The sequence below is a fragment of the Alcaligenes sp. GCM10023179 genome (assembly GCF_042653705.1).
Classification (GTDB): Bacteria; Pseudomonadota; Gammaproteobacteria; order Burkholderiales; family Burkholderiaceae_B; genus Alcaligenes; species Alcaligenes phenolicus.
Genome location: NZ_JBHSIQ010000003.1, coordinates 172,718 through 285,235 on the forward strand (window position 1 = coordinate 172,718; position 112,518 = coordinate 285,235).

Genomic DNA, 112,518 nt, shown 5'->3' on the forward strand with positions numbered 1-112,518 from the left:
CTAAACGCAGGCCAGCGGCATCAAAACGCTCGGATGCGCTAAGCGGGGCGGCTTTGGCCTTGCGTTTTTGATGCTGGGTACGACGCTTTACCGTCCACAGCACCAGACCTGTCCCAATGACGGCGCAGCCCAGCAAGCCTGAAATAAAGTACAGCCAGCGCAACCACCATTCGGCAAACACTCCTTCGTGCAAGGCCAGCAATACGCGGTGAGTGTCTCCGGTGACATTGCTATTGTCCTCCGGCTCCATGAGGCTGCCATCAGAGGCGTTAAAGCGCAGGGTCTCGGCACGGGTCCAGTACACGCCCGTGACGCCGGTGCGACGCAGTTCTACATAGGCTTGGCTATCTGCCGGATGGGTAATCTGCACCGAGGCAATGCTGTTCTTGCCCCAGGCTTGTTCTGCGCTGTGCATCATCTGGCCCAGGGGAGCCTGCGGCATGCTCACGGGCAGGAAGTCGCGTTTTTGCTGACGAATATCCTGGAAGTAAGCCTGCCGTCCTTCTTCTGTCGCGCCGTACATGACTTCTCGTCCGGTCGGCATGTAGATGGACATGAAAAAAATCAGGCCCGTATAGGTAATCATCAGGAAAAAGGGCAGGGACATCACGCTGACGATATTGTGCGCGTCCAGCCAGGAACGCTGCCCCTTGCCGGGCCTGAAGGTGAAAAAGTCGGTGAAGATTTTCTTGTGAGTCACCACGCCCGTAATCACGGCCAGCAGCATCAGCATGGTACAGATACCGACCAGCCAGATAGCGACCGGATAGGGGAGGTAGTGCAAGGCGTAATGCATGCGGTACAGGCCGGTGCCACCAGCAGTTGCGCGGGGTTCCACTTCCGGCTGAATCTGGCCGGTGACAGGGTCCAGTTCTTCACCCCCGCGACGGCCGCGTTGACCGGGCTGGGGCATTTCTTCCCAGGCGATGGATAGCCCTTGCGTGGCACGCGGGTTCAGGGCTTGATGCGGCAGGGTAATGGTCCAGGCTTTGGACTCTGCCGGGGCATGCGCTTGCAACTGCGCCAGGGCCTGATCCAGCATCTGGCTGGATTGCTCGGGCAGGACTTGCATGGGCAAGGGGCGCTCCGGCTCCATCCAGCGAGTGATTTCATCGTCCACATAGCCAGCCGTGCCAGTGACGAAGACGAAAAACAGGATCCAGCCCACCACCAGACCGACCCAGGTATGCAGCCATGCCATACATTGGCGAAATGACTCTTTCACGCTGACGCGCCTCCTACTACAACACCGTCTCCGGATGCTGGATTGATGATCATTAAACCGAGAAAAGCCGTGCTTGCTTGGCAACGGTGGGTGACGGATTGAGTCCGCCATTCTTGTACGCTGCGCTCATCACGCAAGCTTCGCTTTTCAGTAAGCAAGTTCTTGGTGACAGAGAGGGGAAGAGGGCATCAGGCTTGAAACAACGGCAGAATAATAGCAATCATTCTCATTTCGGTGTTGGGAATTTCCAGCTTTCAAGGCTTTATTCAGAAATTAATGCGGCGCCATAGCTGTTTTGGCGTTTTCCATAGGGAAAAACGCGGTTGAGAGGGAGGCGGGGCGATGAGCTGGTGAGACTCGGGCGGGAATAAGTCTTGTCGGTTCCGGGCTGAGGGCTGAACGCCGGGATGAGGCAGAAGGGAATATGCCTTGCAGGCATTCCACGCCACTAGCAAATCTTATGGTCTATGGAGTTGGACCAGAGAGCGTTAACTGCCGGTTGATGAGGTCAGAATCCCCATCAAAAAGGCCCCGGCTAGCAAAGTGCCGGGGCCAGCTGGATTTCTGCTTCGCCGGGAGTTTTAGAGCACCACAAACAGCAGCCAGACGACGACCGGGGCAATAACCGTGACGGCAGCACCGTACAGCAATAGCTGACGGAAGAAGGCATCACGCGACACTCCCTGGGCATTGGCCAGTACCAGTGCGCCATTGGTGGAAAAGGGGCTGACGTCCACAATGGTGGAGGATACGGCCATAGCCGCAATAAAGCCCACCGGCCCCACGCCGCCATCGCCTTGCAGAAAGGGCACCGCCAGCGGAATCAGCGAACCCAGCACGGCGGTGGAGGAGGCAAACGCCGACACGACCGCGCCCACAAAAAGCAGCAGCAAGGCCGCCATCAAGGGAGAGGTCAGCTGGGCAACACTATGGCCGACAAAATCAATCGTGCCCATGGATTCCATCACGCCCACATAGGTGCTGACACCCACAATCAGCATGATTTCAGGCCAGGACACTTGGCCCAGTGCGCGTTTTTGCAGATTGGGGGCCATCAAGGTCAGTACCAGACCGATGGTGATCGAGGTAAAGCCAATATCCTGTTTGAAAAACAAAGTCAGCACGGCCAGGATGAACAGGCCGACCAAGGTAAGAACGCGATACCAGTGGGGGGCCTCGTTGGCACCATTACCGGCTTCGACCAGGGCATCGGGGCTTTTCCGGGCGGTCTTGCGCTCTTCACCAAAGGCTTCGGCTTCAGCGTCGCCAAACACTTGCGGACCACCCGAGCCATGGGCCACGCGGGCAACGTTTACGTCTGCCGAACTTAAGTCCACTTTCTGGCGCATCAGCTTCAAACCACCCATCCACACGAACAGCAAAATGGACACGGCCAAGTTGATGCTCAGGCTGGCCATCATGGTGGCCATTTCATTCAAGGGCAAACCGGCGGCGCTGACCACACGGTTGGTGATGCCACCGTAAATACTGATGGGGGAGAAGCCGCCCCCTTGGGCGCCATGAATCACCAGCAAACCCATCAAGAGCGGGTTGATGCCATACTGGCGGGCAAAGCCCAGCGCAATCGGCGCAATGATGGCAACGGCGGCCGGGCTGACGGCACCTACAGCGGTCAATGCGGCCGTGATCAGAAACATGATCCAGGGAATGGCGGCGATTCGGCCACGCACGGCTCGCACGGCCATGCTGACCAGCCAGTTGATCGTGCCATTGTTCTGAGCCAGCGCGAACAAATAGGTAATACCGGCCAGTGTTAGAAACAGGTCAGCCGGAAAGCCGCCCATGATTTCCTTGGCGCCCATGCCCGCCACCAGCGTGCCCACCAGAAAAGCGCCTACAAAAGCAATCAGCCCCATATTGATGGGTAGGGCGGTCGCCAGTACGAACATGCCTCCTAAAACGGCAATGGATAGCCAATGCATATGTCTCGTCTCCTTGTAATTGAACCTTTTGCAGGTTTCTGGAAACGACCATATCAGTGGCGGTATAGGGCTATCAATAAAGCTTATGGGTGAATGATTACGCTAAACGTAATGATTAATCAGGGGCGCGATGGTTGAATGTTCAATCAGCATTTGTCTGATGCAGCAGAGAGAACAGGGGGACGGATTTGATGAGCGGTTCGCTGCAGAGTAGTGGCTTGACGCGTGTGGGCGCTACCTTTGGGTTGCTGAGCCAAGTCCGGCTTTACCCGCCCATGCGCGTGATTACTGCCGGTCCAGTTCAGCCAGTAGTTCGCTGCTGTGGATCGTGCTCCCGAAGTGATGTTTCCACAATTTGATACCCAGCTCGCCGGAGCGATCCAGGGACGAGCCAACCGTCAGATCCGTAATCAGGGTGGGGTGCAGCCCGGCATCAAACAAGGCAAACCCGGCAGCCAGCACGCAGGTATCGGTTTGAATGCCGCAGACCAGAATGCGATCAGCCTGACATTGCTGCAAATATTCCATTGCAGCGGGGCTGGGGGCGTAGCCGTGCTTGATGAAGATTTGTTTGGCATCGACCAGACAGCGATCGCTGCGCGGCGGACACCAGCCTAGCTGACTGGAAAAAGGGGTTTGAGACTCGTCGTGCAGTTCAATCAAGGCCGCGCAAGGCAGGCGGGTGCTCAGGGCGTTAATGCCGTCGATCAGCCAGGGGGGCGGTGAAAAGCAGCTTTGCACATCGACAACAAGCAGGATCTGTCGCATTGCAGTGGGCTCGGTAAGAGTGCTTCAGCGAATGTCAGGCGGAGCTCGCCAGGGCCATTCTGAAGCGCCGTCAATCAAGCCCTTATTGAAACACGGAGTCAGGCGCTTGGGCGGGTCAAGGTCAGACGTGCACCGACGATAATGCCCAGCACCGCCAGCAAGGAGGTGGCCGACAAGGTGGACAAGCCGCTTAAGCCCTGGCCTATGGTGCAGCCCAGGGCCAGCACGCCACCTACGCCCATCAAGGCACCGCCTGCCATGGAGCGCAGCATGTGGCGGGGCGACTCAAAACCTTCCAGCTTCCAGCGACGACGCAGCAGGGCGCTCAGCAAGGAACCGGCCACCACACCCACCACAATCATGATGGTAAAGCGCGGGCTCATGCCGGTGGAGATCATGGCGTATTGAATGCTTTCCCCAATCGGGGCGACAAAGCTCAGCGAGCTGACGGGTAAAGGCTCGAAGGGATCATCGCCCAGCCAGCCGGTAGTCAGCCAGCCTGCCACAATCAGCAGCCCTACAAATGCTCCGGCCAGCAGGTCATTCAGGCGTTGGCCGTCCTGGCGACGCAGTAAGGCAAAAGCGATCAGGGCGGCGACGAGGAGGGCAATCACCATAGAGCGGAGGGGACCCTCGGACAGGGTCGCTGCGGGCAAGGTGACACTGCTGGCTTGGGCGATGCTCATGCGCAGCGGCGCCAGCAGGCCCGTCAAGGTGACATAGGCGGCGATACCCAGACAAAGCACGACAACAAAGGAACGCAGACTTCCCTGTCCCAACAGAACCAGGGCTCGGGCGCCGCAGCCATTGGCCAGGGTCATGCCTGCCCCAAAGAGCACACCTCCAAGCGGCACCAGCAGCCAGGAGAAAGTGGGGTTCAGGTACAGGACCTTGTCCAGACTGATCAGCCCGTAGCCCGCCGCCAGTTGTGTCCCGGCCAGGGCCACGGCCAGCGCCAGGGCAAAGCCCTGAAGCTTGTAGCCGCTACGCCCGGACCAGCGCTCGGTCAAGCCACGATAAAAGCAAAAACCACTGAGCTGGCCACTAATGCCAAAGAGCAGGCCAATGGCCAAGCTGACCCACAGTACAAGTTCTGTATTCATCATGTGCGCTGGATGTTAGGACCGGGTTGGAACCACTTAGCCTTTGGTGCCCCAGATGTCGCGACTGATCGCGGCATACCAGGCCTCGCCATACTGGGCTTCCTGCTTGCGAAAGGCCGGGCTGGCTTCTTTAGGGCTGACCCCGCCGGACGCTTCAGCCAGCCTGTCATCGGCAAAGGCGTACAAGTGCCCCACAGAAATGCCATAGTCGGGAGCGATCAAACTGTAGCAGGTATTGCTCAGTGTGGCCTGTGGCGCAGGCTTGCCGCTCAAGGCATTAATGATGGCAGCCGCTGCCAGCTTGGCTTGCGTATTGGCAGAGAAACCGGACTTGGGCATGGGCGAGGCAATGGTGGCATCGCCCACCACGTAGATGTCCTTGACCTGCTCGGACTCGAAGGTATGCGGGTCAATTGGCACCCAGTCGCTGGCGTTGGTGACACCGGCCTGTTCTGCAATGGCTCCGGCTTTTTGTGGCGGGATCACGTTCAGCACATCGGCTTTGTGGATCTCGCCAAACTCGGTTTCCACGCTCAGCTTGGCGGCATCCACGCGAGTGACTTTGCCGTCTTTGGAGAAGGGCACCCATTCGATCATGTCGCCATAGACTTGTTTCCAGCCATCCTGGAACAGGCCCTGTTTGGAGAAGCTGTCTTTGGCATCCAGAATCAGGATCTTGGATTTGGGTTTGTTCTGCTTGAAGTAGTGAGCCACCATGCTGGCGCGCTCGTAAGGGCCGGGCGGGCAGCGGAAGGGGTTTTCGGGGGCTACCATAATGAAGGTGCCGCCGTCGGGCATGGCATCCAGCTGACTTTTCAGCAAACGGGTTTGATCGCCCGCTTTCCAGGCGTGCGGGGCCAGCAAGGAAGCGGCCTCGTCATAGCCTTCCAGCGTGTTCCAGCGAAAATCAATACCGGGTGAGAGCAGCAGCTTGTCGTAAGACAGCTTCTGGCCCTTGGCCAAGGTCAGGGTTTTGGCCTGGGAGTCGACCGCAGTGGCCAGGTCGTGAATGACATCGATACCGGCGGCGCGCAAATCATCAAAGCCGTGGCCCTGCTGTTCAAAACGGCGCAAGCCGGCCAGATACAGATTGGTGAACGGGCAGGTGTAAAAGGTGGTGGCCGGTTCAATCAAGGTGACTTTCAGGGATGGATCACCGCGCTTCAAGTAACGGGCAGCGGTTGCACCGCCAAAGCCGCCACCGACCACAACGACATGGGCCGAGCTGCTGCGCGCGTACACAGGCAGAGTGCTCAAGGCCAGACCAGCCACACTGGTTTTACCGACACGGCTCAGCCACTGGCGACGGGAGGAGTTCAAGGGGGTGCTCATTCTTAACGTCCTTCCGCAACGCTGCGAGGGGTGGAGGAGACTGCAGAGAAATAACGTGCCAGGGCTTCCAGATCCGCATCCTGGTAGCCTTTGACCAGGCGACTCATGATGGTGGTGCCAGCCGGAGGCGTATCGGAGGCAAAGGCGCGCAGTTGCTCCAGCAACACCGCTTCGGGGCGGCCAGCTAGCGAGGGAATGATGGTCGTGGAACGCCCATCCGGGCCGTGACAGTTCGCACAGGAGCTGGCCACCGTTTTGATGTCCAGCGTGGAACTGGCCCAGGCCGGTGCGGTAGCACTGCTGGCCACGAGCAAGGCGGGGGCAAAAAGGAGACGACCTACCAGAGAGAGGGACATGGGCATTCTTCTTGTCAATGTGCATCGTTGTAGGAAAGGACGCTCAGCGTAGCATTCCCCTTACGCCCACCTTGTATGACTATATAGAACACTGTTATGAACTCAGCGCCCGTTAAGGGCGCTGAATGGGGCAGGTCAGGGGGCCGGGCTGGAACTGGTCCGCAATCAGTCGCTGATGCTCAGCTCCGTCTGGCCGGTAATGACAGCGCCTTGATCGTCCGTCCAGCTCATTTCCAGCACTCCGGAACGTCGTGCGACAAAGGTAAATTCAATGTACGGGTTTTGGGAAATCGCGGTTTCCGGCTGCCAGTTGAACAAGGGCTCGCCGTTAAAGGTGGCCTTGAATTCGTGGATGATGTTGCGCGGCACAACCTGGCCTTCCTTGCTCAGGCGCAGACCGCTTTCCATACGGTGTTCGACCAGGGCGCGCACGCGCACAATGTCGCCCGCCTTGGGCTTGGCATTGCTGATCCAGATACGTGGTTTACTCATGAGTGCCCCTTGTTTACATGCCGCAGCCGCCAGCAGTCACCGTGATGTGATGCTGGGCGCTCAGGACGCGGCCATCGCTTAACCGTGCCAGGGCGCGGATGGTTTGGGTTTCAATCAGGCGCAGGCGAACTGCGACTTCTGTTGTTCCGGCCAGGGCGGTGAAGTTAAAGCGGCAGGCCAGCGGATGCGGGTTGCCCTGAGCCAGAATGATCAGCTCCTGGCAATACAGCTCGTCGTTTGCGGGCAAGTCCAGCACCACTTTGACGGGCACTGCGGCGGGGTTGTCGCCCAGAGCGGGCATATCCAGCTTCATGCCTTTTTCTTCTGGGCTGGCGCCTTTCAGGAACTCGTCCACAATGGCTTGGACCTGGGCCGCAGTGGCCGGTTTCAGCAATTGATCAAAGGCAACTTGCGCATGCAGATTGAGGGGCAGCCATGCGGCACCCAGTCCGGCGGCACTGCCCAGTACAAGCTGGCGGCGGCGGACAAAACGGGAGGGAAGTTTAGAGGAAGTCATTGAAACGGGTCTTGATCCACTGGAAGTCTTCTTGAACAAGGTCGGAGGTACGGACATCCATATCGATCTGGGTTTGCAGAACCTTGCCGCTTGCGTCCAGCTCGTATTCAAACTTGACCGAGATTTCTTCTTGCGGATCTCCGTTGACCATCATGTAGCAAAGATTATCCGGCAGCACGGGCACCACTTCCTTGCCCGCGATACGTTCGGCCAGGTTCTGGGAAACAATCTTGGCTACGGCGTGTGCCACGTGGGCGCTCTTGGGGTAGTGGCCGAACTGGTCGGAAATAAAGCCCATGGAGTCCCCCACCACGTAGACATTGTCGTCGTCGCGGGCAGTGAACAGGCGTGGGTCAATATTGGCCCAGCCCGTGGGTTTGCCATCGGGGCCTGTACCGATCAGGCCTGCGTTCCAGACCATATCGGCGGCCTGGTGCGGGGGCATCAGCACCGCGTCGTCAAAATCAAAATCGCCGGCGGTGGTCTTGATGTGCTTCTTGAAGGGATCGACCTCACGCACTCGGGCATTGGGGACGTGGGTGATGATGTCCGGGTACAGCTCCTGGAAGGCTGCGCGGTATCCCTCGCCAATCGGGGCAATGGTGGGCTTGGGGTCCAGAATGATGATCTTGCCCGGAATCTTGTTGGTCTTGATATGCCAGGCCATCAAACAGGCGCGCTCGTAGGGCGAGGGCGGGCAGCGATGCGGTGGCGGGGGCAGCGTCATCACAATGGTGCCGCCCTTGAAGGCTTTGAGCTTGTTCTTCAAGGCAAACATCTCGGCATTCGGGATGTAGGCGTTGGGAAAGTGCTGGCGGGTGTATTCCGCCGCGTAAGTGTCATTGCCAAACCAGGCATCGTAGGCATTGCGTATGCCGCCCGACAGGATCAGGTAGTCGTACTCCAGCGCGCCTTGGGTCGTGCGCACGGTTTTCTTGTCGCGCTCGATGGCGGTGACTTCGGCATGAACCAGGCTGTAGCCGTACTTGATGGAGGGCGCCAGCATGTCGTGGTTCAGGAAATCCGTGTTGACGATGTCAATCAGCCACTTGTTGCTCATGGGGCCGGACCAGAACGTGGGGTTGCGTTCGATCAGCACCACTTGTGCCTGGGGCACCAGCTTGGACAGGTACTTGGCGGCCGTCATTCCGCCCCAGCCGCCCCCACAAATGACAATGCGCGGGCCCTTGGTGTGGCGCGGCAGGATCTGGCTGGTGTTGGTAATGATGGCGGGGGCCGAGAGGCTGGCAGAGGGCAGAACCAGGGTTCCAAATGCGGCAGCCGGCGTGGCCAGCAGGAAGTTTCTACGATTCATTGTATGTTCCTCGTGATCATGACATGACACACGTCAATCAGGATAAGTAGACCGCTAAGTGCGAGCCAGTATAGCCAAGAGTGCTTTGATTGCGTGGGGATTTTTTATAGGCTGAAGTGAGTTGTTCAGGCCTCAAATACCGTTTGGCGCTGAAATGGCGGCGCTTTTCCCCAGGCGTTCTTGTGTTGGAGATGGCAGGGGCAACTGGCCCGGACATGGTGCGCAGTGGCATCCCGGATGCAAGGGCGGGGCTAGACAAACAGGATGGACAAGCTCAGGAAACAACAGAATTTCCGGATTTTTACAATTAAAAAGTAACGGAGCTATCTTTGTGGACGCAATCGGAGGATAGTTCAGGGAGAGAAAATTTTTTTCTCTGATCGTTATTACATTTAGGACTTATTTTGAAGACAGAAATTGGTATTGTGAAGTGGTTCAACAGCGAAAAAGGCTTCGGATTCATCGTGCCGGAGAACGGCGGCAAGGATCTCTTCGCACACCACAGTGAAATTCAGGGAACCGGGTTCAAAACTCTGGAAGAGAACCAACGCGTTTCCTTCATCGAAGGTGCAGGCCAAAAAGGCCCATGCGCAACTAAAATCCAAATTCTTTGATGATGGGCTTGCCTGAAACAGGCAAGCACCGCGTCAAACAGAAAAGGCCGGACCCTGATGGGCTCCGGCCTTTTTTTATTGCGTGGCTTGGTTTTAGTTGCCCTGGTCGGCAAGGGGCACGGTCAGACGCGCTTCCAGTCCGCCACTTTTGCGATTCAGCAGCTCCAGCGTTCCGCCATGCTGGGTGGCGATGGCGTTCACAATCGACAAGCCCAAGCCGTAGCCCGCCTGTTGTTGCGAGCCGCGCCAAAAACGGTTCATGGCCAGATCCCGTTCGCTGTCGCTTAATCCGGGACCGTGGTCCAGCACCCTGAGACGCAGATAGCCCGGCTCTCCTGCTTCAATCCGCAGGCTGATCGGTTGCTGGGCTTTGGTATAGCGCAAGGCATTGTCGATCAGGTTCTGTACGGCCACTGTCAGCAGGGATTTTTCAATCTGCACCGGGCCGGGTTTGCTGCGTATATCCAGCGTGATCTGGTCTATGGTGTCGCCGTAGATGGCTTTAAGGGCATGCAGGGCAGCGTATACCGCCTCGTCGGCCTGGCTACTTTCCATTCGGGCGCTTTGCCCGTCCAGCCGTGCCAACTCCAGCAGCCGCTGCAAAATGTTCTGTAGCTGTTGCACGCCCTGGTCTGCCTGGCTCAAGGCCGTATCCAGCGTGTTGCGTTCTCCAGGACGTTGGGCAGCCAGATGGGCAACTTGAATATGGGTTTTGATTCCGGTAAGGGGTGTACGCAGTTCGTGGGCGGCGCTGTCGGTAAAGCGGCGTTCGCGCATGATGGCGGCTTGTTGCCGCTCCAGCAGTTCTTCAAGGGTTCGCAGCAAGGGTTGCAGCTCAACCGGGACTTTGACTTTGGGCAGTGGGCTGTCGTCCCCGGGACGACGGCGCGACAGCATGTCCCGAATTCGCTCCAAAGGAGCCAGGCCGTGACCGATACCAACCCACAAAAGCAGCAGGCTACCAAACAAGGCCACGACAAAGGGCAGGCCAGCCGAGAGCATGATTTCCCGTACCAGTGCTTCGCGTATTTCTATGCTGTCGGCGGCAGCAATCTGAATATGGCCTTCGCGCAGCACAAAGGTGCGCCAGCGCTTGCCACCATGCACGTGCGTGCCAAAGCCCAAAGCCACTTGTGACATATCCGGGCTACCCGCAGTTCGGCTGACCGCCTGAATTTCTACTTCACTGCGCACCACACTGATTTCGCAAGCCACCCCATCTCGGGCAATGATGTCCAGGGGGCGCTCTGCGGATTGGGCCAACTCCTGCAAGTTTGGAAATTGGGCTACCAGTCCAGCCACCATGCGGGCCGATGCTGCCAGTCGGCTATCCAGCGCTTCACGCAAGGAGTGGCGTGCATCCATCAGCATCCAGGTGGCGACCGCACTCCAGAGCACGGTCAGGGAAATGCCGATAACCAGCAGCAATCTAAGGCGTAGGCTCATGGTGTGAAATACCTAACCGGCAGGCCCCAGTTTGTAGCCCAGGCCCCGCACGGTCTCGACAATATTGCTGCCCAGCTTGCGGCGCAAATGGTAGATGTGCACATTGATGGCATTGCTTTCCAGATCCTGATCGTAGCCGTAGACGCTGTCGCACAGTTGTTCGGCACTCAGGATGGTGTGCGGTTTGCTGAGCAGGGCACGCAACAAGGAGAGCTCGCGGCGCGCCAGACTGACTGGCTTGCCGTCCAGGGTGACATGGCCGGTGGAGGCACAGAAACTGAGCCGCCCATATTCAATGCAATCTGTTTCGTGGCCCGCCACACGTCGTGTCAATACATGCAGGCGTGCCAGCAGCTCGTCCAGGTCAAAAGGTTTGATGACATAGTCATCGCCCCCACCCAGCAGCCCTTCAACCCGGTGATGCAGGGCGTCGCGAGCCGTCAGAATCAGAATGGGCAGTTTACGGCCTTGTTCGCGCCAACGCCGCAGCAGCGTCAGCCCGTCCTGATCAGGCAAACCCAGATCCAGAATACAGACATCAAAGTGCGAAGACAGCAAGGCCGTGTCGGCCAGGCTGGCCGTGCCCACGTGGTCCACGGTCAGCCCATGCAGTCGCAAGCCCGCCACAATTCCGCTGGCGACGAGCGCATCATCTTCAACAAGTAAAACGTGCATTCTCCCCCCTGTGGTAAATGCGGCTTGTGCAGGCAAAGCCTGATGTTTATTACGTTTCGGCGTTCATGTTAGCAGCCTTGAGGGCAGGGGCGAGAGGGAAAGTTCTCTTAATTTGGCCTTAATCCTGATCCTCTACTGTGATGTGGATTGCATTGCATTTGTATCTCGGTACTTACTTTTTTAATAAAACCGGCTTGGGCAATGACGTTTCTTTAGGCTTAGCCGCATGACAGATATCGGGCATTTATTCACATGACTCCTATATTAGGAATATTACTGGCGACCAGTTTTGTCGCCTCTTTGGTGGCACTGGGCATTCTTGTCTGGGCCGTGGCAAACAAGCTGATCTTCGTTGGGAAGAACGAAGCTGAGACCATCTTCATGAAAGGTGAGCTTGGTCAGCCGGATGATAGTGCTTCCTTTGGGGGGGAGAACGAAGCACAGACACATCGCTTTGACGTTTTGCGTGCTGGTATTGACCGTAGTGGTCGGGGGCCGGTTCTGCTTCTGGTCACGGTCGGGATTACCTGGCTGCTGATCGGTTCGGTGTTTGGCGTGATGGCCTCGCTGAAATTGCATTGGCCCGATTGGCTGGCCGACGTGGCACAAGTGACCTTTGGTCGTGCGCGTACCCTGCACCTGAACATCGTGGCTTACGGCTGGTTGTCGGTGACCGGGATTGGCGTGGCCCTGTGGTTGTTGCCGCGTATTTTTCATACGCCTTTGCGACGTCCCAATATGGTGTACTTCGGCGCTGCCTTGTGGACCCTGGGGGTATTGGGCGGTACGATTGCCGTGGCCAATGGCTGGTCCGACGGGATCGAGTGGCTGGAATTCCCCTGGCAGATCGACATTCTGTTGGCAGTAGGGGGCTTTTTCCTGGCCTGGCCTGCCATTGAAACCGCCGCCAACCGCAAATCGCGCCACATCTATGTGTCGGGCTGGTATTTCCTGGCCGGCATGGTCTGGTTTCCGTTCCTGTTTCTGGTGTCCAACATCCCCGGTCTGCACATCGGTGCTCAGCAAGCAACCGTGAACTGGTGGTTTGCTCACAACGTGCTGGGTCTGTGGCTGACGCCTATGGGTGTGGGTGCGGCGTACTACATCATCCCCAAGATCATCGGCAAGCCCGTGTATTCCTACAACGTGTCCTTGCTGGGTTTCTGGAGTCTGGCGCTGTTCTACAGCCAGGTCGGTATTCACCACTTGATGGGCGGTCCGGTGCCAACCTGGGCCGTCACCTTGTCCGTGGTGCACAGCATCATGATGTTTGTGCCGGTGATTGCCGTGGCCATTAACCAGCACGTAACCGTTGCGCAGAACCTGTGGGCCTTCAAGCAATCCATGGCCCTGCGTTTCGTCTGGATTGGCGCGCTGATGTACACCTTGTCCTCCTTCCAGGGTTCGCTGGAAGCCATCCGCTCGGTGAACTCAGTGACGCACTTCACGCATTACACCGTCGGTCACGCTCACCTGGGCGCCTACGGCTTTGTGTCCATGGTGATGTTCGGCACGCTGTATTACATGATGCCGCACATTCTGGGACGTCGCTGGCCCTTCCCGGCTCTGATCAAAACCCATTTCTGGCTGGTGACGGCAGGCTTCACGATTTACGTGCTGGCTCTGAGCATTGCCGGTGTGGTGCAGGGCATGGGCTTGATGGACCCAGGTTCAAGTTTTGGCGAGATCACTCGCAAGATGGTTCCGTATCTGGAAGCCCGCTCCATTGGCGGCACCATGATGACACTGGGCCACTTTGTCTTTGCGGCTCACTTTGCCTTGCTCTTGCTGCGCAAAGGTTCCGCTGTTAATGCGACTCCTACACTTGCTCGGGCAGATGCGTCATGAATCGACTCTTACCTTTACTAATCGGGGCCATTGGCGTGTTGCTGCTGGCTACCTTGATGCTGGTGATTTTGCCAGCCTGGCAATTGCGTACCTCGGAACCGCCGGAGCAGTTGCAACCCTATACCGCCCAGCAACTGCTGGGGCGTGACGAGTACGTGGCCAACGGCTGTTTGTACTGTCACAGCCAGCAGCCACGCTCTACCGGTCAAACCCTGTTTGATACGGCACGTGGCTGGGGCCGTGCGTCTACACCGGGCGATTACTTTTACGATTCGCCCCACCTGCTGGGCACCATGCGTACCGGTCCGGACCTGTTTAACGTCGGTGCGCGCATGAAAAGCCGTGACTGGCATTTGACCCACCTGTATCAGCCCCGTGCGATTTTTGACTGGAGCCTGATGCCGTCCTATCCCTATATGTTCGAACTGAAGGACCAGGTTTCCGAAGGCGATGTAGTGGTGCGTTTGCCAGAGTCCCTGCAGCCTGCGGGCAAGCATGTGGTTGCTCGCAAGGAAGCGCTGGACTTGGTGGAGTACCTGCTGGCTCTGGATCGCACCTATGCGACCAGCGCGCAGGAACTGGATAAACGTGACCGTGGCTACGATCGTCGCCCCGCTGAAGCCTCGACGGATTCGGGCGCTAAATAGGACAAGTCATGACAATGGAAAAAGTTTCTAGTTCGCCCCAGGTCGAGAACATCGACCCCACCTTCGAGCCGTGGGAGCCGCCGCGTCCCATTCCGATCTTCCTGTTGGCTGTGTTGTTCGCCTTGGCCTTGGCCGGTGTGGGTCTTTACCTGCACGATCTGGCGCCACATGCCGCAGCGGACAAGCCGACCGCTGCTATTGTTGCTTCCAATGCAGGCGGCACCCCTGTGGTGCCAGCCATTCCCGCATTGAAGGATGCACCCGTACTGGTGCATTCGGGGCAGGGCAGTGTGTGGAGCTGTGCTTCCTGCCACGGCGAGGCCGGTGAAGGCGCAGGCATCACTCCTCGTTTGGCCGGTATACCCGAGGCGTATCTGCTCAAGCAACTGGAGGATTTTGCTCAAGGTACACGCCTGAACGAGTCCATGCAGTACGTAGCTCGCGGTTTGAAGCCTGAGGATATGAAAGAGCTGGCTGCTTACTACGCCAAGCTGCCTGCTCCTGCCATTAATGTGCCCAGTTCGGAAGCGAACCTGGCCCGTGGCGAAGCCCTGTTCCATAAAGGGGACTGGAAGCAGAACGTGCCTGCATGTATCAGTTGCCACGGCAGTCAGGGTGAAGGCGTAGGTACGTCTTTCCCGCCGTTGGCTGCGCAGCAGGCCGAGTACTTGTTCAGTCAGTTGTCGGCCTGGAAAGGTGGTCATCGTCACAACTCGCCGCAAAGCCTGATGGATGACATCGCATCGCGCTTGTCCTACGAGGACCTGTATGCGGTTTCCTATTACGCCGCCTCGCTGCCAGCCAATGGCAAGCAGGCGAAATAAGATCAGAACAGAGAGCTTTTTATGAAAGACACTCAAAAAAATGGTCGCAGCAAATCCACCATGTCGGGTGGGCGCAGACTGGCCTGGGGGGCCGGTATTGGTGTGCTGCTTTTTGCGATTGGCTATGGCATGAACGCCAAGGGTTGGTTGTCCTTTTCCCTGGGTTCGCCCGACAAGGGCACCATCCAGCTTGGCGAGGCCACCTATAGTCGTGAGGCCATGGAAGCCGATCGCAAGGCACAGAGCAAGGACAAGCATTCGGTCACGGCTGGTATGCCGGTAGGCGCAGATGGTTACTACGTGCCTCCGCCAGAGAGCAGCATTCCGGATACGCCGTATGGCGAGGCGGTTCGTCGCGGTCACAAGATCTTTATGGAAACCTCGACCACGGTGTCGGATCACGTGGGCAATACTTTGGCTTGTGTGAACTGCCACCTGGACGGTGGTCGTCGTGAACACTCTGCGCCTATGTGGGGAGCCTATGTCAGCTATCCCGCCTATCGTGCCAAGACCAAGGCGATCAGCACGCTGGAAGATCGCATCATTGGCTGTTTTACCTATTCCATGAATGCGCAGGCCTCGCCCTCGGGTGTTGCGCCGCCCGCTGGCAGCGACGTGTATCGTGACTTGATGACTTATATGTACTGGATGTCCGATGGGGCACCTACGGGTCAGAAGTTGCCGGGTGCTGGTTTCCCCAAAGTTAAAAAGACTGAACTGGGCTATGACGTAGCACGCGGTAAAGAGGTCTATACCAACAACTGTGTCTTGTGTCATGCGGTCGATGGCCAGGGGCAGAAGGATGCCGAAAGTGGCGTGGTGTTCCCGCCTTTGTGGGGCCCCAACTCGTATAACTGGGGTGCAGGGATGGCTCGTATTGATACGGCTGCTGGTTTCATCAAGGCCAATATGCCTTTGGGTAAACCGTTCTCCTTGTCCGATCAGGATGCTTGGGACGTAGCGGCTTACATCAACAGTCATGAGCGTCCCAAGGATGCTCGTCAGAAGGGGACGGTTGAGCAAGCGCGTGTGGAGTTCCATGATGGCGAGGAAAGTTACTACGGTAAGGAAGTGAACGGCGTGATCTTGGGTGGGGGCGTGGAGAAGTAAGCCTTTGGCCTGTTTGCTGTTTGTTTGAAGATGAGACCGCCTCAGTTTCTTTTGGGAACTGAGGCGGTTTTGTTTTGGGCTTCTTCTTCTTCTTCTTCTTCTTCTTCTTCTTCGTTTTCCTGAGTGTTGAGGAGTGGGGGGGGGGGTGGAGCAGGAGGGTTGGGAGATAAGGAGTGCGGAGAGCCTGCATGTTTAGATAGTGACTCGTGAAAACGCCGGTCTGGGCCGGGGGGCCGTCCTCCGGGCTTGGCTCCTTGCCGGTGCTGCGCACCGGTGCCCTGGTCAGGCTTGCTATTCGGGCGCATCCTGAACTCGCGAAAGTGCCTTGTCTCCCGGACAAGGCACAAGCATTTCGCTCAAACAACAGGACGCTTGAACCCCGAATAGCAAGCCCGCCTGCGGCAAGAAGCCTGAATCGCCCAGAGGACGGCCCCCCGGCCCAGACCGGCTCACAATGACTATCAATATGAGACTTCCGTTCTTTTGGGATCTGGCTATATGTGGTTTTTTCTGTTGCCGTAGGTGCGCAGGGGGCTTGAGGGGGAGGGGCGAGGTTTATTGGCTAATCGTCGTTTTCAACAGTTGGCGGTGAGGGTGAGGGATAGAGAAATTGGGACCAACTGCTAGTTATCGAGTGCCTGGTGCTTCATTGGAGCATGAGTCTTGTTGAGGATCTCCTGGAGCACCAAGCTGTAGTTTGTAATCTGTAGCATGTAGCTTGTCTTTGAAGCCAAAGCACCTGTCACCATGGTTGTTGTTCAGGTAATCGTAGATACATCGAGAGACGAGGCCAGTACCGACATTGACGAAGACAGGTTTGTACGTCATCAGACGTAGTGTCATTGATTCCGTGTTCAAGGCGAGTCGAACATCAGCGATTAGCCATTAGCCATCAGCACTCAGTAAACCAATAAGCAGCAATCAGTTGCCGCATAAGGATTGTCTTTGCAAGTAATCGCTGAGAGCTGTTTCGGTCCTGCTGGGGTGTTGGGGCGATTCAGAGTACTGGCCGCAGGCGAGGGCTCGATCGGGGGTACAAGCATCCTGCTGTTTGAGCCGGACGCTTGTACTTGGTCCGGGGGACCAAGTACCCGGCGAGTTCAGGATGCGCCCCGATCGAGTTCTCGACAAGGGTACCGGCGCGCAGCGCCGGCCAGTGCTCAGCCCCGACACCCCAGCAGGACCGAAGCAGCGCCTTCCCAGAGACTAATTAGGCAAAAACAATCTCTAATTGCGAGCGAAGAGCCGAAAGACCCTACAAAGCCACCAAGCGCTTCAAATCCAACAAGGTGAAATGCCCATGATCCAGCCACCCGCCGGTATCAATGAAAAACACATTCCCTAATTGCCGCATCTTGTGCGTCGTCTGATGCCCATGCACCAAAGCCCGAAGACCCTCTACCATGCCATCGTAGCCAGTCACATAGCGATCCCTGGACCACATACAGACATAGCGGTCATTGGCATCAAAACCCTCGGTATGAATGTGCTGCCAATTATCGTAGGGAAAGTCGGCATGAACCATACCCACCAGTCCCAAGGGCGTTTCTATTTCCATCGCCAAAGGCAGGGCTTGCAGACGTTGAGCGATCAGTGCCTGCTCGTCCGAGGTGCAATCGTCCAGCCATAGCCCACCATGCACGCGATGATCCACTTCCTGAATAGGCTGCCCAATCGCCCGCCGCCAGGTCAGCTGCTCGTGATTGCCACAAATCGCATGAAACCAGGGCAGGTCCAGCCACTTCAGAACATGATGCGACTCCGGACCGCGATCCACCAGATCGCCCACCGAAAAAAGGCGGTCCTTGGACGGATCAAAACGAATCCGCTTTAAAGACGTTTTCAGCTTGGAGAAGCAACCGTGAATATCGCCAACCGCAATATCGCGTCCCAAGGTGTTCTGGCTGAAGTGTGCTACCTGCATGATGATGAAACCCGGACTAGATGAAACGTGCTCATCACGGTACTCAGAGCAGCAGGCCGAGTCAAGAAAGACGCGGCCTGCCGCTGCACTTAGTCAGAGTAAGCTGTACTTGTCAGGCAAGACAGCCTCCTGTTCAGCAAGATGATTACCAATATAGATTCATGTTCAACATCACTTCCCGTTCCATGCCCCGGAACTGGCCGGTGTAATACTTCTTGTTGAACACATTGTTGACGTTCAGGGCTACCCGATAACGGGAGGTCTCATACGCCACCGCCATATCTGCCAAGGTAAAAGAAGGGTTGTAGTTCAGGCTGCCATCCGGCCGTACATCATTGGGCGACTTGCCCCGATACCGTACACCGGCCCCCAGCATCAAGCCCTGAATTTGCTGGGGCTGATAGTCCAGCCACAGACTGGCGGTCTGACGTGCGGTTTGCAACGTCTGCCGATCAATTTCTGCCGGGCGCTCGCTTTGCGTAGTCCGTGGATCCAGATAGGTATAGCCCGCCATCAGGTTAAGCTGAGAGCTAATGGGCAGCTTGGCTTCCAGCTCGATACCCGTGGATCGTACTTCTCCTGTCTGGACGCTGAAACGCGGGAAGTTCGGATCGGGCGTGGTGACATTGGTCTGGCGCAGGTCAAACACCGCAGCGGTAATCAGGGCATCGGTTCCCGGTGGCTGATACTTCACCCCGGCTTCGTATTGCTTGCCCTCGCGCGGCTTGAATGCCGTGCCATCGGCGGCCCGCCCTGTTGTGGGGTCAAAGGCGGTGGAATAGCTGATGTATGGAGCCACACCATTGTCAAACAGGTACAGCAAGCCCGCGCTGCCGGTGGTGGCGCGGTCCGTCATGCGCGGCTGCGTCGCACTGCTTTGTACGGTGCGAGCAGTGTCGTGACGCAAGCTGACATTGGCAACCCACTGGTCCCATTTCAGCTGGTTCAGCATGTAAATCCCGGTTTGCTTCAGATCGCGCTCGGAGTAATCCAGTTCGGGCGGTGTGATGGACAGCCCGTATACCGGGTCGAGCATGTCCAGGTCAGGTACGTTCCAGCCAAAGCCCAAACCGTCGTTTTCTTTGTAGCGCAGATAGTCCACACCAAATTCCAGGGTGTGCTCCAACGGCCCCCAGTTAAAGTCCTTGCCGACACGGCTATCTACCGTGAAGGTGCGGCCTTTGGTTTCCTGGGCCAGGCTGGCGCGGGAGACGCTGCGCTGGTCGGCCAGAACGGCCATGGCGTAGATATGGCGGTAATCAATGTCGATTTCCGAATAGCGCAGGTTCTGACGCAAGCGCCAGCCGCTTTCGGTGTCATGCTCCAGAGCATAGCCAATGGCTTTGGTGTCGCGATTGAAGTAGTCAAACGCCGGGTCCCCGGCGGTGCGTTTGAGCGGCAGGTCAGTGACTTCGGGGTAATAAAACAGATTGGGCCACCAGGACTTGGGAGTGCCTCGTTCACGCGAATACGAACCCAACAGTGTCAGGCTGGTCCGGTCCGACAGTTTCCAAAGCAGGGCGGGGGACACCGAGACACGATCGTCGCGCGAGTCTATGGTGCGTCCATGGCTTTTGCGCCCGGACAAATTCAGGCGATACAGCAGGGATTGATCGTCGTTCAAGGCTCCACCAAGATCCGCCGTTAACTGACGGCGCTGGTAGCTGCCATAGCCCAGTCCCAGACTGTTCACGTGATCGGCTGTGGGGCGCTTGGACACCACGTTGACCACGCCGCCGGGGCGTCCCTGTCCATACAGGACCGAGGCCGGGCCTTTCAGCACTTCGATGCTGTCCAGGCTGTCCATATCATCGTTCCAGGACCCGTAGGTGCCTGCCGAGAGTTGCTTCAAGCCATCTTTGTAGTAGGCACTGCCGTCACTAAAGCCACGTATCACCGCGCCACTCATGCGCAGGTCGCCCGAGCCGGACACGTCAGTCTGAACGCCAGGGGTGTAAGCCAGGGCGCGTTCAATGCTTTGCGGGGCCAGAATCTTTAACTGCTTTTGCGTGACGATGGAGACCGAACGCGGGGTTTCGATCAAGGGCACGTCCAGCTTGCCACCGCGGCTGTTTAGTGCGACGTAGCTGTCAGCGGTGTCTGTGGGGGCGCGGCGTATCGTGACTGGCGTCAATTGAGTCACACCGGCTGACAAGGTGACCGTGTTGCCGTCTCGGGTGTAGTTGATGCCACTGCCGTCCAGCAATTGACGCAAGGCTTGCTCAGGTGCCAGATGACCCGAGACCGAGGGGGCTTGGCGTCCGGCAACTACATCCTGAGAGAAAAAAATCTGCAAAGAGGTCTGTTCGCCCAGTTTCAGCAGGGCATCGCCCAAGGGCTGGGCAGGGATCTGAATAGAGACAGTTTGCTGGGCCTGCACAGCAGAAGGGGCCAGGCTGAAGGCCAGACTCAGGCTTAAGGTCAAGGCACTCAAGTTCGCCTGCAAAAGGGGCGAGTGGCGACGACGTGGGGTAAAGGGGCTCACGATCCTACGTTTTCCAATGAAAATACATCTCGCGCGATAGACGCGCCCAGCCTTTGGCCAAAGGGACTCAGGGGGCTGTCCTGCACGGGATAGCCTCCTTCACCTACCTAGACGCACAAGGTGCTCAATCACCGGAATGAGAATCATGATTATTTTGTAACAGGCCCAGGAAGCTCTGTTTTTAGTGAGCCACAATATGCTGCACGCCCGACGCATCGCTCTGGACCCGGACTGGGGCAATGGCCGGTAAGGCCTTCACGACGGTTTCGGGTTGGTCGACATCGAAAATACCGGAGATACGGTGCTGGCGCAGGGCGGGGGCGTCCAGCGTCAAGGGCTGGGGCAGGTAGCGAGCCATTTCCTGTACCAGCACTTCCAAAGGCGTGTTCTTGAAAATGATCTTGCCGCGTTGCCAGGCTGTCAGGCTTTCCACGTCGGCCGTGTGTACCGGACCGGGCTCCGCACCTTGGCGTAACAGGACTTGTTGCTGCGCCTCCAGGAGGCGTTCCTGGCGACGCCACCAAGGACCGGACTCCACTTTGACCGAGCCGGACTGAACGCTGACTTGCAGGCTGTCTGCCAGCCGTCGCACATTGAAGCGGGTGCCGGTGACGGTTACGGTGCCCAAGTCGGTGCGCACGATAAAGGGCAGGGTTTGGTAGTGTTGGACGGCAAAAAAAGCTTCACCCTGGAGCAGTTCGATTTCCCGTTTGGAGGCAGATAAACGAGCCTGGGCGATGGTGTCGGTATTCAAGTCCACAACAGAGCCATCGGGCAAGGTGATTTGCTGACGTTCGCCTTTGGCAGTGAGCAACTGTACCGTTTCTTCTACCGGGTTCAACCAGCCCGACTGATGGATGGCTCCGGCCGAGAGGGCCAGCATGCCAAGCGCGCCCAAACCCAGTGTCAGATAACGGCGCTTGGGGGATGGCACAAGACCAGGGGCGTGGGGCAGCAGTCTGCGCAGGCGTTCTTCCGGGACGGCCTGGCTGGCGCGCCACAGGTACTCCACCTCGCGGTAGCGGCGCGCGTTGTCAGGATCAGCGTCCCGCCAGGCTTGGAAGGCGTGGTGGTCCTGCTCGCTGGCTTCCCCCGATTGCAGTCGGGCGAACCAATGAGCGGCATCGCTGGGGTGATCCAGTTCGTCGGAGGAAGAGGGGTGGGTCATGGCGCGGGCTTTGTGTACGACATGGCGTCAGTCAGGTACGTAATGGTGCAGCCGTTCATGGATGTGACGCAAGGCACGAGTCATGTATTTTTCCACCATGCTGCGGGAAAGGGCCATGTCCTGGGCAATTTCGGTATGGGTCCAGCCCTCCAGTCGATGCTTGATATAGACCTCTCGGCATTTTGGGGGCAAGTCGGCCAGCGCGTTCACCAGCGCGTCGGCTAATTGCTCAAACTGGGCGTGGCTGTCAGCCCCGGCCTGGCGCGGATGCTCGGTATCGCTTAGCTCGTCCAAGGGTAAAACAGTCAGGACGGTTTGGTGGCGATGGCGGCTGATCAGACGGTTGTTGGTGCCTCGTGCCAGATAGGCACGTGGGTTGTCGATCAGGGTAGTGTTGTTTTCCAGCATGCCCACAACGGTGTCGTGCATGGCATCTTCCGCGTCTTCCCGGCTCTCGGCCTTGCGCCGCCATACGCCAAACAGCTCGCTATACGAGGCGAGCCAGGCTTTTATGGGACGTGAAGGGTGAGACATGGAGCGGCTTAGCGGAGCAGGCGGAAAAAAGAATAGTGAATAATAGCAATAATTCTCATTCAGGTTGTTCTTGTTCGGCCTGTCTGTGCAATTTCTTCTGACCGGAAGGGTCTTGGGGTCAAGCTGCCCGTACCAAGCGGCTTGGTCTAAAATCCTTCGATCCTTATATCTTCTACATCTGAATTCCGAGGTTTTCATGTCTCAAACCAGCACTCCCGTTGATCCGGACGGCCTGCTTGAATATTCGGTGGTCTACACCGACCGCGCCTTGAACCATATGTCCAAGACCTTCCAGGAAGTGATGCGTGAAATCTCTCGCACGCTCAAACAGGTCTATCAGGCACATTCGGCGATTGTTGTGCCGGGCAGTGGCTCGTTTGGCATGGAAGCGGTGGCCCGTCAGTTTGCAACGGACCGAAAGTGCATGGTGATACGCAATGGCTGGTTCAGCTACCGCTGGACTCAGATTTTTGACATGGGTTCCATCCCCGCCAGCACCACGGTTCTGAAAGCACGCCCGATTGAGGAAGGCAAGCAGGCCGCTTATGCACCGGCCCCTATCGAAGAAGTGGTTGCCGCAATTCAGGCTGAAAAACCGGCTTTGGTGTTTGCCCCGCACGTGGAAACAGCCTCCGGCATTATGTTGCCCGACGACTATATGCGTCAGGTCGCCGATGCCGTGCACGCGGTGGGCGGTCTGTTTGTGCTGGATTGCATTGCATCGGGCACCGTGTGGGTGGATATGAAGGATGTGGGTGTGGACGTGCTGATCAGCGCCCCGCAAAAGGGGTGGACTGGCTCGGCATGTTGCGGTCTGGTGATGTTAAGCGAGCGTGCTCGTCAGCACATTGAGACCACGACCAGCACCAGCTTTGCCTGCGATCTGCGCAAGTGGCTGCAGATCATGGAAACGTATGAGAGTGGGGCTCATGCCTACCATGCCACCTTGCCGACGGATTCCTTGAAAGTGCTGCAAGAGGCGATGGCCGAGACGGAAGCTCTGGGCTTTGACTGGATCCGCAATCGTCAACTGGAACTGGGCCGCAAGGTGCGTGCCTTGCTCAGCGAACATGGTTTCCGCAGCGTGGCGGCACCGGGCTTTGAGGCGCCGGGCGTAGTGGTGTGCTACACCACGGACGACGGGATACATTCGGCCGCGAAGTTTGCCAAGGCTGGTTTGCAAGCCGCCTCGGGCGTGCCTTTGCAATGCGATGAACCTGCCGATTTCAAGACCTTCCGAATTGGTCTGTTTGGCCTGGACAAGCTGAACAATCTGGAGCGCTCGGTGGAGCGCCTTGCCAAGGCGCTGGATGCGATTGAAGAGCAGTAAGTTGCTGCAGTAGCGGTTGCTACATGAGAAGGGAGCCTTGCATGGCTCCCTTTTTATTTTTGCTCCCAAGTAGAGTGTGGCTTGCTTCTTCTTTGCCTACTACTTGGTGGCATCCCCAGGGGTTTTGGGGGCTTGATTGAGTTCGCCCATGGCAAAGGCCAGGTTTACAGAGCCGACCAAACCTGCAGTATGAGCCATAGTCTGGGCTTCTTGTGCACCCAATAGACCGCTGTGCGCTTCGGTCAGCAAGGTCATGCCGGTCAGACCTTCCTTATAGGATTCCAGCGCACCTTGGTAAGTGATTTGTGCCGCCTCGACCAGGCTGGTGGCGGCTTGATGAGACTCCAGAGCAGCTCGCAGCGCGTCGGCAGCGATGATCATTTGCTTGTAGGCGTCTTGTTCGGTTTTGGCGACGCGTTCGCGCGCGGTGTCGGCACGCAACTGGGCTTCGCGTACTTGCTTGTTGCGTAGCCCAGCGTCGTAGATCGGGATATTCAGGGCCAGCACGGCGCCTCGGGAGGAGGATTGCGGGCTGACTTCGGGCAGGCTGCCTACACTTAATGAACCCATGCGTTTGGAGATAAAACCCATCAAGGCCAGCTTGGGCATGAAACTGGCTTCGGCTGAGTCTATGCCTGCCAGGCTGGCCTGATGGGCGGCTTGCAGGGCCTGTACATCGGGCCGCTGGGCGATGGCTTTTTTCAGTGTGTCATTGCCAGGGATATCCAGATCCTTGGGCAGGGGGCGGGTGGCGCTATCGGCGACTTTCAGCTCCGTTTCCGGGGACAGGCCAATTGCACCCAGCAACGTTTGATAAGACTGACGTGCCAGAGTGCTGGCATTCACATGGTGCAAACGTGCCTGGGCTTTCAGTTGTCGTGCCTGCGCGACTTCAATCTGGGTGCCCAGCCCATTGCGCTGCCGCTCCAGGGCGATATCTTCAATCAGTGCCGCATTTTTCAGCCCTTGGGCAGAGATTTGCTCGCGTTGGCGGGCCGAGTTGTAGTTGAAGTAGCTGATGGATACTTCTGCAATCACGGCTTGATGCACACCGCTGAAGGTAATCCGGCTGGCCATGGCCAGTTTGTCGGCCGCCTCTTGCAAGGCGGCGCGTTTGCCAAAGTCGAACAGCAGCCACTTCAAGGTCAGGGAAGGGACGGCGCCACTTAAATGGGTGTCGTAGTCCACATCGACTTCTCTGCCCAGAATGTGCACGCTGCTGTCGCGGTCGCTGCGCATATAGCCGCCCACCACGCTGGCGGAGATCAAGGGCAGGTAGGTGCTTTCCACCATACCGGCAGCTTCTGCGGCTTGTTGGGCCTCGCCCCAGGCAATGCGGGTGCTGGGGTTCAGGCGCTGGGCCAGGTCGATCAGTTCAGGCAGGCTGTATTCGTGATGGGCTTGCACGCGGGGCGCTGGCTGGTTTTGATCCGGGCCGCTGTAGTCGGCCAATGTCAGGCGAGGTGGTTCCGGCGCATCTTGCTCGGGCATGGCCTGGGCCATGGGTTTGTGATCAGGCGCCGCGCAGGCGGCCAGAGTCAGGGCGGCCGTCACAGCCAGAGTCAGACGCAATGCAGGAAAACAAGTCATAGACATAAATTCAGGAGGCAGCAGAATGAGTCAGCAGCGTAGCAGCATACTGCTGTCCGCCTTCAAGGACGAGTTGTACGGCCATGCAGACCAGCAAGAACCCCATGATGCGTGAAATGGCATCGACGCCGTTATGCCCGATCACACGCACGATGCTGAGCGAGGAGCGCAGGCAAATGAAAAAGATCAAACCAATCAGGATGGCCAGAATGATGGGCGTGGCCACCAGCACCCATTCCGCATAGTGCCCGCGCATGCCAGCCATTTTGGAGGAGGCACTGATAACCAGAGCCATAGTGCCGGGACCGACCGTGGAGGGCAGGGTCAGTGGAACAAAGGCGATATTGTTGTGGGCAGCGGTGTTCTGATCGGCTGCTTTGGAAACCACGTCGCTGACAGTGGGGGGAAACAGCATGCGAAAGCCGATATACGCCACGATCAGCCCGCCCCCGATGCGCATGTCCACCATGGAAATGCCCAGTGCCGAAGTAATCCACAAACCGGCGTAGTAGGTAATCAGCAAGGCCAGAATGACATACAGCGTTGCCTGACGCAGTTGCTGCTTCTTTTCTGCTGCGCTCAAGGTTTCGCCCAACGACAGGTACATCACCATTGAAGTCAGGGGATTGGCCAGGGGCAGCAAAAATGCCAGCCCCAGACCAAGCAATTTGAATAACTGCATCACTTCGTTGGGCATGGGAGCTCCTTGATGAGGTTTCAGGCGGGCAGGGCGTTCTTGTAAATCTTGCCGTCCTTGATGATCAAGAGCAGGTTCTGTTCGGGCTGCTCCAGAAAGCTCAGGCTTTGTTCGGGTTCGCCATCAATCAACAGCAGATCGGCCAGGGCACCGGCTCGGATCACGCCCAGCTCGCCTTCGTACGGTTGGCGCAGGCCCGACAGTTGCAGCAGCCGGCCATTATCTCCGGTCGCCATTTTCAGCACCTTGAGTGGGCTGTAAAAACGGGTCAGCTTGGACAACATGCGGCCATGGTGTGGTAGATGGGCGGGGGTGAACAGAATGTCCGTGCCCCAGGCGGTCTGGATCTGATATTTATCGGCCAGTTCGTAGGCACGTACGGTTCCTACGGCAACTTGTTGTTGCTTGGCCTTGCTGCGTGGGTCGTGCTGGACGTTGGCGTCTTCATCGGCCAAAAAGGGTTGCAGGCTCCACCACACGCCTTCGCCAGCCATCATGCGGGCGGTTTCTTCGTCGGCAAGTTGGCCGTGTTCGATGGATTTCACGCCTGCCTTGATCGCACGCTGGATACCACGAGCGCAGTACACGTGCACCATCACGTAGGTGCCCCAGTCGCTGGCGGCGCCCACCGCGGCACGCAGTTCGGCATCACTAAATTGCAGTCCTTCCAGTGGGTCGTACAAGGAGGTGACACCACCCCCGGCCATCAGCTTGATCTGGCTGGCGCCCAGCATCAGTTGCTCACGAACACGACGCAGGACCTGGTCGGCGCCATCGGCAATGCAGGTTACACCTGCTCGTTCGGTATGGCTTAGCTCGCCTTCTGCGCGTGGCACTTCGTAGCGCATACGAAAGTCCGCGTGGCCGCCGGTTTGCGCAATCATGGCGCCGCTAGGATAGATGCGCGGGCCATGCAGCAAGCCCATATCAATACCGCGTTTCAAGGAGAAGCTGGGGCCACCGGCATCGCGCACGGTGGTAAAACCGCGCAGCAAGGTGCGCTCGGCCTCTTTGCTGGCAATCAAATGCAGGTCGGCCGGGTCGGCCATCATGGCGGTCATCTGGTCGACAGCGCACAAGAGGCTATGCCAGTGGGCGTCGATCAGGCCAGGCATCAAGACTTTGTTCTGGCAGTCCATGACGGTGGCGTCGGCCGGAATCTCGGCAACCGGCATGACGGCAGTGATGCGGCCCTGGTCAATCTGGACGGCCAGCCCGTTTTTCAGCTCTGTTGTTTCACCATCAAACAGGCGCAGATTGCTCAGGATCAGTTTGGGAGCCAGGGCGATGGGTTTCTGATCCAGGGCATTATTGGATTGGAAGGCCGGGCCTGCAGGGACCGCGCTGGGGGCGAAACTGGCTGATGCACTCAAGCGCTTGTGAATGAAGGGAATGGAGGGGTGGGCGCAAACACAGGCTGGCAAGCCGTGACGATAGGCTTGGCGTTGTTGGCGCAGGGCAGGGGACTGGCCCAGGTAGGAGTAAGTCTGCATGGCGTCCTAAAAAATCAACGATAAATGAAAGGAAGGCGGACTCAAGACATACGCAGTTCGATCAGATCCAGCAGGCGGACCCGTTCGCGAGCGATTTCATCGGATATCTGGTGTGTGCGAGCTAAGGTGTAAACGGCCTCACGCGCGGCGTGGATGGCCCGGATTTGCATGTCTTTTTCCAGTGCTTGTTCTGCCAGATCCGGCTCCAGTCCGTCGCCTTGAGGGCTGTGAGCAATAGTGCCCAGGACGCGGTCGGCCATGGCCGTGTAACGCGCCCCTGAGGACTCGGGATTGTGCGCAATCAAGTCATTCAATGTCTGCGCCACCGACTGGGCGCTGGCGTGCCGTACGGCTTGCTCGGCCCGTTCTTCCTGCTCCTGACGTCGACGCAGGGCAGGGAAGCTGACTCGTTTCATGATGGGTGGCAGGGCCAGGCTGGCCGTCAGCAGTGACACGATAATGACGACGGAGGCCAGGAAAATGGCCAGATCTCGGGCAGGAAAAGGACTGCCATCGGCAAGAGTGAGCGGCAAGGTCATGACACCGGCCAGGGTGACGGCACCCCGTACCCCGGCAATGGACAGCACCAGCACCAGGCGCGGGTTGGCTTGTGCGGTCTCAGCATCATGATGCAAGCCCAGCAGGGACAGGCCGCGTCGTAGCCACAGGTAAGCGTAAACGCATAGAAAGCGCAGCAAAATCAGGGTGGTACACATGGCGACCGCATAGACCAGCAGCCAGGCTGGATTATGGTGGCCGGTCTCCTGGACAACCTGTACCGCGCCGCGAAAGATAGCGGGTAGTTGCTCGCCCAGCAGGACGAACATCATGCCATTCAAACTAAGTTGCAAGGTGTCCCAGACGGTCTTGCGCTGCATACGGGTGGCCGCCAGTGCATTGCCCGAGAGCTCGGCGTAGCTCATGGTCACGCCTGCCGCGACAGCGGCCAGAATGCCAGAGGCCTCCATTTGTTCGGCCAGGAAGTAGGACGCAAAAGGCAGGAGCAGGCTGAACAGAACCTCTGGCCCTGGCTCTTCGCCCCAGCGGCGCACAAAGAGATTACGCAGAAAAAGCAGGGCACGCGTGGTCACTACGCCCACGACCAGGCCGGCCAGCGTTAGCCACAGGAAGTTCTGGCTGGCAGACGTGATGGAGAAAGAGCCGCCCAGGGCCAGGGCTACAGCAAGTCGAAACGCAACCAGACCGCTGGCATCGTTGAACAGGGATTCACCCTCCAGCAAGGCCTGCAGTCGTGGCGGCAGAGGCACGCGGCGGGTAATGGCCGAGACGGCAACTGGGTCAGTTGGCGAGACAATGGCGGCCAAGGCGAAGGCCACTGGCAAAGGCATGGCAGGAATGAGCCAGTGCAGCACGTGGCCTAATCCGAATACCGTTAAAAAGACCAGAATAAAAGCCAGAACCAGAATGCCAATTCGGTCCCGAATTAAACTTTCCTTGGAAATGCGCCAGCCATCCAGAAATAATAAGGGCGGCAGAAACAGATAAAAGAACAGATCCGGATTCAGGGTCATCCCATGATTGAACCAGCCGGCAATCAGAAAGCCCAGCAGAATCTGTACGAGAGGGGCAGGGATGGCAACAGGTATTATCTTGACCACGCTGTTGCTGATTAAAACGGCGGCCAGCATGCTTAAAGTCAGGTTTACGTCATCCATGGCAACTCTGTGTAAATAACCGAGGTTATTGAGACCCTATCAGAAAGATGTTTGTCACTATACTCGTGAAAATCATAGATACACAGTTGCTTAATCCGGCAGAGATATAAATGATGTCTTTGAAAGGGCTCAGGTACAATTCGTCGCAGCGATCAGGGCGCCATGCGCAGATCGGTTTAACAATAATCAGGGAGATGCCACGCATGCGTGCGCTACTAGCCGGTCTGGCTGTCTTGCCCTTGTTGGGGGGATGTTCTCTTGCCCCGTCGGTCTATGTGGCGGGTTCGTATTTCCCGGCCTGGCTGGTGTGTGTGCTGGGCGCCGTGCTGCTGACCTTGCTGATTCGTTGGGGGCTGATTCGTGCAGGTGTGGATGATGCCCTGCCCATGCGTTTGCCTGTCTATGCCTGCTTGACGCTGGCACTGACCTTTGCCGCACTTCTTCTTTTCTTCGAGTGACTGAGCCATGACCCAGGCACAGAAATCCTCCCCCCGTAAAGGCGCTGCCCGCCTGCTGAGCGTGCTGATTGTTGTCGCCGCCATTGTCTTGGCTTGGTGGTATTTGCAGCGCTCTGCCAACAACCCTTTGTCCGAAGACGCGGTGATCGGTGCCGATGTGGTGCATATCTCCAGCTCCTTGCCTGGACACATTGAGCGCATGATGGTGCGTGACGGTCAGTTTGTCAGCCGCGATGAACTGCTCTTTACCGTAGACCCGGTGTTTTATCAGCTGCGTCTGGAACAGGCCCAGGCTGAACTGGCGCTGGCTCAGGCTACGCTGGACATGAAGCAACGGGCTGTGCGCGCAGAAGGGCATAACGCCGTTATTGCCGATGATCAGATTACCCGCGCTAAAACCAATTTGACGATGGCCACGCAAAGCCAGCGTCGCTTGGCGAATCTGGCGGCCAAGGGTTATGTCTCCCAACAGCAATTGGATGAAGCTAATACCTTGCTGCGTGATGCTCAAGTCACCTTGAAACAGGCAACAGAGCAATCCGGGGCCGCTCAGGCTCTGGTCGGCAATACGCAGGCAGAAGAAGCCATGGTGCAAGCGCGACAGGCAGGTTTGGCGATGGCCCAGCGTGATCTGGAACATACTCAGGTCAAGGCACCGCACAACGGTCGTATCGTGGGCTTGCGTATCGGCTCGGGAGAACATCTGATGCCCGGCACGTCTGTCTTTACCTTGCTGGATACGGATTCCTGGTATGTCACGGGCATGTACCGTGAAACGGATCTGAAGGAGATCAAGCCTGGTGCCTGCGCCACGGTGTATGTGATGTCCGATCCTTCGCGCAAGCTCTCGGGCAAGGTAGAGGAAATTGGTTGGGGCGTCAGCAGCCAGGAGCAGATCAATCTGCCGCGCAGCCTGCCCTATATTCAGAAATCCATGAACTGGGTACGGGTAGCGCAACGCTTTCCGGTGCGTATCCGTCTGGATGCCCCGCCCGAGGACTTGATGCGCATGGGTGCCTCGGCCACCACCATTATTCATCGCGATGGCAACTGCTAAGACCGGCGTGTCGGGTCTGGCGCGGCTGGTCTGGCAAGACTTGCAGCCCACCCCCGGTCGTCTGGCGCAAAGCTGGCGCGTGGCAGTGCTGTGCGCCTTGATGGTGCTGCTGGCCATGAACTACGGTATTCCCGAGTCTGCCGTCAGCTGCTTTGTGATCTTCTTTGTGATGAAGTCCGATGCCGGCGAAAGCTCGGTACTGGCGCTGGCTCTGGTGGTGCTGGTGTCCATTGTGGTGCTGCTGATGGTGCCATTGATTCAGGTCACGATTCAGTATCCGGCCTGGCGTTTGCTGGCCATGGTGCTGACCTCCTTTGTGCTGTTGTTTCTCGGGGTAGCCAGCAAGCTGGGGCCTTTGGGCGGGATTATTGCCTTGGTCATCGCCTTTGTGCTGACCTTGTTGGGCTATGTGCCCTTTGGCGAGATTGCTACCCGTGCCGTGCTTTATGCCTGGTTGATGACCTGCGCCCCCATGGGCCTGGTGCTGATCTTCAATCTCTGTTTTGGTTTGTACCCGCACAAGGTGTTGCGCCGTGAACTGGCAGCGCGTTTGCGTTTGTCGGCCCAGGGTTTGATGGGGCAGGCAGATACGCAGGATTTGTGGGACGAACTGGCTTTGGGGGTCAGTGCACAACAGAAGCGACTGGGCTGGATACGGCTGTTTCATTTGCGGCCTGCACAAGAGCAGGCAGAACTGGATCAGGCCATCTTGAATACCTACCGAGCCTTGCTGGCGGTTGCCGTCTTGCGCGATCAGCATCTGGACAATGAGCAGGCCACAGCATTTGCCCAGATGTGCGAACGCAGCGCACAGGATATTGAACAAGGGCGTTTGCCGCAGATGAATGATCTGCCCGAGCTGTCAGCCTCCAGTTCTTTGGCCGAACAAGATTTGCGCGATGCCTTGCTGGCCTTGTCGGGGGCGGTGTCTATTGGCAAAGCGGATCCGGAACATGGCTCCTTCATGGTGCCCGACGCCTTTAGTAATCCTGTTTATCAGCACCATGCCTTGAAGGCGACGGCAGCTGCAGTGCTTTGTTATCTGATCTATAGCGCGGCAGACTGGCAGGGCATTCATACTGCCATGATTACCTGCTACGTGGCCGCTTTGGGCTCTACTGGGGAAACCGTACACAAGCTGACCTTGCGGATTGTGGGCTGTTTGCTGGGGGCGGCGCTGGGCTTTATCACCATCTTGTTTGTGATGCCGCATCTGCTGGATATTGGCGGCTTGATGGTTGTGGTATTCCTGGTGTCCCTGTTAGGGGCCTGGGTATTTTATGGCCCGGAACGTATCTCGTATGCCGGCATTCAAATTGCCTTTGCCTTTTATCTGGTGACCTTGCAGGGCTTTGGTCCCAGCTTTGATCTGGATTCGGCCCGTGATCGGGTGATCGGTATTTTGCTGGGCAATGCGGTGATGTACGTGATGTTTACCCAGATCTGGCCTGTCAGTATTGCAGGTTCGGTACGTCAGCGTTTGGCCAAGGCTTCTGACAGTTTGAGCGGCCTGGGCAGCTTATGGCAGGAACGTCCTGCCCAGGCGGTGCAGCAGTCAGCCAGCGTTGCGCAGGAGCTGTCGGCGGCCAAATATGGATTGGCTCTGATGCACTTGGAACCAGAGCGTTTGCGACCCGACCAGCAGCAGGCCCAGGATATGCAACGTCAATGGCAGCAGTTGCGCCAGCAGTTCATCGGCCAAGCCTATATGCCTGTATCTCGCCACCGAAGCGATTGATAACCCTCATTACCTAGAGGTGATTTTCCCGTCCTTGACGGCTCGTAGAATGGGCCTCACTTCCCATTATCGGGATCAAAAGAAGCGCCGCAAAGGCCTCGGTTCGGTCGGAGACACCCCCGCATACCTACTTCTTTCTGCCTATGTCTGCACCTTGTTGCGGGCAGGGCAGGACTCGTCTTTGCTCGGCGTTTTCTTTGATTCAGCGTGTGAGAAGTCTCTTGCCCCCTTTGGGGCTGGAACTGTCCATTACTGATTCCTGATGACGGCAACGTACCGTTTCAGACATCACAATACTGATAAAGGAGCATGAAGTATGGCTGAGCAAGAATCCGCATTGCGGCCAGGGCAGGAGGCCCTGGTCCCTCCGGTTGCTGGCGGTTGGTTGCAGAAACATTTTGCCTATACAGAGCGCGGCAGTTCTCTGCGTCAGGAGGTCTTGGCAGGGCTGACGACATTCCTGGCAATGGTTTATTCCGTATTTGTCGTACCGTCCATGCTGGGCAAGGCGGGCTTTGATACCTCGTCGGTCTTTGTGGCCGTGTGTCTGACCAGCGCTTTTGGCTCCCTGCTGATGGGGCTGTGGGCGAATCTGCCCATTGCGGTGGGCTGTGCCTTGTCCTTGACTGCGTTCTTGGCTTTTGACTTGGTGCTGGGTCAGCAACTCAGCCCGGCCGTCGCCCTGGGTGCCGTGTTCCTGATGGGCCTGATCTTTACCCTGATTTCCGCTACCGGGATTCGTACCTGGATTCTGCGCAATTTGCCCCTGGGCATCGCGCATGGCACGGGTATTGGAATTGGCCTGTTCTTGTTGATGATCGCTTCCAACGAGGTAGGTCTGGTGACCCGTAATACGGGCGCAGGTCTGCCGGTTGCTCTGGGGGACGTCACGTCCATGCCGGTCTGGTTGAGTGTGCTGGGTCTGGCAGCGATTTTTGGCCTGGAGCGCCGTCGTGTCACGGGCGGTATCTTGCTGGTGATCTTGGGTCTGTCGGCGGTAGGCCTGATCTTCGATCCCAATGTGCGCTTTACTGGCCTGTTTGCCATGCCTAGCTTGCTGGGCGAGAACTCCTTGATCGGTGCCATGGACATAGGCGGGGCCTTGAATGCGGTCGTCCTGCCCAGTGTGCTGGCTCTGGTGATGACAGCCGTGTTTGATGCGACCGGCACGATTCGTGCGGTCGCGGGCAATGCCGGGCAATTGGACAAGGATGGCCAGATCATCAATGGCAGCCGCGCCCTGACGACGGACTCGCTCAGCTCTTTGGTGTCTGCCAGCTTGGGGGCTTCGCCTGCCGCCGCCTACATTGAATCTGCTGCCGGCACAGCCGCCGGGGGACGTACCGGTCTGACCGCGGTGGTGGTTGGCCTGGGTTTCCTGATGCTGATCTTCCTGTCGCCTTTGGCCGGTCTGGTGCCTTCCTATGCGACTGCGCCTGCCTTGATGTATGTGGGCTTGCTCATGCTGGGCGGCGTGCGTCATCTGAATACCGAAGATACGGTCGACACCATGGCGGGTCTGGTGTGCGCCGTGTTTATCGTGCTGACCGTCAATATCGTCACAGGCATCATGCTGGGCTTTTGCACGCTGGTGCTGGGTCGCCTGTTCTCGGGTGAACTGCGTCGCCTGAATGTGGGCACGGTTCTGATTGCCATTGCCCTGGTTGTTTTCTACCTGGGTGGCTGGGCCTTATAAAGCAGGGCTTGGGAAGGGCTGGTGTTCCCCTTTACACTAGCCCTTTTTCTGAAAACCAAAGGGGTACCTGTGCTGGTCGCATTTGATTTTGATGGCACGATTACAGACCGGGACAGCTTGCAGGACTTTATACGTCGCATGCGAGGCTGGCCGGTCTGTATTCGTGCCTATTTAGCTTGCGTGCCTCGCGTCCTGGTCTGGGATCGCGGTCCGCAGCGTCGTCAGGCGATCAAGCATCGTTTTCTACGCAGTGCCTTGGGTGGTTTGAGCCGGGAGCAGGTTCAGGCTTTAGCCGACACCTATGTGCGGGACTATGTGCCGCAGATTATCCGCCCGGAAATGATGGAACGAGTCCGTGCCCATCGAGAGCGGGGAGATACGATGGTGCTGGTCAGTGCCTCGCCGTCCATTTATTTACAGCCCTGGGCGCAAGCACAGGGAATGGCTCAGGTGCTGGCGACAGAGTTGGCCTTTGATGATCAACAAGGTTGTGTGGGCATGGCCAGCGCCAATTGCTGGGGGCAGGAGAAGGTGAATCGCTTGCAGGCGTGGCTGGGCGATAAACCCGTGGAGCTGGATATGGCCTATGGTGATAGCCCCGGTGATGCGCAGATGCTGGCCCATACGCGTCAGCCCTGGCTGCGGGGAAGGGATGCCGCTCTGCCAGCGCTGGAAGTCCGATAGTCGATTGTAGGGTTTGCTCTGTACCGCTTGAGTTGCAGGCTTGGCAGCCTGGTGGCAGATCTACAGTCCAGGGCGGGAGATCAAGATAGCATAATGCCCGACCAGAAGCAGATTCTGGTCGGGCATTTTTTCGGAGTGATTTGCAGTGATTTGGTCAGCGGAGATCAATCCCGACGCAGGGGTTTGATCCTGGCCGATGGTTTAGTTCTGATTGCGCTTGATTGCCATACCAATCAACAAGCTGGCCCAACCTTGGGTCAGCAAATCAATACCCAGTATCAGGCCCAGAATCCATACGCTATTGCCGGGCCAGCCTGCGGCAATGATCAAACCGGCTGCCAGTGTAATCAGGCCGGAAAAGGCCATCCAACCGCCACCTGCCTGGGCCCGGTTCTGAAACCAGATCCAGAGTCGGAATGCGCCGGAAGCAATCAGGAAGGCACCAAAAATCAGGGTCAGGACGGTGGCACCTACCAAGGGGTTGCTGATGGCAATCAAACCGGCGAACAAGTACAAAATGCCGCTCAAGCTCCAGAACAGAAAGCCGCGCCAGCCTTTGGAACTCCATGCATGAGCCAGATGCAGCACGCCGCCTATGGTCATCAGGATGCCGACGTACACCACGCTGGCAACCGTGGCGCCAACCACGTAGATCAAGGCGATCAGACCCAGAATAATCAGGGCGATGCCCAGACCAATAAACCATCCTGGTTTCAAGGGCAGTTGACGTAGCAACTCAGAGCGATTGTTGTCATGTGGACTTAGAGCCATCTATGTACTCCTTGCAAGGTTAAACCGACGCTACGGTCTTAACTTTACTCCAGACCCGTGCAAGGGCCTAGTGATATGCAAAGAGCCTGCTGCAGAAACACGAAGGCCCTACCGTTGCGGTAGGGCCTATGGGCCGCTCTGGCGGCGGTGAACTGTCATGATGACAGTTTGGGAAAGCTGTGTTTCAGACAGCTTACTGACACTATGTCAGTGGTTTCAATGTACGTTAGCTAATTAAAACCAGCCAATTATGGAAAACCCGGAAGTCTGAAACAAAGCCCTTCAAACCGGTAAAACAGGCAGTTTGAAGGGGTGGGAACAGGGCCTTAGTGGCCGTGTGCGCCCTGGTGACCCTGGCCAGCCTTGGTGTTCAAGGCACGGACCGGAGCGCTGATTTTCAGCTCTTCCTTTTGACCGGCGGCACTCTGGATTTCCAGGGTGAGATCCACGGAACTGCCCGCCTCAACCTGTTTGTCCAGACCCAGCAGCATGATGTGGTAGCCGCCGGGTTTCAGTTCCACAGCCTTGCCAGCGGGCAGGTCGAGTTTTTCAACCTGGCGCATGCGCATGACTTCGTTTTCCATCGCCATTTCGTGTACCTCTACCTGTTTGCTCAAGCTGCTGCTGGCGCCCAGCAATTGGGCGTTCTCGGTAGATTGCAGCACCATGAAGGCGCCGGTGGCTTGCTGGCCGGGAACCGTGGCGCGAACCCAGGGATCGGTAACGGTGACTTCGGCCTGGGCCAGGGTGGGCAGGCTCAGCAAGGCGGCCAGGGAAAAAAGAGAGCGAGCAATAGTACGTTTCATGTTGGTAATCCTGTTGGGGTTCACTTGCTCAGAGCCAGTACCTGGCGGATATCAGCCACGGCTTCTTCAGCCGTTTGCGTATGACGCAGGGCGATCTGCAACTTGCCTCGTGTGTCATACACATAGGTCAAGGCGCTGTGGTCCATGGTGTAGCTGGAGCCGGTAGGAACCTTTTGATAGAAGACTTTGAAGTCGCTGGCGGTTTTGGCCAGCTCTTCCTCGGTGGGGCGCAGGGCCACGAAACTGGGGTCGAAAGCCTGCATGTAGGCCCGCAGCAGTTCGGGCGTGTCGCGCTCCGGGTCAATGGAGATAAACAAGACTTGCAGCTTGTCGCCATCCTCGCCCAACTGTTCCTTGATGTCGACGGCACGAGTCAGGGCTGTCGGGCAGACGTCGGGGCATTGGGTAAAACCAAAGAAGATCAGCACGATCTTGCCGCGATAGTCGGCCATGGTGCGACGTTGGCCTTCGGTATCCAGCAAGCTGAAATCCTTGGCAAAGTCGGCACTGCTCATGTCTACACCTTCCAGATTACGAAAGGCGGGCTGCTTGGGGGCCTTGTCGCCGCAGGCGCTCAGGACCAGAGGAGTCGCCAGCATGGCAAGCAGGAGCTGGCGGCGTGAGAAGGAGGCGTTCATAGAAATATCCCGCTAATTGACAACATAAGGTGGCTGCGCCGGGCAGCCGAGGCTGGTCAGGAAACGAGCGTGGAGGGGGGACCGCGCGCACTCAGGGGCGGGCCCGTCAGGGGAAGAACGGGAGCCGCCGCCTGTTGGGCAGTGTCCCAGGTATGTCGTGGTGTAGGTGTCAGATTCCAGGCAGGGCTGGGATCATCATTCAGGGCTTTTTGCGCCTGGGCCTGGGCGAACAGACAGGCGGCATGCAGGCTGTGTTGCTCGTCGTGCTTTGGGCCGCCAGGTAGCTGGCTGCTCCATTGCGCCAGGAAAGGGTCGCCCTGAACGCACAGGCTGAGCGCGGCTGCATTGGCCGGGTCGGCGCTGGGCATGTAGCCGTTGGGGATCAGACCACGCAAAAGCAGGGCGCAGATTGCCAGCACCAGTAAAAACCGGCTGCGAGTACCTGAGGTGGGGAATGCGCAGTGCCTGATCATGATCAGAGCATTCTAGTACAGATGGAAATCAGTTTGCCCAGATTCTGTGGCACAGTAGACGCCTATCATCAAGGAGCTTGATATGCGACAGATTTATGGGGTGCTGAGCGCCTTGGTCATGGTGCTGGGGCTGGCGGCGTGTTCAACACCGGATCGCTCTGCAGACAGCAGCTGGAGTCGACCTTCCGGCGTTGAAATCTATGGGGAAATGGATGCAGGGGTAGGGACGGTGCGGCAGTCCCGCTAGGGAGACTGCCGCATGCCGCGTCAGGCCAGGGCTTGGCCTGCGCTATCAGCTGCGTCCTGTTTTTTCATGATTTCTTCAGGATCAGCTTCATCATTCAAGTGCGACAAGGCTTTGCTCAGGCTATAGGCCGGTTCAAAGGAGTCGGGGTTGGCCATAGGCCAGCCCACACGGAAAATCGTTTGACGATAGTGGCCGCGCAAGAGTTCGCCTTTTTTCAGATCCGGGAACAGAGCCGACATCACGCGCACTTCGCCGTTGCTGATACGGCGGGCAATATGGTGGGGACGTAACTGGTCCGGATGTTCCAGACCCGCCGCACCCAATAGTTCAGCCAGGGCTTTGAGCGTATTGCCATGGAAGCTGGCCACGCGCAGGGATTTGTCATCAACCACCAGGGCTTTTTGACGCTGCGGATCTTGTGTCGCCACGCCAGTGGGGCACTTGTCGGTATGACAGGCCTGGGCCTGAATGCAACCCACGGCAAACATGAAACCACGCGCGCTATTGCACCAGTCAGCACCCAGGGCCATGATGCGGGCCATATCAAAGGCGCTGATGATCTTGCCCGAGGCACCCAGGCGGATTTGTTCGCGCAAACCGATACCCACCAGCGTGTTATGAACCAGGCGCAGAGCCTCGCGCAAGGGGGTGCCGACGTGGTCAATGAACTCCACGGGGGAGGCACCGGTACCGCCTTCTGCACCATCGACCACAATAAAGTCCGGTGTGATACCTGTTTTCAGCATGGCTTTGGCAATGGCAAACCATTCCCAGGCATGTCCGATACAGAGTTTGAAGCCCACGGGCTTGCCACCGGACAAGGTACGCAGCTTGGCCACGAATTCCAGCAGCTCTACGGGAGAATGGAAGGCGCTGTGGCTGGGTGGCGAGTTACAGTCCACGCCTTCCGGCACACCGCGTGCCAGGGCAATTTCAGGCGAGACCTTGGTGCCGGGCAAGATGCCGCCGTGGCCAGGTTTGGCCCCTTGCGACAGCTTGATTTCAATCATCTTGATGTGATCCTGAGTGGCTCGTTCGGCAAAGCGTTCGGACGAAAAGTTGCCTTGTTCATCGCGGCAACCAAAGTAGCCCGAGCCAATATTCCAGATCAGATCACCGCCATGACGCAGGTGATAGGTGCTGATGCCGCCTTCGCCCGTGTCATGCGCAAAATTGCCCATCTTGGCACCCTTGTTCAGAGCCAGGATGGCATTGGCCGACAGCGCCCCAAAACTCATGGCCGAAATATTCAGCACCGACAGCGAATAAGGCTGGGTACAGTCCGGCCCACCCACCGTGATACGGAACTGTGAGTCTTTGATGTGCTTGGGCGTCATGGAGTGGTTGATCCACTCGTACCCATTGTTGTAGACCTCCTGGTGAGTACCAAAAGGCTGCTTGTCGACCTGCTGTTTGGCGCGCTGGTACACCAGGGAGCGGTCCGCCCGCGAAAAAGGCAGTTGCTGCTCATCGCCTTCCAGAAAGTACTGGCGAATCTCAGGGCGTATGGCTTCAAAGATAAAGCGCAGATTGCCGATAACCGGATAGTTGCGACGAATGGCGTGACGAGTTTGAGTGATGTCCACCAAGCCCTGAATGCACAGGGCCAGCCCTGGTATCGCCAGCCATAGCCAGCTTGCGCTTCTGAACAAGGAAAGCAGCAAGAAAAAGGCGGTCAGGCCAATGATGATGTAGAAGGCGGTGTAGCGTGTCAGCCACTTTTGCATAAAGACTCCTGCCAAGAAAACGGGGTGACGGGCAGGATTTCGGGTACCTGCCGGTCAGGCTGCCAACATCATAGAACGCTCCCGTACGGTTTGACCATGCCTGGATGGCGATAGTTTATGAAAACTAACAAACAACCACGGAGTGGCTGAAAAAGGGCGGGGCAGGGCGCAAATTGTTTAGCTTTGAAAGGCGTGATGGAAACCAGGGAGGCTGTTGCGGTGCAGCATGAAACAGCGTGTTCCGCCTTGAGGCTTGTGTATGGCGGGCAGGGCCGGAGCTGCCATAAACACGATATTCAGCTAGCTGTAATTGAATAGGTAGGTAAGCTATCTATATAATCATGCTTTAGCCTTTGTTCTGTCTCCTGTCTTTTATGTTTCCCTCATTTTCCTGGATCCAGCTGGATCGACCTGCGCTCCTGCATGGCCTGAATTTGGCCTTGGCAGCGTGGCTGTCGTTCACCATCGCTGTTCTGCTTTCCGTTGATAACCCGTTTTGGGCTGCCATGCCGGTGTGGGTGCTGTCGCAAGCGTATCGGGGGCTGGTGTACGAGCGGGCTTTGTGGCGGATTTTGGGAACGTTGGTGGGGGCCGGTTTGGGATTGGCGTTCCTGCACTTGCCCAATCCTTATCTGCAATTGCTGGGGATGGCCCTGGTGGTGGGGGTGGCCTCGGCCTTGACCCATGTGTTTCGGGGCGCTTTTTCTTACTTGCCCATGCTGGCGGGGATCACGATTGGCGTGGTGGTCTTGCCCTCGGTGCTGGCTCCGGAGGCGTCACTGGATTTGGCCTTGTCGCGAGTGGAGTGCACGCTGATCGGGGTCGTGGTCACTACCTTGCTGTGCTCGCGGACAACGCCGCGCAGTCAGCGCAAAACGTATTACGAGCGCGTACGTGTCCTGGCGGCGGATGCCTTGCGCATCGCTGCTCATGCTTTGGGGCCGTCTTATCAGCAGCCGGATCAAAGCTCGTGGAGCCGTGTTCGCCAGGAGATTGTGGATCTGGATGCCCAAGCCCGTATTCTGGCGGCCGGCTCTCTGGATGCTTATCGACGCCTGCCTTATGTGGATGCGTTTCTGTACGCCGTGATTGAGCTTTTGGCCGCCAGTGCGCTGATTGTCCAGCAAAGGGAGCAGGGCCTCTCGCCTGCCGCGGATTACGCACGCGACTTGCAGGAACAGGCACAACGCTTGCAGGACGGTCTGAGTTTGCGGGTGCTGGGCAAGACAGCCTTGCGGCACGAGGGGCAGATCAGTCTGGCGCGCTTGCGCCGTGCAATGGGTCAAATACAAAGGGCGGAGCAGGGGTTGTTCGCTGAACGGGTGCAGCCCAGACGGCACCGTTTTCTGACGACGCCTGCTGTTTCGGTGGATTGGCCCTTGGCAATCCGCACAGGCCTGGTCAGTGGCCTGGCCGCTTTCACTGCAGGTGGCATCGCTTACGCTTTGGCCAGCCCCGCGCTGGAGTTGATGGCGATTGGGGTGTGTACGTTCTCCATTATTTTGGGCTCCATGCCGCGTCCGCAATTGATGAGCCGAACCATGTTTACCGGGATTGCCGTGGGCGTGCTGGTAGCCAGCTTTTATCGCTATTTCGTCCAGGTACACCTGGTTGCGGACTGGCAGGTCATTCTGTCCGTGCTTCCTTTTTTGGTGGTCGGCGGTTTGTTACGTGCCAACCGTCCTACGTCGACCTGGGCATTGGACGCGAATATGTGTTTCCAGCTGGCCAGTCAGGCCGGGATGGCGGCGGTTACTTGGCCCATCATCTTGAAGGAGTCCTTGCCTTTGCTGGCGGGCTCTGCGGTCGTGTGCAGTGCTTTCTTCCTTTTGCCTCGCCGGACTCATCCTCGTGGCCAAGCCTTGGTCAGACGTGTGGTGCGCGAATTGTATCCGTTGATCAAGCGTTCGCGCCCACGCCTGTTCCGGGTCTGGCGTGCGCGGGTAGTGCGTCAATGGGTGCGTCTCTGGCACTGGATGGGCGAGCAGACCCCCCATGGTTTGCTGTCCTTGATCAACCTGGGCCATGGCGTGGTCGCGCTGAAGCGGCTGGCCAAACGCGGACCGGAGCAGCAAGCCTGTGTGGAGCTGGTCTGTGAGTTGCTGGAAGGGTTTGAGCATCAGCCCGTGGAGTTGGCCCAGCAATTGCTGCGTATCAGCCAATCCTGTACCGACACGGTATTGAGGCAGGCGATCATGGATGTGGCGCAGTCCTTGCAGGGGGCGCAAGCGGTTCTGGTTTATGCTTACCCGCCTGATGCTACGCCGCGCGCTGTGGAGACTTCCTGATGAATCACCAACTTTATGAACGATTTGGCCTGTCCATGATTGTGCTGGCGCGCCTGTATCGTCGTGAACTGGATCAGACGCTGGTGCGTTATGGCGTGTCCGAGGCCACCATCCTGCCGATTCGCTATCTGGCCCAGTTGGGGGAACCCATACGGCAAGGGCAGTTGGCACGCATGATGCGTCTGGAAGGCCCCACCCTGGTGCGCCTGATCGACCAGTTGGAGTCTGGCGGTTTGCTGGAGCGTGTGCCCGACGAGCAGGACAAGCGCGCTCGCCTGTTGTGTCTGACTGAAAAAGGGCGGGACTTTCACGAACGCCTGCTGGAATTGCTGCGCCAATCCCGTGCTCCCCTGTTTGAAGGGATTGCGGACGCAGATATAGAAGCGGCCTTGCGTTGTTTTGACGCGCTGGCCAGCAATCTGGGGCTTGAAGCAACGGATATGTCCAGCCTGTTCGGGGATTGATCAAGTGCCTGGGCGAGGCAGCGTAAGCGCATGTTCCAGATGGTGAGCAGAAAGCAGGAGCTGGTTTCCTGCTTTTTTACTTTATGGTTGAATAAACCGTCCTTGTTTCAGCAATAAGGAGGGTATGCCATGAACGATGTAGATCTTGCACGCTTGGTCAAAATCATGACCGAGGCCCAGCTGACGCTGGCAACCGCAGAATCCTGCACGGCAGGGTTGATTGCGTCCACGCTGGCTGACCAAGCGGGGGCGGCAGCTGTACTGGACTGTGCTTTTGTGACGTATTCTCCGCAGGCCAAGTATCGCTGCCTGGGCGTCGATCAGCGGGTGCTGGCGGAAAATAATCTGTGCAGTGAGGCAGTGGCGCGGGCCATGGCCAAAGGAGCCGCAGAATTGACCCCGGCCAATTTGATCATTGCCAATACGGGGGTGGCTGACGATATTGCGGAGCCGCAGATTCCGGCCGGCACGCAATGTTTTGCCTGGCTGTTCAAGCCACAGGATAAATTTGATCCTTTGGTCGTCTATACGGAAACGATTGTTTTCGATGGCACGCGGGATGAAATCCGCCAGCAAAGTGCGAATCATGCCTTGCTGCGCATCGAGCATTGGTTGCGGCTGGTTAAACAAGAACGCCAGGGTGTGACCCCTGGCGTTTGATACCGCTAACTGGACAAGCTAAGCCTGTAAAGGCTTAGTTTTCCAGGTATTTGCGCCAGACGCGTGGCAGGATACCGCCATGACGCCAGTACTCCATGTCCTCGACCGTATCCAGACGCACAATCACCGGCACGGACTGGGTGCTGCCATCCAGGCGATGGATGATCAGCTCGGCCTGCGAGCGTACCCCCAGGTTTTCTTCCAGGCCCTTCACATCAAAGGTTTCGGTGCCGTCCAGGCCCAGGGTATCGGCATTGGTGCCGTCCTGGAACTGCAAGGGCAGCACACCCATACCGACCAGGTTGGTGCGGTGGATACGCTCGAAACCTTCGGCAACCACCGCCTTCACGCCCAGCAGAGCAGGGCCTTTTGCGGCGGAGTCGCGGGAAGAACCGCAACCGTAGTTCTTGCCAGCAATCACCAGCAAGGGAACCTGACGTTCCTGATAGGTCTGGGCCGCTTCAAAAATACGCATCACTTCGCCTTCCGGCATCACCTTGGTGACGCCGCCTTCCACGCCGGGAACAATCTTGTTGCGCAGACGGATGTTGGCGAAGGTCGCACGTTTGACCACTTCGTGGTTGGCACGGCGCGTGGTGTAGTTGTTGAAGTCTTTTTGCTCCACACCCTTGGATAGCAGGAAGTCAGCAGCAGGCGTACCCAGGCTGATCGAACCCGATGGCGAGATGTGGTCGGTGGTGATGGAGTCACCCAGAATCGCCAGCGGACGCATGCCGCGCAGGTTGGCCACGGGAGCCGGTTCGCGCTGCAAGCCGTCAAAGTAAGGCGGTTTGCGGATGTAGGTGCTGTCGGCTTCCCATGGGTAGTGGCCACCATTGCTTTCGCGGGCCAGGGCATCCCAGGGTTCGCCACCGTCGTACAGCTCGGCATAGCGTTCGATGAACAGGTCGCGATCGTACGCGCCGTGGATGGCTTCCTGAACTTCTGCCGATTTGGGCCAGATGTCGCTCAGGTAGACGTCTTTGCCGTCCTGATCCTTGCCCAGCGGGTCGCGGGTCAGGTCTACATTCAGGTTGCCGGCCAGGGCGTAGGCCACAACCAGGGCGGGCGATGCCAGGTAAGCAGCGCGCACGTTGGCGTGGATACGGCCTTCAAAGTTACGGTTACCCGACAGTACGGCGGTGGCAATCAGCTTTTCGGATTCAATCGCGTTGACGATATTGGCAGGCAGTGGGCCCGAGCCGCCGTTACACGTGGTGCAACCAAAGCCGGCAATATTAAAGCCCAGCACGTCCAGGTCGTCTTGCAGTTGAGCGCGCTCCAGCACGTCAGCTGTTACTTGGCTACCGGGCACCAGCGAGGTCTTGACCCAGGGCTTGCTGCGCAAACCACGAGCCACGGCGTTACGGGCCAGCAGACCGGCGGCCATCATATTGGCGGGGTTAGCGGTATTGGTACAGGAAGTAATGGCGGCAATGACCACATCGCCATCATTCAGCACAAAGTCCTCGCCTTCCACGGGTACGGCACGTTGCGGGTCGTAAGGACGGCCAGCAATTTTCTGGTGATGGGCGGGGAAGGACTGGGCAGCGGTGTCCAGATCCAGGTGATCTTCAGGATTGCTGGGGCCAGCCAGGCTAGGCTTGATGCTGCTCAGGTCCAGTTTCAACACGGTGTCGTAAACAGGAGCGGGAGCGGCCGGGTCGCGCCACAGTTTTTGAACCTTGCTGTATTGCTCGACCAGATCAATCTGTTCTTGTGGACGGCCTGTCATGTGCATGTAGTGCAGGGCAGCGTCGTCGATGGGGAAGAACACCGCGGTTGCGCCGTACTCTGGTGCCATATTGGCGATCATGCCACGGTCGCCCAGGGACAGCTCGTCCACGCTGGGGCCAAAGAATTCGACAAACTTGCCCACCACGCCCAGTTCGCGCAGTTTTTGCGTAATGACCAGAACCAGGTCGGTAGGCAGCACGCCGTCATTGAGCTTGCCAGTCAGCTCGATACCCACCACGGCAGGCAGGGCGATGGCGACGGGCAGGCCTACCATCACGGCTTCGGCTTCAATACCTCCGACACCCCAGCCCAGAATGCCCAGGCCGTTAACCATAGGCGTGTGGCTGTCGGTCCCGACACAGCTGTCGGGGTAGACCAGATCCACGTCCTTGCCTTCTTCGGTCCATACAACCTGACCAATATGCTCGATGTGCAATTGGTGCATGATGCCTTTGCCAGGTGGCACCACTTTCACGCCGTCAAAGTTGCTGGAACACCAGCGCAGGAAGGCAAAGCGCTCGCCGTTACGTTGGTATTCACGTGCCAGGTTGATGTCGGCTGCCTTGGGGTTGGCCCAGCTGTCCACTTGGAGGGAGTGGTCAATAATCACGTCGATAGGGACTTGAGGGCGCACGCGGCTGGCGTCACCACCGGCTGCTTGTACGCCTTCGCGCAAGGCGGCCATGTCCAGCAGCATCACCAAACCCAGAATGTCCTGACCAAAGACGCGGGCAGGGTAGAAGGTGATGCCGTCGCCCACCTTGCGCTGGAGCAGGGAGTCAATTTCCTGATCCACGTCGGCGTGACGCACGGCCTTTTGACGACAGAGGTTTTCCAGCAGAACGCGCAGCGAGTACGGCAGCTTTTCAATACCGGGGATGTCGGCGATAGGAACGTAACGTACGGAACGTCCGTTCAGGGACAGCGTTTCTAGGGCAAGAGACTGAGACATGGCAAACGATTCATCCGTAATAAGAAGCCAGGAAAGCGGGGCCAACCTGAGCAAGAATAATCAATAAAATTATGCGTCTGGAGCCTTGATAAAACAATTAAATTGTATTTTGTTTGTATATAATACAATAAAACGATCCGGGATCGCTTCGATTTTTAGGAATGTCGGCATGAAAAGCCAATCCAATTCTTTGCATGTCACCTTGGCGCATCGCCTGCTGGACTACGTGCGAGCAGGGCATTTGCAGGCCGGGCATCATTTGACGGAACAATCGCTGGCCGAAGCGCTGGGTGCGTCGCGCTCGCCCATACGCGGCGCACTGGCCTATCTGGCGGAAAAAGGCATTGTGGGCGCACAGCCGCCCCGACGTGGCTTATATCTGTTGAAAGGGGCCGACCAGCTTGGTGTGATCGAAGAAGAACTGGGTACCAGCCAGGACGACCAGATCTATCTGCAACTGGCCCGCGACAAGCTATCTGGTATTTGGGGTGACACCTTGTCGGAAAACGACGCCATGCGCCGCTATGGCCTGACACGCGAGCGTGTGCGCCGCATTCTGGCTCGTGCTGCCAATGAAGGTTGGATGGAACAGCGCGCCAGCAAAGGCTGGTCTTTCCTGCCCATGATTGACGGCCCTCAGGCTTGCGAAGAAAGCTATACCTTGCGCCAGATGCTGGAACCAGCGGCCATGCTGCTGCCGGGCTTCGCCATTGACTCCACTGTCTTGCGCCGGGTGCGTTTGCAGCAGCAGGCCTTGGCCGACGGGGGCTGGCGTCATGCCGGACACGCGGAAATGTATCAGGCCAATGCCACCTTCCATGAAGCCTTGGCCTCCTTGTCCGGTAACCGCTTTATCGCCCAGACCGTGACACGCCAGAACCAGTTGCGGCGCTTGCTGGAATATCAGGAAACCCTGGATCGGGAACGTATTCGTCGCCAATGCCTGGAGCATCTGGCAATTCTGGATTTGCTGGAAAAGGGCGAACGCGCTCAGGCCTCCGCCCTGCTGGCCCGCCATCTGGGCAATGCCAGTGAAGAGAAAGTACAGCAGCTGGAGCGGCAGCAGCAGCAACGCAGCAGCCAGCCCGGCGCTTTTAGTGAATCGATGGTCTCTCACGCCGAACCCATGGAGGAGACGGCGCAATTTTCTTTAATGGCGCAAGCCAAGAACCAGGAATAACGTGATGAAGCAAAAATCCCTTCCCGCCGTGTTCATGCGTGGTGGCACCAGCAAAGCCTTGATGCTCAATATTGCAGACCTGCCTGCCGAGCGCGACGACTGGACGCCTCTGTTTTCCGCTGCCATGGGTACGCCGGACCCTTACGGTCGCCAACTGGACGGCATGGGCGGTGGTGTTTCTTCCTTGTCCAAGGTTTGTATTATCGGCCCGTCCAGCCATCCGGACGCGGACGTGGACTATACCTTTGCGCAAGTAGCCATCAAGGAAGAGAAGGTGGATTACCGTGGCAACTGCGGCAATATGAGCTCGGCCGTCGGCCCTTACGCAGTAGAGCAGGGCATGGTCAAGGTTGAGGATGGCGAAGCGTGTGTACGCATTCTGAATACCAACACCAACAAGATCATTCACGCCCACTTCACGGTTGAAGATGGTCAGCCCCGTTATGACGGCGATTTGTCGATCCCTGGCGTCGGCGGCACGGGTTCGCCTATCCGTCTGGACTTTGTGGAACCGGGCGGTGCCTCTACTGGTTCCTTGCTGCCTAGCGGTGAATTGACCGAGTGGCTGGATGTGCCTGGCGTAGGCCGTATCGAGGTGTCGCTGGTGGACGCGGCCAACGCAGCGGTGTTTGTACGCGCGGCTGATGTAGGCCTGACCGGTCTGGAATTGCCCGACTGGCTGGAAGCTCACCCTGAAGTGCTGGAGCGTCTGGACGCAATTCGTGTGCAGGCGTCGGTACGCATGGGCATTGCTCCCGATGTGGAAGCCGCACGTCAGATTCGCATCGTGCCCTTTGTTTGCATCGTGTCGCCGGCTCAGGACAATCCGACCTTGTCTGGCGACGTGGTTCCTGCCAAAGAGATTGATCTGGTTGCCCGCGTGATTTCCAATGGCCAGCCGCACCGCGCCTTGCCCTTGACGATCTCGCTGTGCACCGCTGTGGCTGCTCGTTTGACGGGCAGCCTGCCTTCGCAATGTCTGTCTGACTCGGTTGCCCCTCAAGGTCCACTGCGTCTGGGCATGCCTTCCGGTGTGCTGACAGTGGGCGCGGAAGTGGAAAAGAAAGACGGCCAGTGGTTTGCCAAGGCCGGTTCTTTCTATCGTACGGCGCGTCGCCTGTTTGATGGCCGTGTGTGGGTTCCTGGCAAAGCCTTGAAGGACTAATCCACGATACGCAAGTCCTGCGAGGGCGAACGCCCGAAGCGGGACTTGTAGTCTGCACAGAAGCGGCCGAAATGGTTGAACCCGCAGCGCAAGGCAATCTCGCTGACCTGGGTGCCCGGCACGGCATGACGAATGGCTTGCTGGGCCGCTTCCAGACGAATCTGCTTTAGAAACTGCATGGGGCTCAACCCCCGTTCGTTGCGAAAGGCCAAGGTCAGGCTGCGCACACTGGCACAGGCCGCGGTGGCAATCTTCTCCAGCGTCAGGGCCTCGTCCAGGCTGGCCCGCATGAAATCCTCGGCTCTTTGTACCCGGCGCGAACTGGCCGGGCGCACGCTTTGCTGCAATTGCTGGCTGTAGTTACCCGGCTGGGTATGAAACAGATGCAGCAAAAGATTGTCCTCGGCCTGACGCGACCACTGGTCCATTTCGGGCGGCAAATGCCCACCGTAAGCCAGCAAGCTGCCAATCTGGTGCTGCCAGGCGCAGCCGTGCGGCGAATCCAGAGACATGCCAGCGGCAAATTCAATGGGCCGGTCCAGGCTCAAGCCCAAGGTCTGACGGGCCACTTCTTCCAGCCGGTGGCGCGGAATCTTCACTAAAAACTGTTCACAGCCCTGTTCCCAATCCAGTTCAACCTGCAGGGAAGGGGAGATCACGCTGGCGATTTTAGGGTTGGCCTGGACGTACTCCCGACCAACCCGAATACAGGAGCGTCCCTGTATAGGCACCTGAAACAGCAGGAAATCTTCCAGAATCCCCGGCGATACCTGCACCGCTGCACCATATTTCAGCAAGACAAAGGAAAAGCTGTGGCTGCTGGCATAGCGCAGGGAAGCATCGACCGGGCCGTCATTCCAGGTCAAGCGGTGCTCGGTTAAAAAACCGGCCGTCTCGCTGCGTGTCTGGTCCGGGCAGCGCGATTCAAAGCGCGGCGCACTGTGTTGCAAGGGGGCCAGCCCTGACATAAACCACGCTTGCATGATGTGTGTCTCCAAATTTTTGCCGGTTCGGGATAAGGCTTGCCATATCTGGATAGCCGCCCATTCTGCGCCGGTCTAATGTATTTCAAACCTAAAGCAGTAGTCCTGTCCCGGCACCTTAGCAGATTGGGATACGACTGGGAATTGCTGTATTCACGTAGTCCCTTGGGCCCGTCTTTTCTGGCTTGCAGGACAAGCGCCGCAAAAATCACGGGCGTCAGTGGTACACAGCTTCCGGCGTATTGGGGGTGGTCCAAGGCAGAACTAAAGTCCAGTTTTTTGAAAGACAGAGGACGGAGACAAACATGAAAAAACAAGTGGCGTTCTGTATGAGCACGCTGGCCTTGGCCCTGGCCTGTAGCCCGGCATCCAGTCAGGAAGTATTCAAGGTGGGGCTGCTAACCACCTTGTCTGGCCCTGGTGCAGCCATTGGCGCAGAAATCCGTGATGGTTTCGAGCTGGGCCTGAACCACTCGGGTGGCAAGCTCGGCGGTGTGGATGTGGCCTTGACGGTGCTGGATGATCAGCAAAAACCAATGGAAGGCCGCCAGGCGGTGGACCGTCTGGTCAAGCGTGACAAGGTCGATGTGATTACCGGCATGGCTTTCTCCAATGTGCTGCTGCCCGTGATGCCGACGATTTTGAACAGTGACACGGTCTACATTTCCGCCAACACCGGCCCGGCCGATTACGCGGGCGAGCGTTGTCACCCCAATTTCTTCAGCGTGTCCTGGCAGAACGAGGATATACCCGCTGCGATGGGCAAGTACGTGACCGATCAGGCGCACAAGAAAGTCTATTTGATTGCCCCCAACTACCCCGGTGGTCGCGAGTCCATTGAAGGCTTCAAGCGTCTGTTCAAGGGCGAGATTGCCGACGAAGTGTATGTGAAGGTCGGCCAGATGGATTACGCCGCCGAGCTGGCACAAATGCGAGCTTCGGGTGCGGATGCCGTGTTTTTCTTCCTGCCCGGCGGCATGGGCGTGTCTTTTATCAAGCAGCTGATCAACTCGGGCCTGTCCACGCAACTGGCGGTGTATACCCCCGGCTTCTCGGCTGATCAGGACACGATTGCCGCGATTGGCGAGTCCATGAAGGGCATGGCGAATGCCGCCCAGTGGTCGCCGGATCTGGATAACCCGGTCAACAAACGCTTTGTGGCGGATTTTGAAAAGACCTACGGTCGCCTGCCTTCCATGTACGCCTCCCAGGGCTACGACGCCGCCTTGTTGCTGGATGGTGCACTGAAGGCTGACCCCAAGGCCGCTACCGACCGCGAAGCCCTGCGTAAAGCCTTGCGCAGTGCACCGTTCGAGTCTGTACGCGGCGCCTTTGCCTTTAACAACAACCAGTATCCGGTGCAGACCTACTACATGCGTGAAGTGGCCCCGAATGACAAGGGCCAGATGAGCAACAAGATTGTGTCCACCGTATTCGAGCAGTTCCAGGATCATTTTGCACCGCAGTGCAAGATGGAAAAGTCATAAAGAGGGTGCGTCAAGCATCCGGCAGCAAGGAGGTAATGATGAGCTATAGCAACGAACAGCTGTCCGCATTGGTGCGGGGAGACAGCGTACATAAATCGGTCTATACCGACCCCGAGATCTTCCGTCTGGAGATGGAACGCATTTATGGCCGTGCCTGGATCTACATCGGCCACGACAGCCAGGTGCCTAATCCCGGCGACTACCACACCACCTTGTTGGGCGGCCAGGACGTCATCATGGTGCGCGGCAGCGACAAGAAGGTGTACGTGCTCTACAACCGTTGCCCGCACAAGGGTGCGAAAGTAGTGGCCGATGGCTGTGGCAACGCGGGCAAGTTCTTTCGCTGTCCTTACCACGCCTGGACGTTCAAGCTGGACGGTCAGCATCTGGCCGCTCCGATGAAAAACGGCCTGGAAAACACCTGTTTTGATCCCAAGCACCCGGACTTCTCCATGCGCCGTGTGGCTCGTGTGGAAAGCTACCGTGGTTTTGTTTTTGCCTGTCAAAGCGCCCACGGCCCGGACCTGAAAGAGTTTTTGGGTCCCATCATCACCTCCATCGACAATCTGTGCGATCGCTCGCCCGTGGGTGAAGTGGAAGTGGCCGGTGGCAGCTTCAAGGTCTGGCAGCCCTCCAACTGGAAGGTGTTCTACGAGAACCTGCACGACACCATGCACGCCAACGTGACGCACGAGTCGTCCTACGTGGCCGCCCGTGAGCAAGCCGAAGATTACGGCTCCATGCCATTGGAACTGCACATCATGGACGGTAACGGCGAGCCCTACGGTTTCTGGGAAAAGCTGGACCTGTATGCCTTTGATAACGGCCACGGCTATATGGAAGGGATTTTCAATCCCGGTGCCATCGAAACCGACCCGATCACCAAGGCGCACTACGAAACGCTGAAAGAAGCCTACGGTGAAGAAAAAGCCTTGAACATTCTGGGCGAGAACCGTCACAACAGCATTATTTACGGCAGTGGCTCGCCCCACACCGTATTCCAGCAGTTCCGTGTGATTCGCCCAGTGGCGGTGGACCGCACTCATGTGGAAATCCAGCTGTTTCGTCTGAAAGGTGCGCCGGACGATATTTACAAGCGCGGCCTGATGTACGCCAACCTGATCAACTCGCCGTCGTCCAACGTGATGCCGGACGATATCGAAGTCTATGGCCGCTGTCAGGAAGGTAACCAGACCAATGGCGGAGACTGGATCAGCATGCACCGCTATGACGGCACTGACAAGCCTATCGAAGGCGGTATGGTCGCCACCAACGGCACCAGCGAATTGCCCATGCGCAATCAGTTCCGCGCCTGGAAGCATTTCATGACTACCAGTCTGTACGACGCGCCTGCGCAGTCGGAAGACAGTGGTAAAGCCACGGTGCGTTCGGCTTCTGGTGAGCCCATCGCCCCCGCAACACAGGCTTAAGCGGGCTGCTGTCCGAGCCAAGGAGAATTCTTATGTTGTTTGATATTGATTTTGACGTCAGCGTGGATCAGGTCACGCCTGTGAACCTGAGCCTGGAAGCCATCCGTGAAGTGGAGCAGTTCATCTATCACGAAGCTCGTTTGCTGGACGAGCGTCGCTGGCAAGCATGGCTGGATCTGTGGACCGAGGAGGGCATGTACTGGATTCCTCACAGCTACGATCAGGAAAGCCCTTACGAGCACATTTCCCTGTGCTGGGAAAACAAGCTGCTGCGTGAACTGCGTATCCGTCGTCTGGAAAACCACCGCAACTGGTCCCAGCAGCCAATCACACAGTCCTGCCGTGTGCTGGGCAATGTGATGATTGATGGCACTGATCCGGAAGGCTATCTGGTGGTGCGTTCCAGCTTCCACTCCATGGAGTGGCGTGGCAAGGATCCGGTCTACCGTGTGGGCAGCCTGATTCACAAGCTGCAGGCCCAGGAGGGCGGTGGCTGGAAACTGCGCATGAAGCAGGTGAACCTGGTGGATCGTGACGCGGTTCACGGCGCTATTCAGGTGTACATCTAATGTCGGCAGCCCATCACACAGCCTTGCTGGCCCTGCATTATCAAAACGACGTCCTGCACGCCGATGGCCTGATCCGCGTGGGGGTAGAGGCCAATAGCCCCCAGCGTCAGGCCTTGATCGAGGCCGCAGGCCGTTTGCTGGCGCAGGCCCGCGCACAGGGCGTGCCCATTGTGCATGTGCGGGTGGGCTATCGGCCTGACTATGCCGACCTGCTGTGCAATGCGCCGATTCTGCACAATGTGAAACGAATCGGCGCCATGCAGACTGGCAGTTGGGGAGCCCAGTTCTTTGACGGGCTGGCTCCCTTGCCTGACGAGTTTGAAGTCCACCACACGCGTATTAACGCTTTCTTTGGTTCCGCGCTGGAACCGGTCGTACGTCGTTTGGGTGTGGAGCGCCTGGTAATTGCCGGTGTGGCTACCCATTCTGTAGTCGAGAGCACAGTGCGCCATGCGGTGGATATGGGCTATGAGGTGGCGGTGGTGGCCAGCGCTTGTGGTGCTCCCCCCGCGACCCATGAGGCCTCCCTGGCCAGCATGAGCCTGATTGCTCATATTGACCGGGACGAAGATTGGGCGACGGTGTTCGGCGCACCAAAAGTAGAGTAGGAGAAGCACATGCAGCAGGACATGAAGGTGAATTTACAAGGTAAGGTCGCCATCGTGACCGGGTCCACGCAAGGGCTGGGGGCGGACATCGCCCTGGCTCTGTGTGCCGCCGGTGCGTGGGTGCTGATCGTGGGTCGCAGTCAGGAAGAAGGTCAGCGTACCGAGGCGCGTCTGCAGGCCGTGGGCAAGGCCCAGTTCATGGCCGCCAATATTTGTGATGATGCACAGCTGGATGCCTGCGTGCAGGCCGCCCTGGCACAAACCGGCCGCATCGACATTGTGGTGAACAATGCCTGTTCCTACGGGGACGAAGGCCTGGCTTCCAGCCGGGAGCTGTGGCATCAAACGCTGGATGTGAACCTGATCTCCAGCGCGATTCTGGCCCAGAAAGCCACGCCGCATATGGGGCAGGGTGGGGTCATCATCAATATGGGCAGTACAGGTGGCAAATTCGGCGTGGCCGGGCGCGCCCTGTATCCGGCTTCCAAAGCGGCCATCCTGCAATTTACAAAAAGCTTGGCCGTGGAATTGGCTCCCTCGGGGATTCGTGTGCTGACGGTTTCGCCCGCCTGGACTTGGTCGCCATCCGTTGAGCGCATGAGCGGTGGCTCGCGCGAGCTGGCCAATCAGGTAGGGGCACAAGTTCATCCTTTGGGGCGAGTCGGCTCCGGTGAAGAGGTCGCCCAGGTGGTGCTGTTTGCTGTGTCGGGAGCGGCTTCCTGGATGACAGGCATTGATCTGCCCGTCGATGGTGGCTTTTCCGTACTCGGGCCAGAGCAGGGCAAGTCGCCCCGTCACTGGTTTGAACGCTGGCAGGCGCAGTCGTCTGGCTCATAAATAGAAAAGTGCGGTAAAAGATGTCCAGGGCTTGTGAACAGCTGTTTCTTGTGGCGTGTTCACAAGCCCTGACCCCGTTCAGGGCAATTTAAAAAAGGTGTGGGATGACAGACTCAACAAATAAAAAATCGTATGCCGTCATTGTGGTGGGCAGTGGTATTAACTCCCTGGTGTGTGCAGCCTTGCTGGCGCAAAAGGGCAAGCAGGTCCTGGTGCTGGAGCGTAACGACCGTGCGGGCGGGTGTATCCGTACCGAGGAGCTGTTTCCGGGCTTTACCCATGAGTTGCTGTCGTCCTGGTACCCCTTGTTCACATCCGGCGCTGCCTATGCCCGTTTGAAAGACGATCTGGCCGCCCAGGGCGTGGAGTTTCTGGAAAACGGCTATACCACCGGCGTGGTGGGCAGCGATGGCAAGGGCCTGGCCCTGCGCCATGATGTGGGCGATTCAATTCAGCGTATCAATGGCTTGCAAGCTGGTGATGGCGATGCCTTTGGTGCCATGTGCAGCCAATTGTTCGAGCGCGATGCGGGCCTGACCTTCGGCTTGCTGGGCACCGAGCCATACAGCCGTGGCTTGTTGGGTTTGCTGTTCTCGCAATGGCGCAAGCGCCGTATGGACGGCATGGTGCAGTATGGTCGCGAGTCCCTGGAGTCCTTCCGTCGCTGGGCCGATCGTGAGCTGAGAGATGACCGTGTACGCGGCATGATGGCTCCCTGGGTCTTGCACTCGGGCCTGGGCCCTGACGACGCCTGCTCGGCACTGATCGGCAAGCTGACCTTTGCGGCTGTGGTGGCCGGTGGCATGCCCGTGGTGAAAGGTGGCGGCCAGAATCTGGTGCGTGCTCTGTGCGCCATTATTGAAAAGGCTGGTGGCCGTATTCAACTGAACACCGAAGTGGAAGAAATTGTGCTGGAAGGACAAAAAGCCCGTGGCGTGCGTGCCGGCGGCCAAGTCTACGAAGCCAGCCATGTGGTGTGCAACGTTACACCGCCACAGCTCTATGGTCGTTTGTTGCCGGGTGCTCCCGCCCAGGTACGTGAACAAGCCAATGCCTACCGCTTTGGCCGTGGTGACATGCAAATTCATCTGGCGTTGGACAGCATGCCTAACTGGAGCGATCCAGAGCTGCTGAAAGTACCGTTGCTGCACCTGTCCGACAGCCTGGAAGACGTCAGCATGAGCGTGGCCCAGGCCAATAACGGCCTGATCCCGGCCAAGTTCACTGTTGCTATTGGCCAGCCTTGCTCTCTGGACCCCAGCCGTGCGCCGGAAGGCAAATGGATACTGTGGATGCAGATGCAGGACATGCCGTCCAAGTTGCGCGGCGATGCGGCTGGCAAGATCGACGTGCCGGAAGACGGCAAATGGACCGAAGAAGTCAGCCAGGCCGTGGCCGAGCGCATCATCGACCAACTGGAAGGCGTCATGCCCGGTTTGCGTCAACAAATCGTGGGTCAGAAAGTGCTGTCGCCAGCCGACCTGGAATCCATCAACTGCAATCTGGTGGGCGGCGACCCCTACTCGGGTATTTGCTCCCCCGACCAGTTCTTCTGGATGCGCCCCTTTGCCGCCAGTAACGGTGCCCGGTCTCACGCCACACCGTACAAGAATGTCTACCACATTGGTGCGTCCACCCATCCAGGCCCAGGTCTGGCGGGAGCGTCCGGATTCATGGTGGCGGAGCAGATTCGTTAATCCTGCTTGTTCCTGGGCCTGAGGCTTGATGCCTGCAGGCAGAATAACCGGCCGGGGTAGGTGTTTTGCACCTGTTCTGGCCGGTTTTTTTGCTTCTTGGCATTCAGCCAGAAGAGGGGATGAGGGGGAGTAAAGGAGCCGGAACCTGAAAAGTGAGCAGTTCGGGGCGTTTATCGCCAAAAAAACAGGGTTCTCGTGAATACCTCATGCGCCAAGCCCACAATAGTTCGGTATTCTGTGCATGTTTTCTCCTGCCCTGGCGGTTTCATGCTTGGGGCCTGATTGTTTAGCCGGAGTTTTATTGATGCACGCTTTTCGCCGTTCGCGCCTGTGTGCTTTTTTGTCCTTGTGGCTGCTGGCTGTGGTGCTGGCTGTTACCGCTGTCCCTGTGACGGCCGAGACGGTGGCATTGACGCCTGCGCAGGCCAGTGAGTCCCTGAATGAATTGCGTGACACGCTGCAAACTGTCCAAGACCGTTTGCAGAAAAATGATGGCTTGGGCGATTCCGATCTGGTTGCCTTGCGCAATCAGTTGCTGCTGGCGCAAGAGCAGGCTCAGGAAATGAGTGTGCGTCTGGAGCCTGAGCTGTTGAGCGTGACCGCGCGTCTGAATCAGTTGGGGCCTGTGGATGATCCGGCGGGGGAGTCCGAGGACATTGCGCGTCAGCGTGCTCAATTGCAGCAGGCGGTGACCGAGCTGGACGGCATGATCAAGCTGGCCCGTTTGATCGGCGTGGAAACAACACAAGGCCTGGATCAGGTGTCCAAGCAGCGCCGCGTAATTTTCCAGGCGGAATTGGGTCGGCAGTCGCAGTCCGTGTTGACACCGCGCTTCTGGCGCAATGTGTCGCGCGATTTGCCCGGTGATCTGGCCAGGGTCGAACGCATGCGCAAGGATCTGGCTCAGCGGGTAACCGATTTGCCCGCTTATGTGCTGTGGTCGGCAGGAGCCCTGGCTTTGGTTTTGTTGGGGCTGTCAGTGTGGGCGGTACGGGGGCTGGAGCGTTTTACCATCAACCACACCAAGCCCTCGCGCTTGCGACGCTCTTTTTATGCGACGGCCTTGATTGTGCTCTACAGCCTGACGCCCGGTTTGCTGGCATCGGTGGCGGCAGGGCTGTTTTACTGGAACGGCAATCTGGCTCCGGATCTGTCCAGCTTTGTGTCCAAGTCCGTATTCGCCTTGTATCTGGGTGGCTTTGTGACCGGGATGGGCCGCGTGCTTTTGTCGGCGCAGCGTCCTAGCTGGCGCTTGCCTCCCATTCCCAGCAATGTGGCTTTGAAGCTGGCATGGTTGCCCATTGCTCTGGGCATCATGGTGGCCTTGACCTGGATGTCGCAGCAATTGCTGGGCCTGATCAATGCCACGCTCAGCACTACCTTGCTGATCAACAGTTTTAACACGCTGACACTGAGCATCTTTATTGCCATTGCAGCCTGGAACTTGAGCCAGGGGCGTGAGAAGACCCCCGTTCCAGAGGGCGGCGAGGACCCGCAGAAAACGGCTCCGGTTCAGCAGGGGGCGACCTGGTTACGCGCCATTCCTATCACCTTGGGTGTGGTCATTGGGCTGGGGATGATTGCCTTCTTGCTGGGCTACATCGCCTTGAGCAGTCTGATTGTGCAAGAGGTGTTGTGGCTGAGTCTGGTGATTTGCACCTGCTATGTCCTGGTCGCGCTGATTGCGGATATCGGTCAAAGCCTCTTGCTGCAATTTAAAGAGAAGCGCGCCGCTAATGAATGGACCAGTACGCAATTGCGTGGCAGCAGCCAGATCGTGATCGTGCTGTCCGGAGCCTTGCGTTTATGCCTGATTATTACGGCGATTACCCTGGTCTTGCTGCCTTTTGGGGAAGACCCCACGCAGTGGCTGCAGCGTCGTTTGGGCTTTTTGGTTAAAGGTTTTTCTTTAGGTCAGGTTCAGTTAAAACCCAGCTCGGTCCTGCTGGCCGTACTGATTCTGGTGCTGGGGATTTTGTTTGTTAAAGCCTTGCAGCGCTGGGTGGCCAACCAGCTTTTACCCGCCACGCGTATCGATCCGGGTATGCGAGTGTCTACTGCTAATCTGTTCAGCTATGTGGGCTACTTTATTGTGGTGGCTACGGCGATTTCGTCTCTCGGAATCGGTCTGGAGCGCATGGCCTGGGTGATTTCAGCCTTGTCGGTGGGTATCGGTTTTGGCTTGCAAGCGGTGGTGCAGAACTTTGTATCGGGGCTGATTCTGTTGGCCGAACGTCCCATCAAAATTGGGGACTGGGTCAGCCTGAACGGGGTAGAGGGCAATGTACGCAAGATCAATGCCCGTGCCACGGAAATTGAAATGTTCGACCGCTCCACCTTGATCGTGCCGAACTCCGAATTCATCACCAAAACCGTGCGTAATGTGACCTTGAGCAATCCCTTGGGGGTAGTGAAGGTCAAGATCAATATGCCTATCGACACAGACGCTAAACGGGTACGTTCTATCATGCTGGATGTGATGCAGAACTACAGCGACGTGCTGGCCGACCCGGCGCCGGATGTGACGCTGGATGGCTTTGATGCCAACGGCTTGCAGTTCACGGCGACCTGCTATGTAAGCTCGCCTCGCATTGGCAGCCGGGTACGCAGTGTCCTGATGTTCGATATTCTGGATGAATTACGCAAGGAAGGTCTGGCGTTGCACCATACTCAGACCATGACGGTGTTGCCCAATACACCGGTCGCCAGCCAGAATGAAAGCGGCAACCCCTTGCTGAATGATTGAACCTCGATAAAAAAAACAGGCAGGCCCCAGGGAGACAACAGCCATGAAGACGCTACGACTAGGTGTGCAGGTCTTGCTCTTGTTTCTGGCTCTGCTGGGGGCCTGGCCACAGGCACAGGCACAAGCCTTGTCCGAGGTAGAGCAAGAGCGTGAGATGATTCGAGAGCTGCAGCAGGCCCAGGATGAAATCCGCCTGATGCAGTACCGCCTGGAAGGCAACCAGGTATCGATACGGCCCGAGCGCAGCTACGAGGAAGATCAAAAGCTGGTGCGAACGCAGGAGCTGTCCGGACGGGTGGTGCAGTCTTTGGAGCGGCGCAGCCGCCTGTTGAAGGCACGTTTGCAGGAGCTGGGCGAAGATTCGGGCGATGAGGCCGAGCAGCTCATCGTTCATAACGAACGCATGCAATTGCGCCGTGCCGATGCTGCCTTGCGGGCTGATCTGCGCGTAGCGCGTCTGGTGCAGGTGGAGGCGCAACAAGCCCGTCAGTTGCTGCGAGAGGCGACGGTGCGCTATGAGAAAGCGAAGCGTTGGCGACGCAATGCCTCTTTGGTCCTGCTGGAAAGTTTGCCCGAACTTGCACAGGCCTGGCCCGCTGACCGTTCCAAACTATCTGACTTTGCCCAGCAGTGGCGAGGAACATGGAGCAATAGCAGTTGGCAGCAAAGCAGCGCCTCATTGTGGATGGCGGCGGCGGTTCTGCTTGTGATGCTGGCTTTGTTCCGCGTCATGCCCCTATGGGTAAGCCGTTATCTGCCAGCCGGACGCTTGCGTCGCTCCAGTCTGATCATTGCTAATTTCTTCCTGTGGTTTATCGCTACCTGGGTGGTAGTGGACCAGCTGGTTGAACTGGTGTTTCAACGGCCAGGCCTTTCTCCCACCCAGTTTGAGCTTCTGGCTTATTTGAAAGTAGGAGCTTGGGCTGCGGCAGTGGCGCTGGCTTGCCTCAAGAGTATGGTGGTTCAGCCTCGGGCTTCCTGGCGTTTGATTCCCGTTTCCACTCAGACTCAGCATAGGCTGCGTTACTTTGCACCCGCTTTTTTTCTGCTGGTGTATGCGGACATCACAAGCAGTTTTTTTCGGGGATCGATAGGTTTATCGGATGCATTTCAGTCCATGGCTGATGGTGTGAGCAGCCTGCTGTATTTGATCCTGTATGGCTATGGTTTGTGGGTTCTGCGAGACGAGCTGTTCAATCGTACTGATGTCGCGGGGCAGGGGGCGAGCCGAACGGGACGCAGTTGGGCTCGTCTGGCCTTTAAAGGCGGCGTCCTTGTTTACATTCTGGTGTTGGGCTTGTTCATCGGCGGCTGGCAAGGCCTGTCGGATGACTTGATGTCGCATTTCATCACTATGCCCTTGATCCTGGGGCTGCTGGCCTACGTTTGTATGGTGTGGCTGCAGGACATTGCGGATTCCTTGCTGACCTATTTGCGTAATCGCAGCCATGATCCAGAGGCTGCGCCGATTCGCGTGCAAAGCCAGTTCATCGTTGTGTTTTTTGCTATCGCCCGGATGAGCGTGTTGCTTCTGGCGATCTGGATGGTGAGTGGGGATTGGTTAACTGAGCCCAAACAGATGCTGGAGTCGGGGCTGGATGTCTCGCGTGAGGCCTTGCGTCTGGGAGCGGTGCAGTGGCGCCTGGACTTGTGGCTGATTGCCTTGGGCGTGATGCTGGTGGGGGCCGTCCTGATTCATTTTCTGCGCACCTGGCTGCGTCAGCATTACATGCCTAACACCACGCTGGAGCCGGGCCTGCAAAATGCGATCGTGGGCATGGTTGGGTACGTTGCCTATTTTGTTCTGTTGGTGATCTGCCTGTCCATGCTGGGTGTGCCGATTGAATCGGTGACCTGGATCTTTACGGCCTTGACGGTGGGTCTGGGTTTTGGCTTGCGAGGCATTGTGCAGAACATTGCCTCTGGCCTGATGCTGATGGTCGAGCGTCCCGTCAAAGTGGGAGACTGGGTGGAGGTAGAGGGCAGCGAAGGCAATGTGCGCCAGATTCGCTTGCGGGCGACCTATGTTGAGCGCTTTGATCGCACCATGGTCATGGTTCCCAACTCCCAGATGATGGGGCGGCAGGTGCGTAATCTGACTTACACCCCGACCTCCTTGGGCGCGATTGAGTCCCGCTTGCTGTTTCCGCTGGATGTGGACGCGGATGCGGTCATGCAGATTTTGCGTGAGGCCGTGCAATCCGAGCCGGAAATTCTGACCGAGCCAGCCCCTATCTTGTCTTGCGACGGAATTTTTGGGGATGGGGTGGCATTCAGCACCCGTTGTTTCATCAATACCATGCGAGTCCAGCGCCGGGTGCGCAGCAATCTGATGCTCGATATTCTGCGGCGCTTGCGTCAACAGGGCATCAGTCTGCATCCGGCCCAACGCTGGGTTCAGGAAGCCATGGACAAAGACAGGGCCGAAGACCCCGACCTTTAGGGTTTTCCCAGTGATTGAAAGCTGAAATATTCATCCGTATAATTTGTTTAGCCACACTAAACAGAATAGACGCATTATGCGTATCAGGATGGATGAGACATGAGCAAGAAACAGTCCCCACAGGACGAGGCCCCCGTATCGCCGTGGCGTGCTGCCAGCGCAGCGGGTTTGGGCACCATGATCGAGTATTACGACTTTCAGCTGTACGGCGTCCTGGCTGTGACGCTGAGCGTGCTGTTTTTTCACGCCGGCAATGAGAACGCGGCCTTGCTGTCCACATTGGCCGTGTTTGGCGGGGCCTTTCTGGCACGCCCCTTGGGCGGTATTTTCTTTGGCTGGTTTGGCGACAAGCATGGCCGTACCGCTGCCTTGATGTTCACGATTGTGGGCATTGGAGTGGCCAGCGCCTTGATGGGCATGTTGCCTACCTACGCCACGCTGGGCCTGGCTGCACCGGCCTTGCTATTGCTGTGTCGTTTGCTGCAGGGCTTTTTTGCCGGTGGTGAAATTACGGGCGCAGCTACCTATGTGGCGGAATGCTCGCCCCCCGGCAAGCGCGGTTTCTTTGGCGCGTTCAACCCGGCCGCCGCCACTTTGGGCTTGTCCCTGGCCACCGGCGTAGCCGGCCTGGTGACGGCGCTGGTGGGTAAGGAAGCCATGCTGGATTGGGGCTGGCGTATTCCCTTTCTGCTGTCCATTCCCTTGATCATTCTGTGCGTCTGGGCTCGTTCACGTATCGAGGATTCGCCGCGCTTTAAGGAAATGCTCAAAAGCCATCACCCCGAGCATTCGCCTTTGTCCTTGATTGTGCGTGATTACCGCCGTCCCCTCTTGCAAGTCATTGCCATTGGTTTTGCACAGAATGCAGCAGGCTACGTGGGCGTGGTCTATCTGAGTACCCATTTGATTCACACCCTGAAATACGACGGCACCGCGGTGTTCTGGCTGATTTCCCTGGTCACCTTGTGCTCGGCCTTCATCATGCCTTTTGCCGGTGGCCTGTCTGATCGCTTTGGCCGCAAACCCTTGCTGACGATTGGCTTGCTGGGTTATCTGGTGCTGGTGCCGCTGACGATGTGGGTCGCCTCCTGGGGCAGTTTCCCGCTGGCGGTGATCGCGGTGGCCGTGTCCATTTTGCCCTTCATCGTAGTGCAGGCCGTGGGCTACCCCTTGTATGCCGAATTGTTCCCTACGCGAGTGCGCTATAGCGGCGTGTCGCTGGGCTTTAACATCGCCACCATTCTGGGTGGAGCGACGGCGCCATTCGTGGCGTCCTGGCTGACGGGCCTGACCGGTTCCAGCATGGCACCTGCCTTTTACGTGATGGTAGTGGCGCTGATCGGGATTGTGGCTTTGAGCACGGTGCAGGAAACCTCTGGCCGTCAGTTGGCCGATTGATTTTCAAGGAAGTAAATGATGTCCGGATATTTTCTTTATCACTCCATTGGCATGTTCGAGGGCAAGGAAGCGGCCATGCGTGCCGAGCTGGATCAGTTCAGCCAGGTCTGGTCGGCGCAGGACGATGCCCAGTGGGGGTACGCTCTGGGCCAGAAACAGGCTTTCATGGATGCCTGGGCCCGTTTGATTGGTGCTGATTCCAAGGATATTGCGCTAAGTGAAAACGTCACTGGCGGCCTCTACAGCATTCTGGGTTCTTTGCCTTCGCATGTGCTTAAAGGACGTACCTTGCTGGTTGCGGCCGATTGCTTTCCCAGCCTGCATTTCCTGTTGCAAAAACTGGCCTTGCGCCTGGGCTTCACCTTGCGCACCGTACCTTTGAGCGCCGGCCTGTCCTATGTGACGGACGATGATTTCATTAATGCCTGGGATGACAGTGTGGGTTTGGCCCTGGTGACCTGGGTCAGCTCTACGTCCTCGCACCGGGTGGATGTGGATCGCATGGCGCAATGTGCGACGGAGCACGGCAGCCTGATGGCGCTGGATTTGACACAAGCTGCCGGGCTGGTGCCGTTCACCGTGCATGAAGGCGTGGCCTTTACCTTGTCGGCCTCCTTGAAGTGGGCATGCGGCGTGTCCGGTGCCAGCCTCTTGCATGTGCGTGCAGATTTGATCGAGCAGTGCGAGCCGGAGTTTCGCGGCTGGTTCAGCCAGGAAAATCCCTTTAACTGGAATCTGGACCAGTTCAGCTATGCTGACGGCGCGCGTCGTTTCGACCACGGCACACCGGCTATTTTGGGAAGTATTGCGTCCCTGCCTGGCATGCGTTTCGTGCTGGAAACCGGCGTGGAAAAACTGCTGGAGCAAAACCGGGCATTGACGGCGGTCTTGCTGGATCGTGCGGCCAAAGCCAATTGGCCCGTGCTGACCCCATTGGCCGAGAACGAGCGCGGCGGCAGCATCATGTTGCGCGCCAGCAGTGCCCAGCGCGCTCAGGCTATGGTGGATCAGCTGCGTGAGCAGGAGCTCTATTGCGATCAGCGTGACGGCGTATTGCGTCTGTCGCCCGGTAATGTCTGCACCGAGCAGGATGTACTGCGCTTGTGCGACACCTTGCAAGCCGGCTGGTAAAGGAGGAGGGGATATGGATAGCCAAACCTGGGCTCATCAGGCCAGCCGTCGTATCGAACGATCCGCCAAGGTCGTGATGGACTATATGGCGGATCTGGATGCGCTGGGACGCTGGTCCCTGGGCTGCTTTGACACCGAAACGGTGGAGCCTGGCCTGGTGGTGGGGACGTCCTTGTTTGATGGTGGCCAAACCCATGTCAGCGTGGAGATTCTGGCCGAGCAAGGGCTGATTCGATATTGGGTAGGCAGCGCCACGCAACGTACCCCGCGCATCAGCGCCATGGTGCAGCCGCTGGATCAGAATTCCTGCATTTTGATCATGCTGGCGACACGCGGTGCAGACATGGATGAAAACCGCTGGCTACGTTTGCAGCGTTGCCATGAAACCGAGCTGGATCTGATCCAGGCCCAGCTGCACAGCGCCGCCTAGTGCTCGTGCTTAATAGCTGGGTGGGGTGATCGCCACAATAAAGCGCACATCCGTGTCGTAAGGATTGCGGTAGGCATGGGGCAGGCTGGAGTTGAAATAACAGCTATCGCCCGTTTGCAGACAGTGCTGATCATCCCCTACATCGACCAGCAGCTGGCCTTCCGTCACCAGCACACATTCCTCGGCAGGGTGGCTCCAGCGCTGCCCGACCGAGCTTCCTCCCGGCGGCAAGAAGCCCGCCAGCATTTCAATACTGCCAAAGCCCGGTGACACCCGCTGGTACTGCACGCCCGAAGCGGATTGAATGCTCATGCGCTCGTTCTGGCGCACCACCGCCACTTGCTCCACATTGTCATCCAGCAGGGAAAACAAGGGCGTATCCAGCGCACGTGCAATTTGGCGCAGGGTATCCAGACTGGGTTGGGTCAAACCGCGTTCCACCTGGCTGATCAGGCCGGGGGAGACTTGGGCAAGCTCGGCCAGCTTGCGCAGAGACAGTTTTTTATGAAGTCGGACTTGGCGAATACGCAAAGCGGCCATGTAGAAGCGGGGATAGATAGTAAAGCCGTCATTGTAAGACAAGCCCGCAGGGCTGAGGAGCGCGGGACCTGGCCCACCTGCTGCTTATCGGGCCAATCGGTTCAAGTCTTTGCCATCAGTTGGGGATCGTCGGCCCATTTTTCTTTGATATGCAGCATTTCAGGCAGGCACTTGTCCAGCAGAGCGATCAGTTGCGGGTCAAAGTGCTGGCCGGATTGTTCGCGCAGATAGCTGATGCAGCGCTCTACACTCCAGGCTTTCTTATAGGGCCGCTCACTGGCCAAGGCATCAAACACATCGGCCACCGCCACGATGCGGGCGGGCAGGGGGATATTCTCGCCTTTTAAACCATAGGGATAGCCACTGCCATCCCATTTTTCATGGTGATACAGCGCGATCGTGCGTGCCAGTTTTAACAAACCATGCGAGTGCTGGCCAATAATGCGGGCGCCAATCAAGGTGTGCGTACGCATGATTTCCCATTCTTCGGGTGTTAGCTTGCCGGGTTTTTGCAGGATGGAATCCGGGATGCCGATTTTGCCAATATCGTGCATGGGCGCGGCGTGCAGCAGTTCGTCGGCCGCTTCGCTGGAGTAACCCAGCCAATGGGCCAGAATGCGCGTGTAGTGGCTCATGCGGATGACGTGGCGGCCAACTTCGTTGTCCTTGTATTCGGCCGCTGTCCCCAGGCAACGGATAATCTGCAGGCGGCTGTCGCGCAGTTCCTGCATTTGTACCAAGGACAGATGGTTGCGTATGCGTGCCTTCAGAATTGCCGGGTTAAAGGGTTTGGAGATGTAGTCCACCGCCCCCATGTCCAGCCCCATTTGCTCATCCTGCGGCTGCGAGAGTGCCGTTACAAAAACAACGGGGATGTGGCGGGTTTTAAGGTCGGCCTTCAAGGCTCTACAGACTTCGTAACCCGACATTTGCGGCATCATGATGTCCAGCAAGATCAGGTCCGGTAGATCCCGTTGTGCCAGCTCCAGCGCCTTGATGCCATCTTTGGCAAAGAGCAGCCGGAAATCCTGTTGCAGCGTATGGCGCAGAATCTGCAGATTGGCGGGCTCGTCATCGATGAGCAAGAGGGTGGGGCGCGGTGAGGTAAATTCATTCATGGCGTGGCGGATCCTTGGCCAAGCTCGCATTCAGGTCTTTGATCAGCTTGGACAGGATCAGGCTGGCTTGAGCAAAGTCGAACACGTCGATGGTTTTATTAAGATCATTCAGGGTATCGGTTTGCCCTGTGCTTTCCAGATACTGACAGACCACTTGCAAGGCAGGCTCATCCAGCTCGTTGAGCAAGACGCTGCTATGCAGAATGTGGAGATGGTTCAAGGCAACGTCGGGGGTATGCACCACGACGTGTTGAGGGTCTGAATAAGGAGTCGGTGGGCCGTTGTGGCTAAGTTCTTGAGCGATGCGGTTGAACATTTCCTGCAACTGTTCAATACGGCGACGCATCTGGCGAGTTTGACCACGACGAATTTTTTCTTCCAGCTCGGCGCTGAGGGCAGACACCTGGGGCAGGCCCAGATTGCCGGCGGTGCCGCGAATGCCATGCAGGCTGCCCAGCACAATCTCCCAGTTCGGGGATACCTGCTTGATTTCATCGAGTGGGTAGCGGGTATGCAGGTCAGACAGAAAGCTCAGCAGAGCGCGACGCAGACGGACCTGGGAACCCCACAGGCTCAGGCCCAACTCCCAATCGATCAGGCTGCTCTCTTGTGGTTCGACGCTGTGCTCCATGGGGCCAGTGGGGGGCAGACCCATCACCATGGCAATCTCCTGCAGCAAAGAGGGCAGATCCAGCGGTTTGGTGGCAAAGCCATTCATGCCGGCCTCCTGGGCCGCATGACGGTCGGACTCCATGACACTGGCAGTCAGCGCAATCAGAGGCAAAGGCAGACGCGCTTCACGGCGCTCCTGTTCGCGCCACCGGCGGGCGGTTTCCAGACCGTCCATCTCGGGCATGTGCACATCCAGCAAGGCCACATCAAAATCTTCTTTGGACAGCAGCTCCAGCACTTTGTGACCGTTGTCGGCCGCTGTCACGGAGTGTCCGTGCTGCTCCAGGGCCAAGGTCAGCAGTTCCTGATTCAGGCTGATGTCATCGGCCACCAGAATGCGCAGCGGCGGCAGGCGGGGCACGGGCTGATCGTCCGGGCTCAGGCTGGGTTCTTTACCCGGTTCCAGGGGAATACGGACTTCAAAGACGCTGCCCACGCCCAGGGTACTTTCAACCTTCAGCGTGCCGCCCATCAGATCCACCAACTGGCGGGCAATGGATACGCCCAGGCCGGTACCGCCAAAACGGCGGCTGATGGATACATCGGCCTGTGTAAAAGGGGTGAACACATGGCGCAACTGCTCAGGAGTCATGCCAATGCCGGTGTCCGTGACGCGGATGGAGACGGTATTGCGCCCTGGTTCGGGATTGACATCCACATGCACCGCTCCGCTTTGGGTGAACTTGATGGCATTGCCGATCAGGTTGTTCAGCACCTGCTGAATCCGCATCGGGTCGCCCTTGTAAAACTGATGCAGCTCGGGCGCATGGTTCAGACGGAACTCCAGGTTCTTGGCATCCGCTGCCAACCGCAAGGAGGCCACGACCTGATTGCACAATTCAATCAGCGAAAAATCCACTTGCTCCAGCTCGACCGAGCCGCGTTCCAGCTTGGTGGTATCCAGAATGTCGTTCAGCAAGGCCAGCAAGGAGTGGGCGGACTGGTTGATGATGGCAAGGTGCTTGTTTTGCTGCGCATTGATCTGATCATTCAGCATCAAGTCGCTAAAGCCAATAATCGCGTTGAGCGGGGTACGGATTTCATGGCTCATATTGGCCAGAAAAGCCGTCTTGGCCTGGGCTGCCTGCTCGGCTTTTTCCGCACTTTGACGCAGGGATTCGGTCAGTGCCTTGTAGCGGCTCATGTCAGTGACAAAACCGACAAACAGCGGGTCACCCGGCTGGCGTACCTTGCCTACGGCCAGGCGCATCGGCAGCAAGCTGCCATCCTTGCGCAAACCGGTGACATCCCGGCCTACGCCAATAATTTTTGGGTCGTTGGTGCGTAAATAATTGGACAGATAGCTGTCGTGGCGCGAGCGGTCCGGCTCGGGCATCAACATGTTCACATTGCGCCCCAGCACCTCGCCAGCCTTCCAGCCAAACAGGCGTTCGGCTGAATGGTTGAAGTCCAGAATGGTGCCGTGGCTGTTGATGGTAATAATGCCGTCAATCGCGGTATCCACAATGGCCCGGTTATGCGATTCGCTTTCTTCCATCTTCAAGAACAACTGGCGGTAGCGCAGCAGGCCGTTGGCCGCGGTCACCAGTACCGTCACCGTAATGGTGAAGGTGGACAGCACCATGGAGGCAAAGGTGCTGTTGAAGATGATCATGTCATCGGGCGGTGTGGTCTGGCCTATAAAGCGGGCGGCCGCCATGCCGGTATAGTGCATGCCGGAAATGGCCAGGCCCAGCACAATGCCGCTGATGACTACGCGTTGCAGCAAGGTCAGGCGGGTGCGATGCAGGCGAAAGCGTATCCACAAGGCCAGCGTGGCCAGTACCACGGCCAGCACAATCGACAGGAAGAAGGTGATGGGCTCATAGCGCAGCACCGGCGCCATACGCATGGCAGCCATGCCACTGTAATGCATGGTGCCTATACCCAGACCCACCAAAATACCGCCCACAATCAGGTGCGAGCGTTGTACACGGGCTTGCGAGAGAATTTGCAGGGCGACCCAGGATGCCCCTACGCTGGGCAGAACCGACAACATGGTGATGGCCGGGTCGTAATGGACGCTGGTGCAAAGTTCAAACGCCAACATGCCAATAAAGTGCATGGTCCAGATGCCACCGCCCAGGGCGATGGCACCCGTACAGATGGCAATCTGGCGGTGTATGCGCAAATCAGCCATGCGGGCAATATGGGCCGTTTGCAAGGCCATGCCCGAGGAGAAGATGGCAACCAGTAGCGACAGGATGACCAGACCACTGTTATAGCTGCCAACCAAAAAGGGAGCCATCTGGTCTGCACTGATGAAGAACTGGTCGAGTATCCGCATAGGTGCTGATGTCCGAAGCGGCCCATAGGGGGCCAAGTTAGACGAAATGTGTCAGGCTCCCCCTGCCTGCCAGAGGGAATGTAACGGTGAAATTCGGATAGGTTACCGAGTTTGTCTCTTACTGTGCGCTTTTTTGTATGGATTCAACAAAAAAATTCATGGCTAGAGCAAGGTTCCTGTCAGCAACATCGCGGCCACGGAGAAGTAAATCACCAAACCGAGCACGTCCACCAGCGTGGCCACCAGGGGTGCCGAGGCACTGGCCGGGTCAAAACCGACGCGCTGCAAGATGAAGGGCAGCATGGAGCCAATACAAGAACCGAACGTCACAATGCCCACCAGAGCCAGCCAGATGGTGAAGGCAATCAGCAAGGAGTGCTCGCCATAGTCGTACAGGCCCAGGTGTTGCCAGATTTCGATACGAATAAAGCCGATCGCCCCCAACATGGTGCCCAGCACCAGACCCACGGGTAATTCGCGCAGCAGGACACGCCACCAGTCGCGCACCCGGACTTCACCCAGGGCCAGACCGCGAATCAGCAAGGAAGTGGCCTGCGAGCCGGAGTTACCGCCGGAGCTCATGATCAAGGGAATGAACATGGCCAGGACCACGGCCTTTTCCAGCTGTATTTCGTAGTACTGCATGGCACTGGCGGTCAGCATTTCACCCAGGAACAGAATGGCCAGCCAGCCTCCCCGTTTGCGAATCATGGTGCTAAAGCCCGCTTGCAGATAGGGTTTGCCAATATGTTCGGCCCCCCCGAAGCGGTTCATGTCTTCGGCGGCCTCGTCCATCAGGGCGTCGATCACGTCGTCTACCGTCACAATGCCGATGATGGCATTTGCCTCGTCCACCACTGGAATGGCCAGAAAGTCGTGGCGGCGTATCAGTTGGGCCACGGCCTCCTTGTCCGTCAGGGCCTGCACGGCAATGGGGCTGTCGCCACTCCACAACTCGGTCAGGGCCGCCTGCGGGTCGGCGCACACCAGCTTGCGCAAAGGCACCACAAATTGCAGTTGTTGCTTGTCGTTGACCACATAGATGGCATAGACCGTTTCGCGGGTACTTTCCACTTCCCGAATGTGCTGCAAGGTTTGTGCCACATTCCAGCTCATGGGCACTTGCAGAAACTCGGTAGTCATGATGCCGCCGGCTGTGTCTGCCGGATAGTGCATCAGACGCATGATGGAGGTGCGGGTGCGCTGGCTCAGGCGGCCAAGAATCTGCTCCTGGTCTTCATGGTCCAGGTCTTGCAGCAAGTCGGCCATTCGGTCTTCGGCCAGTTGCTCCAGCACTGGCAGGCGTTCGGGACGTGTCAGCTCCATCAAGAGCGCACTGGCCCAACGCAACTCCGGCACTTCCAGCAAGGCTTGCAGGCGTTCGTTATCCAGCTCCTGGGCAGCGAGCAGCGCGGGGCGTTGCTCCAGCTGATTCAGGGCCAGAACAATATCGGCAATCGGGGTTTGGGGGCCAAGTAGCTCAGTTGATGGATGCGTGGACATGCAATACTCCAGTGGGCGTGCAGGTACAGGGTCTTGAGTTCAGGAGGTTGGCACCGGGCCAACAGACCGTAAAGCGAACCGGCTCAGTTCGCACGAAACTCGCTAGGATAGCGTTCTTTGCGGATACGTGCTTCCCAAGCCGGGCGCAGGAAACGCCAGGCCGCTGCATTTTGTCTGGGAAATTGCTGATGCTGTGGTCTAAGTATGTCTGTGAATCGATCCATGATTTACCCATAGAACCGCTCAGTGCACTACCAAGCTGAAACTCAGCGTGATGAAGAATATCGCCATCGTAGGGAGGTCTGCGCTGGAAGTCAAAGCGATTGCAATGATGCGCAAAAAAATGATTTGTGCTGTTAAGGTGAGGCTTGTGCCCCTGCACCAAACTTGAGACGGTTCAGAGGGTGCTATAGTGCCCGCTTTGCCGCATAACGGCGACTCGACCCCGGCGGGCCAAGGCCCACTACACGATCAGGAACAACCATGAGCAATGCGATTAATTTTGACAAAGGCAACTACCGCTTCATTCCGACCGGCGTGAACCGCTTTTCGGGCGGGGTGGCCGCTCAGCCCGGTTACGAGATCTGCCGGGTCGTGTTTTCTGCCCCCGTGCCACTGAAAGAAGGTTTTGACTTGATTCAGGCCGTGCTGGAAGCAGAAGAGCGTCCCTTGACAGCCTTGTGCGCCTGCGAGCTGCGCTCGCCCGAGCCAGTTAGCGACAGCGACTTCAACAAGTTCAATGAGCTGTATCTGGAAACGCTGAAAGAGTGGGGCCTGGTCAAAGGCAAGCATAATCCGGTCGCCCGCAGCAACGTGTCGCCGCTGGTAGGCGCACCTGCCGAGCCCAGTTTTTACGCTTTCAGCTACACGGTGGAAACCGATATTGAAGAAGCCACCTTTGTGATCGCAGGCAGCTGCGAAGTCCCCGAAACGTCCGACGACTATATAGAGAGCATTGTGGCCTACCAGGACGTGTCGCCTGAAGGGCTGTTGCAGAAGGCGCAATGGGTTCTGGGTGAAATGGAGCGTCGTCTGGAAGTGTTGGGCCATGAATGGGCTGACACGACGGCCACCCATGCGTACACGGTGCACAATCTGCATCCTTTCATGGCTACTGAACTGGCTCAGCGCGGTGCGATCAACCATGGCTTGGGCTGGCACCTGGCCCGTCCTCCCGTCAAGGATCTGGAGTTTGAAATGGATTGCCGCCGTATCCTGAACGAACGCGTGCTGACCATTGATTAATTGATCAGCCCCTAAAACAAACAGGCCCACGCTAGCGTGGGCCTGTTTGTTTGATGTCTGGCTGTTTATGCCTGGCTATAAGCTGCCTGGCTGGCAGACTGCTGATAGCGACGACGCACAATCAGGCCCCACGCCAAGCCCAGAACGGCGGACGCCAAAGAGCCGCACAGAACGCCCAGCTTGGCAGCATCCAGCAAAACGGGCTCGGCAAAGGCCAGGTTGGCCACAAAGATGGACATGGTAAAGCCAATACCGGCCAGCAAACCAATCAGGGTGACGCCGGCCCAATCCATGCCGGCAGGCAGGGTACATAGCCCCAAGCGTACGGGCAACCAGGTGCCCAGCAAGACGCCCAGGGGCTTGCCCACAATCAGGGCAATCGCCACACCAAACAGGGCGCTTTGTGCACCGGCGGCATTCAGGTCCAGACCATTCAGGCTGACACCGGCATTGGCCAGCGCAAACACCGGCATGATGATGAACGCTACCCAGGGGTGCAGCAGTGCAGGAATACGCTGGACCGGAGGCAGAATCTCGCGTTGAGCCAACTGCATTTTCTGCAGCGTGTGCATGACTTCGTGGGTGTCATGCTGGCTTTCCAGTTTGGTGGCCAGTTCCAGATTCAGGTGGCGGGCCTTGCGAGGCAAGGGCAGGGCGCGCACAGGGCTCATCATGCCCAGAACCACACCGGCCAGGGTGGGGTGAGCGCCTGTTTTCAACAGACCAAACCACAGGATCGCGCCGGGAACGACATAGGCCCACGCCGAACCTATGCCCATTTTTTGCAGACCCAGGACGGCCACAATACCAACGGCTGCAATCAGGAAGGCGCTGTAGTCCAGGCCGCCCGAGTAGAAGAAGGCAATGATCAGGATGGCGACCAGGTCATCAATAATGGCCAGCGCCAACAAAAACACCCGCAAGCTGGGGGGCAGGGAGCGGCCCAGCAAGGCCAGCACACCCACTGCGAAGGCAATATCGGTGGCAGTCGGAATGGCCCAACCCATCAGCACAGTCGGGTCGGGATTCATGGCGGCGTAGATCAGCGCGGGCAGGGTGATGGCGGACAGGGCAGCACAGATAGGCAGCATGGCCGAGCGCCAGTCGGACAGGGCACCGTCATGGATCTCGCGGCGGATCTCCATCCCGACAACCAGGAAGAACAAGGTCATCAGAATATCGTTGACCCAAAAATGCAGATCTTGCGAGAAACGCCAGGAGCCCAGCTCCAAGGTCACTTGGGTGTGCCACAGGGCAGAATAGCTATCGGCAAATGAAGAGTTGGCCCAGATCAGGGCTATGGCGGCAGCCATCAACAAGACCACACCGCCCAGGGCCTCGATATGCAGGAGGCGTTGCAATTGGGCTTGCAACTGGCGGGTCAGAACATGGGCGCGCGGCAAAGGCGCACCGGAAGAAGGGTGGGACATGGTCGGCAAATCTCCACAAGGCGGCCCGACCTTGCGTATGTAATTAACCTGCCTTGCTGCACCATGCCAGCAAAACACCCTGCGCAATTATAGGGATGGAGCCTCTTTAAGGCAATCGTCAGCTTGGGTCTGTGTCGGGCGCAATATGTATGGGAATCGTGACTGGCCCATCGTTGGTCAGGCTCAATTGCATATCGGCACCAAATACGCCGCACTGGGTATCAGGCAGCCGGGTGCGGGCCATGGCTACCAGCTCGTCAAACAAGGGCTGGCTGATTGCAGGGGGCGCAGCGCGGCTGAATCCTGGACGGTTGCCCTTGCGCGTATCGGCCGCCAGGGTGAACTGGCTAACCAGTAATAGCTGACCACCGGCTTGCTGCAAGTTCAGGTTCATCTTGCCTTGCTCGTCCGAGAAAATGCGCAGGGCCAGCAATTTATCCAGCAAGCGTGTGGCTTGCTCGCGGGTGTCACCGTGCTCGGCACAGACCAGAACGGCCATGCCTGCGCCAATTTTTGCGACAGTCTGGTTTTCAATATCGACCTGGGCCTGGCGTACCCGTTGAATCAAGGCAATCATATTTATTCACTAAAATCAGTGGCCGACAGATTTGGAGAACAGATTCACAATCAGCACACCCACCACAATAAAACCGATGCCAATCATAGCGGCCAAATCCAGCTTCTGCTTGAAGACCACCCAGCCAATCAAGGAAATCAGCACAATGCCCACGCCACTCCAGATGGCATAGGCCACCCCAACCGGCATGACGCGCAGACTGAGTGACAGAAAGTAGAACGCACCCGCGTAGAACATGATCGTGAAGGCGCTGGGCATCAGGCGCGTGAACTGTTCGGAGCGCTGCAGCAAGCTGGTGGCGATGATCTCGAAGAGAATCGCGATGAATAAATGCAGGTAGGCGAGGCTTACAGGGGTCATTGAAAATCAGGGTTGGAAACTGAACCAGCCAGGTAGCAGCAAGACACTGGCCCACAAGGCGGCCGAGGCCCAGGATGAGATATGAAAACTCAGAGGCGACATGGCACAGGTGCCCGCAATCAAGGGGACAGTTGAGCGCAAGGGACCAACAAAGCGGCAGGCCACAATACTAAACCATCCCCAGCGTGCAAAAAAAGCCTGCGCTTTTGCATACAGATGCAAACGCTTGCGGGCCCACTCGAAGTGGAACAGATTGCCACCGTAACGCTGGCCCAGAAAAAACGAGATGGCATTGCCCAGGCCGGCGCCCAGTGTCACGGACAGCCAGATCGGCAGCAAGCTCATTTCCCCGGCACCGACCAGGGCACCGACGGATAAAAGGATGGCTGTACCCGGTATGATCAGGGCCAAAAAGGGCAGGGACTCGACCAGGCACAAAGCGAAAACAGCGGGGGCCACCCATTGTGGGTTGGCGCTGATCAGGGCTGTGGCCTGTTCTGCAAAATTGCTTAGAGTGCTCAGCATATCAACCAGAAGGAAGGGACAGCATCATTGCAGTCTTTTAGTTCAGGGCAAGGCTCAGAATCAGGCGGTCCTTGTGCTGCAAGCCGTCCTCAAACAGGGCCTCGTCGTAATGGTGCAGGAAATAATCGGGCTCTACCGCTATCACTCGAAAGCCGGCGCGCTGATAGAAAAACAGGGGGTAGCCAATGGTGCCGGTGGCCACATATAAGGTTTGACCACCTTGTTCGCGTACATAGCTAATCAGGGCAGACAGCAGCTTGGCACCCAACCCATGACCCTGGTGCGAGGGCTGAACGGCGATGTTCATCAGCTCCCAATCCTGGGCGTTCCTGCGCTGCAAAATAGCAGCCGCCACGATGTGTTCCTGATCTTTAATGCACCAGGCGTGCGGTGTGTCTTTGTAGCTTTCAATCAGACTTGTGCTGGGATCAGCTTCCAGAAGCAAAGCCATGGGCAGGCTGGAGCCATGGACCTGTTCCGCTTGCCCAAAATCGTTGCTTTGGCTCATGAGAAATCTCCGTCCACGTAGAACCATTGGCCTTGTTCAAGGACAAAACGGCTGACTTCATGCAGACGGTTCGCCCGGCCATTCAGACGGTTGCGAGCGACAAATTCCACAATCGCTTCCGTGTCGGAAACACGTTCATGACGTCGCACATCCAGGCCCAGCCATTGCAAACCTTCCGGATTGGGTTCCAGCGAATGAGGGCGGGTGGAGCTATGCCAGGTGGCCAGCAGATAGTCCAGATCGTCGCGCACAAAAGCGCTGTACCGCGAGCGCATCAGGGTAGCCGCATCGGGGGCTTGCAAGTACTGCGGGCCTTGGTGCCAAGGGCCGCAACAAACTTCGTAGGTTTTGGGATTGCCGCAGGGACAGGAATTTTTTGAAGAGGAAGACTTTTTCAAGAGCGTAACTGCCAAGACCAAAGAATGGCACAAGCATACCTGAAAGCAGGTATTGGTTTATGGCGCCGCCGCGACGAAAAGTAAGGATTTACAGACCAGGCTTTGCTGTAGCTGGACTGCTTGTCAGGCAGGGGCGTTCGAGGGAGTACGGGTGTTGGTAATGTCTGATTGGTTCATCGTACGGGTAAAAAGTTCCTGGCCGAGCATCCAGCGTTTGGTAGCGGCGGCCCGATGCTGTGCTGCATCCTGACTTGTGATCCCTGGAATCCCCAAAAAAAAACCCGCCCGCAAAAGCGGACGGGTTAGCGGCATGCGATTCGCTGCGTCGAAGGGGCTTATTTAGCCGCGTCGATGCGCTGTTGCATACGCTGGGCGCGTTCTTTGGAGCCGGGGTGCGAGCTCATCACGCTGCTTTCGCCGCCGTCCAGAGCTGCCAGTTTTTCAAAGGCAGAAACCAGACCCTGGGTCTTGAGCTTGCGCTCGGTCAGCAGGTCAAAGGAGTAGTCGTCAGCGTCGGATTCTTGCGATTGCGAGAACTGAGCGTTCAGGAAGGCTTCGGACAGCTCGCCCAATTGGCTGGAGTTCAACTGAGCAACCACGCCGTTACCGGTGGCGGCAGCAGCGTCACGAGCAGCGGACAGGCCGTAGGCGGTTTGCATGGCTTTCTTGCTGTGGCCCAGTTCAACGTGGCCCATTTCGTGACCGATCACGCCGCGCAGTTCGTCGTCGTTCATCTTGTCCATCAGACCGGCATACACACGGATACAACCGTTAGCCATGGCCCAGGCGTTCACTTCCTGAGTCTGGTAAACCTTGAAGTTCGGTGTTTGACCGTTCAACTGTTTCGCCAATGGCTTAACGACACGTTGCAGGCGCTTGTTGTACTTGCTGTTGGGGCTGGCCACTTTGTTTTCAGCATCCATCTGCTTGCAGGACTGATCCGACAGAGCAATCACTTCCTGATCGGACAAATTGAACGCCTGGACAGCCTTGCTGCCGGCACCGACCATGCCACCCACATCCATTGTCTGACAGCCTGCAGTCAGGCCAGCGACGGCCAGCATAGCGGCCAATGCACCCATACGAAAAGTCATGAACTTCCCCTTCTACTTATATAAAGAGAAGCGATTTTAATGACTAGGCGGCGAAGGGTTCCTGTATAAAACAAACTTTAACAATTGTTGTTGGTGCACTTACACATAGATAAAAGGCCTGGGCGGGCACGATCAAGACTAAGTAAGGAGGTTCAGCCCCACAATGTCCCACTCATTCCCGAACGTTTGTAGTACGTCGCCTCGACCAGCGTTAAACGCTAATGATTAGGCACCGATGCTACTATCCGCCTCATAAAAACGAGAGGGAGGTAAGGGAAATGAGCAAGAAAATCATGGTGTTGTTGGGAACGCTGGTGCTGGCGGGTTGCGCGGCACAGACCCAGGGAGAACGCAGCCTGAGTGCCCAATCTTCACCAAGCTGTGCACCGATAGACGAGGCTGGTGTTGCCGTTTTGTTTGAGCGTTGGAACCAGTCGCTACAAACCGGCAAACCCGAGGTCGTCGTTAACAACTATGCAGAGCGCTCGATTCTGCTACCCACGCTGTCTGGGGTAAACCGCATCACCAAGGCAGAGAAAGAAGATTATTTCGACCACTTTCTGGCTGGCAAGCCGCAGGGCAGGGTAACGCAACGACAGATCACCCTAGGCTGCAATATGGCAGTGGACTCGGGGCTGTATACCTTTCATATGGGCAGCAGCGGCAAGGACGTAGGCGCGCGTTACACCTATACCTATCAATGGAACGGGCGGGATTGGCTGATTGTCAGCCACCATTCTTCGCTCTTGCCGGCGGATAAATAAGCGCTTTTCAGGCCTGGGTAACTTGCTCAAACAGCAAGAAGCCCGGGCTTCAGGTTTGTTGCTGGGTGCAAGCCAAACGGCAGGGAACAAGCGAGTTCGGCATTGTTATTATTAGTACGGGCCGATGCTTGAAAGAGGAATGAGATGGTGCCCCCCCCGTGAGTCGAACACGGCACCAACGGATTATGAGTCCGCTGCTCTAACCAAGCATGAGCTAGAGGGGCAACAAGTCCGCAATTATTACATAAAGTCTGTGTTTGTGCCTAGCGTAGCCACGGCTAGAGCAAGAGATTCAAGCATCTGGAGGCCCAACTGTATTTGCTCGCGATTGGTAGCACCTTGTTGTTTATCCTTGGAGCACAATGAGCGCGTCTAAAACCCAGAGAATAATGATGAAAACACTTATTTTGGCTTTGACCATGACAGCTATTCTTTCCGCCTGTGCCGTCCATACTCCCAGGGGTTCGGTGATTGTGGATCCGGATGGTTACGGTGGATATGGGCAGCGTCACTGTCCACCCGGCCAGGCTAAAAAGGGCAATTGCTAAGCAAGTACCGCAGGCTGCCCCCTTATTTGCGCTGATAGCGCTTGCTACCTGTGCTGGTTTCACAATAGCGCCCTCCACGAGGGCCGGTGCAATAGGTTCCACTGGAGCAGGGGCAAACGCTGCTGGATTGCAGCGCCTGTGGCCTGGACTGCGAACGTTGTCCTGCAGTGCCGGTGTACGCAGGACACGACCGCTTGCTGCCGCTGGCTGAACCATCACGGCATACAAAGACTTCCCCCTCGCAGTGGGAAATGCCACCTTTTTTGCCTGAGCAGGGAGTGTTTCTTGCCTGCGTGCTCAGAGGTAGCAATGCCATGATCAGGCATAGGAACAGCCATTTCATTCTTGTCTCACATGCCAGGGACGAGCTTGAGTCCCCAATGGTCTTGTTATAAAAGGGGCATTGAAAAATAATAGTTTTTTGATGCTCTGTTATAGCAGAGGTTTTATTTGGATATTGTCATGCGAATCTTGATGCTTGCCCCCGCTTTATTGTTAGCCGCTTGCCAAACTACGGCGCCCACCGAGAAAGTTGGCAGTGAAGCCTGGCTGGAAAAGGTGGACCGTCAATTGGCTGTCTCTGATGGACAAGGGCATGGCCCTGACTATGGCTCGCAGGAGTGGTGCAACGTGGTGCATATCCGTTTGTATGGTCAGCGCTCAGCACAGCCCGTCCCTTGTGATCAGGCCTGGATGGAGAAGGTCGATCAGGAAATGAAAAAGCATTAAGCCGCATCATGCATGGCAGCCTGCGCTGCCAGCTTTTTACGAACGCCGATAGTATTTCCGGTGCTCCACCATGGTGCCGATGATTTCAATAGCATGCTGGTCGCTGCGAATGGAAGGATAGTCGTCGTTCAGCGGCACCAGCTCAAAGATTTCTTGCCCACCTTCATCTATGCACAAGAGCCGGTATTTCTTGAAGGTGGCTTCTTCTTCGCTGTTTTTGGCGACCACATAATCACCGGGGCGGGGCGTGAGCTCGCAATCCACAATAATCCGGTCGCCTTCCTTGAAGTCCGGCAACATGGAATCGCCCTTGATCTGCAAGGCAAAGGAACGCTCGGACAGACACAGGTCTGTCAGCAGATATTCCACTTCTTCAAACGTGAAGTTCTGACCGGGATCCCGAAACACACCTGCCTGTACATAGTTCAGCAGGGGGATGCGCCGCTCGCCCATCATGGCGTCTTGCACGTTGGAGTCAAAACCGTGCTTGGCCCCAAAACCATAGCCTTGCTGATCCAGGCTATGCGCTTCCAGACCCACTTCTTTTTCTATGGCTCGCGCCACTCGTTCGCCAATGCTGCGCCCACCGTTGTAGGTGGATGACAGGTACTGGGCCAGTTGCGCCCGTGTGCGCCCAATAGAGCGCGCAAAGTCAGCCGCGTTGCCGTGAGCGCGGTCTTCAATCAGGCATTCCGACTATCTGCGACGGCTATACACAAGGAGTCAAGCTGGGTGACATGGCCAGTCCGCAGCGTTGCGACGCCTTGACGGAGCAGGAGGTTCGTCGTGCTTTGAGTGTGGTGGATCGTTCCGTTAGCTATCCCTTGCCGGATGAGGTACGTGTGGCGCTGAGCAGCTTTGTTTATAACGTGGGGGCTGGGGCCTATGCCAATTCGACCTTGCTGCGCAAGCTACGGGCTCGGGATATAGCCGGAGCATGTCAGGAGCTGGATCGTTGGGTCTATGCTGGTGGCCGCAAGCTGCGGGGGCTGGAGCGGCGGCGTCAGGCCGAGAGGCAGTTATGTCTATCAAGTCTGCATTAGTAGGTGCTGCTGTTCTGGCAGCCCTTTTTTTATGGGGGGCGCTTTATGGTCAGGAGCAGTATCGCAAAGGCTATGAGCTGGCCCAGGCGCAGACCAGGGCGGCGCAGTTGCAGGCCGAGGTCCGTGCGCGCTTGATGGAGCAACGATTACAAAAGGAGGCGGAGGATGTTCGAGTCACTTATCAAATGCAGCTGGATGCGGCTAAGCGTGTTGCTGTGGCTGCTCGCGCCGATCTTGACGGCTTGCGCAGCAAGCTCGCCGCCGCCAATGATCGTGTCGCCGCTCAGGCTGCCCGAGCCGGACATGCGCTGGATGCAAACGCCCGAATTGCCAGCCAGCTGCGCAACGTGGTCGGCCTGTGCGCAGAGCGATATACAGAGATGGCAGGAGTTGCTGATGGATACCGGAGCGCTTTAAGCGGTTTGCAGGGGTATGTGTTGGCCTTGAGGAAATAGGGCCCCACGGATGGAAACAGCCCAGGGCGTTAGCGCTTCATGCGCTTAGCGTTGCAGGCCTTCGGTTTGATAAAACAGTTTCAGGTCGCGAGGGCTACCTAGTCTGACTTTAGGCAAGGTGCTTGCCTCGAAAATGCTCAAGTACTTGTGGCGATTGGGCGGGGTCACGATGGCGATATGGCGGATCATTTGCCATTTCACACTATCTTTACCGCCTTCCAGGGCTCCACGACGGTTGCGCTCAAACAGGGTGCGCCGGAAGTAGCGCAGCAGGCTGGTAGCGGTGGAGACCTCTAGCACGATGAAACCTGTAGCGCGAGCCAGACGTGGGGCCAGGTGGCGCGTGTAGTTGCCTTCCATCACCCATTGTTCTTGCGCAATAGCCGCCTGGTGAAGCGCAACAAAATCGGCTTCGGGGCGGGGCACCCAGTTGCTATGCGGCAGGTGGTAGAGCTGATCCAGATGCACGGCCGGGATGGCCAGCTTGCGTGCGATCGCGTCAGCCAGGGTGGATTTACCGCTATTGGATGGGCCAAGAATGCAGATGCGGGGGCCTAAGTTCTCAAGAAGGGGCATGGTGCAGTGATGGTGTGATGTCGCGCTTGGTAACAAGGCAAGCCCAACACCGCCATTTTAATAAGAACGCTGATGATATCTGCTGTTATGGTTAAGTTTCAAGCCATGAACAACAGGAGTCATTATGTCTGCTTACGTTAAATTGCGCTCGGCCGTGGCGCTGGCTTTGTTATCAAGCGCGTTGTCGTTTCCTGCCCATGCCCAGTACACGGGCCCGTCGGAGATTGGTCAAACGACGGTTGCGGAGATCCTGAAAAATCCCGTCGATGATCAGGACGTGCGGGTGCAAGGCCATTTGCTACGTCAAACGGCCCACGACAAGTTTCTGTTCTCTGATGGCAGCGGGGAGATCGTGGCGGAGATCAAGGCCAAGCATTTTGCGGGTCAGACTCTGGATGAGAAAACCAGGGTGGAGCTGATTGGCGAAGTCGATACCAGTTCCAAGCGCCCACCCGAAATTGAGGTGGATTTTTTGAAAGTTGTGGACTGATAGCCCTTGCTTGATGCCCCGTCTTTCTGCTGCCTGATTATCCCCATAGGCGCTGCTTAAATGTGACGCTACACTGGCCGGGTCGCGGTGCAGGCCGCTTTTTATTTTCGTGTCCAGAATGGCTAAGATCCTTCCCATCTTGATGTTGGTCGTCTCCAATGTGTTCATGACCATTGCCTGGTATGGGCACCTGAAATATCCCAATAGCCCCTTGCTGAAAGTCGTTCTGATCAGCTGGGGCATTGCTTTGGTGGAGTACTGCCTGGCGGTGCCGGCCAACCGTTTGGGGCACACCGTCTACAGTGCCGCGCAGCTAAAGACCATGCAGGAGGTCATTACCTTGCTGGTGTTCGTGGTGTTCTCGGTGTTGTATCTGAAAGAGAGCTTTACGCTGAATCACCTGCTTGGTTTCACACTGATTGGTGCCGGCGCGTTTTTTATTTTTTATGGGCCGCTGAAGTAAGAGCAAGCCTCATCACCGTTCAGGCATAAAAAAAAGCCTCGCATGTCGCAAGGCCTGAAGCCGGATAAATAGGGAGGTGAAAAATGTTATCCGGTATTTCCATACTACGGATGGGCAGGCTTGCTGACTAGGTTCAAAGCATAGCAGTGAGTAACTATTTGTGGCTCCGAATGTGCTGTTTCTTATGGGGTTTAGGGGATTTGAACCAGGACAGTTTGCTTCCTGGTTCGAAAAAAATGTTCCTGAAATAAATAGCCCCAAAGTCGGAATCAACTCCAACCTTGGGGCTATGTGATCAGGTCGTCAGTGCAACAAGCGCTTGGACGACGTTGCTGCGTGAGTTACTTGCTGACTTGCTCGGACTCTACAACCATGTCCAGAACATCGGCCTTGGACGAGGCGTCTGCAGGCACGTTCTTCAGTTCGTAGCGGTTGATACGCAGCACGTTACGAACGCCAGGAGTATGGGTGTAGCCCTCGATGTCGCCGTAGTAGTACATCCAGTCACCCGTGTAGGTCTTGACGCCCGAATCGCTGTACTGGATCTCGCGTACCTTCAGGCACTGGTAGTTTGGAATCAGGGGGTGGGAGCACTTCTCTTTTTGTGCAGCCACTTCCAGGAACACACGGGTTGGCTCGCTGCCGTAACGGGTCGTTGCAGTAGGCTCACCTTTCAGGCGCCATTTGGTGCCGTCTTTAAAGTTCAGGGTCAGGACCGGTGCTGGATTATCCGGTGCGGAGTCGGCCTTGGCCATGCTCCAGTCTGTCGCTGTAGGCAACAATTTGCCAACGGCTTGTTCGTTGCGCATCAACTCGGGGTCCGAGCACATTTTCAGGGTGCTGACCGGCGAGGTAAAGGTGATTTTGGAACCGCTGATGGTGTAGCCGCTGCCCAGGACATTACACAGATTGTCGACCGACATCATGGTGTCAGTGAAATTCAAAGTGACTTGCTCGCCGCCTGCGCCAGGTATGGCAGGGGCTGGCTGGCCGTCTTTGCCGGTAGTGGCAAACAGACGCCAGTGATAAGCCTGCAGAGAGGTTTCTTTATCCATTTGGCGCTCGGAAGTCGCGGTGTTGCTGTTGTTTGGAGCCGCGCAAGCGGCCAGACCCATTAAGGCCAATGTACCAATCGTCAACTTGAGGGTGTTTTTCATGAGTGGTTTCCTTGATGAGTCGTGGGCTGCATTGGGAGTGTCAGCCCGGGGTTGAAAAATAAAACAATCAGAGTGGGGGTGTTCTGGTGGAACGGTCCCACTTCCGATCAAGCTTGGGGTAAAGCTTGGACTTGATTATCCAGACTTTCGCGCAAGGAGTTTGGCAAGGATAGTAAACGTGCCAGCTCGTCCAGATACGCGCGTTCCATATAGCTTTGCTCGTCAATGACGATGGCGCTGGTCAAGTAAATTTCGGCCGACATCTCGGGCGTTTGCGCCAATTGGGCGATGGCTTGCGGGTCAACCGGTTTGAGCAGTTCTTGTGACAGCCAGAGACGGGCTTGTTCGGGGGCGGCCATTTTACTGATTTCCGCGTCAATCAATTCGCGCTCGGCATCACCGATATGGCCGTCTGCCTTGGCAGCGGAGACCAGAGCGGCCAGGATGACCATGGCATGGGTATCTGCCGGGCCGTTGGAAGCCAGCGGCAGCGGGGCGGCTGGGACCGCCTGCACGGGTGTTGGGGCCGCTTGCTGGCCCGCGTTTTGTTCTTGCCAGTTCTGATAGACCTTGATGGCCAGGGCACCCAAGGCAGCGGCTCCGCCGTACGCGGCCATGGAGCCGCCCATTTTGCGGAACTTCTTGTTGCCCAGCAGGACGCCCAGAACGCCGCCTACCACAGCGCCGCCACCAAAACCACCGGCTTGTTCACTGATCTTCTTACCCAGGCCGGAGGAGTTCAATTGGCCTTGACCTTGTTTTAGTGCGCTTTGGCCGCTTTGCAGAATTTGTTGCAGCATTTGCTGAAGTGACATGGGTTCGCTCTATGAAAGGTAAACAGTAGCTTCGTTATAAACTACTTTATTGTGTGTGCCCGCGTACAATTGTAAGCAGACCTGCCGGAGCAAATCGTTCAATAAGACGTGTGCGGCACGGGGAATTTGGTATCTTATGCCCAGATCAATCCATATAAGCGCGGCTGCGCTGATATCAAGGGGGGAAGGGCTTAACTGGCTCTGCACATTATGAAATTGACTCGAACTGCTTTCGCTTTGTCCGTTGTTCTGGCCGCTCTGGCCACACCGGCTCAATCACAGGTCAAGATTGGCGTGATCGCCTCGGCCACCGGACCGACCGCCGTGGTCGGTTTGCCGCAGCGCAATACCGTGCCTTTGCTGCCTACCAAGGTTGGCGATCTGACGGTTGAATATGTCTCCCTGGATGATGCCAGCGACCCGAACCAAACGGTGACGCTGTTCAAGAAAATGATTTCCGAGGACAAGATCGATGCCTTGATCGGGCCTACCGGCTCGCCCAATGCCATGAGTCTGATTCAATTTGCGGCCGATTCGGGCACGCCTGTGCTGGCGCCGGTGGGCGCGGCGTCCGTCGTGCTGCCCATGACCGAGCAAAAGAAATGGGTCTTTAAAACGACCCAGAACGACGACATTATTGCTCAGGCCCTGGTCAAGCATATGGTCGATACCGGCGTGAAAACAGCCGGTTTCCTGGGCTTTAACGATGCCTATGGCGAGAGCTGGTTGACCGTGTTCAAGGAACTGGCCGAGGCGAACAATATCAAGATTGTGGCCACCGAGCGTTATGTGCGTTCCGATACCTCGGTAACAGGCCAGGCCTTGAAGATTTACGCGGCCAAACCAGATGTGGTCCTGGTAGCCGGCACTGGCGCTGCGGCTGTTCTGCCGCAAGTGACGCTGGTTAAGCAAGGTTACAAAGGGCAGATTTATCAAACGCACGGTGCTGCGCTTCCTGCGTTCTTGAGCCTGGGTGGCGAGCAGGTTGAAGGCACTATTCTGGCGGCCAGCCTGATGTTGGTCTTGCCTGAAATTGCCGATAGCAATCCGTCCAAGCCTATAGCGCAGGACTACATCCAGCGCTATACCGAGCGTTACGGTCAGGCTCCCGCCACATTTGGTGCCAACGTGTACGACGCTGGTCTTTTGCTGGAAAAGGCAATTCCTGAGGCGGCTACCAAGGCCAAACCCGGAACGCCGGAGTTCCGTTCGGCTTTGCGTGATGCGCTGGAGCAAACCCGTGATCTGGTGGCTACCCAAGGTGTGTATACCATGTCGCCCGAAGACCATAGCGGCTTTGACGAGCGTGGTCGCGAGCTGATTACGGTACGTAATGGCCAATGGCACTTGCTCAAACCCTAAGCAGGTGGACAGGCAGGTATGGAAAAACGCGGCTTAAAGCCGCGTTTTCTGTTTTCCTTGAGGGAAAGTGGAGGGAGGACCGGCCTGCTTAACCGGCCTGGCTGGGAAGGCTGAGCAAAATATGAGGCTCTTCAACTTCAAGCTCAGTTTTCAGGTACTTGGCACCAAAACGGCTGAGCGCCACGATCAGTTTGGCGGGAATGCCATCCAGAAGAATGTAATAGTCCTCCTGGCCCTGCTCAATTTGCTGGACCACATCCGGTTGAGAGCGTTGCCAGCCTGCGCCTCCAAGATGGGTGATTCGTTCGTAAGGGTCCCGACGCATATCTTTCGTGACGTATGCAACCTCGATCATTTGCCACCTCATGAAGTTCTTGTTGGGACCTTCATCATTGGGCATATGATGGCTGACAGCCATTAGGGATTTTACGAACCTTGAGGTTTAGACCTTCAAGGCCTTGACCAGATAGGGGTCCAGGTCTGGTTGACGCAGCAACCAGTTCTTGTAGTCCTGTGGTACATCGGCAATGGCCATGCCCTTGTGTTTGCCAAAATGCAAAATGGTGGGAATCCGGGCGTGCTCGGAGAGCTGCCACAACTGTTCCCAGGTATTGATGTTTTGTGTCAGGCCCAGCAAGTATTGCAGGAGTGCCAGGCAATTGCGTACATCGGCCAAGGCGCTGTGCGCATTGCGCAGGCGCTCGCGGGCGTTGGCGCGATCAATATGATAGATCAGGGCGGACTGGCTGTAGCTGTCCAGGCCTGGAATCAAGTGCCGGGCCAAGGCCAGAGTGCAAATCCGCTTGATATTGGGCGAACCGGCCACGCCCCAGTCGTAGTCCACGTTATGGCCAATGATGTATTGGGTGTCGGCAGGCAGCTTGAACTCGGTATGCGACGGGCAGTCTTGCAGCTCTTCGTCGTAAATGTGGTGGGTGGCCAGCGCACCCAGAGAATTGGCTTCATCAGGCCGGTAGCGTTGCTCGAATTCTTCATTGACCAGCAAGAAGACAGGGTCGCTTAAACGCAGCCAGGCTGCCTCGATGACTTGAGGTTTGGCAGTGCCGGTGGTTTCAGTATCAAACAGCAGGGCAGACATACGGGAATCGCTAACAGACAAAGCCGTCATGGTAGTGCATGTGCCCCGCTTTGCCTATACGGGTTTCAGGCGAAAGCCTTCGGGAACGCCCCAGCGATTGGTGCGTAGCAGCCAGTGCGTCTGGCAGCTCAGGCAGCGGTACTGGGTCTCATGAGCCCCGTCAGGAGAGGGAGGATGCTGTCCCAGTAAACGCAAGTCAGCATGCGCTTGGCTAGTACTTAATCCCTGTGGCAAGGTCAAACACGCTTGGCACAAGGGCGAGCCGTAAACTGACGCCATATCACCGCTCCCTGATGTTTTGTTTCGTATTGACACATCAGTATCGGTTTGCTTACGGATAGCGTCAAGTCTTCGTTTTTGGTTCGGGGAAATGATAGGAAAAACTCTGATCCCGACCGGCACGTTTTGCCTCGTACAAGGCCGTGTCGGCCTGACGAAGCAGAGCATGCAGATCCAGCGTGGAGGCTTCCAGAGTTGCGATACCCAGGCTGGCCGTCATGGTCAGTTGCTGCTCGTTATCCAGGGCCAGGGGCCGCAGGGCAATACTTTTGCGGACACGCTCGGCCACGGCATGGGCTTGGGTGGCGCTGCAGTCGGGCAGCAAGATGCCAAATTCCTCGCCACCCAATCGACCGCACAAGTCTGTATCGCGCAAAGCCAGGGAAATACGCTGGGTGATGGCGCTCAGGGCCAGGTCACCGACATGGTGGCCGTGGGTGTCGTTAATGGGTTTGAAGTGGTCGATGTCCAGAACAATGACGCTGACAGGAACGTGCCTTAGGCGACATTGAGTCAACATGGTCTGGCTTTGCTGATAAAAGGCCTGCTTGTTGAGCAAACCGGTCAGGGCATCGTGGTGAGCCAGCCGCTGGAGTTTTTCCACTGCCAGATTACGGGCTGAGATCAAGCTGGCACTGGTAATAGAGGCGAGTGCAATGGAGGCAATGCCGATGCGCAGCGACAGCAGATCCAGCGAGGTATATAGCTGGCTGGGCAGGAAGTAGACCGGCTGGCTCAGGGCGAACAGTGTCCAGAGCACATAGAACAAGGTCAACAAGGTGGTGGAAAAGAGCGAGTAGCTCAGGGCGCACCATAATAAAGGCAGGACGGGAAAGGCCAGGGAGCCGGGGCCGTCAATCAGCAAACTCAACAAGCTGGTCAGTAATAAGGACAGGGCGGGTGCCAACTGGGCCAGACTCATCAAATGGGGCTCGTTCCAGTACTCCATGAAACGGCGTATGGGGCGGGCCGGGGCAGTCAGGATGACGGGCAAAATAGCGGTGTAGGAGATCATGCCGGTCAGCATCCAGGACAGGATGGCCAGCGACAAGGCTTGAGAGGTATGCAAAGACAGGGCAATGCCGCCTAGCAGGGCGGAAAGGATACAGGCCAGTCCGTAGTAGGCGGCCAGGGTCAGCATGGCCTGAGGGCGGCGCAAGGACAGGTCCAGCAGCGGATTGCGGGTGATCAGCCAGTATGCCAGCCCGACGCCACTGACATTGGCCAGGGTTAGCAAAAGGGCAATAGGCAGGGGGTTGCGGGCGATCAGTTCGGCGCACAGATAGGCCAGAACAACAATGACCCAGTTAAGGAACTGGCTGGCCCAATCCGGGCGACGAATGAACAGGCCCAGCAGCACGGCCTCGGCAGGCCAGAAGATGGTCAGGGCGTCGTAATGGCGCAGCTTGGTGCCCAGCAGGGTCAGGATCAAGACCAGGCTGAACAGGAAAAAACGGGAGAGATAGGAATAGCGCCGCGGCGGGCGCAAGCAGGAAGCCTGCTTTGATTTCATATCCGTTGCCATAGGAGCGCACGCTCGTCGTGGACGCTTTACAGCGTCGGATAAGTTTCAAGCCGCCACTATTTTAGGATGAAAGCAGGAATGTTTCTTGCAAATTGTAATTATATGTTTGTAAATGAAATTAATACGGGGAGTTGGGTTGGGTTCCCCGTATTAATTGGCAGGCAAAGCCTTAGTTCAAGGCTGGCAAAGGGTGGCGCGGAGCCACGTGATGCACGTCCTGCAGGCGGAAACGGAAACGCACGTTGGCGTCCTGGTTCTGCGCGTCTGCCGTATAGGTGGTGCAGCCGTGTACAGGCGAGCTGAAAATCACGGTACCCGCCATGCGAGGGCCGTTCTTGGGTTGCAAGTAAACGGTATCGCCAATGCGAATATCGGTCTTGTTCAAGGCAATATGCTCAGGGCGCGATACCAAACCGGTTGGATAGATATTTTTCATAATTTTTTTCCTTATCGTGTGGCGTCATTACATCGTTTTTTTATTGAGATTTGATGACACCATGATGGATCGGTCTCCACACGGAGGCCAAGCCATTGCTATTTCAATGTAGAGCCGCGCTGGTCGAACAAATGTCAGGCAGACGTGCTCTGTGGCAGCATGGACAGCGCCTTATTCGTTTGCCAAGCAAATGGACGGAGCGAGTCCGCTACGATGCAAAAAATAAGTCTGGATGTGGCTGTCGTCGCCGTGGTGAATGAATACCCGCATGTTTGGGGACATGCCAGAAGGTCAAAGGGACCTGTTTTGCGTGGGTACATTCAAAAAAATGTTGATCGCACTTTCTTGATGTAATGGTATGTTGGTGCAATCAATCAACTATTAACTCATAGCTTTGCGCTGTTGTCAAGTATTGATGCGAAATAGATTTTCAGAGTCGATGTTTCTGATCCACTTCTTTGCAATCAGTCTCCAAAGCAGGGGCAGGCAGGCGCTCAGCCTGTTTTAGAATAAGTCCCTTAACTTGCCTTTTCTGTTGCGACTCATGATTACCATCACTGGCCTTTTTACCCATCCCATCAAATCCTGTGCCGCCCAGGCCCATCCACAGGGCGTGGAGGTCAGCGTTGCGGGCCTGGCCTATGACCGAGAGTGGGTTGTTGTTGACCAACAGGGCGTATTCATGACGCAGCGTCGCTGGCCGCGCATGGCCTTGATTCAGCCAGTGGTGCAGGACGGGCAGATTACTGTGCAAGCGCCTGGTATGGATCCTTTGTCCTGGTCTCTGGATGCCCCGGCAGGGGATAACGTCGCTGTGTCCGTGCGTATCTGGAGTTCAGATACCTTGGGCCGGGACGAGGGCGATCAGGTCGCGCAATGGTTTAGCGACTTTTTGCAGACTCCTTGCCGGGTATTGCGTAACCATAGCCGTGCAAGGCGTTATGTACTGACCGAACGTGTGCGTCCTTGGGAAGAAAAGTCCCAGGGCTGGCGTCAGATTGGTGATCAGATCAACGGTTTTGGTTTTGCAGATGCGCTGCCTTTTCTGTTTACCAATGAGGCGTCCCTGGAAGAGCTGAACCGCCTGGTGCAACAGTCAGGTGAGCAGGCCGTACCCATGAATCGCTTCCGCGCGAATGTGGTTTTTGAGGGCTTGCCCGCGTATGAAGAGGACTATGTGCTGGGTGTCAGCAGCGAAGGCTTGAGCTTTGCTTTTATCCGCCCCTGTACTCGTTGCCCTATGCCCAATGTGAATCAGCTGACAGCGGATGTGGGTACCCAACCCGGCCTGGCCTTGGCACAAAGCCGTCAGTTCCCGCAAGGGACCTTGTTTGGCATGCAGGCCATGCTGGTTGAATCCAAACCTCAGAGACTGAGTATCGGCCAGACGCTGGATGTGGAATACAGCTTTTAAGCCCTGAACCACACTGGATCAGGCGTAGTCCAGGGGCAGACGGGTCGTGAACTTGATCTGCTCCATGGCGAAACTGGAGCTGACGTCGGTCAGCTCTATTTCCGAGATCAGGCGCTGGTAAACACGGTCAAAGCTTTTGATGTCAGGTACAACCACGCGCAGCAAATAGTCGGTATCGCCGCTCATGCGATAGAACTCCACAATTTGCGGGATCGCCTCCACCACGGCCGAAAACTGGCTGTACCACTGTTTGTTGTGCTGATTGGTCTTGATGGCCACAAACACCGTCACCCCGACATTCAGCTTTTCAGAGCTGAGCAAAGCCACCCGTTTTTCGATATAGCCTTCCTGCTCCAGGCGCTGTATGCGTCGCCAGCAGGGTGTGCTGGACAAACCCACCCGATCGGCAATTTCCTGGATGGCCAAGGTGGCATCGTTTTGGAGGATCTCCAGAATGTGCTTGTCGAATTTATCCAGCATAAAAATAATTTCCCAATAATCTTGCTGATTGTAGGTATTTATTCTCGGAATTCTGCCTACAGTAGCGTGAAAACGCAATAATTGCCCTTGGGCTCTTGCGTAGACTGTTTCCATTCATCTTTAGCGATCAGGATCAGGAAAACAGTATGCAGGACTGCGATTATCAACAAACCCGTTTGACCCATGTAGGACGGGACACCAGCGTGTCGGCTGGCTTTGTGAATGTGCCCATTTGTCGCGGCTCCACGATCCTGGCCGACAATCTGGAGCAATGGGCGCAGCGCAAGGAGCCTGACAATCCCTACGCCTCTTATGGCCGTTTCACCAATCCCACCTTGCAAGCCTTGACGCAGGCCGTGGCCGAGCTGGAAGGCGGTTTTCAGGCCAGCTTGTTTCCCTCTGGATTGGCGGCCTGTACTCATGCCTTGTTGGGCATGTTGGAAGTTGGAGATCATTTGCTGATACCGGATTCAGTCTATGGACCGGTACGCGCGTTTGCCCAGCAGGTGCTGGCCAGCCGCATGGGTATTCAGGTGCAGTTTTACGAGCCGTCTGTGGGGGAGGGCATGGCCAGCCTGATTCGTCCCAATACCAAGGTGGTGTACGTAGAGTCGCCCGGTTCGGCCACTTTCGAGATTCAGGATATTCCTGCGATTGCTCGCTGTGCGCATGCGGTGGGGGCGTATGTGCTCTTGGACAATACCTGGGCTACTCCCTTGTTCTTCCAGCCCTTCGAGCATGGTGTGGACGTATCCATTCAGGCGGCCACCAAGTATCTGACCGGGCATTCCGATGCCTTGCTGGGAATTGCCACCGCGAATGAGCGTGCCTGGCCGTTGCTGCGCCGTGCTGCACATGATTTTGGTCAGACAGCCGGTCCTGACGATGCCTTTTTGGCGCTGCGCGGCATGCGTACTTTAGGTGTGCGTTTGCGTCAGCACCAAGCCAGTGCTTTGCAGATTGCCCGTTTTCTGGAGAATCATCCGCAGGTTCAGCGGGTGTTGCATCCGGCGTTGGAATCGCATCCCGGTCATGCCATCTGGAAGCGGGATTTCACCGGCTCTACCGGCTTGTTTGGCCTTGTGCTGGAACCCTTGAGCGAAGCGCAGTTATCCTGCTTTTTCAAGACCTTGCGCCTGTTTGGCATCGGTCTGTCCTGGGGTGGGTTCGAGAGTCTGGCTTTGCCCATGGAGATGCCCAAACGCAATGGGAAAGCCTTGTTTGGGGAAGGGCAGTTATTGCGTTTGCATGTGGGGTTGGAAGAGCCCCAGCACTTGCAGCAAGACCTGGAACACGCGTTGGACGCGGCTTATGCGCTCAACACGTCCAGAAGCACAAGTGGGCTGCGTTTAGTTGCCCAGCAGGCTTAACTGCTGGTTTTCCTGACGGGCGATCAGGCGACGCGTCTGTTCTTCACTGATGTCCAGGCTGGGATCATCCAAAGAAGGTTGAGCGGGGCTGGAGATACTTTCTGCAATCCGGTTCCAGCGCAGTCCCAGTTTGCTGGGTTTGGCCGGGCGACGACGGCTGCGCGGGGCGGTTTCGTGCTGGTCAGGCGAGTACTGGGTCAGATCAAACTGGCCAGTAACGATCCCGACTTGCTTGAGCAGAACCATGGCCTGCAAGGGGCTTTTGAAACTGCGCGGATCTTTGCTGCGGGCGGTAACCAGTACTGCCTGACCGGCACGCGTGGCCACTTGTACGAAAAAATGATTGCCTTGTCCTTTGATGGACACACCTAAAATCCCCCCGGCTTGCGTGGCGGCACGCAGCTGCTGCAGGGTAAAGGTGACGATTGCGCCTTGACAGGGCAAAGAGGACATAAATTAGCGCTCAATAAAGAAAGCCCGCCGTTGCGGGCTGGTCGGGCAAATAGCTGCGTCCCCATAAGAGGGGACTCAAGGGCGACATTATGCCAAAAAATAGGCGGTTCGTGGCTTGGACGGCACAAGACGGAAGGACGTCTTGTGCAAGCTGCAGCTCAGGCGGCGGCCTGGGCACATAGGCGCGGCAGAATGTGATTCGCCAGCAAGGGGGCTAGCGTCAGCGAACGGATTTCCTGCGGGCTGACCCAGCGCGCTTCTTCCAGCTCGGCGGCGGCCTGGATTTCCCGGTTTACCGTCAAGGTGAAAACGTGGGCATGAACCACGTGGCCAGGTTCATTGGCGGCGGGGCTTTCAAAGTATGCTTCGTAGCGGGCCGAGGCGGTTTCCTCCGTTGTCAGGCCCAGCTCTTCGTCCAGTTCGCGTTGCAGGGCTTGCAAGGGCGTTTCACCTGTTTCCAGCTTGCCGCCCGCCTGCATGTAATAGGCGCTGCCACGCTTGCGGACCAGGAGAATTTGGCCTTCAGAGTTGGTGATGTAGGCGGCAGCCAGCAAGATGACAGGATTGGACATAGGTGTTTCAAGCAAAAAGGGTCAAGCCAGGATCGGTTCAAGCAGGCTATTTTTGCACAGGCTCGGAAGGGGTGTCATCCAGGGTTTTGGCACGCAGCAAATAGCGGGTGGCGAAAATGCCTGGGATCAAGAGCCCGAGTCGATACCAGCCCAGGTGACTGGTCAGCCAGGCCGAGACGGCCAGCGACAGCCATAACATGATCAGCGCCCGGCGTTTGGCCTGGCGGGTCAAGCCCTGGCCGTTCTCCCAATTTCGCAGGTATGGGCCCAGATGGCGTTGATCCAGCAGCCATTGATGAAAGCGGGGGGAGCTACGGGAAAAGCACCACGCGGCCAATAGTACAAATGGCGTGGTAGGCAGCAAGGGTAAAACAGCGCCGGCAATCGCCAGCGCCACACAAATCCACCCGGCAAACAACAGGGCGTAACGCATCATGTTTAGCGGGGAACGCGTCCCAGCATGTAGAACTCGTCATTGCAGCGCATGGACATGAAGTTGGCCATGCGGTTACTCAGACCAAAAAAGGCACTGATACCGGCAATATCCCAGGCGTCCTCGTCGCTGAAACCGTGCTCGTGCAGGGCCTGGAAGTCGGCGTCTTCAATCTCCTGAGCGTTTTGCGAGACTTTCATGGCAAAGCTCAGCATGGCTTTTTGGCGTGCCGGAATATCGGCCTTGCGCCAGTTCACGGCAACCTGGTCTGCCACCAGCGGATTCTTGGCGCGGATGCGCAAGATGGCACCGTGGGCAATCACGCAGTAATGACACTGATTGGCAGCGGAGGTGGCCACCACAATCATTTCCCGGTCTGCATGGCTCAAACCACTGGGCTTTTCCATCAGCGCGTCGTGATAGGCAAAAAAAGCGCGGAATTCGTCAGGACGGTGGGCCAGAGCCAGAAACACATTCGGAATAAAACCGGATTTTTCCTGCACGGCTTCAATTCGACTGCGAATATCCTCGGGCATTTCGGCCAGCGTGGGGACGGGATAACGGCTGATAGCGGGTTGAGCGTGGGTCTCGGGCATGGCTTGTCTCCAGGTAAAAATGGATGTTCTAGTTCATCGAGTAATTAAATCCAGCTACGCAAAGGTGTCCAGGGTCGGTCAAGACGATATAATGACATATTGATCCTGCCGCGGGCAGGGCTCTACCAGAGAGCCTTACGGGCGGAACTGTACTTGCACACCACTACTGACGCGATAATGACAACCATCCTTGAATCTCTTCCAGTCGGCCAGAAGGTCGGCATTGCCTTTTCCGGTGGCCTGGACACCAGCGCTGCACTTTTGTGGATGCGCAATAAAGGCGCCATCCCTTACGCATACACCGCGAACCTGGGTCAGCCTGACGAACCCGATTACGATGCGATTCCCCGCAAGGCCAAGGAATACGGTGCCACGCTGGCCCGTCTGGTTGACTGCCGTCAGCAACTGGTGGCTGAAGGGATTGCCGCCTTGCAGTGCAACGCCTTTCACATCACCACCGGTGGCGTAACCTACTTCAACACCACGCCTATTGGCCGTGCTGTTACCGGCACCATGCTGGTTGCCGCCATGAAAGAAGACGACGTCCATATCTGGGGCGACGGCAGCACCTACAAGGGCAATGACATCGAGCGTTTCTACCGCTACGGTTTGTTGACCAACCCTGAGCTGAAGATTTACAAGCCTTGGCTGGACCAGACCTTCATTGACGAGCTGGGCGGCCGCGCCGAGATGTCCGAGTACATGCAGGAAAACGGCTTCGACTACAAGATGTCGGCCGAAAAAGCCTACTCCACCGACTCCAACATGCTGGGTGCCACGCACGAAGCCAAGGATCTGGAGTACCTGAATGCCGGTATCAATATCGTCAAACCCATCATGGGCGTGGCTTTCTGGCGTGATGATGTGGCCGTGGCTGCTGAAGAAGTGCGTGTGCGCTTTGAAGAAGGTCAGCCTGTCGCCCTGAACGGCGTGGAATTCTCCGATCCTGTGGAACTGATGCTGGAAGCCAACCGCATCGGTGGCCGTCATGGTCTGGGCATGAGCGATCAGATCGAAAACCGCATCATCGAAGCCAAGAGCCGTGGCATCTACGAAGCCCCCGGCATGGCCTTGCTGCACATTGCTTACGAGCGTCTGGTTACCGGCATCCACAACGAAGACACCATCGAACAGTACCGCATCAATGGTCTGCGTCTGGGCCGTCTGCTGTACCAAGGCCGCTGGTTTGACCCGCAAGCCATCATGTTGCGTGAAACCGCCCAGCGCTGGGTGGCTCGTGCCGTAACTGGCGAAGTGACACTGGAACTGCGCCGCGGTAACGACTACTCCATTCTGGACACCGTCTCGCCTAACCTGACTTACAAGGCCGAGCGTCTGAGCATGGAAAAAGTGGACAGCATGTTCTCGCCACGCGACCGTATCGGTCAGCTGACCATGCGTAACCTGGACATCGTGGACACCCGCGACAAACTGTTCACCTACACGCAAGCTGGCCTGCTGGCCCCTGCGGCTGGTTCGGCTGTGCCTCAGCTGAAAGACAGCAAGAAGTAAGACATGGCTTGCAGATCGGGGTGGCTCTGGGCAGCCCTCTTGATCTGAAGCAGCAGTATCAAAACACCCCAATATCGGTTGAATCCGATATTGGGGTGTTTTTTTTAGGGTATGGGCCTAGCGTTCTTGAACGGCTTTGCTTAATGCTGTCAGTGTTTGCTACAGCCTTGAGCTAGCAAAGAGGGACCTATAGTCAACTTGGTTTGACGAGACCATCAAGGCCAAGCAGCCGTTGGTGTATGCCGTGCATCCAATCAGTCGATCAGTTTCCCGCTTGGCTCATGGAAGGCGAAGGGGCCGTCGAATTGGCCGACGGTGGCAGTATGGGTCACGATCTGGCCAAGGCTGTCCAGCGCATGAACGGCATAGCCGGGTGGTTCCAGTGTCCAGGCCGATGCTGCATTTTCAGCCAGATCCAGACAGACTTGATGCGCCACCGATGGGGCGGTGCTGGCAATGGTGCCGCCAAAACGGATCTGGATATTGCGATGCAAATGCCCGCTGATCACACGTTCGATATTGCTGTGTCGGCGCACAATCGCTTCCAGTTGTTCCGCTCCTTGCAGCAGGCCTATCTTGTCCATGTGGCCGATCAAGGTGTTGAAAGGAGGGTGATGCAGGGCAATGATGGTGGGGCGCTCAGGCTGTTGGGCCAGCTCGGTACGTAACCAGTCCAGCTGTTCCTGATCCAGACTGCCCGCGCTGGCTCCCAATACCGCACTGTCCAGGGCCAGCAGTCTTAGCTCTCCAATATCCACGCTGTAGCAAACCGGCCCGGCCTTGCCCAGATAGCTATATTCGGGAAAGCTCTCGCGCAGTTGCTGGCGGTCATCATGGTTGCCCGGCAACAAATACACCGGGATGGAGCCCAGCGGTGCCAGCAAGCGGCGCAAGTGCGCATATTCCTGTGGTCGACCAAAGTCGGTCAGATCGCCCGTCAACACCAGGGCATCCGGTTTCTGTGGCAGGGCTAGAGCGTGGTTGATGGCGTCCTGCAGATAGGGTGCGGTATTCAGACGGCCATAAGCCAGCCGACCTTCTTCCCGAATATGCGGGTCCGTCATTTGAATCAGTAATGTTTTCAGCATCGTTATCCGTTTGCGTTAAGAGAGTGGCACGGTACCGGGCATCAGCTTGCCGGGGTTGATGTGAATTCCCACTGTACTGCCAAGGACGGCTCCGTGATCACGGTCTACCTCGGCAATCAGAGGGGCTTGTCCGTCCACGTCCAGGGTCAGTTGCACCCGTCCGCCCATGAAACTGCGTTGTCGCACTTTGGCACGTGCCCAGCCGCTGGGTGTATCCATGCAAACGCTGATGTCCTCCGGGCGAACCAGCAACTCCTGCGCCCCGCGCAAGGTCTCGGGGCAAGTCAGGCTCAGGTCTGCCAGACGGATTTCGTTATTGAGCAGGCTTTGTTCGCTGCGTTGCAGGACGTTGACCCGCCCGAGGAAGGTAGCGACAAAAGGGTGGGCCGGATGGCGGTACAGGCTTTCGCCATCGCCAATCTGAATGATGCGGCCTTCGTGCATGACGGCCAGACGGTCGGCAATGGCAAACGCTTCCTGCTGATCGTGGGTCACATGAATGGCCGTGATACGCAGGCGTCGCAGCAGCTCGGCCAGCTCGTCGCGCAAGGAGACTTTCAGCTTGGCATCCAGGGCGGCCAGCGGCTCGTCCAGCAGCAGAACGCGGGGTTGATTGGCAATGGCACGTGCGATGGCAACGCGTTGTCGTTGCCCACCCGACAAGGCGGAGGGCTGGCGTTTTTCCAGACCGTTCAAGCGCATCAGATCGACCAGCTCACCCACCAGTTTTTGGCGTGCGGCCAGATCCATTCCCTTGATCTTCGGGCCATAGCCGATATTGGCTTCCACCGTCATGTTCGGGAACAGGGCGTAATGTTGAAACACCATGCCGACCTCACGCTTTTCAATCGGCAGATGGGTGACGTCCTGGTCGTCGAACAGAATGCGGCTGCCGGCATCGGGCATTTCCAGGCCGGCGATCAGTCGCAGCAAGGTGGTCTTGCCGCAGCCCGAGGGCCCCAGCAAAGCCATGACTTCACCGGGGGCGATGTCCAGAGTGCTGGGATGCAATCCCCGTGTGCCATCAGCATAGGTTTTGGCGCAGTGTTCGATACGCACCGGTATGTGTTTATTTTCCATAGTGTTTCTCCAGCAAGCGCGCCAAGGTCTGCAGCCCCCACAGCACGGGCAAGATGACGAGCATGAAAATCAGCGTATAGGCTGAGCCCACCTCGATACGCATGGACGCATAGCTATCAGCCAGCCCCACGGGCAAGGTGCGGGTCAGTGGCGTATGCAGCATCCAGGTCAGGTTGAACTCGCCTAGCGACAAGGTGAAGACCATCAGGCTGCCAGCCACAATCGCAGGCAGGATGGCCGGCAGCAGGATGCCGAAAAAGATTTGCGTAAAGCTGGCTCCCAGCGAGCGGGCCGCTTCTTCCAGGTCGATCAGGCTGCGTTTTTGCAGAGCTGCTGTGGTCGTACGCACCATAAAGGGCAGGGTGAACACAATGTGGCCCACCAGAATGAACCAGAAGCTTTGACGAAAGCCTTGCAAGGAGCCATAGGCCAGCAGCAGGGCCAGGGCCGAGGCCATGCCGGGGACCGCCACTGGCAAGGTCAGCAGTTCTTCAAAGCTGCGCGCCAGACGGGAGCGGCTGCGTGCCAGGGCATAGGCACAGGGGACGCCCAGCACAATGACAGCCAGCACACAAAGCAGCGCCAGCTGCAGGGATAGCCAGACTGTGCTGCCGTAGTTGGCCCAGACTTGCTCCACCCATTTCAGGGTCAGGCCACTTTTCAGTCCGATACGATAATTGTTGACCAGCCCGGCCAGCACGGAAACCAGAATGGGGCCGAGCAGGAACAGCACGGTCAGTCCGGTGACAGCCAGAAGCAAGGGGGCAGGGCGATGGGGGTTTGAAGCCGTTTTCAGTTTCATGGTGCCCTCAAATAACGACCGAGGGATCGCGGACCAGACGCCGGGCCAGCCACAAGGTAAACCATGTCAGCAGCCCCAGGGAAATGGACAAGCTGGCCGCCAGGGTGAAATTCGCATAGTTGGTAAATTCGTTATAGATCGTGATGGGCAACACTTCGTAGCGGCTGGACAGGGTGAAGGCCGTACCGAAAGCGCCCATGGAGGTGGCAAAAACAATGGCACCGCAAGACAGGGACGTGGGAGCCAGTTCCGGTATCCAGACATCTCTGGCAATGTCCCAGCGTGTGGCTCCACAGGAGCGCGCGGCTTCCTCCAGATTGCGGTCTATGGATTCGGCGGCTGCGGTGTAAGTAGCAATGGCGCGGGGCAGGGAAAAGTACAGATAGGCCAGAAACAAACCCAGCAGGCCGTAGGCAAAGGTCACTCGCCCCAGCCCCAGATCCTGACCGATCTGGGCCAGCAGCCCCTGCCGACCGCCCAGCAAGATAATGAAAAAGCCCACGATGACGCCAGGAAAGGACAGGGGCAGCGTCATCAGGGAGAGCAGCAGGCGCTTGGCCGGCACGCGATAGCGAGCCATCACGATGCCGACCATGGCACCCAGCACCAAGGTGGCCAGGGTCACGATGGCGGACAGGAGCAGCGTTTGCAGCAAGGCCTGCAAGTACCGCCCCGATGTCAGCACGACCCAGTAGGTGTGCATGCCTTCTTGTGCGGGCAGGGCCAGAAGCTGTACCGCGGGCAAGAGCCAGAATGCGGCAAAGAAAGCGACGGCAGGGGCCGAGCACAAGGGCAGCAGGTATTTGCGTTGCATACGCTAACTCCACATGGACCGCTTAGCGGACCTCTGCCAGATAACGCTCGGCAAAGGGTTTCTGACCCTGTGCCATGCGCTCATAGTCAATGGCCTTGGCACGCGCGTATTCGCTGTCGGGCAGGAAGCGCGACTGGGCTTCCTTGCTGACGGCGCTGCTGCGAACCGGGCGCAGGAAAGCATTGGCCCAGATGGACTGCCCTTGCTCGGACAGCACAAAATCCAGCACCTTGCGTCCCTGTTCGGTGTGTGGAGCCTTGTTGACCAGGGACATCACATACGGCACCACAATCGTGCCTTCCTGGGGAATCACGAAAGCGACGTCCTCGCCGTCCTTGTACTGAGCGCGGTAGGCGCTGAAGTCATAGTCCAGCAAGATGGGGATTTCGCCGGAAATCAGGCGGGCATAGGCGGTTTGCTTGGGAACAATGGGATTGTTCTTTTGCAGGGCCTTGAACCAGTTGATGGCGGGATCAAAGTTGTCCATATTGCCGCCCAGGGCTTCGTTGATGGCAACGGCACCCACGTAGCCCACGAAGGCCGATGAGGGGTCCAGATACCCGACCAGGCCTTTGTACTCGGGCTTGAGCAGGTCGTTCCAGGAGGCAGGCACCGGCACATTGCCCAGGGCCGATTTGTTCACCATGATGCCCATGGTGCCGGAGTGGATTGCAAACCAATGGCCTTGCGGGTCTTTCAGCCCTTCGGGAATCTGTTCCCAGCCCTGGGGTTTGTAGGCCTGGGTCACGCCTTCTTTCTGGGCCTGAATGGCAAAGGTGATGCCCAGATAGGTCACATCGGCGACCGGATTGGCGGACTCGGCAACCAGCTGGGCCAGGGACTGGCCGGAGTTCTTGTTGTCGGGCGGGACGGTAATGCCGGTGTGCGCCTTGATGGCCTCGATCTGGCTGGCCCAGTCGGCCCATTCTGGTGGACAGTTGTAGCAAATGGCCGTCTGCGCAGCGGCGGCGCTTCCCACGGTCATCAGGGCCAGGGGCAGTGCCAGGCGGCAAGCCAATGTACTCAGCATATGTTTCATGGTCGATCACTCCAGTCAGTCAGTGGTGTCAGGAAAAAGCCGGGAATGGCTTGAACGCAGGGGGTTGCGGGAGCGGATCCCGAAGAGGAAAGGGGCTTCATCCTGGATGCGCCCGTGGTGAACAAGGGGCAGGGGCGCAGGACTCGCCCGGGTTGAAGGTGTAGGGCAGCAGAACCGAGGCCTGCGCGGGAACCGTTTTTTGCTGGGCTACCGCCTCCAGCAGCAGGCCGATGCACTGGCGACCAATTTCTTCATTGGGTTGTGCGATGGTGGCCGGGCGTGGAAACAGTTCAGCGCCCAGGGCGATGCCGTCAAAGCCGATCACGCTGATATCGTTGGGAACCTGCAGGCCAATCTGCTGTGCCGTGCGCAGACAGCGAATGGCAATCAGATCGTTGGAGCCAATCATGGCTGTGGGGCGTTCCGGTTGGCGCAAGAGTCGGGCGACGCTGGCAAGATGCACGTCCTCAGAAGACGGTGCTTGCTCTTGCTCTCCTTGATCCATGAAAGGCACTTCCAGCAGTGGCATGGGAACCAGGCCAGCCTTGTCCATTCCTTTCAGATAGCCACGGCTGCGTTGCTGGGCGCGATCAGAAACGTGCAGATGACCGCTTACCATGGCAATGCGGCGATGACCTTGCCTTGCCAAGTGGCCGATCAATTCAATCATGGCCTGCTCGCCGTTGACGGTGACGCAAGGATGCTCGGGATGCAGGTTGTACGCCAGTACGTAGGGACAGCGTGTCTTGCTCAGCCGAACTAAAGCAGGAGAGTGAGCCGGGTTGGAGACCACCAGCACAATGCCTTCCACATTGCTGGCCAGGAGCAAGGCCACTGCCTGGGATTCACGTTCCAGGTGGTAGTCGGTAAAGAAGGGCAGGATGGCATAGCCGCCGCGGGCTGCGGTATCGGCGATGCCCTTCAGGCACTCGGCAAAGACGGGGTTGAGCAAGGTCGGCAAGACCACGCCGATGACTCGGCTGCGCTGGCTGCGCAGACTGCGTGCCGAGGCATTGGGCTCATAAGCCAGTGCGTCGATCGCGGCTTGCACGCGCAGGCGGGTTTTCTCACCAACCTTTTCCGGCTCATTGAGCACGCGCGATACCGTCGCAACCGATACCTGTGCTGCTCTGGCGACATCCAGTATTCCTATGTTGGCCATGACACCCAGCCGTCAAAATGAAAACGATTACATTTGAGCAAAGGCATATGTCAGGCAAATGACGGTCCTGGGTTTTTGTGTGCAGCAGGAACCCCCTTGATGCCACTTATACGAGCCTGATCGCAAACAGATCCTGGTCTTGATACGGCCAGTTCTACAGTGAGTTCTCCTGAACAACAGGCCTGCGCGGTCAGGCTTTCATCTCATGAAACCCATTCTTGTTTTGCAGCACGAGGTCACGCAAGGGCCGGGGGTGCTGCTGGATCATCTGGAGAGCCACGGTCTTCCCTATCACTTGTGCATGTCGCCGCTGGATGGCCTGGCACCCGTGTCGGCTCGTGATTACAGCGGGGTGGTGGTGCTGGGCAGTGATCGCAGTGTCAATGATCTTTTGCCCTGGATAGAGCAGGAGCATGCCTTGTTGCAGGATGCGGTTCAGCGTCATGTTCCGGTTCTGGGGCATTGCTTCGGGGCACAACTGCTGGCGCGTTCCCTGGGGGCCCGCGTGCAGCGCAATCCGTATCCGAACATAGGCTGGGGCCAGGTCTGGAGCAGTCCCTACGCCCGGCGTGTCATGGGCCTGCCCAGGCGTGCCATGCTGTTCAACTGGCATTACGACACCTTCCAGATTCCCTCGGAGGCCAGCCGGACTTTATACGGCCCTCATTGCCTGAATAAAGGTTTCTGCCTGGGCCCGCATTGGGCCTTTCAAGGCCACCTGGAAGTGACTGCCGACAGCATCCGTCAGTGGTGTGATCACGGCCGCTGCGAGTTGGAGCAGGTATACGGTCCGGCGGCCCAGGATGCAGAACATATCTTGTTGGGCCTGGATCAGCACCTGAGCACTTTGCACCTTATTGCCAGACAGACTTATCAACGCTGGACAGATCAGTTGCTGGAGCGTGCCGGTGTCGCCCTGGCCCAAATCCATATGCCGTCTTTATACGCGGGCCAGTAAACACTGCTCTGAATTTATGCCGCCACTCCTAGACTTTCTCTGTCTGCTGCAAGTCAGCATTGATCAGGAGTTCGGGATGAGTGCGTCCTTTTTTACGGTTCTGGCAGGAGGGATTTCTCTGGGGCTGTTTATCTATTTGTTCTATGCCTTGCTCAAGGCCGAAAAATTCTAAGTTCAGGCCAGCAAGTGTTCATTGTGGGAACAGGTGTGCATATGAGTGATTTTCTATTTTTAGCGGTGCTGTTCGCGTTCTTTGCGATGGCGACCGGATTTGTTCTTGGTCTTGAGAAGCTGTAAGAGGAGCTGTCATGCTGGACGATCTGATGCAGTTTCTAGTTATTCTGGCCGTCTCTACGGTCTTGTTAGTGGTGGTGGGTAAATGGATTGCCCATTTTTTCAGTAGCCCCAATCACAGCCTGATCGAACGTGGCACGTATCGGCTGCTGGGCGTAAATCCTGAAGAGAAAATGTCCTGGAAGCGATATGGTCTGGCGCTCTTGTTGAGCAATGCCGCCATGTTGCTTCTGGGATATATTCTTTTGCGGGTGCAGGGCTGGATTCCCGGCGACAGCCTGCAGCGCGCCGCGCAAACGCCTGACCTGGCCTTTAATACGGCTGTGTCTTTTACGACCAATACCAATTGGCAGGCGTACTCGGGTGAATCCAGTCTGTCCAATTTTTCCCAAATGGCGGCCATCACCTTTCTGATGATGATCAGTGCCACAACGGGTCTGGCAGCGGCAGGAGGTTTCATCCGTGGCTTAAGCCGTAAAAGCTCGGCCGATATTGGCAACTACTGGGTGGATTTCACCCGTTCCTTGTATCGCTTGCTCTTGCCGTGCAGCTTCCTGCTGGCCTTGCTGTATATCTGGCAGGGTATGCCACAGACACTGAGCTCGGATGCCGTGGTCAATACGCTGGAAGGTCTCAAGCAGCAGATAATTCTGGGGCCGGTAGCCAGCCTTGAAAGCATCAAGCACGTGGGGACTAATGGGGGCGGCTTCTTTGGTATGAACGCGGCTCATCCATTTGAAAACCCTACGCCGCTGACTAATACCGTGCATATGCTCAGCATGTTGCTGGTGCCCTCGGCCCTGACTTACGCCTTTGGCTCCATGCTGGCTCGTCGCCGCCAGGGTTGGGCTTTCTTTGCGGCCTTCCTGGTGATGTTCATCGGTTTTCTGTCCCTGATTTATAGCGCCGAACAGGCAGGCAACCCTTTGCTGACTTCCCTGGGGGTGGACCAAACCCAAAGCAGCACGATGGGCGGTGGCAATCTGGAGGGCAAGGAACTGCGCTTCGGTGTGGCGCAAAGCAGCTTGTTTGCCACCGTGACCACGGCTGCGACTACCGGCTCGGTCGATGCCATGCACTCTTCGCTGACTCCTTTGGGTGGCCTGGTGCCGATTGCCCAAATGATGCTGAACAACGTGTTTGGCGGGATAGGTGTGGGCTTTATCAGCCTGGTCAGCTACGCCATTCTGACGGTGTTTCTGGTGGGCATGATGATAGGGCGCAGCCCGGAGTTCTTGGGCAAGAAGATCGAGGCGCGGGAGATGAAGTACGTGATGCTGGCCATGCTGGCGCATGCCTTTAGCATTCTGGGCTTTACGGCCTTGGCCAGCGTGCTGCCCTCCACCATGGACAGTCTGTCCAATATGGGGCCGCATGGTTTCAGCGAAGTTCTGTACGCCTATACCTCGGGTACGGCTAATAACGGTTCCGCCTTTGCAGGTTTCAACGCGAACACCCCTTTCTTCAATACAACGATAGGGCTGGCCATGTTGGTGGGGCGGTATCTGACCCTGCTGCCCCTGCTGGCTCTGGCCGGTGTGCTGGCTGCCAAGAAAGCGGTTCCTGCCGGACCAGGCACCTTGTCGACGGCCACCCCCTTGTTCACCGGCCTGTTGATTTTCGTGGTTCTGGTGGTGGGCGGGCTGACTTTCCTGCCTGCACTGGCGCTGGGCCCAATTGTGGAGCACCTGTTGATGCTCGATGGCATTACTTTTTGAGGATTGACTGTCATGTCTACCCATCAATTTATGGTTTCGACACCGGCGGCACCGACGATGAAAAGCTTGTTGCGTCCCGTGCTGCTGTCTGCCTTGTTTTTTATGCTGTTGACGGGCATTGCCTACCCGTTGGCCACGACCTTTATCGGCACCGCCCTGTTTCCGGAGCAGGCAAAGGGCAGCCTGATTCTGCGTGACGGCCAGCTCGTGGGCTCACGCCAGATTGGTCAGTACTTCAGTCAGCCCGAGTATTTCCAAGGGCGTCCCAGCGCGACGTTGGGAGCCGATCCGGCTGACCCTTCCAAGAGCATTGCGCAGCCCTATAACGCGGCGGCCAGTGGTGCCAGCAATCAGGGGGTATTAAGCAAAAGTTTGCTGGAGGCTGTGGCAGAACGCAGCAAGGCATATCGCCTGATGAACGGTTTGGCAGAGGATGCTCCCGTGCCTGTAGATGCTGTCACAGCGTCGGCATCGGGTCTGGACCCGCATATTTCGGTGGCCAACGCCCGTTTGCAGGCTGCTCGTATCGCCAAAGTGCGCGGTATGCCGCTGGCTCAGGTCCAGGTCCTGATTGATCGCTATACCAGTGCTCGTCAATTAGGGGTGCTGGGCGAGCCACGCGTGCAGGTCTTGGAGCTTAATCTGGCGCTGGACATGGCCAAGCGTGCCCAGCCCGCAGTGCGTTAGGAGCAGGTGTCATTATGTCTATTACTGATCTGAAAGCCCCGCAAGAGGCCCAGCGTTCGACGGCATTTCAGGCCGTGCCCTGGGGCACGGTGTGCAAGGAAGCCTTCAAGAAATTGTCGCCTCGGGTGCAGTTCAAGAACCCGGTGATGTGTGTGGTGTATCTGGGCAGTATCGTCACCAGCTTGCTGGGCGTGCAGGCCTTGATGGGGCAGGGTGAGGCCCCCGCTGGATTTATCTGGTCTATTGCAGCCTGGCTGTGGTTTACGGTCCTGTTTGCCAATGCGGCCGAAGCCGCGGCAGAAGGGCGTGGTAAAGCGCAGGCCGACGCGCTGCGTTCTACGCGCAAGCGGGTCATGGCCAAGGTTCTGAAAGACCCCGCCCGTGATAGCCGCGCCTGGCCTGTCCCCAGCGACGAACTGCTGCCCGGTGCCTATGTGCTGGTTGAAGCGGGCCAGATTATTCCGGCTGACGGCGAAGTGCTGCAGGGGGCAGCGTCGGTAGATGAGTCCGCCATTACGGGTGAATCGGCGCCGGTTATCCGGGAGTCGGGAGGCGACTTTTGTTCTGTGACGGGGGGAACCCGCGTTCTGTCTGACTGGATCGTGATGCGGGTCACCGCCAAACCGGGTGAGGCTTTTCTGGATCGCATGATTGCGATGGTGGAGGGCGCCAAGCGCGGCAAGACGCCAAACGAGATTGCCTTGAATATCTTGCTGGTTGCCCTGACGCTGATCTTTCTGCTGGTGTGCGTGACCTTGCTGCCTTTCTCCAGCTTTGCAACGGTGCTGACCGGCCAAGGTTCGCCCGTTACGATTACCGCCTTGATTGCTCTGTTGGTGTGTCTGATTCCGACTACCATCGGTGCCTTGCTGTCGGCGGTAGGTGTCGCCGGGATGAGTCGCATGATGAAAGCCAATGTGCTGGCCAGCTCGGGCCGCGCTATCGAGGCGGCGGGAGACGTGGATGTTCTGCTGCTGGACAAGACAGGCACCATTACGCTGGGTAATCGGGAGGCCTCGGCCTTTTTGCCCGCGCCGCAGGTATCGGAACAGGCCTTGGCAGACGCGGCTCAATTGGCATCGTTGGCGGACGAGACCCCCGAAGGACGCTCCATTGTGGTGCTGGCCAAGCAGCTTTTCAATTTGCGTGGTCGTGAATTGCAAGGTGCGCAGACCATTGCCTTTAGCGCCCATACACGCATGAGCGGTATTGATATCGATGGTCGTCAGATTCGAAAAGGGGCGGCAAATACCATGCGCTCCCATATCGAGTCCCTGGGCGGCGTGTTTCCTCGCGAACTGGACACCTTGGTCAATGAGGTCGCTCGCCGGGGCAGCACACCGCTGGTCGTCACTGAAGGTAATAAGGTGCTGGGTGTGGTGGAGCTCAAGGATATCGTCAAAGGCGGTATCAAGGAGCGCTTTGCCGAGTTGCGCGCCATGGGCATCAAGACTGTCATGATTACCGGGGACAACAAGCTGACCGCCGCTGCCATTGCGGCCGAAGCCGGGGTGGATGATTATCTGGCCGAGGCCACGCCCGAGGACAAGCTGCAATTGATTCGGCGCTATCAGGATGAAGGTCGCCTGGTTGCCATGACTGGCGACGGCACGAATGATGCGCCTGCTCTGGCGCAGGCCGATGTGGCCGTGGCCATGAACAGCGGCACCCAGGCGGCTAAAGAGGCCGGCAATATGGTGGATCTGGACAGTAACCCCACCAAGCTCCTGCGTGTGGTGGAAGTGGGCAAGCAGATGATCATGACGCGCGGAGCCCTGACCACCTTCAGCATTGCCAATGATCTGGCCAAGTACTTTGCGATTATTCCTGCGGCTTTTGTGGTCACGTATCCTGCTTTGGGTGCCTTGAATGTGATGCAACTGCATAGTCCGGCTAGCGCCATCCTGTCGGCAGTCATTTTCAATGCCTTGATCATCATCGCCTTGATTCCTTTGGCCTTGCGGGGTGTGAAGTATCGGGCCGAACCGGCCAGCCGTTTGCTGAAACGCAACTTGCTGATTTACGGCTTGGGAGGGCTGATCGCACCTTTCATAGGCATCAAGCTGATTGATTTGCTGCTGACGCCGTTTTTTGGATAAGAGCGTAAGATCAATAGCAATTTTCTGGATGGAGTGCGCAGATTCATGTCACTTGAGGATAGGCCGGACCCGGATGAGCTGCTGCAGGTGATTGGCGAAGATCCGCACCAGCCTCGTCGCGGGCAGCTCAAGATTTTCTTCGGCGCTTGTGCGGGCGTAGGGAAAACCTACGCCATGCTCAAGGAGGCGCATCAACGCCAGTCCGAGGGCGTGTCCGTGGCTATCGGGATTGTGGAAACCCATGGCCGCCAGGAAACCCAGGCTCTGATTGACGGTTTGCCCGTGCTGCCCCGCAAGGAGTATCAACGTCAGGGGCGGGCGGTGACGGAGTTCGATCTGGATGCCGCCTTGGCCTCGGGTTATCAGCTGGTGCTGGTGGACGAGCTGGCGCACTCCAATATTGAAGGCAGTCGACACGCCAAGCGCTGGCAGGATGTGGAGGAATTGCTGGATGCGGGCATTGATGTGTATACCGCGCTCAATGTGCAGCATCTGGACAGCCTGAATGAGGTGGTGGGCGGCATTGTCGGGGTACGGGTTCGGGAGACGGTGCCAGACCGGATTTTTGATCGGGCGGCCGATGTCTTGCTGGTGGATCTGCCGCCGGATGATCTCTTGTCTCGTCTGAGTGCGGGCAAAGTGTATCTGGCCGACTCGGTGGCCCACGCGCGTCAGAACTTCTTTCGTCGCGGCAATCTGATTGCTCTGCGTGAGTTGGCTTTGCGCCGGGTGGCGGATCGGGTCAATGCGGACGTGCATGTGTATCGGATCTCCCATGCGATCCGGACAGTTTGGCCGACACGTGAGTTACTGATGGTATGCGTCAGTGCCGATAGCGCCCAGGAAGCTCTGATTCGGGAGGGGGCGCGCTTGGCCCAGCAATTGCAGACGCCCTGGATTGTGCTGCATGTGGATACGCCGCAGGAAAGCGGGCAGATCAAGGCGCAGGAAGCACTGGTGCGCTTGGCGGCCAGTGCTCAGCATGCCGGAGCCGAGTTTGCCAATATTGCCGGGCAGGATGTGGCGCACACGATTTTGGCCTATGCCCGTCAGCGCAATGCGACCAAGCTGATTTTGGGAAACTCGTCAGCGCGATCTATCTGGCCCTGGCGCACTCGCCTGTCCGAGCGCCTGGCGCGCAGCAACCCTGAAATTGGTTTGCTGCTGCTGCGTATGGATACGGTACAGCGGCCCATACGGCCCCTGGAGCTGGAACAACCCATGGCACAAGGCAAGGCCTTGTCGATTGCGTCCATTATTTGTGTTGTGACCACCTTGCTGGCCGAGAAGCTCTTGCCCTTTTTCGAGCTCTCCAACGTGATCATGCTGTTCCTGATCACTGTGGTCTTTATTGCCCTGCGTTTGGGACGACTGGCGGGGGTATGGGCTTCTTTGCTGTCAGTGGCGTTTTTCGACTTCTTTTTTGTCGAGCCGCGTTATTCCTTTTCGGTAACGGATACCCAATATGTCTTTACCTTCGGCGTCATGCTGGGAGTGGCGCTGATTATTGGCCAACTGGCTGCCAAGCTGCAGGCCGAAGCCAGGGCTGCCCGTGATGGTGAACGCCGTGCAGCGGCATTGACTCGTGTCAGCCGGGACTTGGCCGGAGCCTTGGCCCTGGAACAAGTCCTGGCGGTCTGCCGCGATACGCTGGAACCTTTGTTCGAGATGCAGGTGGTACTGGTGGTGCCGGATCAGCAAAACCAGTTGGTAGCGACTCGTCATACAGGCTTTGTAGAGCTATCGGTGGCGCAGTGGGTGTTTGATCATATGGAAGCCGCCGGTAATGGCACTGAAACCCTGAGCGGTGCCAGTGCCCTGTATCTGCCCTTGAAAGGCCCCATGGCCCCGCGTGGGGTTTTGGTGGTGCAGTCCGGCGGAGCCGCTTCCTTGAGGACTCCAGATGGACGGCGCTTGCTGGATGCTTGTTGCTTTATCTTGGCCCAGGCTCTGGAGCGAATTCATTATGTGGAAATCGCCCAGGATACGGTGCTGCGCATGGAGGGGGAGAAAATGCGCAATACCTTGCTATCTGCTGTCTCGCACGATTTACGCACGCCCTTGACCGTGATTCGAGGCCTGGCAGAAACGCTGGAGCAGCCCAAAGGCTTGAGCGAAACCGAGCGCACGGATATTGCCCGATCGATCCGCATTGAATCGGACGAATTGCGCCGCCAGGTATCCAACCTGCTGGATCTGGCGCGTATGCAAAGCGAAGGGGTGAAGTTGCATAAGGAATGGCATGCCCTGGGCGAGATTGTGGGGATTGCCGTTGCCCGTTGCTCAGCGGCTTTGCAGCCTCGCAAGGTGGTGACCGAGTTTGCGGCCGACCTGCCTTTGATCGAGGTGGATGGTGTTTTGCTGGAGCGAGTGGTGACGAATCTGCTGGATAATGCCGCCAAATATACGCCCGTCACCAGTACGATTTCCCTGCGCGGCCTGTGTTCTGGTCAGTCCATGTATTTAATGATCAGTGATGACGGGCCAGGCCTGCCGCCCGGTGATCCCGAGCGCTTGTTCGATACGTTTACCCGGGGGCAGAAAGAGTCCTCTGTGGCAGGTGTGGGCTTGGGTCTGGGCCTGTGCCGCACGATTATTGCCGCACATGGTGGTACGATCAGCGCCAAGCCGCGTATGCCCCATGGCGTGATCTTCGAGATTCGCCTGCCCTGGAAAGCGGCTCCCCGTATGGATGGTGATGAGCTACTGACATGAACAAAGCCCAGATACTGATCGTGGAGGACGAATCCAATATTCGTCGTTTCGTGCGAATTGCCTTGGAGCAGGAAGGCATGTCCGTGATTGAGGCCAGCACGCTGGCGCAGGCGCGCATGGATGCGGCAACCCGTCGCCCTGATTTGATGATTGTGGATTTGGGCCTGCCCGATGGGGATGGCAAGGACTTGATTCGTGATCTGCGCAGCTGGGTGTATTCGCCCATTCTGGTGCTGTCGGCGCGTGAACGAGAGGAAGAAAAAGTAGCGGCCTTGAATGCCGGGGCGGACGATTATCTGGTGAAACCCTTTGGCGTACCGGAGCTGCTGGCCCGGATCCGGGCCTTGTTACGGCGCTCTCAGCTGGTTCCGAATGTTCAGACGGCGTCTTCGCGGGTTCGCTTTGGGAGCGTGCAGGTGGATCTGGCCTCCCATGAGGTCACGCGGGACGGGGAGGCGGTGCATTTGACACCGATCGAGTTTCGCTTGCTGACGGCCTTGATCCGGGGACATGGCAAGGTGCTGACCCATCAACACTTACTACATGAAACCTGGGGAGCGGCGTATTCCGATCGGCCTCATTACCTGCGGGTGTACATGATGCAGCTGCGCCAAAAGCTGGAAGAGGATGCGGCACAACCCAAATATCTGCTGACGGAGTTGCAGGTTGGCTATCGTTTGGCGGGTTTGGAAATCCAGGAGTAAAGCGAATCTGGTGTTGATGTGGGCGGTGTTGCTTGAGATCGCTTATCGCATTGCCTGACGCTTTCAGGACTTGAGTTTGGCGGTTAAAGGATCAGCAGTACGCCAGTTTAGAACGTATATTCAAAGGGATTATTTGAATCCCGTTTGAATAGGCGTGTGAAGCGATCCGGTATTAAAAAGGGGATACGACGTATCCCCTTTTTATGTCATTGAGCAAAGTCTGCTCCGGGTAGAAGCACTCAGGCTTCCAGACGACCCAGAATCAGGAACTCCATCAACGCTTTCTGTACGTGCAAGCGGTTCTCGGCTTCGTCCCAGACCACGCTTTGTGGGCCGTCAATGACTTCGCCGGTTACTTCTTCGCCACGGTGAGCGGGCAGGCAGTGCATGAAGATGGCTTCTGGGTCGGCCACATCCATCATTTCCTGATCCACACACCAGTCAGCAAAGGCTTTGCGACGCTCTTCGTTTTCGTCTTCGTAACCCATGCTGGTCCACACGTCGGTGGTGACCAGGTGCGCGCCCTTGCAGGCTTCCAGTGGATCGTCGAATTCACGCAGAATGCTGGAATCCGGGTTGCCGGTGCGATCGGATTCCAGGTGGTAGCCGTTAGGGGCCGACACATGCAGGGTGAAGCCCAGGATTTCCGCCGCTTGCAGCCAGGTGTAGGCCATATTGTTGGCGTCACCAATCCAGGCCACGGTCTTGCCCTTGATATCGCCACGGTGTTCGATAAAGGTGAAGATGTCGGCCAGAATCTGGCAAGGATGAAATTCGTTGGTCAGGCCATTGATGACCGGCACACGCGAGTGGGAGGCAAAGCGCTCCAGACGGGTTTGCTCGAAGGTACGAATCATGACGATATCGACCATGCGTGAAACCACGCGGGCGGTATCTTCGATAGGTTCGGAGCGGCCCAGCTGCGAGTCGGTGGTGGTCAGGTGAATGACCGAACCGCCCAACTGATACATACCGGCTTCAAACGAAACACGGGTACGGGTGCTGGCTTTTTCAAAAACCATCGCCAAGGTGCGGTCGTGCAATGTGTGGTGCGGCTGATAGCGTTTGAACTTGTCTTTGATCAGGCGTGCGCGTTCCAGCACATATAAAATTTCGTCGTGAGAAAAGTCGCGAAATTGCAGAAAGTGCCGAAGCGGTCCTGCTTGCACGATGGCATCCATAAAAAAATCCTGCGGATAAAGAAAGCCATCTTAACCTGTCCGGCTATTAAGAGCAAAGCCGGTCTGTGGCGGGGAAGGGGAAACCGTTTGGTTTTGGAATAAAGCGAGAGGGCAAAGTAATGATTAGCAATAAATTGTCAAGCGGCTAATTTATTGAATCCCGGGCTTTGCGTGGCCGCGATCGGATACAATGCGTGGCGAGAAAGGAAAAGGTGCAGCATACCTGAACTGCACGATGAGCGATTAATTGTTATGACAGAGCCAGTGAAGCAACTTGTAATCCATGGTGTGACCCGGCAGGATCAGCGCTTTCGTCCCAGTGATTGGGCAGAACGCTTGGCCGGTGTAATGTCCCAGTTTCGTCCCGCTGGGGCGATGGGTGGTCATCTGACTTATTCGCCCTATGTGGTGCCGCGATTGATTGACGGCGTGCGATGTGTGGTGGTGGATGCGCGCCTGCGAGAGCTTGAACCTTTGGCCTGGAAATTCGTCTGTGGCTTTGCCGATGATAATAATTTAAAAACCAGCGGCATTGATCCCGACAATATGGACCCTGTCGATTCCTGATTCAGACAGCTCATTCAATAAGTCGCCACCGCTAAAACGGTAGGCGACTTGTTTTTTACACGGCAAGTGGTGTCAGTACTTTGCCGGTTTTTTGATACTGCAATACATTTTCCAGCGTCAGCGAGAGCATGGCTTCGCGTGTCTCGTGCGTTGCACTGGCCGTGTGCGGTGCCAGAACGACCTGGTTCAGATCGCGCAAGGCCTGGGGCACCTGGGGTTCATTCTCGAACACATCCAGCCCGGCAGAGCCCAGTCGTCCTTCCTGCAGGGCGGCAATCAGTGCGCTTTCATCGACCACGCTGCCGCGGGCAATATTGACCAGAATCCCTTTGGGACCCAAGGCGTTCAGCACGTCTATATTGATCAGCCCCCGTGTCTCATCGCCACCGACGGCAGCAATCACCATGATGTCTGCCCAATGGGCCAGTTCGATCAGGGAAGGCTCGTAGTGCCAGGGCACATCGTGACGTGGACGGCGGTTGTGATAGCGCAGTTCCATATCAAAGCCACTGGCGCGGCGGGCAATGGTCTGGCCAATGCGTCCCAGGCCCACAATGCCCAGCCTCTTGCCGCTGACCCGTGTCCCAAGCCCGAAACCATTGGGTCTGTCCCACAGACCAGCACGCACGTAGCGATCCGATTCCGTCACACGGCGAGCCGCATCCAGCATCAAGGCCCAGGCCATATCGGCCACGCAATCGTTCAGAACATCAGGAGTGGTACTGACCTGAATACCGCGCTGTTTGGCGGCCTGTACGTCGATGGAGTCGTAGCCTACCCCTACGCTGCAAATCGCTTTCAAAGCGGGCAGGCGGTCCATCAAGGAGGCGGGGGTAGCAGTGACAGCGCTGGTCAGGAGTACCTGTACGCGTTCGATCTGCTGGGCAGAGAGCTGGTTCAGGTCCTGGAGGACAATGCGCTCGAAATGACGGTCGATTTCGTCAAAAGAAGGGTGCTGGGCCAAAGATGCCAGTTGCAGCACGATGGGACGTGTCATGGGGACTCGCTAATGAAAAAGCAAATCCATAACTTAGCATGATTGGCCTGCATGTTCAGGCAATGGTTTTGTGGCTAATAAAAAAGGGGTGCTAAGCACCCCCTTTCTAACTGGTTTTTAGGCCAGAGCCGATTAAACCATTAAAAATCTTCAGCAATCAGGCCAGGGCCTTG

At 57.3% G+C, this 112,518-nt stretch carries 107 protein-coding genes and 1 tRNA gene (2 of these 108 only partly in view); 47 read left to right on the plus strand and 61 right to left on the minus strand.

Annotated elements, in window-relative coordinates:
• The 9 genes from ACFPDR_RS14710 to ACFPDR_RS14750 form a co-directional block, all read right to left on the minus strand.
• Window positions 1-1,225: the 5' portion of a PepSY-associated TM helix domain-containing protein gene (locus ACFPDR_RS14710; RefSeq protein ID WP_230940672.1), read on the minus strand. Its footprint begins 437 nt before the window's first position; 1,225 of the gene's 1,662 nt are visible here — the first part of the coding sequence; it begins with the start codon at window positions 1,223-1,225; the stop codon falls past the left edge of the window.
• Between the two features lie 581 nt (window positions 1,226-1,806).
• Window positions 1,807-3,168: an SLC13 family permease gene (locus tag ACFPDR_RS14715; protein ID WP_009461047.1), complete on the minus strand. Its 1,362-nt coding sequence runs from the start codon at window positions 3,166-3,168 to the stop codon at window positions 1,807-1,809.
• A gap of 285 nt (window positions 3,169-3,453) precedes the next feature.
• Complete coding sequence (locus ACFPDR_RS14720) at window positions 3,454-3,936, minus strand: isochorismatase family protein (RefSeq protein WP_035269181.1); 483 nt, start codon at window positions 3,934-3,936, stop codon at window positions 3,454-3,456.
• A 98-nt stretch (window positions 3,937-4,034) separates the two neighbouring features.
• Entirely contained in the window at window positions 4,035-5,042 is a 1,008-nt protein-coding gene (locus ACFPDR_RS14725; RefSeq protein ID WP_376911342.1) for a YeeE/YedE family protein, read from the minus strand.
• 33 nt (window positions 5,043-5,075) lie between these two features.
• Window positions 5,076-6,371 carry an NAD(P)/FAD-dependent oxidoreductase gene (locus ACFPDR_RS14730; protein WP_376911344.1) on the minus strand — a complete coding sequence of 432 codons (1,296 nt, stop codon included), beginning with the start codon at window positions 6,369-6,371 and terminating at the stop codon, window positions 5,076-5,078.
• A gap of 2 nt (window positions 6,372-6,373) precedes the next feature.
• Window positions 6,374-6,727: a c-type cytochrome gene (locus tag ACFPDR_RS14735; RefSeq protein ID WP_052159242.1), complete on the minus strand. Its 354-nt coding sequence runs from the start codon at window positions 6,725-6,727 to the stop codon at window positions 6,374-6,376.
• Window positions 6,728-6,892: 165 nt separating this feature from the next.
• Window positions 6,893-7,219, minus strand: a complete 327-nt coding sequence (gene soxZ, locus ACFPDR_RS14740; protein ID WP_088452462.1) for a thiosulfate oxidation carrier complex protein SoxZ — start codon at window positions 7,217-7,219, stop codon at window positions 6,893-6,895.
• 13 nt (window positions 7,220-7,232) lie between these two features.
• Entirely contained in the window at window positions 7,233-7,736 is a 504-nt protein-coding gene (locus ACFPDR_RS14745) for a thiosulfate oxidation carrier protein SoxY (RefSeq protein WP_115635016.1), read from the minus strand.
• The gene (locus ACFPDR_RS14750; protein WP_115635018.1) at window positions 7,723-9,051 is read right to left on the minus strand and encodes an FAD-dependent oxidoreductase; all 1,329 of its coding nucleotides are present in this window, start codon (window positions 9,049-9,051) and stop codon (window positions 7,723-7,725) included. Before ACFPDR_RS14750 ends, ACFPDR_RS14745 begins: the two co-directional genes overlap by 14 nt.
• A gap of 404 nt (window positions 9,052-9,455) precedes the next feature.
• Here ACFPDR_RS14750 and ACFPDR_RS14755 point away from each other — a divergent pair, with 404 nt between their 5' ends.
• Window positions 9,456-9,665 (plus strand): cold-shock protein, encoded by a 210-nt coding sequence (locus tag ACFPDR_RS14755; protein ID WP_009461028.1) that lies wholly within the window; start codon window positions 9,456-9,458, stop codon window positions 9,663-9,665.
• A 93-nt stretch (window positions 9,666-9,758) separates the two neighbouring features.
• Here the strand turns inward: ACFPDR_RS14755 and ACFPDR_RS14760 are convergent, their stop codons facing one another.
• Both ACFPDR_RS14760 and ACFPDR_RS14765 read right to left on the minus strand, forming a co-directional pair.
• Entirely contained in the window at window positions 9,759-11,111 is a 1,353-nt protein-coding gene (locus tag ACFPDR_RS14760; protein WP_083053831.1) for an ATP-binding protein, read from the minus strand.
• 12 nt (window positions 11,112-11,123) lie between these two features.
• Complete coding sequence (locus tag ACFPDR_RS14765; RefSeq protein ID WP_021446792.1) at window positions 11,124-11,786, minus strand: response regulator; 663 nt, start codon at window positions 11,784-11,786, stop codon at window positions 11,124-11,126.
• 252 nt (window positions 11,787-12,038) lie between these two features.
• Here ACFPDR_RS14765 and ACFPDR_RS14770 point away from each other — a divergent pair, with 252 nt between their 5' ends.
• Genes ACFPDR_RS14770 through ACFPDR_RS14785 form a run of 4 tightly spaced genes read left to right on the plus strand, consistent with a single transcriptional unit; the run spans window position 12,039 to window position 16,215 of the window.
• Window positions 12,039-13,634 carry a cbb3-type cytochrome c oxidase subunit I gene (locus ACFPDR_RS14770; RefSeq protein ID WP_031232271.1) on the plus strand — a complete coding sequence of 532 codons (1,596 nt, stop codon included), beginning with the start codon at window positions 12,039-12,041 and terminating at the stop codon, window positions 13,632-13,634.
• Window positions 13,631-14,281, plus strand: a complete 651-nt coding sequence (locus ACFPDR_RS14775) for a cbb3-type cytochrome c oxidase subunit II (RefSeq protein WP_009461016.1) — start codon at window positions 13,631-13,633, stop codon at window positions 14,279-14,281. Before ACFPDR_RS14770 ends, ACFPDR_RS14775 begins: the two co-directional genes overlap by 4 nt.
• Window positions 14,282-14,289: 8 nt before the next feature.
• Window positions 14,290-15,105: a c-type cytochrome gene (locus tag ACFPDR_RS14780; RefSeq protein WP_035269192.1), complete on the plus strand. Its 816-nt coding sequence runs from the start codon at window positions 14,290-14,292 to the stop codon at window positions 15,103-15,105.
• 21 nt (window positions 15,106-15,126) lie between these two features.
• On the plus strand, window positions 15,127-16,215 hold the full coding sequence (locus ACFPDR_RS14785) for a c-type cytochrome (RefSeq protein WP_035269194.1): 1,089 nt from the start codon (window positions 15,127-15,129) through the stop codon (window positions 16,213-16,215).
• Between the two features lie 1,255 nt (window positions 16,216-17,470).
• Here ACFPDR_RS14785 and ACFPDR_RS14790 read toward each other — a convergent pair.
• The 4 genes from ACFPDR_RS14790 to ACFPDR_RS14805 all read right to left on the minus strand — a co-directional run bounded on the left by ACFPDR_RS14790 (window position 17,471) and on the right by ACFPDR_RS14805 (window position 22,326).
• Window positions 17,471-18,139 (minus strand): metallophosphoesterase, encoded by a 669-nt coding sequence (locus ACFPDR_RS14790; RefSeq protein ID WP_088452472.1) that lies wholly within the window; start codon window positions 18,137-18,139, stop codon window positions 17,471-17,473.
• A 145-nt stretch (window positions 18,140-18,284) separates the two neighbouring features.
• Entirely contained in the window at window positions 18,285-20,624 is a 2,340-nt protein-coding gene (locus ACFPDR_RS14795) for a TonB-dependent siderophore receptor (RefSeq protein ID WP_376911351.1), read from the minus strand.
• Between the two features lie 181 nt (window positions 20,625-20,805).
• Entirely contained in the window at window positions 20,806-21,792 is a 987-nt protein-coding gene (locus ACFPDR_RS14800) for a FecR family protein (RefSeq protein WP_302356331.1), read from the minus strand.
• Between the two features lie 27 nt (window positions 21,793-21,819).
• Entirely contained in the window at window positions 21,820-22,326 is a 507-nt protein-coding gene (locus tag ACFPDR_RS14805; protein ID WP_035268361.1) for an RNA polymerase sigma factor, read from the minus strand.
• A gap of 196 nt (window positions 22,327-22,522) precedes the next feature.
• Here ACFPDR_RS14805 and ACFPDR_RS14810 point away from each other — a divergent pair, with 196 nt between their 5' ends.
• Window positions 22,523-23,656, plus strand: coding sequence for an aminotransferase class V-fold PLP-dependent enzyme (locus ACFPDR_RS14810; protein WP_115635027.1), 1,134 nt, complete (start codon window positions 22,523-22,525; stop codon window positions 23,654-23,656).
• 99 nt (window positions 23,657-23,755) lie between these two features.
• Here the strand turns inward: ACFPDR_RS14810 and ACFPDR_RS14815 are convergent, their stop codons facing one another.
• From ACFPDR_RS14815 to ACFPDR_RS14830, 4 genes are read right to left on the minus strand one after another with little or no spacing between them, the layout of a single operon-like run.
• Window positions 23,756-25,246 (minus strand): TolC family protein, encoded by a 1,491-nt coding sequence (locus tag ACFPDR_RS14815; protein ID WP_256868597.1) that lies wholly within the window; start codon window positions 25,244-25,246, stop codon window positions 23,756-23,758.
• Window positions 25,247-25,256: 10 nt separating this feature from the next.
• Window positions 25,257-25,943, minus strand: coding sequence for a MarC family NAAT transporter (locus tag ACFPDR_RS14820; RefSeq protein ID WP_009460989.1), 687 nt, complete (start codon window positions 25,941-25,943; stop codon window positions 25,257-25,259).
• Between the two features lie 20 nt (window positions 25,944-25,963).
• Window positions 25,964-27,436: a metal-dependent hydrolase family protein gene (locus tag ACFPDR_RS14825; protein ID WP_083053824.1), complete on the minus strand. Its 1,473-nt coding sequence runs from the start codon at window positions 27,434-27,436 to the stop codon at window positions 25,964-25,966.
• A 41-nt stretch (window positions 27,437-27,477) separates the two neighbouring features.
• Window positions 27,478-29,112, minus strand: coding sequence for a Na+/H+ antiporter (locus tag ACFPDR_RS14830; RefSeq protein WP_060186963.1), 1,635 nt, complete (start codon window positions 29,110-29,112; stop codon window positions 27,478-27,480).
• A 203-nt stretch (window positions 29,113-29,315) separates the two neighbouring features.
• Here ACFPDR_RS14830 and ACFPDR_RS14835 point away from each other — a divergent pair, with 203 nt between their 5' ends.
• From ACFPDR_RS14835 to ACFPDR_RS14855, 5 genes are all read left to right on the plus strand, one after another.
• Window positions 29,316-29,570, plus strand: a complete 255-nt coding sequence (locus ACFPDR_RS14835; protein WP_179136438.1) for a YtcA family lipoprotein — start codon at window positions 29,316-29,318, stop codon at window positions 29,568-29,570.
• A 7-nt stretch (window positions 29,571-29,577) separates the two neighbouring features.
• Complete coding sequence (mdtN, locus tag ACFPDR_RS14840) at window positions 29,578-30,627, plus strand: multidrug transporter subunit MdtN (protein ID WP_021446781.1); 1,050 nt, start codon at window positions 29,578-29,580, stop codon at window positions 30,625-30,627.
• The gene (locus tag ACFPDR_RS14845) at window positions 30,614-32,365 is read left to right on the plus strand and encodes an FUSC family protein (protein ID WP_052159193.1); all 1,752 of its coding nucleotides are present in this window, start codon (window positions 30,614-30,616) and stop codon (window positions 32,363-32,365) included. Before mdtN ends, ACFPDR_RS14845 begins: the two co-directional genes overlap by 14 nt.
• A gap of 316 nt (window positions 32,366-32,681) precedes the next feature.
• Complete coding sequence (locus ACFPDR_RS14850) at window positions 32,682-34,061, plus strand: NCS2 family permease (RefSeq protein WP_035268349.1); 1,380 nt, start codon at window positions 32,682-32,684, stop codon at window positions 34,059-34,061.
• Window positions 34,062-34,130: 69 nt separating this feature from the next.
• Window positions 34,131-34,745, plus strand: coding sequence for an HAD-IB family hydrolase (locus ACFPDR_RS14855; RefSeq protein ID WP_302356339.1), 615 nt, complete (start codon window positions 34,131-34,133; stop codon window positions 34,743-34,745).
• A 201-nt stretch (window positions 34,746-34,946) separates the two neighbouring features.
• Here ACFPDR_RS14855 and ACFPDR_RS14860 read toward each other — a convergent pair whose 3' ends face one another.
• The 4 genes from ACFPDR_RS14860 to ACFPDR_RS14875 all read right to left on the minus strand — a co-directional run bounded on the left by ACFPDR_RS14860 (window position 34,947) and on the right by ACFPDR_RS14875 (window position 37,433).
• Window positions 34,947-35,516, minus strand: coding sequence for an HdeD family acid-resistance protein (locus tag ACFPDR_RS14860; RefSeq protein ID WP_009460967.1), 570 nt, complete (start codon window positions 35,514-35,516; stop codon window positions 34,947-34,949).
• A 326-nt stretch (window positions 35,517-35,842) separates the two neighbouring features.
• A complete protein-coding gene (locus ACFPDR_RS14865) occupies window positions 35,843-36,322 on the minus strand; it encodes a copper chaperone PCu(A)C (RefSeq protein WP_060186062.1) in 480 nt (159 codons plus the stop codon).
• A 20-nt stretch (window positions 36,323-36,342) separates the two neighbouring features.
• On the minus strand, window positions 36,343-36,960 hold the full coding sequence (locus ACFPDR_RS14870; protein ID WP_239055358.1) for an SCO family protein: 618 nt from the start codon (window positions 36,958-36,960) through the stop codon (window positions 36,343-36,345).
• 56 nt (window positions 36,961-37,016) lie between these two features.
• Window positions 37,017-37,433 (minus strand): hypothetical protein, encoded by a 417-nt coding sequence (locus ACFPDR_RS14875; protein ID WP_035268339.1) that lies wholly within the window; start codon window positions 37,431-37,433, stop codon window positions 37,017-37,019.
• Between the two features lie 82 nt (window positions 37,434-37,515).
• On the opposite strand from ACFPDR_RS14875, the gene ACFPDR_RS14880 reads away from it, so the two are divergent.
• The gene (locus ACFPDR_RS14880) at window positions 37,516-37,680 is read left to right on the plus strand and encodes a hypothetical protein (protein ID WP_157664272.1); all 165 of its coding nucleotides are present in this window, start codon (window positions 37,516-37,518) and stop codon (window positions 37,678-37,680) included.
• A gap of 20 nt (window positions 37,681-37,700) precedes the next feature.
• On the opposite strand, the gene ACFPDR_RS14885 is transcribed toward ACFPDR_RS14880, so the two are convergent.
• A complete protein-coding gene (locus ACFPDR_RS14885; RefSeq protein WP_302356347.1) occupies window positions 37,701-39,407 on the minus strand; it encodes an FMN-binding glutamate synthase family protein in 1,707 nt (568 codons plus the stop codon).
• Between the two features lie 374 nt (window positions 39,408-39,781).
• Here ACFPDR_RS14885 and ACFPDR_RS14890 point away from each other — a divergent pair, with 374 nt between their 5' ends.
• From ACFPDR_RS14890 to ACFPDR_RS14900, 3 genes are all read left to right on the plus strand, one after another.
• A complete protein-coding gene (locus tag ACFPDR_RS14890) occupies window positions 39,782-41,695 on the plus strand; it encodes an FUSC family protein (protein ID WP_239055359.1) in 1,914 nt (637 codons plus the stop codon).
• On the plus strand, window positions 41,695-42,159 hold the full coding sequence (locus ACFPDR_RS14895) for a MarR family winged helix-turn-helix transcriptional regulator (protein WP_009460957.1): 465 nt from the start codon (window positions 41,695-41,697) through the stop codon (window positions 42,157-42,159). The genes ACFPDR_RS14890 and ACFPDR_RS14895 overlap by 1 nt, the downstream gene beginning before the upstream one ends.
• Window positions 42,160-42,288: 129 nt before the next feature.
• A complete protein-coding gene (locus ACFPDR_RS14900) occupies window positions 42,289-42,819 on the plus strand; it encodes a CinA family protein (RefSeq protein ID WP_026484714.1) in 531 nt (176 codons plus the stop codon).
• A 34-nt stretch (window positions 42,820-42,853) separates the two neighbouring features.
• Here ACFPDR_RS14900 and acnA read toward each other — a convergent pair whose 3' ends face one another.
• A complete protein-coding gene (gene acnA, locus ACFPDR_RS14905; RefSeq protein ID WP_115635035.1) occupies window positions 42,854-45,508 on the minus strand; it encodes an aconitate hydratase AcnA in 2,655 nt (884 codons plus the stop codon).
• Between the two features lie 169 nt (window positions 45,509-45,677).
• On the opposite strand from acnA, the gene ACFPDR_RS14910 reads away from it, so the two are divergent.
• Window positions 45,678-46,688, plus strand: a complete 1,011-nt coding sequence (locus ACFPDR_RS14910) for a GntR family transcriptional regulator (RefSeq protein WP_083053816.1) — start codon at window positions 45,678-45,680, stop codon at window positions 46,686-46,688.
• Between the two features lie 4 nt (window positions 46,689-46,692).
• A complete protein-coding gene (locus ACFPDR_RS14915) occupies window positions 46,693-47,853 on the plus strand; it encodes a 2-methylaconitate cis-trans isomerase PrpF family protein (protein ID WP_009460950.1) in 1,161 nt (386 codons plus the stop codon).
• Here ACFPDR_RS14915 and ACFPDR_RS14920 read toward each other — a convergent pair.
• Entirely contained in the window at window positions 47,850-48,836 is a 987-nt protein-coding gene (locus ACFPDR_RS14920; protein WP_376911361.1) for a helix-turn-helix domain-containing protein, read from the minus strand. The genes ACFPDR_RS14915 and ACFPDR_RS14920 overlap by 4 nt on opposite strands.
• 305 nt (window positions 48,837-49,141) lie before the next feature.
• Here ACFPDR_RS14920 and ACFPDR_RS14925 point away from each other — a divergent pair, with 305 nt between their 5' ends.
• From ACFPDR_RS14925 to ACFPDR_RS14975, 11 genes are all read left to right on the plus strand, one after another.
• A complete protein-coding gene (locus ACFPDR_RS14925; RefSeq protein ID WP_009460946.1) occupies window positions 49,142-50,323 on the plus strand; it encodes an ABC transporter substrate-binding protein in 1,182 nt (393 codons plus the stop codon).
• Between the two features lie 38 nt (window positions 50,324-50,361).
• A complete protein-coding gene (locus ACFPDR_RS14930; RefSeq protein WP_035268328.1) occupies window positions 50,362-51,753 on the plus strand; it encodes an aromatic ring-hydroxylating dioxygenase subunit alpha in 1,392 nt (463 codons plus the stop codon).
• Window positions 51,754-51,785: 32 nt separating this feature from the next.
• Window positions 51,786-52,322: an aromatic-ring-hydroxylating dioxygenase subunit beta gene (locus ACFPDR_RS14935; RefSeq protein ID WP_035268326.1), complete on the plus strand. Its 537-nt coding sequence runs from the start codon at window positions 51,786-51,788 to the stop codon at window positions 52,320-52,322.
• Entirely contained in the window at window positions 52,322-52,930 is a 609-nt protein-coding gene (locus ACFPDR_RS14940; protein WP_115635041.1) for a cysteine hydrolase family protein, read from the plus strand. Before ACFPDR_RS14935 ends, ACFPDR_RS14940 begins: the two co-directional genes overlap by 1 nt.
• Window positions 52,931-52,939: 9 nt before the next feature.
• Window positions 52,940-53,767, plus strand: a complete 828-nt coding sequence (locus ACFPDR_RS14945; RefSeq protein ID WP_042488955.1) for an SDR family oxidoreductase — start codon at window positions 52,940-52,942, stop codon at window positions 53,765-53,767.
• A 104-nt stretch (window positions 53,768-53,871) separates the two neighbouring features.
• Window positions 53,872-55,464: a phytoene desaturase family protein gene (locus ACFPDR_RS14950; protein ID WP_250756999.1), complete on the plus strand. Its 1,593-nt coding sequence runs from the start codon at window positions 53,872-53,874 to the stop codon at window positions 55,462-55,464.
• 304 nt (window positions 55,465-55,768) lie between these two features.
• Entirely contained in the window at window positions 55,769-58,210 is a 2,442-nt protein-coding gene (locus tag ACFPDR_RS14955) for a DUF3772 domain-containing protein (RefSeq protein ID WP_181900222.1), read from the plus strand.
• Window positions 58,211-58,253: 43 nt separating this feature from the next.
• Window positions 58,254-60,653 (plus strand): mechanosensitive ion channel family protein, encoded by a 2,400-nt coding sequence (locus tag ACFPDR_RS14960; RefSeq protein WP_226349539.1) that lies wholly within the window; start codon window positions 58,254-58,256, stop codon window positions 60,651-60,653.
• 99 nt (window positions 60,654-60,752) lie between these two features.
• Entirely contained in the window at window positions 60,753-62,051 is a 1,299-nt protein-coding gene (locus ACFPDR_RS14965; RefSeq protein WP_009459482.1) for an MFS transporter, read from the plus strand.
• A 15-nt stretch (window positions 62,052-62,066) separates the two neighbouring features.
• Complete coding sequence (locus tag ACFPDR_RS14970) at window positions 62,067-63,182, plus strand: aminotransferase class V-fold PLP-dependent enzyme (RefSeq protein WP_226349538.1); 1,116 nt, start codon at window positions 62,067-62,069, stop codon at window positions 63,180-63,182.
• Between the two features lie 13 nt (window positions 63,183-63,195).
• A complete protein-coding gene (locus ACFPDR_RS14975; RefSeq protein ID WP_009459478.1) occupies window positions 63,196-63,612 on the plus strand; it encodes a hypothetical protein in 417 nt (138 codons plus the stop codon).
• A 9-nt stretch (window positions 63,613-63,621) separates the two neighbouring features.
• Here the strand turns inward: ACFPDR_RS14975 and ACFPDR_RS14980 are convergent, their stop codons facing one another.
• The 4 genes from ACFPDR_RS14980 to mgtE all read right to left on the minus strand — a co-directional run bounded on the left by ACFPDR_RS14980 (window position 63,622) and on the right by mgtE (window position 69,732).
• The gene (locus tag ACFPDR_RS14980) at window positions 63,622-64,194 is read right to left on the minus strand and encodes a helix-turn-helix domain-containing protein (RefSeq protein ID WP_235332425.1); all 573 of its coding nucleotides are present in this window, start codon (window positions 64,192-64,194) and stop codon (window positions 63,622-63,624) included.
• 59 nt (window positions 64,195-64,253) lie between these two features.
• Window positions 64,254-65,270 (minus strand): response regulator, encoded by a 1,017-nt coding sequence (locus ACFPDR_RS14985; protein WP_376911367.1) that lies wholly within the window; start codon window positions 65,268-65,270, stop codon window positions 64,254-64,256.
• Window positions 65,263-68,229, minus strand: a complete 2,967-nt coding sequence (locus tag ACFPDR_RS14990) for an MHYT domain-containing protein (RefSeq protein WP_376911368.1) — start codon at window positions 68,227-68,229, stop codon at window positions 65,263-65,265. The genes ACFPDR_RS14985 and ACFPDR_RS14990 overlap by 8 nt, the downstream gene beginning before the upstream one ends.
• A 162-nt stretch (window positions 68,230-68,391) precedes the next feature.
• A complete protein-coding gene (mgtE, locus tag ACFPDR_RS14995) occupies window positions 68,392-69,732 on the minus strand; it encodes a magnesium transporter (RefSeq protein ID WP_321290886.1) in 1,341 nt (446 codons plus the stop codon).
• A gap of 483 nt (window positions 69,733-70,215) precedes the next feature.
• On the opposite strand from mgtE, the gene ACFPDR_RS15000 reads away from it, so the two are divergent.
• Window positions 70,216-70,977, plus strand: coding sequence for a hypothetical protein (locus tag ACFPDR_RS15000; RefSeq protein ID WP_321290885.1), 762 nt, complete (start codon window positions 70,216-70,218; stop codon window positions 70,975-70,977).
• 65 nt (window positions 70,978-71,042) lie between these two features.
• On the opposite strand, the gene nhaA is transcribed toward ACFPDR_RS15000, so the two are convergent.
• The 7 genes from nhaA to ACFPDR_RS15035 all read right to left on the minus strand — a co-directional run bounded on the left by nhaA (window position 71,043) and on the right by ACFPDR_RS15035 (window position 75,869).
• The gene (gene nhaA, locus ACFPDR_RS15005) at window positions 71,043-72,407 is read right to left on the minus strand and encodes a Na+/H+ antiporter NhaA (RefSeq protein WP_239055368.1); all 1,365 of its coding nucleotides are present in this window, start codon (window positions 72,405-72,407) and stop codon (window positions 71,043-71,045) included.
• 118 nt (window positions 72,408-72,525) lie between these two features.
• Window positions 72,526-72,984 (minus strand): D-aminoacyl-tRNA deacylase, encoded by a 459-nt coding sequence (dtd, locus tag ACFPDR_RS15010; RefSeq protein ID WP_035268299.1) that lies wholly within the window; start codon window positions 72,982-72,984, stop codon window positions 72,526-72,528.
• A 15-nt stretch (window positions 72,985-72,999) separates the two neighbouring features.
• Window positions 73,000-73,344 (minus strand): DMT family transporter, encoded by a 345-nt coding sequence (locus ACFPDR_RS15015; RefSeq protein WP_009459464.1) that lies wholly within the window; start codon window positions 73,342-73,344, stop codon window positions 73,000-73,002.
• A 6-nt stretch (window positions 73,345-73,350) separates the two neighbouring features.
• Entirely contained in the window at window positions 73,351-73,869 is a 519-nt protein-coding gene (locus ACFPDR_RS15020; RefSeq protein ID WP_009459463.1) for a DedA family protein, read from the minus strand.
• 37 nt (window positions 73,870-73,906) lie between these two features.
• The gene (locus ACFPDR_RS15025) at window positions 73,907-74,377 is read right to left on the minus strand and encodes a GNAT family N-acetyltransferase (protein WP_115635061.1); all 471 of its coding nucleotides are present in this window, start codon (window positions 74,375-74,377) and stop codon (window positions 73,907-73,909) included.
• A complete protein-coding gene (locus ACFPDR_RS15030) occupies window positions 74,374-74,775 on the minus strand; it encodes a YchJ family protein (protein ID WP_009459461.1) in 402 nt (133 codons plus the stop codon). The genes ACFPDR_RS15025 and ACFPDR_RS15030 overlap by 4 nt, the downstream gene beginning before the upstream one ends.
• A 335-nt stretch (window positions 74,776-75,110) precedes the next feature.
• A complete protein-coding gene (locus ACFPDR_RS15035) occupies window positions 75,111-75,869 on the minus strand; it encodes a M48 family metallopeptidase (RefSeq protein ID WP_009459460.1) in 759 nt (252 codons plus the stop codon).
• A 278-nt stretch (window positions 75,870-76,147) separates the two neighbouring features.
• Between ACFPDR_RS15035 and ACFPDR_RS15040 the strand changes: the two genes are divergently transcribed.
• Window positions 76,148-76,633, plus strand: coding sequence for a DUF4440 domain-containing protein (locus ACFPDR_RS15040; RefSeq protein ID WP_060186047.1), 486 nt, complete (start codon window positions 76,148-76,150; stop codon window positions 76,631-76,633).
• 145 nt (window positions 76,634-76,778) lie between these two features.
• Here ACFPDR_RS15040 and ACFPDR_RS15045 read toward each other — a convergent pair.
• Window positions 76,779-76,857 (minus strand) — tRNA-Ile (locus ACFPDR_RS15045).
• Window positions 76,858-77,643: 786 nt separating this feature from the next.
• Between ACFPDR_RS15045 and ACFPDR_RS15050 the strand changes: the two genes are divergently transcribed.
• The gene (locus ACFPDR_RS15050; protein WP_321386477.1) at window positions 77,644-77,910 is read left to right on the plus strand and encodes a hypothetical protein; all 267 of its coding nucleotides are present in this window, start codon (window positions 77,644-77,646) and stop codon (window positions 77,908-77,910) included.
• Window positions 77,911-77,946: 36 nt separating this feature from the next.
• Here ACFPDR_RS15050 and ACFPDR_RS15055 read toward each other — a convergent pair whose 3' ends face one another.
• On the minus strand, window positions 77,947-78,474 hold the full coding sequence (locus ACFPDR_RS15055) for a LexA family protein (RefSeq protein WP_376911374.1): 528 nt from the start codon (window positions 78,472-78,474) through the stop codon (window positions 77,947-77,949).
• Between the two features lie 125 nt (window positions 78,475-78,599).
• Between ACFPDR_RS15055 and ACFPDR_RS15060 the strand changes: the two genes are divergently transcribed.
• Window positions 78,600-78,953, plus strand: a complete 354-nt coding sequence (locus ACFPDR_RS15060) for a lysozyme (RefSeq protein WP_376911537.1) — start codon at window positions 78,600-78,602, stop codon at window positions 78,951-78,953.
• Window positions 78,932-79,408, plus strand: a complete 477-nt coding sequence (locus tag ACFPDR_RS15065; protein ID WP_302356386.1) for a DUF2514 family protein — start codon at window positions 78,932-78,934, stop codon at window positions 79,406-79,408. The genes ACFPDR_RS15060 and ACFPDR_RS15065 overlap by 22 nt, the downstream gene beginning before the upstream one ends.
• A gap of 45 nt (window positions 79,409-79,453) precedes the next feature.
• Here the strand turns inward: ACFPDR_RS15065 and ACFPDR_RS15070 are convergent, their stop codons facing one another.
• A complete protein-coding gene (locus ACFPDR_RS15070; RefSeq protein ID WP_009459867.1) occupies window positions 79,454-79,984 on the minus strand; it encodes a hypothetical protein in 531 nt (176 codons plus the stop codon).
• A 124-nt stretch (window positions 79,985-80,108) separates the two neighbouring features.
• Between ACFPDR_RS15070 and ACFPDR_RS15075 the strand changes: the two genes are divergently transcribed.
• Both ACFPDR_RS15075 and ACFPDR_RS15080 read left to right on the plus strand, forming a co-directional pair.
• Entirely contained in the window at window positions 80,109-80,474 is a 366-nt protein-coding gene (locus tag ACFPDR_RS15075; protein WP_203144889.1) for a YgiW/YdeI family stress tolerance OB fold protein, read from the plus strand.
• Window positions 80,475-80,592: 118 nt separating this feature from the next.
• Complete coding sequence (locus tag ACFPDR_RS15080) at window positions 80,593-80,937, plus strand: DMT family protein (protein ID WP_021446759.1); 345 nt, start codon at window positions 80,593-80,595, stop codon at window positions 80,935-80,937.
• 341 nt (window positions 80,938-81,278) lie between these two features.
• Here ACFPDR_RS15080 and ACFPDR_RS15085 read toward each other — a convergent pair whose 3' ends face one another.
• Both ACFPDR_RS15085 and ACFPDR_RS15090 read right to left on the minus strand, forming a co-directional pair.
• Window positions 81,279-82,094: an META and DUF4377 domain-containing protein gene (locus ACFPDR_RS15085; RefSeq protein ID WP_035268251.1), complete on the minus strand. Its 816-nt coding sequence runs from the start codon at window positions 82,092-82,094 to the stop codon at window positions 81,279-81,281.
• A gap of 107 nt (window positions 82,095-82,201) precedes the next feature.
• Window positions 82,202-82,909, minus strand: a complete 708-nt coding sequence (locus ACFPDR_RS15090) for a tellurite resistance TerB family protein (RefSeq protein ID WP_035268249.1) — start codon at window positions 82,907-82,909, stop codon at window positions 82,202-82,204.
• Window positions 82,910-83,119: 210 nt separating this feature from the next.
• Between ACFPDR_RS15090 and ACFPDR_RS15095 the strand changes: the two genes are divergently transcribed.
• On the plus strand, window positions 83,120-84,271 hold the full coding sequence (locus ACFPDR_RS15095; protein WP_026482930.1) for an ABC transporter substrate-binding protein: 1,152 nt from the start codon (window positions 83,120-83,122) through the stop codon (window positions 84,269-84,271).
• A gap of 88 nt (window positions 84,272-84,359) precedes the next feature.
• Here ACFPDR_RS15095 and ACFPDR_RS15100 read toward each other — a convergent pair whose 3' ends face one another.
• From ACFPDR_RS15100 to ACFPDR_RS15120, 5 genes are all read right to left on the minus strand, one after another.
• Window positions 84,360-84,626, minus strand: coding sequence for a DUF3892 domain-containing protein (locus ACFPDR_RS15100; protein ID WP_230940605.1), 267 nt, complete (start codon window positions 84,624-84,626; stop codon window positions 84,360-84,362).
• A gap of 87 nt (window positions 84,627-84,713) precedes the next feature.
• Window positions 84,714-85,400 carry a 3'-5' exonuclease gene (locus ACFPDR_RS15105; protein ID WP_009455576.1) on the minus strand — a complete coding sequence of 229 codons (687 nt, stop codon included), beginning with the start codon at window positions 85,398-85,400 and terminating at the stop codon, window positions 84,714-84,716.
• Window positions 85,401-85,424: 24 nt separating this feature from the next.
• Window positions 85,425-85,649, minus strand: coding sequence for a hypothetical protein (locus tag ACFPDR_RS15110; protein ID WP_137430864.1), 225 nt, complete (start codon window positions 85,647-85,649; stop codon window positions 85,425-85,427).
• Between the two features lie 64 nt (window positions 85,650-85,713).
• Window positions 85,714-87,162, minus strand: coding sequence for a GGDEF domain-containing protein (locus tag ACFPDR_RS15115; protein WP_060186022.1), 1,449 nt, complete (start codon window positions 87,160-87,162; stop codon window positions 85,714-85,716).
• Between the two features lie 181 nt (window positions 87,163-87,343).
• The gene (locus ACFPDR_RS15120; protein ID WP_009455580.1) at window positions 87,344-87,610 is read right to left on the minus strand and encodes a hypothetical protein; all 267 of its coding nucleotides are present in this window, start codon (window positions 87,608-87,610) and stop codon (window positions 87,344-87,346) included.
• A gap of 544 nt (window positions 87,611-88,154) precedes the next feature.
• Here ACFPDR_RS15120 and ACFPDR_RS15125 point away from each other — a divergent pair.
• Window positions 88,155-89,024: an MOSC domain-containing protein gene (locus ACFPDR_RS15125; RefSeq protein ID WP_369326644.1), complete on the plus strand. Its 870-nt coding sequence runs from the start codon at window positions 88,155-88,157 to the stop codon at window positions 89,022-89,024.
• An 18-nt stretch (window positions 89,025-89,042) separates the two neighbouring features.
• Here the strand turns inward: ACFPDR_RS15125 and ACFPDR_RS15130 are convergent, their stop codons facing one another.
• Window positions 89,043-89,504 carry an Lrp/AsnC family transcriptional regulator gene (locus ACFPDR_RS15130; RefSeq protein WP_009455584.1) on the minus strand — a complete coding sequence of 154 codons (462 nt, stop codon included), beginning with the start codon at window positions 89,502-89,504 and terminating at the stop codon, window positions 89,043-89,045.
• A gap of 146 nt (window positions 89,505-89,650) precedes the next feature.
• On the opposite strand from ACFPDR_RS15130, the gene metC reads away from it, so the two are divergent.
• Window positions 89,651-90,874, plus strand: a complete 1,224-nt coding sequence (gene metC / locus ACFPDR_RS15135) for a cystathionine beta-lyase (protein ID WP_302356394.1) — start codon at window positions 89,651-89,653, stop codon at window positions 90,872-90,874.
• On the opposite strand, the gene ACFPDR_RS15140 is transcribed toward metC, so the two are convergent.
• The 4 genes from ACFPDR_RS15140 to ACFPDR_RS15155 all read right to left on the minus strand — a co-directional run bounded on the left by ACFPDR_RS15140 (window position 90,854) and on the right by ACFPDR_RS15155 (window position 92,928).
• On the minus strand, window positions 90,854-91,327 hold the full coding sequence (locus ACFPDR_RS15140) for a hypothetical protein (RefSeq protein WP_009455589.1): 474 nt from the start codon (window positions 91,325-91,327) through the stop codon (window positions 90,854-90,856). The genes metC and ACFPDR_RS15140 overlap by 21 nt on opposite strands.
• A 158-nt stretch (window positions 91,328-91,485) precedes the next feature.
• Window positions 91,486-91,899: an NUDIX hydrolase gene (locus ACFPDR_RS15145; protein ID WP_302356395.1), complete on the minus strand. Its 414-nt coding sequence runs from the start codon at window positions 91,897-91,899 to the stop codon at window positions 91,486-91,488.
• A gap of 46 nt (window positions 91,900-91,945) precedes the next feature.
• Complete coding sequence (locus tag ACFPDR_RS15150; RefSeq protein WP_009455593.1) at window positions 91,946-92,335, minus strand: YbaN family protein; 390 nt, start codon at window positions 92,333-92,335, stop codon at window positions 91,946-91,948.
• Window positions 92,336-92,337: 2 nt separating this feature from the next.
• Entirely contained in the window at window positions 92,338-92,928 is a 591-nt protein-coding gene (locus ACFPDR_RS15155; protein ID WP_009455594.1) for a peroxidase-related enzyme, read from the minus strand.
• A 177-nt stretch (window positions 92,929-93,105) separates the two neighbouring features.
• Between ACFPDR_RS15155 and argG the strand changes: the two genes are divergently transcribed.
• A complete protein-coding gene (gene argG, locus ACFPDR_RS15160) occupies window positions 93,106-94,440 on the plus strand; it encodes an argininosuccinate synthase (RefSeq protein WP_035268236.1) in 1,335 nt (444 codons plus the stop codon).
• 254 nt (window positions 94,441-94,694) lie between these two features.
• On the opposite strand, the gene ACFPDR_RS15165 is transcribed toward argG, so the two are convergent.
• From ACFPDR_RS15165 to ACFPDR_RS15190, 6 genes are all read right to left on the minus strand, one after another.
• On the minus strand, window positions 94,695-95,528 hold the full coding sequence (locus ACFPDR_RS15165) for a phosphodiesterase (protein WP_060186019.1): 834 nt from the start codon (window positions 95,526-95,528) through the stop codon (window positions 94,695-94,697).
• A gap of 15 nt (window positions 95,529-95,543) precedes the next feature.
• Window positions 95,544-96,608 (minus strand): ABC transporter ATP-binding protein, encoded by a 1,065-nt coding sequence (locus ACFPDR_RS15170; RefSeq protein WP_302356397.1) that lies wholly within the window; start codon window positions 96,606-96,608, stop codon window positions 95,544-95,546.
• Window positions 96,598-97,410 (minus strand): ABC transporter permease, encoded by an 813-nt coding sequence (locus ACFPDR_RS15175; protein ID WP_247965612.1) that lies wholly within the window; start codon window positions 97,408-97,410, stop codon window positions 96,598-96,600. Before ACFPDR_RS15175 ends, ACFPDR_RS15170 begins: the two co-directional genes overlap by 11 nt.
• A 7-nt stretch (window positions 97,411-97,417) precedes the next feature.
• The gene (locus ACFPDR_RS15180; RefSeq protein ID WP_026482917.1) at window positions 97,418-98,224 is read right to left on the minus strand and encodes an ABC transporter permease; all 807 of its coding nucleotides are present in this window, start codon (window positions 98,222-98,224) and stop codon (window positions 97,418-97,420) included.
• A gap of 22 nt (window positions 98,225-98,246) precedes the next feature.
• Window positions 98,247-99,254 carry an ABC transporter substrate-binding protein gene (locus ACFPDR_RS15185; protein ID WP_376911539.1) on the minus strand — a complete coding sequence of 336 codons (1,008 nt, stop codon included), beginning with the start codon at window positions 99,252-99,254 and terminating at the stop codon, window positions 98,247-98,249.
• A gap of 106 nt (window positions 99,255-99,360) precedes the next feature.
• Window positions 99,361-100,425, minus strand: coding sequence for a LacI family DNA-binding transcriptional regulator (locus tag ACFPDR_RS15190; RefSeq protein ID WP_302356398.1), 1,065 nt, complete (start codon window positions 100,423-100,425; stop codon window positions 99,361-99,363).
• A gap of 205 nt (window positions 100,426-100,630) precedes the next feature.
• Here ACFPDR_RS15190 and ACFPDR_RS15195 point away from each other — a divergent pair, with 205 nt between their 5' ends.
• From ACFPDR_RS15195 to ACFPDR_RS15225, 7 genes are all read left to right on the plus strand, one after another.
• Window positions 100,631-101,383, plus strand: a complete 753-nt coding sequence (locus tag ACFPDR_RS15195; protein WP_376911384.1) for a type 1 glutamine amidotransferase — start codon at window positions 100,631-100,633, stop codon at window positions 101,381-101,383.
• A gap of 76 nt (window positions 101,384-101,459) precedes the next feature.
• The gene (gene kdpF, locus ACFPDR_RS15200) at window positions 101,460-101,555 is read left to right on the plus strand and encodes a K(+)-transporting ATPase subunit F (protein WP_022983188.1); all 96 of its coding nucleotides are present in this window, start codon (window positions 101,460-101,462) and stop codon (window positions 101,553-101,555) included.
• A gap of 136 nt (window positions 101,556-101,691) precedes the next feature.
• Window positions 101,692-103,395, plus strand: a complete 1,704-nt coding sequence (gene kdpA, locus ACFPDR_RS15205) for a potassium-transporting ATPase subunit KdpA (RefSeq protein ID WP_239055453.1) — start codon at window positions 101,692-101,694, stop codon at window positions 103,393-103,395.
• A 12-nt stretch (window positions 103,396-103,407) separates the two neighbouring features.
• The gene (gene kdpC, locus ACFPDR_RS15210) at window positions 103,408-104,082 is read left to right on the plus strand and encodes a potassium-transporting ATPase subunit KdpC (RefSeq protein ID WP_376911386.1); all 675 of its coding nucleotides are present in this window, start codon (window positions 103,408-103,410) and stop codon (window positions 104,080-104,082) included.
• Window positions 104,083-104,096: 14 nt separating this feature from the next.
• Window positions 104,097-106,181, plus strand: a complete 2,085-nt coding sequence (kdpB, locus tag ACFPDR_RS15215; protein ID WP_336972191.1) for a potassium-transporting ATPase subunit KdpB — start codon at window positions 104,097-104,099, stop codon at window positions 106,179-106,181.
• Between the two features lie 45 nt (window positions 106,182-106,226).
• Window positions 106,227-108,896: a DUF4118 domain-containing protein gene (locus tag ACFPDR_RS15220; RefSeq protein ID WP_376911389.1), complete on the plus strand. Its 2,670-nt coding sequence runs from the start codon at window positions 106,227-106,229 to the stop codon at window positions 108,894-108,896.
• The gene (locus tag ACFPDR_RS15225) at window positions 108,893-109,600 is read left to right on the plus strand and encodes a response regulator (RefSeq protein ID WP_268380346.1); all 708 of its coding nucleotides are present in this window, start codon (window positions 108,893-108,895) and stop codon (window positions 109,598-109,600) included. Before ACFPDR_RS15220 ends, ACFPDR_RS15225 begins: the two co-directional genes overlap by 4 nt.
• 239 nt (window positions 109,601-109,839) lie before the next feature.
• Here the strand turns inward: ACFPDR_RS15225 and argF are convergent, their stop codons facing one another.
• Window positions 109,840-110,781 (minus strand): ornithine carbamoyltransferase, encoded by a 942-nt coding sequence (gene argF, locus ACFPDR_RS15230; RefSeq protein WP_021446751.1) that lies wholly within the window; start codon window positions 110,779-110,781, stop codon window positions 109,840-109,842.
• A 252-nt stretch (window positions 110,782-111,033) separates the two neighbouring features.
• Between argF and ACFPDR_RS15235 the strand changes: the two genes are divergently transcribed.
• Window positions 111,034-111,348 (plus strand): DUF3579 domain-containing protein, encoded by a 315-nt coding sequence (locus ACFPDR_RS15235; RefSeq protein WP_009455652.1) that lies wholly within the window; start codon window positions 111,034-111,036, stop codon window positions 111,346-111,348.
• 55 nt (window positions 111,349-111,403) lie between these two features.
• Here the strand turns inward: ACFPDR_RS15235 and ACFPDR_RS15240 are convergent, their stop codons facing one another.
• Window positions 111,404-112,345: a 2-hydroxyacid dehydrogenase gene (locus ACFPDR_RS15240; protein ID WP_321386525.1), complete on the minus strand. Its 942-nt coding sequence runs from the start codon at window positions 112,343-112,345 to the stop codon at window positions 111,404-111,406.
• Between the two features lie 157 nt (window positions 112,346-112,502).
• Window positions 112,503-112,518, minus strand: the final stretch of a protein-coding gene (rpsT, locus tag ACFPDR_RS15245; protein ID WP_009455654.1) for a 30S ribosomal protein S20. 248 nt of this gene lie beyond the right edge of the window; the window shows 16 of its 264 coding nt (coding positions 249-264); its start codon lies beyond the right edge, outside the window; its stop codon occupies window positions 112,503-112,505.

Excerpts from the sequence above, each read along its gene's own strand:
- ACFPDR_RS14715 (WP_009461047.1), bottom strand. The coding sequence starts at position 3,168 with ATGCATTGGCTATCCATTGCCGTTTTAGGAGGCATGTTCGTACTGGCG.
- ACFPDR_RS14720 (WP_035269181.1), bottom strand. The coding sequence starts at position 3,936 with ATGCGACAGATCCTGCTTGTTGTCGATGTGCAAAGCTGCTTTTCACCG.
- ACFPDR_RS14725 (WP_376911342.1), bottom strand. The coding sequence starts at position 5,042 with ATGATGAATACAGAACTTGTACTGTGGGTCAGCTTGGCCATTGGCCTG.
- ACFPDR_RS14730 (WP_376911344.1), bottom strand. The coding sequence starts at position 6,371 with ATGAGCACCCCCTTGAACTCCTCCCGTCGCCAGTGGCTGAGCCGTGTC.
- ACFPDR_RS14735 (WP_052159242.1), bottom strand. The coding sequence starts at position 6,727 with ATGTCCCTCTCTCTGGTAGGTCGTCTCCTTTTTGCCCCCGCCTTGCTC.
- soxZ (WP_088452462.1), bottom strand. The coding sequence starts at position 7,219 with ATGAGTAAACCACGTATCTGGATCAGCAATGCCAAGCCCAAGGCGGGC.
- ACFPDR_RS14745 (WP_115635016.1), bottom strand. The coding sequence starts at position 7,736 with ATGACTTCCTCTAAACTTCCCTCCCGTTTTGTCCGCCGCCGCCAGCTT.
- ACFPDR_RS14750 (WP_115635018.1), bottom strand. The coding sequence starts at position 9,051 with ATGAATCGTAGAAACTTCCTGCTGGCCACGCCGGCTGCCGCATTTGGA.
- ACFPDR_RS14760 (WP_083053831.1), bottom strand. The coding sequence starts at position 11,111 with ATGAGCCTACGCCTTAGATTGCTGCTGGTTATCGGCATTTCCCTGACC.
- ACFPDR_RS14765 (WP_021446792.1), bottom strand. The coding sequence starts at position 11,786 with ATGCACGTTTTACTTGTTGAAGATGATGCGCTCGTCGCCAGCGGAATT.
- ACFPDR_RS14770 (WP_031232271.1), top strand. The coding sequence starts at position 12,039 with ATGACTCCTATATTAGGAATATTACTGGCGACCAGTTTTGTCGCCTCT.
- ACFPDR_RS14775 (WP_009461016.1), top strand. The coding sequence starts at position 13,631 with ATGAATCGACTCTTACCTTTACTAATCGGGGCCATTGGCGTGTTGCTG.
- ACFPDR_RS14780 (WP_035269192.1), top strand. The coding sequence starts at position 14,290 with ATGACAATGGAAAAAGTTTCTAGTTCGCCCCAGGTCGAGAACATCGAC.
- ACFPDR_RS14785 (WP_035269194.1), top strand. The coding sequence starts at position 15,127 with ATGAAAGACACTCAAAAAAATGGTCGCAGCAAATCCACCATGTCGGGT.
- ACFPDR_RS14790 (WP_088452472.1), bottom strand. The coding sequence starts at position 18,139 with ATGCAGGTAGCACACTTCAGCCAGAACACCTTGGGACGCGATATTGCG.
- ACFPDR_RS14800 (WP_302356331.1), bottom strand. The coding sequence starts at position 21,792 with ATGACCCACCCCTCTTCCTCCGACGAACTGGATCACCCCAGCGATGCC.
- ACFPDR_RS14805 (WP_035268361.1), bottom strand. The coding sequence starts at position 22,326 with ATGTCTCACCCTTCACGTCCCATAAAAGCCTGGCTCGCCTCGTATAGC.
- ACFPDR_RS14810 (WP_115635027.1), top strand. The coding sequence starts at position 22,523 with ATGTCTCAAACCAGCACTCCCGTTGATCCGGACGGCCTGCTTGAATAT.
- ACFPDR_RS14815 (WP_256868597.1), bottom strand. The coding sequence starts at position 25,246 with ATGACTTGTTTTCCTGCATTGCGTCTGACTCTGGCTGTGACGGCCGCC.
- ACFPDR_RS14820 (WP_009460989.1), bottom strand. The coding sequence starts at position 25,943 with ATGCCCAACGAAGTGATGCAGTTATTCAAATTGCTTGGTCTGGGGCTG.
- ACFPDR_RS14825 (WP_083053824.1), bottom strand. The coding sequence starts at position 27,436 with ATGCAGACTTACTCCTACCTGGGCCAGTCCCCTGCCCTGCGCCAACAA.
- ACFPDR_RS14830 (WP_060186963.1), bottom strand. The coding sequence starts at position 29,112 with ATGGATGACGTAAACCTGACTTTAAGCATGCTGGCCGCCGTTTTAATC.
- ACFPDR_RS14835 (WP_179136438.1), top strand. The coding sequence starts at position 29,316 with ATGCGTGCGCTACTAGCCGGTCTGGCTGTCTTGCCCTTGTTGGGGGGA.
- mdtN (WP_021446781.1), top strand. The coding sequence starts at position 29,578 with ATGACCCAGGCACAGAAATCCTCCCCCCGTAAAGGCGCTGCCCGCCTG.
- ACFPDR_RS14845 (WP_052159193.1), top strand. The coding sequence starts at position 30,614 with ATGGCAACTGCTAAGACCGGCGTGTCGGGTCTGGCGCGGCTGGTCTGG.
- ACFPDR_RS14850 (WP_035268349.1), top strand. The coding sequence starts at position 32,682 with ATGGCTGAGCAAGAATCCGCATTGCGGCCAGGGCAGGAGGCCCTGGTC.
- ACFPDR_RS14860 (WP_009460967.1), bottom strand. The coding sequence starts at position 35,516 with ATGGCTCTAAGTCCACATGACAACAATCGCTCTGAGTTGCTACGTCAA.
- ACFPDR_RS14865 (WP_060186062.1), bottom strand. The coding sequence starts at position 36,322 with ATGAAACGTACTATTGCTCGCTCTCTTTTTTCCCTGGCCGCCTTGCTG.
- ACFPDR_RS14870 (WP_239055358.1), bottom strand. The coding sequence starts at position 36,960 with ATGAACGCCTCCTTCTCACGCCGCCAGCTCCTGCTTGCCATGCTGGCG.
- ACFPDR_RS14875 (WP_035268339.1), bottom strand. The coding sequence starts at position 37,433 with ATGATCAGGCACTGCGCATTCCCCACCTCAGGTACTCGCAGCCGGTTT.
- ACFPDR_RS14880 (WP_157664272.1), top strand. The coding sequence starts at position 37,516 with ATGCGACAGATTTATGGGGTGCTGAGCGCCTTGGTCATGGTGCTGGGG.
- ACFPDR_RS14885 (WP_302356347.1), bottom strand. The coding sequence starts at position 39,407 with ATGCAAAAGTGGCTGACACGCTACACCGCCTTCTACATCATCATTGGC.
- ACFPDR_RS14890 (WP_239055359.1), top strand. The coding sequence starts at position 39,782 with ATGTTTCCCTCATTTTCCTGGATCCAGCTGGATCGACCTGCGCTCCTG.
- ACFPDR_RS14895 (WP_009460957.1), top strand. The coding sequence starts at position 41,695 with ATGAATCACCAACTTTATGAACGATTTGGCCTGTCCATGATTGTGCTG.
- ACFPDR_RS14900 (WP_026484714.1), top strand. The coding sequence starts at position 42,289 with ATGAACGATGTAGATCTTGCACGCTTGGTCAAAATCATGACCGAGGCC.
- acnA (WP_115635035.1), bottom strand. The coding sequence starts at position 45,508 with ATGTCTCAGTCTCTTGCCCTAGAAACGCTGTCCCTGAACGGACGTTCC.
- ACFPDR_RS14910 (WP_083053816.1), top strand. The coding sequence starts at position 45,678 with ATGAAAAGCCAATCCAATTCTTTGCATGTCACCTTGGCGCATCGCCTG.
- ACFPDR_RS14915 (WP_009460950.1), top strand. The coding sequence starts at position 46,693 with ATGAAGCAAAAATCCCTTCCCGCCGTGTTCATGCGTGGTGGCACCAGC.
- ACFPDR_RS14920 (WP_376911361.1), bottom strand. The coding sequence starts at position 48,836 with ATGCAAGCGTGGTTTATGTCAGGGCTGGCCCCCTTGCAACACAGTGCG.
- ACFPDR_RS14925 (WP_009460946.1), top strand. The coding sequence starts at position 49,142 with ATGAAAAAACAAGTGGCGTTCTGTATGAGCACGCTGGCCTTGGCCCTG.
- ACFPDR_RS14930 (WP_035268328.1), top strand. The coding sequence starts at position 50,362 with ATGAGCTATAGCAACGAACAGCTGTCCGCATTGGTGCGGGGAGACAGC.
- ACFPDR_RS14935 (WP_035268326.1), top strand. The coding sequence starts at position 51,786 with ATGTTGTTTGATATTGATTTTGACGTCAGCGTGGATCAGGTCACGCCT.
- ACFPDR_RS14940 (WP_115635041.1), top strand. The coding sequence starts at position 52,322 with ATGTCGGCAGCCCATCACACAGCCTTGCTGGCCCTGCATTATCAAAAC.
- ACFPDR_RS14945 (WP_042488955.1), top strand. The coding sequence starts at position 52,940 with ATGCAGCAGGACATGAAGGTGAATTTACAAGGTAAGGTCGCCATCGTG.
- ACFPDR_RS14950 (WP_250756999.1), top strand. The coding sequence starts at position 53,872 with ATGACAGACTCAACAAATAAAAAATCGTATGCCGTCATTGTGGTGGGC.
- ACFPDR_RS14955 (WP_181900222.1), top strand. The coding sequence starts at position 55,769 with ATGCACGCTTTTCGCCGTTCGCGCCTGTGTGCTTTTTTGTCCTTGTGG.
- ACFPDR_RS14960 (WP_226349539.1), top strand. The coding sequence starts at position 58,254 with ATGAAGACGCTACGACTAGGTGTGCAGGTCTTGCTCTTGTTTCTGGCT.
- ACFPDR_RS14965 (WP_009459482.1), top strand. The coding sequence starts at position 60,753 with ATGAGCAAGAAACAGTCCCCACAGGACGAGGCCCCCGTATCGCCGTGG.
- ACFPDR_RS14970 (WP_226349538.1), top strand. The coding sequence starts at position 62,067 with ATGATGTCCGGATATTTTCTTTATCACTCCATTGGCATGTTCGAGGGC.
- ACFPDR_RS14975 (WP_009459478.1), top strand. The coding sequence starts at position 63,196 with ATGGATAGCCAAACCTGGGCTCATCAGGCCAGCCGTCGTATCGAACGA.
- ACFPDR_RS14985 (WP_376911367.1), bottom strand. The coding sequence starts at position 65,270 with ATGAATGAATTTACCTCACCGCGCCCCACCCTCTTGCTCATCGATGAC.
- ACFPDR_RS14990 (WP_376911368.1), bottom strand. The coding sequence starts at position 68,229 with ATGCGGATACTCGACCAGTTCTTCATCAGTGCAGACCAGATGGCTCCC.
- mgtE (WP_321290886.1), bottom strand. The coding sequence starts at position 69,732 with ATGTCCACGCATCCATCAACTGAGCTACTTGGCCCCCAAACCCCGATT.
- ACFPDR_RS15000 (WP_321290885.1), top strand. The coding sequence starts at position 70,216 with ATGAGCAATGCGATTAATTTTGACAAAGGCAACTACCGCTTCATTCCG.
- nhaA (WP_239055368.1), bottom strand. The coding sequence starts at position 72,407 with ATGTCCCACCCTTCTTCCGGTGCGCCTTTGCCGCGCGCCCATGTTCTG.
- dtd (WP_035268299.1), bottom strand. The coding sequence starts at position 72,984 with ATGATTGCCTTGATTCAACGGGTACGCCAGGCCCAGGTCGATATTGAA.
- ACFPDR_RS15015 (WP_009459464.1), bottom strand. The coding sequence starts at position 73,344 with ATGACCCCTGTAAGCCTCGCCTACCTGCATTTATTCATCGCGATTCTC.
- ACFPDR_RS15020 (WP_009459463.1), bottom strand. The coding sequence starts at position 73,869 with ATGCTGAGCACTCTAAGCAATTTTGCAGAACAGGCCACAGCCCTGATC.
- ACFPDR_RS15025 (WP_115635061.1), bottom strand. The coding sequence starts at position 74,377 with ATGAGCCAAAGCAACGATTTTGGGCAAGCGGAACAGGTCCATGGCTCC.
- ACFPDR_RS15035 (WP_009459460.1), bottom strand. The coding sequence starts at position 75,869 with ATGACTTTTCGTATGGGTGCATTGGCCGCTATGCTGGCCGTCGCTGGC.
- ACFPDR_RS15040 (WP_060186047.1), top strand. The coding sequence starts at position 76,148 with ATGAGCAAGAAAATCATGGTGTTGTTGGGAACGCTGGTGCTGGCGGGT.
- ACFPDR_RS15050 (WP_321386477.1), top strand. The coding sequence starts at position 77,644 with ATGCGAATCTTGATGCTTGCCCCCGCTTTATTGTTAGCCGCTTGCCAA.
- ACFPDR_RS15065 (WP_302356386.1), top strand. The coding sequence starts at position 78,932 with ATGTCTATCAAGTCTGCATTAGTAGGTGCTGCTGTTCTGGCAGCCCTT.
- ACFPDR_RS15070 (WP_009459867.1), bottom strand. The coding sequence starts at position 79,984 with ATGCCCCTTCTTGAGAACTTAGGCCCCCGCATCTGCATTCTTGGCCCA.
- ACFPDR_RS15075 (WP_203144889.1), top strand. The coding sequence starts at position 80,109 with ATGTCTGCTTACGTTAAATTGCGCTCGGCCGTGGCGCTGGCTTTGTTA.
- ACFPDR_RS15080 (WP_021446759.1), top strand. The coding sequence starts at position 80,593 with ATGGCTAAGATCCTTCCCATCTTGATGTTGGTCGTCTCCAATGTGTTC.
- ACFPDR_RS15085 (WP_035268251.1), bottom strand. The coding sequence starts at position 82,094 with ATGAAAAACACCCTCAAGTTGACGATTGGTACATTGGCCTTAATGGGT.
- ACFPDR_RS15090 (WP_035268249.1), bottom strand. The coding sequence starts at position 82,909 with ATGTCACTTCAGCAAATGCTGCAACAAATTCTGCAAAGCGGCCAAAGC.
- ACFPDR_RS15095 (WP_026482930.1), top strand. The coding sequence starts at position 83,120 with ATGAAATTGACTCGAACTGCTTTCGCTTTGTCCGTTGTTCTGGCCGCT.
- ACFPDR_RS15100 (WP_230940605.1), bottom strand. The coding sequence starts at position 84,626 with ATGATCGAGGTTGCATACGTCACGAAAGATATGCGTCGGGACCCTTAC.
- ACFPDR_RS15105 (WP_009455576.1), bottom strand. The coding sequence starts at position 85,400 with ATGACGGCTTTGTCTGTTAGCGATTCCCGTATGTCTGCCCTGCTGTTT.
- ACFPDR_RS15110 (WP_137430864.1), bottom strand. The coding sequence starts at position 85,649 with ATGGCGTCAGTTTACGGCTCGCCCTTGTGCCAAGCGTGTTTGACCTTG.
- ACFPDR_RS15115 (WP_060186022.1), bottom strand. The coding sequence starts at position 87,162 with ATGAAATCAAAGCAGGCTTCCTGCTTGCGCCCGCCGCGGCGCTATTCC.
- ACFPDR_RS15120 (WP_009455580.1), bottom strand. The coding sequence starts at position 87,610 with ATGAAAAATATCTATCCAACCGGTTTGGTATCGCGCCCTGAGCATATT.
- ACFPDR_RS15125 (WP_369326644.1), top strand. The coding sequence starts at position 88,155 with ATGATTACCATCACTGGCCTTTTTACCCATCCCATCAAATCCTGTGCC.
- ACFPDR_RS15130 (WP_009455584.1), bottom strand. The coding sequence starts at position 89,504 with ATGCTGGATAAATTCGACAAGCACATTCTGGAGATCCTCCAAAACGAT.
- metC (WP_302356394.1), top strand. The coding sequence starts at position 89,651 with ATGCAGGACTGCGATTATCAACAAACCCGTTTGACCCATGTAGGACGG.
- ACFPDR_RS15140 (WP_009455589.1), bottom strand. The coding sequence starts at position 91,327 with ATGTCCTCTTTGCCCTGTCAAGGCGCAATCGTCACCTTTACCCTGCAG.
- ACFPDR_RS15145 (WP_302356395.1), bottom strand. The coding sequence starts at position 91,899 with ATGTCCAATCCTGTCATCTTGCTGGCTGCCGCCTACATCACCAACTCT.
- ACFPDR_RS15150 (WP_009455593.1), bottom strand. The coding sequence starts at position 92,335 with ATGATGCGTTACGCCCTGTTGTTTGCCGGGTGGATTTGTGTGGCGCTG.
- ACFPDR_RS15155 (WP_009455594.1), bottom strand. The coding sequence starts at position 92,928 with ATGCCCGAGACCCACGCTCAACCCGCTATCAGCCGTTATCCCGTCCCC.
- argG (WP_035268236.1), top strand. The coding sequence starts at position 93,106 with ATGACAACCATCCTTGAATCTCTTCCAGTCGGCCAGAAGGTCGGCATT.
- ACFPDR_RS15165 (WP_060186019.1), bottom strand. The coding sequence starts at position 95,528 with ATGCTGAAAACATTACTGATTCAAATGACGGACCCGCATATTCGGGAA.
- ACFPDR_RS15170 (WP_302356397.1), bottom strand. The coding sequence starts at position 96,608 with ATGGAAAATAAACACATACCGGTGCGTATCGAACACTGCGCCAAAACC.
- ACFPDR_RS15175 (WP_247965612.1), bottom strand. The coding sequence starts at position 97,410 with ATGAAACTGAAAACGGCTTCAAACCCCCATCGCCCTGCCCCCTTGCTT.
- ACFPDR_RS15180 (WP_026482917.1), bottom strand. The coding sequence starts at position 98,224 with ATGCAACGCAAATACCTGCTGCCCTTGTGCTCGGCCCCTGCCGTCGCT.
- ACFPDR_RS15185 (WP_376911539.1), bottom strand. The coding sequence starts at position 99,254 with ATGCTGAGTACATTGGCTTGCCGCCTGGCACTGCCCCTGGCCCTGATG.
- ACFPDR_RS15190 (WP_302356398.1), bottom strand. The coding sequence starts at position 100,425 with ATGGCCAACATAGGAATACTGGATGTCGCCAGAGCAGCACAGGTATCG.
- ACFPDR_RS15195 (WP_376911384.1), top strand. The coding sequence starts at position 100,631 with ATGAAACCCATTCTTGTTTTGCAGCACGAGGTCACGCAAGGGCCGGGG.
- kdpF (WP_022983188.1), top strand. The coding sequence starts at position 101,460 with ATGAGTGCGTCCTTTTTTACGGTTCTGGCAGGAGGGATTTCTCTGGGG.
- kdpA (WP_239055453.1), top strand. The coding sequence starts at position 101,692 with ATGCTGGACGATCTGATGCAGTTTCTAGTTATTCTGGCCGTCTCTACG.
- kdpC (WP_376911386.1), top strand. The coding sequence starts at position 103,408 with ATGTCTACCCATCAATTTATGGTTTCGACACCGGCGGCACCGACGATG.
- kdpB (WP_336972191.1), top strand. The coding sequence starts at position 104,097 with ATGTCTATTACTGATCTGAAAGCCCCGCAAGAGGCCCAGCGTTCGACG.
- ACFPDR_RS15220 (WP_376911389.1), top strand. The coding sequence starts at position 106,227 with ATGTCACTTGAGGATAGGCCGGACCCGGATGAGCTGCTGCAGGTGATT.
- ACFPDR_RS15225 (WP_268380346.1), top strand. The coding sequence starts at position 108,893 with ATGAACAAAGCCCAGATACTGATCGTGGAGGACGAATCCAATATTCGT.
- argF (WP_021446751.1), bottom strand. The coding sequence starts at position 110,781 with ATGGATGCCATCGTGCAAGCAGGACCGCTTCGGCACTTTCTGCAATTT.
- ACFPDR_RS15235 (WP_009455652.1), top strand. The coding sequence starts at position 111,034 with ATGACAGAGCCAGTGAAGCAACTTGTAATCCATGGTGTGACCCGGCAG.
- ACFPDR_RS15240 (WP_321386525.1), bottom strand. The coding sequence starts at position 112,345 with ATGACACGTCCCATCGTGCTGCAACTGGCATCTTTGGCCCAGCACCCT.